This window comes from Ensifer sp. Root31 (assembly GCF_001424825.1).
Lineage (GTDB): Bacteria > Pseudomonadota > Alphaproteobacteria > Rhizobiales > Rhizobiaceae > Ensifer > Ensifer canadensis.
The window spans coordinates 173015-285277 of the sequence record NZ_LMCO01000056.1 but is presented as its reverse complement, the minus strand read 5'-3'; the positions used below and the strand labels follow the sequence as shown (position 1 = coordinate 285277).

Sequence of the window (112263 nt, the reverse complement as noted above, 5' to 3'; positions counted from 1 at the left end):
GGCAGACGGCGGCACCGCCGTCAAACCGGTGATGGCGCTTGGCAGCGTCGCCGCGATCAAGGAGATGGTCGCCGTCGGCCTCGGCGCGGCGCTCGTTCCGGAGATCGCCTTGCGCGCGCATGATCGCGAACGGCTGGTCGTGCGACCGCTGTCGCCGCCACTCTCGCGCCGCTTCGCCCTCGTGCTGCGCCGCGACAAACGGCTTGATCGAGCCCTGCGCGAAACGCTGGCTGCCTTGAAGACGCTGGCGGCGCTGGAGCCGGAGCCCCTGATATAGGCTGCAAGGTTGCGGCCACGAGACCGGCGCATTGTTCCAGCCTTTCAAATCATGCAAGCGCGTCCAGTTGCCGCAAGAGCTTGAAGCCTACGTAGTCGCTGCACCGGAACTGCCGACGGTAGTAGCAGTCCCAATAGCTCATCACCCGGTCACAGGTGAGCTTATAAAACGCCGGATTTGCCTTGATAAATGTTGAGACAACGTCCCGCTCCAAGTCGGGCAGAGCCGCGTAGATGTCATGGATGATCTCGACGACGTATTCGCCGATCAACGCGATGACGAAAGGAATGGACCAGGGCTTATTGATGTGAAGGATTTCTTGCAGAGCGGCCTGACGTCCGAAGCCATCGGAACTGCGCGTCAGCATGCACAGTGCAATTTGGCGCCGTTGCAGGTTCAGCCCTACAAACTCCGGCTTTGTCGAGGGAAGAACCCGACCAGGTATGTGCAGGATCTCGCCGAGAACGTTGACCGAAAACGGTTCGGAAACGTAGTCGGAATTCAGTTTGAGTGCTGAAACAGCAATCGCGGACTGGGAGCGGAGTGCACTCGGGAAGGCTTCTGGAAACGTCTTTTCCACCATCAATCAACTCCAGAAATGCAGCCCCACCAGGGACATGTGGCCGCAACATTATCCGCGAGGCAATATCCCCGCAAAAGCTGACGGCTGCATCAAGAACTGCGTAACACAAGGGGTCAGGATTTTCAGAAACGAGCCCTACAGATGCCGCACCTCTGATGGTGTCGAGCCCCAGTCATCGTGCAGTCCGTCGAAGTAGGTGACGGGTGCGGCCATCAGTTCGTCGATATCGACGCCGTCGAGGCAGGCGACGTTGATGTTGTAATAGGTGTGTCCCGTCATGTTCGGTGCGTCGATCCGCTCGAACGGGCGCACGCCGCAATGGCTGCAGAAGAAATGATGGGCGACCGGGTTGCGACCGCGATAATCCGCTAGCGCCTCTTCGCCGGCGATCAGACGGAAAGCCGACGGCGCCACCTCCACCGACCACAGCCGCATCTTGGTACAGAGCGTGCAGTTGCACTTGCCGGTCCCGGCGCTGAGATCGACATCTGCCTCGATGTAAACTGCGCCGCAATGGCAGCTGCCAGTGTAGGTCTTCAGCATTCCGCCCCTCCCGCCTTGCCTGAAAATCCCAAATCCAAGGTCCTGCGGCGTGTGTGCGTCCCATCTGACGCGACGCTGCCAAGCCGCGCAAACTATGCCACCGGCCGCCGTTGTTGAAAATCGCGGAACTGTGCAGCAGATGCCTTAAAGCCGGTACAATGCGGCCTGGCCCGTGTCAGCGGTGTCATAAGGCAGATGGCGCCAATGGTTCTTCAACCTGGCTCGTGCAAACGCCGGCGCGATGCTACATTGCCGTGCCTTGGAAAATTCCCTCTCGGCCCAGGGCCACCGCGTGCGCAATGGAGGTTTCTCGTGGTCAATCCTGCACCGGCACCCGCTTCGCTGCGCATCCCGACCTTCGACGATGTCCAGACCGCCCGAGCACGCATCGCCGGCGCGGCGCACCGCACGCCTGTGTTGACATCGCGAACTGCCGACGCCCAAGCCGGAGCGACCGTATTTTTCAAGGCGGAGAACCTGCAGCGTGCGGGCGCTTTCAAATTCCGTGGCGCGTACAACGCCATCGCTGCGCTGGACGCACGCTCCCGGCAGAATGGTGTCGTCGCCTTTTCCTCAGGCAATCACGCCCAGGCACTCGCCTATGCCGCGAGACTCCAGGGTGTTTCGGCGACAGTGGTCATGCCGCGCGACGCTCCGGAGATAAAGGTGGCGGCGACCAGGGGCTATGGAGCCGAGATCGTCTTTTACGATCGATATACGGAAGATCGTGCGGAGATAAGCCTGCGCCTTGCCGCCGACCGGGGCGCAGCGCTGATCCCTCCCTATGACCACCCGGATGTCATCGCCGGACAGGGTACCGCAGCACTGGAACTGATCGAGGATGTCGGGGAGATCGATTTGCTCGTCGTTCCGCTGGGCGGCGGCGGTTTGCTTGCCGGCAGCGCGCTCAGCGCCAGGGCGCTTTTGCCCGCCTGCTCCATTGTTGGCGTCGAGCCCGAGGCGGGAAACGACGGCCAGCAATCATTGCGCAAGGGCGAAGTGGTTCAGATCCCGGTGCCGAAGTCGATCGCTGATGGCGCGCTTGTCACCCATGTCGGCAACCACAACTTCGCCATCCTGAAAGACACGGTCGATGACATCGTCACGGTTACTGATGGGCAACTGGTCGAGACGATGCGGTTCTTTGCCGAGCGCATGAAGATCGTCGTGGAACCGACCGGCTGCCTGGCCGCGGCGGGCGTTTTGCAGGGGGCAATCGCCTGTGGCGGAAAGCGGGTGGGTATTCTGTTGAGCGGCGGCAACATCGATCTGAAAACCTTCAGCGCACTTCTAGAGCGCCGTGCGTTCAGATGAACGCACAAAGGACGCTCTAGCACTTTGATCCTAGAGCATCTTATCCGCTTTCAGCGATTCCACTTGAAAGCAGGATGCTCTAGGCGGGCACTGAAGCGCGCACCCGCTTACCCTTCGGTTGCATCAATGCTAATATGCCCTCGATCGGTGAATGGGGATCGCCGCCATGATCGAGGGTCAAGCTTTCTACTATGTCCTGGTTTGGATGCTGGCTTTTGCCGTCTGGTTTTTCTTCTTCCGATGAATGTGAAGGATAGTCGGCCCTACAGCGCCGCGCGTCTTTTAGGATGCGCCAAGGTCGCTGTAGCACTTTGATTGACTGCATGTTTTTGCCCTTTGATCGGATAGGAGTAAAGGAAACATGCAGGTGCTTGAGCAGTCATCTTTGCCGCGGCGAACTTTCCAGGGTGCAGGGCAAACACGAGATCGTGGCAGATGCTACGCTTCGATCCGCTCAACCCTGACATCCGGACCGACCCTTCAAATTTTCGATGACCACCATCATTCAGTTGTCCCCATCGCAAATCGGGTGGGCGCTGCTTCTTGTCGGCGATACTCAGTGCGCCTCAACCAAGAGGAGCAAGTCCATGTCCATGCTGCAAGATAAGATCGCAATCGTCACCGGCGCGTCGTCGGGTATCGGCCGCGCGGTCGCAGAACTCTTCGCCACCGAAGGCGCGAAGGTGGTTTTGAACGCCCGCACCCAAGCACCACTCAATGCCGTGGTGGAGGCTATCCGTGCCGAGGGCGGCGAAGCGATCGCCGTCAGCGGCGATGTCGCTGACGAAGATACCCATGCCCGGCTGATTGAGGCCGCCATCAGCCGGTTCGGCGGCCTCGACATTGCCGTCAACAATGCCGGCGCCGTCGGCGCGGTCAGGCCGCTTGCCGAGATCACGGCCGCAGAATGGCAGGAGGTGCTGGCCGCCAACTTCACCTCCGCCTTCCTCGGCGCCCGCCACCAGATCCCGGCAATGCTCAAGCGCGGCGGCGGATCGCTGGTCTTCACCTCGACCTTCGTCGGCACCAGCGTCGGCATCCCCGGCATGGGCGCCTATGGCGCCTCCAAGGCGGGGTTGATGGGGCTGGTCAAGGGCATCACCGCCGACTATGGCGCGAGCGGCATCCGCGCCAATGCCCTGCTCCCGGGCGGCGTCGACACGCCGGCTGCCGGCAGCCAGGAGCAGAAGGAATGGGCCGCAGGCCTGCATGCGATGAAGCGGATCGCCCAACCGGAGGAAATCGCCCGGGCGGCGCTATTCCTGGCAAGCCCGATGGCAAGCTTCGTTGCCGGCACCGCGCTCTACGCCGATGGCGGCAACGCCGCGGTCAAATGACCATAGCGGCAACGCCGTTGTTGCGCGCCGGAGTAGATCGCCCCGGCGCCTTCGTTTGATGCCGCAGATCGGGGTGCAGTGCCTGCGAAGCTCGTCCAGTTACATCGAAGCTTCAAAGCGGGATTGCCGTCGTCTCCTTGCCGGTGCGGATCACGAAGCTGGTGTAGTATCGCGCGACATTGCTCCCTTCCCCGAACAGTCGCTCGGTGAGCGCGTCGAGTTCGTCCATGTCCTTCAGGCGCAGCATCAGAAGCGCATCGGTCGCGCCGCTGACGCTATAGGCCTGGGTCACCGCCGCCTCGGCGGCGACCATATCGAGAAAACGGCGCACATATTGTTCGCCGTGGCGCTCCAGCTCGACGGTGATGATCGCCTTCACCCCTCGGCCCGCTTTTGCGGGATTGAGAACGGCAACGACGCGGTCGATGATACCAGCGGATCTTAAGCGCCTGATGCGCCGCAGGCAGCTCGACGGCGACAGCCCGACCTCGGTGGCAAGATCAGCGTTGGTTCGCGACGCATCCTCCTGCATCAGCTTGAGCAGCTTTCTGTCGATCCGATCCATTCCATCCCCCAATTTATGCGCGTGCAATTTTATTGCACATATTCGCATATTTTGACCACAACTGCGAATGGCCCCGCGCTAGTCCTTGGACAACCCATTCAAGGAGGCATCGCCATGACCGTTCACATCATCCTCTACCGCAAGACGCTCGCCACTCTCGAAATCTACTGGGACCTGGTGCGCATCATCGTTCCCGTCACGATCGTCACCCATGTCCTGCAGGAACTCGGCGTGATCCGGGCGGTCGCACCGGCCTTCGAACCGCTGATGACGCTCGTCGGGCTGCCGCCCGAGCTCGCCTTCGCCTGGCTCACCGGCCTCTTGGTCGGCATCTGGGGCGCGGTCGTGGTCGTCTTTGCGCTGGTGCCGGTTTCGGAACTGACGACCGCCGACATGACCATCTTTTCGGCGCTGATGCTGGTGGCCCACGCCATCCCGATCGAACAGCGCATCATCCAAAAAGCAGGCCCTGGCTTCCTGGTCACAGGGGCGCTCAGGATCGGCGGCGGCCTCATCTTCGCGGCACTGCTACACCAGGTCTTCGCGGCAACCGGCTGGCTCGCCACGCCGCTCAACCCCACATGGATACCGGTCAACGAAGGCTCCGGCTGGATCGCTTTCGCGCTCAGCACGCTGAAGACGCTCGCCACCATGCTCGTCGTGCTCTTGGCCTTGAGCTGGACGATCGAGATCCTCAAGCTGGTGGGCCTCCTCGGCTGGCTGAACCGGGGCATGGCGCCGCTCTTCCGCCTTGCGGGCATAAAGCCGCAGACGGTGCCGTTTGCCGCCGTCGGCGTACTCTTGGGGATCTCATATGGCGGCGCGCTGCTGATCCGTGAGGCACGCGAGGCGAATGTCGAGCCGCGCCAGGTCTTCCTCGCGTGCGTCTTCATGGGCTTTGGCCACAGCCTGGTGGAGGATACGCTGGTCGTGGTTGCCCTCGGCGCCGATTTCACCAGCGTGTTCTTCGGTCGCCTAGTCTTTGCCATAGCGGCAACGGCGATCGTCGCCCGGGTCATCGTCTCGGCGCCGGACGCCGTGTTCTTCAAGTCGTACTTCCGCAGGAACGGCAGCGAACTTGCCCCGTCGGAGGCGTAGTGGCAGCAGGGCGCGGTCCGGCTACTCGGCCGCGACCTCGGCCGGCGCACCCGCTTGCGCTGCCACCCGCCCGAACATGGCGCGATAGGCGGCGGGCGTCGTCGAAAGCTGCTGGCGAAAGTGATGCCGCAGCGTCTGGGTCGAGCCGAAGCCCGAGCCTTCGGCCACCTGTTCCATGCCAACAGTGCTTTCCTCCAGCAACTGCCGGGCCCGCGCCAGCCGCTCGCCAAGCAGCCAGCGCGCCGGCGTTGTGCCGGTGGCCGCCTCGAAGCGGCGCAGGAAGGTGCGTTCGCTCATGCCCGCTGCTTTCGCCAGCGCCGCGATCGAGAAATCCTCACCGAGCCGCGCGCGCATCCGGTCGATCAAGGGCCCGAGGCGCGCGCTCTCGTGCACTTCCGGCACCGCCCTTTCGATAAATTGCGCCTGCCCGCCATCGCGGTGTGGCGGCACGACGAGGCGCCGCGCCACCCTGTTTGCCGCCTCGCTGCCGAAATCGCGGCGAATGAGATGCAGGCAGAGATCGATGCCGGCGGCACTGCCGGCAGACGTCAGCACCGCGCCGCTATCGACATAGAGCACGTCGGGCACCACCTCGACATCAGGGTAGAGCGCCCTGAGCTTGTCGGTGTAGCGCCAATGGGTCGTTGCCCTGAGGCCAGAGAGCAGACCGGCCGCCGCCAGCACGAAGACGCCGGAGCAGATGGAGAGAACCCGCGCGCCGCGCGCATGTGCCGCCCGCAGGGCCTGGCACAGGGCTTCAGGCACCGGGGTATCGGCACCGCGCCAGCCGGGCACGATGATGGTTCCGGCCTCAGCCAGGAGATCGAGCCCGCCATCGGCCGTCAGCCTGATGCCGCCGGTGGCCCTCAGTTCCCCCGGTTCGATCGCCGCAACGGCGAAGCAATACCACCCCTCGCCCATCTCAGGCCTGGGCAGGCCGAACATCTCCACCGCCACGCCGAACTCGAAGGTGCAGAGACCATCATAGGCGAGAGCGACGACGAGTGGATTGGCTGGTGATGGCGATGTGACAGACGGTTTTGGCATGATCTTGAGCATATATGGCAAACCTGCCATCTGCCAGCCCCTTTCCGACATTGCTACAACCCTCCTCGTCAACCGCCCAAGGCCAGAGCCACAGGAGAGAAAGATGAGCTACGTCACCGAAACCCAGGCCGCAGCACCCGAGATCGCCATTGCCCATTTCGCCCGCCGCCTGAGCGTCGAGACCGATTGCTCCGACGTTGCCGCCGCGCTGAAGAAGGGCGAACAGGATTTCGTGCTGCTGCACGTGGTCGGAACCGAGGCCGCCTATGCCCGCCGCCATGTGCCGGGCGCGATCCACCTGCCCCACCGCGAGATCAGCGCAGAGCGTTTGGCCGAATGGCCGGCCGACACCCTGTTCGTCCCCTATTGCGCTGGGCCGCATTGCAACGGCGCCGACCAGGCGGCGCTGAAGATCGCCCGGCTCGGACGACCGGTGAAGATCATGATCGGCGGCATTACCGGCTGGGAAGACGAAGGCCTGGCCTTCGCTTCAGGCGCCGCCCCCGGCGAACCCCGGCTGCTGCTTGCCGCCTGAGCGCTACTCCTGCGATGCAGATGGCCCGCGGATCAGGCGGGCCATCGCTGGCTCCCCGGGCCGGATTCGATTGTGCGCGTATCCATGCACTCCACCAAACGGCCACCTTGGCGGATCGGCGCAAACACGCCAAGGTAGCCGGCAGGATCACCCCTGCCAGCCCCCTTGAGGAGCCCTATGACGATTGCCATTTCCACGCGCCCATTCGAGCATCGCGATGTCGCCACGGTGCTGGCGCTGATGCGCGGTCTTGCCGTCTTCGAAGGCTATATCGACAAGTTTGCCGTCACTGAGCGGGACCTGATCGACCACGGCCTTTGCGACAGCCCGCGCTTCGGGGTCTTCGTGGCGGAGCTCGACGGTCGCGTCGTCGGCATCGCCGTCCAGTATGTCATTCCCTGGACCTATGACCTGAAGCCAACGGTGGTTTTGAAGGAACTGTTCGTCGAGGAAACCGCGCGCTCTTCAGGCGCGGGCGCTGCCCTCATCGAAGCGCTGAAGCGCTACGCCGCCGAAATCGGCGCGCCGCGCATCAACTGGACCGTGCTTGCCGGCAACGCCCCGGCCAAACGCTTCTACCGGCGTCACGGCGGCGGGCCCGACGAAGTCTGGGAACCGTGGACGATGCCGGTGCCGTCAGGCAACTAACCGACATCGCGGCAGTGAGCGCGTTCGCAAGCGCACGCAGACGCGGGTGACAGCACCTGTGCGGCGCAACGGCCGCTCGTTGTATGGGATGGTCTATCGTTGCAATTCATGCTGCCCCCTCGACCTAGCGCCCGCCCGCACCATATTGCCGCGCAAGCCGGAAAATGGCGTCACGCGGTGTCCTCCCGTTGCGGAAACGACGGCGCTGCGCTTCACGCCGCAACACATTAATCCCGCTGCATAATACCTTGAATCGATTCCGATTTGAGGCATTGTGCGGTGGCAATTGCGCCGCCCAAGCAGTCGAGGAGCCAGGACGGCGTTTCTGGCACGAGCAAAGTAAGCGCAGTTTTTGCCGGCGGAAGAAACGGAGCCGGAAGTCGGAGGATAGAGGCCCAATGAATGCATCGGAACACATCGACCAGTTGATTGCCGGGATTAGCGACTGGCGCGGCAAGACACTCGCCAGCCTGCGCAAAGGCATCCTTGGAGCAGACAAGGAGATAGCAGAGGAATGGAAGTGGATGGGAAGCCCGGTGTGGTCTCGCGATGGCATCATCGCGGTCGGCAACGCCCACAAGGATAAGGTGAAGCTTACCTTCTCTCACGGCGCGAGCCTGCCGGACCCTGAAAATCTGTTCAACAACGGCTTTGGCGGCAAGGTCTGGCGCGCGATCGACGTCTTTGAAGGTGACGAGATCGACGAGCGCGCGCTGCAGAACCTCGTCCGCGCCGCCATCGACTACAACCAGGCCAAGGCGAAGAAGAAGGCGTCTTCGGGCAGCCGGGCAAAGGCGGCCAAAAACACGGACGCATGATGCGGCCGCTTGTCCCTGCCGGCGCCGACACAGGACTGGCGACAAACCGACTGTTCGCTATTTTGCAAGAATGGAAATGGCGTTGCGAAGCGGCACAAGAATTGCGCTCCGGTGCGTTTGGTCATGCCCGCCGGATCGTTGCCAGGGCGCGCCGCATATCCACCTAGAGCATTTCCAGGAAAAGTGCGAAGCGGTTTTCCGTCAGGGAATGCGCAAAAACAAAGAGATAGAGCGTGTCCGTGACTCCGTTTAAACCGGAAACGCTCTAGCCCCTCCCGCGTGCCGACCGACGGAAAAGGTGGCGCGAACACGCGCCGCGCCGTTTTGCCGTCAACAGATGCGGCGGACCGTCAGTGCCCGCCGAGCACCAGTGTCTGCACCGGCAGCATCAGCGCCTGCATACGCAGGATCATCGCATGCACCAGGCCGACCGTGTCGACAACGTGCAGATAGATCCCGCGCAGCGTGCTGGTGCCGGGTGCTTCCAACTCGTCATGGCTGTTGGTGTAAGCGTTGGCGATGCAACTGCTGCCCGGTGGAAGCCCTTCGAGGCCGCCGGGATAGAGCGGCTCAAGGTAAACGGTGATCGTGCCGGGCGCCGCCAGTTGCGAGAGGTCGATCAGTTGATCGCTCGCCCTCAGCTGTCCGCCGGCGATCACGGCCTGCACCTCCGTCACCACCATCGGGATGATGGTGAAGGGTTTGCCGACGCAGGTGGCCTCGGCAATCATGCCGACTTTCAACACCTGCGCCTCGATCTGGCCGAACCCGGCGATCAGCGCCACGCGACCGGCCTCAGACGGTACCATAATGCCCGCCGGGCGCAGCATCGGGTTGACGACTTCGCCGACCCTGAGCGTGAATTGCTGCAGCGTGCCGGAAAAGCCGGCGCGCACGGTGGTCTTGTCGAGCTCCACCTGAGCCTGTTTGAGGGCTGCCTCGGCGCTTGCCTTCTGCGATGGCAGCAGCGACGCGATCTTCGTTTCCAGCGTGCGCTTGTTGGCAGTGGCCGCGTCGACCGCTCCCCTGCGGCCGTCAGCCGCCACCTGCAGCCGCTCGATCTCACGCGGAGCCACGACATTGGGGTTGCGGCGCATCAGCTCCGTCTGGGTCTCGAGCTGGTCCTGTGCCTGAAGAAAGGCGCCTTGCGCCTGCTGGATCAGCCCGTCGGCGGCGGCAAGCTCAGTCTGCGCCACCGTGGTTTCGGCCTCGACCTCGGCAATCTGCCGACGTGCAAGCTCGATCGCCGCTTCCTGTTCGGTACTGTCGAGCTTGAACAGCGGCGCACCAGCCTCCACCATTTGATGGCGCTGGACATAGACCTCGGCCACACGCCCGCCCGTCTCCGGCAGAATGGTAACGGTGCGGAACACCGAGGTGACGTTCTTGGTCGACGGATGGAAATAGAACACCAGGGTGATCAATGTCAGCGTCAGCATCAGACAGGCGGTGATGCCGTACCGAAGTTCGAACCAGACGGAATAGAGCGTGATTTCGTGGCCGAACCTCTTGCCCTGGACATACCGGCGAAAGAGATAGTCGGGAAGGATGGTCAGCATCGAGCAAAGCAGGAACTCGAACATGGCTCATGCCCTCCCATCATTCGAGGTCGGCTCGACCCTGGTTTCGACAGCCGACGCCGCCGGCTCGGGAACAACAGGGTGATCGACACGGACGTGCCCATGGGCGTCCAGCTCCGGCTCCGGTTCGCGGCCCGACATTTTCTCCAGCGAACGCGCGATCGATCTGAGCGGCGACCAGATGTCGGGCAGATCCACCAGAGCCAAGATCAACCCCGCGATCCAGAAGAGATGATTGTGCGTAAACAGCGCGATCAGCGCCAGCACTGCCACGACCTCGAACTTCGCCTTGCTCCCCCCGTGGGCCATCTGCTCGGGCAGGGCATGCAGGCGCAGGTAGAGCGTGCCGATCCCGAAGATTGCGAGCAGCAGGAACACCACGACGAAATTGAACAGAAGGTCAGACTGCCCGGGCGGCGTGACGAACATCGGCAGATGTTCGATCGCTTTTGGATGTATCAAGTCTGCCATCTCCGTCTCCCCCAACGCATGTCAGGTTATAGTCTCGATTTCAGAGAGTTAGCACACAATTTGCGCTTGTAAGCAAAGTCTTTTTTACCGTATCCCCGATCACGGTTGATATCAGCCGGTCGCGTCCGGCGGGCCTTGCCGGCCACCGCCCCTCCATCATTGCGTCAGGAGCCAGCGAGCCCTTGTAGAGGCACACTCACCTGTAGAGGCACACTCACCACCCGCGATGCTCAGGCCCGCCGGCTGTCATGCCGCACCGCTATTGCCCGTCGCGCAAAGTCTCTTTCTGGGTAATCAACCGGGCGCTGTGCTGGCCACTCAAATAGGTCCAGAACCAGCTCCAGGCGACGGCGAAGCGGCTGCGCGTGCCGATCAGGAAATAGATATGGGCGATGCCCCAGATCCACCAGGCAAGCGCACCCTTGAGCTTGAAGCGGCCGAAATCGATGATCGCCGCCCGCCGACCGATCGTCGCCAGGCTGCCCTGATGGCGGTAGCGAAAATCGCCGGGCGGCTTGCCGCCACCAAGGCGTGCGCGGATGACCTTCGCGACATAGGCACCCTGCTGCTTTGCGGCCGGCGCGATCCCCGGCACCGGCTTGCCTCCGTCATAGGTGACGGAGGCCGTATCGCCGATGACGAAGATATCGTCATGACCTGGCGCCTCAAGATCGGCGCCGACGATCGCGCGGCCGGCCCGATCCTCGGCAATGCCGAGCCAACGGGCGGCGGGCGACGCCTGGACGCCGGCGGCCCAGACGAGCGTCCGGCTGGCAACGAAAGTCTCGCCGATCGTCACCCCTTCGGCGGTGCAGTCCGTCACCGGCGTTCCGGTCCGGACCTCCACGCCCAACCTTTCCAGTTCACGCCGGGCATAATCGGACAGGTCCTCGCTGAAGGCAGCCAGAATGCGCGGCCCCGCCTCCACCAGGATCACCCGGGCCTTTCGGGTATCGATGCGGCGAAACTCGCTCGGCAGCGTGCGGTGGGCCATTTCGGCGATGATGCCGGCAAGCTCGACGCCCGTCGGCCCGGCGCCGATCACGGTGAAGGTCAACAGCGCCTCGCGCACGGCCGGGTCTTCCTCGAGTTCCGCCTTTTCGAAAGCGATGAGCACGCGGCGACGGATGGTGGTCGCGTCCTCCAGCGTCTTCAGACCCGGCGCCACCGGCTCCCATTCGTCATGGCCGAAATAGGCATGCGTCGCGCCGGTGGCGATCGCCAGCGTGTCGTAGCCGATCGCCTGCCCGCCCTTGAGCGTCACCGTCTTGGCGGCAGCATCGACGCCGGTAACCTCGCCCAGAAGCGTCGTTACCTCCGGCCGGTCGCGATAGAGATTGCGGATCGGCCAGGCGATCTCCGACGTAGCGATCAGCGTGGTCGCGACCTGGTAGAGCAGCGGCTGGAATAGATGGTGGTTTCGCCGGTCGATCAGCGTGATACGCACCGGCGCGCCGGCAAGCCCGTTGACGAGCTGCAGCCCGCCAAACCCTCCACCGACGACGACGACATGATGCCTGTCCTGCATGGCCATGATCCCGATTTGACTTTTCTCAAATGTGGAGCGGCGCCGCGCCAACACAACCGCCGGCTTCGTATGCCACCCTTGCAAAATCGGTCATGGCGCTGGCACCGGCGTTGCAATAATGTGTTGGGCTACCGTAGACGGGTGCCGGAAGTCGGTGCTGGCAGGATCGTTTCCCCCTCTCCCTGCGAGGCGGCCTTCGGCGCCGTGTGGCTGGCGCAATGCCGCCCTTCAGCTGCTGCTGGTCATTTGCAGAACGCATTCGAGAGCAGTGGCAGCCTCACCTATTGGGCAACGTCGGCCAAGCATGGGTTCAGCACGCGATTTCCGAAAATGGACCCCGGGCATGGGACATGATTGCTTGCAGCTGGCCGCCCTACGCCCGCAGCCGTTTACACAAGCACTGATCGTTTCGCCCCGATCTAGCCCTCAGTCAGAAGGGGTTGATGTAGTTCGTGATCGCGATCTGCCGAAGCAGGACTTTCCGGATCACATGGGCCGCGCTGACATGTTCGGTAAAGATCGCCGCATCCCCCGTGCTTCCTGCGGGCAGACGATTGGCAAACTCGGCGTCATCAAGTTTTACCCTGACAACGAACGGCAGCGTCTCGATGGTCTTCGATGAAACGGCAGTGCCCGACGTCTGCGTCTGTCCGGTCGCCACCGCCTGGAGAATGCTCTCAACCTTGCCGCCGTAGACTTTTCCGGGCTCGTACTTGAACGTCACCTCAACAGGCTGACCGGGCTCGACATAGCGCGCATCGATCTGCGGCACCTCGACGCCGATGATCGTCTCCGAGGTATCGATGAAGGCCATGACCGGTGATAGCGGCAGATTGGCGACACGCGCGCCCGTGCGCAGCGCTAGGTTCGTCACGTAGCCATCGGCAGGAGCACGGACGATGGTTTTTTCGAGGTTCCAGTTGGCTCCCACCAACTGCGCCTCCAATTGATCGACCTCGGCCTGATATTGTTCGACATCGAACGCGCGTCCGGCGGGAGTCGTCTGCAATCTCGTTTTCTCCGCCAGCCGCAACTGGCTCAACTTGAGCTGGGCCTGCAGAGCATTGACCTGCGACTGATAGGGAGCGGGATCGATACGGAACAGCACGTCACCAACCCTTAGCGGCGAATTCGCCTTGACCGGCACCTCGACCACTTCGCCCGCGACGCTGGGCACTATGGCGACGGAATTGCGCACGACGAGTGCGGGTCCTTGCGGTGCGCCCCAGTTCATCGGGATGAACAGGCCGACCAGCAGGATGAGCAGGACCAGTATCGGTGAGACCTTCCAGAACAGATTGAACGGGACAATCCGAAACTTCACCAGGCAGAACAGGATGACCAGATAGACGTTGAGAAGAACAACGATCATTGTCCAAGCTCCACCTTGGAGACACGGGGAACGTCAACATAGGCCCAGATCAGGACGATCGGCCAAAGGGCGAAACCCAACAGCAGCGTCACCCAACCGCCCACCGTCACCGCTTCGGCCCACGGATGGTTCCGCTTTTTGGCGATCATCCCGGGCAGCATGGCCAGGAAGACGATCACCGCGACGGTGCTTAAGACCAGGACGACAAGCACGATCCACGCAAATAGGTCGATAAGGCTCATGGCCAAATCCCTTCGTTGAGGCGTAAACACTATTGAGCCAGGCATGGCCGTGGCCTCTGGCATGAGCGAGCCGACCCGCGCTGCCGGCAAGGACGCTGAACAGATCGGCTCAGGCTAGCCAATGCCGCTCGCGTGGGAAGTACGTAACAGTTAATCCGATGCCGACGTCGGCACGGCCGAGAAGACGGCATGACGGCCTTGGCCCGTGGCGGGCGCCCTCGCGCAACGACGGGTGCAACCGTGTCTCTTTCACCTTTGAACCGCCCGCACGGGCGGCTCCGCATTGTCCCCGACGACGTTGGTCGAGCATCGGCAACGGCTTTGTCGAGTTCGGCCCGATTGCCAGGCATGCGGGAAAAACCGCCATCGAACCACTAGAATTGCACGGTGGGAGTGCGGCAAGCTTTGAGGAAATATACAAATGGAGTCGGTGCGGCGGGGCAGTCGCCTGCCGCCTCGGGGGCAAGGGGAATAGCGCCAGGAAGCGGCTTGGAGCGATTGACGATACTTCGCTGCGGCAGGAATGTCGCAGAGCGTTTGGGGGAAGCATGCGCAGAGCTGATTTCCATGTCCGACAAGCGGCGTCGATGGCATATCTGGGTGCGGCGCTGATTGCCGGCCTCTGCAGTTTTGGGGCAGCCGGCGACGCATTAGCCGCGAACTGCAGTTCCCGCGGCGGCCTGGCCTATCTCGGCAACACGAAAGGGGCCACCCGCTCTGTCTGGCTTTCCGGAACCAGCGCCGGGTCTTTCGGCCTCGAGGCGGCTCAGGGCAATCAGACAGTCGACACCTGGAGCAAGAGCAAGCGCGGCCTCCATCTCTCGCTTTCGCCGGTCGTTTCAAACGGCAACGGTGGCACGCACAAGCTCTATGACACATCGAGCGGAAAACCGTGCCTGCTCGACACCCAGAACCAGGTGCGTAATATCATCTTTCCGAACATCGACTGGCCCGACGGCCGCCCGGATGTTGGCCCACAGCCGGTGTTTCCGGGTTTCAACTTGCCCGATGGCCGACCGGACGTCGGCCCGCAGCCGGTGTTTCCGGGTTTCAACTTGCCCGATGGCCGACCGGACGTCGGCCCACAGCCGGTGTTTCCGGGTTTCAACTTGCCCGATGGCCGACCGGACGTCGGCCCACAGCCGGTGTTTCCGGGTTTCCACTTGCCCGACGGCCGCCCGGATGTCGGCCCCCAGCCGGTGTTCCCGGGTTTCAACTTGCCCGATGGCCGCCCGGACGTCGGCCCGCAGCCGGTGTTTCCGGGGTTCACGCCGCGCACCCCGACCGCCATCAGAGGCGGCCGCGTGGTCGCAGCCCCCACGCCGGACACCTGTATCGACCCGCGGTCGATAAATTCCAACAAGCAACAGCGCGACCTGCCGATCTGCCGGGACCTCGCTGCCGAAGAAGCCGCCGCCCAAAGCGCCGACCGATCACAGGTGCCGTTGACGCCGGGCCGCGATCTGCCAGCGCCCTCGCTCTGGAACTTCTGGTCGGATATCCAGTTCGCAGACATATCCGACGAACGTTATGACCGCGACAGCGACACGCTCGCCCGCTCGTTGACGATGGGTCTCGATCGCCGCATCACCAACGACCTCGTCGTCGGCATGACCGTTTCCCTTGAGAACAGTTCGACCGATGCGTTCGACGGCACATTGGGCATCGACACCGACGGCTTCAGCTTCGGCCCCTATGCGGCCTACCGTCTGTCGAAACACTGGGCGATCGACGGATCGCTGACATACGGGCGCTACAACAACGATATCGACCTGAGCGTGCTGAGTGGCCGACAGGATTCGGAGCGTCTTGCCGGCGAAATCTCGCTCCACGGCCAATATAAGGTCGATGCCTATTTCATCCGCCCCAAGGTCTCCGTCAATTGGTCCCATATCGACAGCGACGCCTACGACCTCTCGGGCAGCATCCTCAACATACCGGTCAGCGTTTCCCTTCCCGGCGACAGCTTCAATTATGGCGTCCTCGATCTCTCGACCGAGATCAGCCGTTATTTCCGTCTGCCGGACGGGCAGCCGTTTCTCGCCTTCGCCGAACTCGGTGCCGAATACCAATTCGAGCGGCCCAACGACGGCAAGATCCTGACCGGCGACCTGTCGGAAGTGACGCCCTCGCCCTGGGCGTTTTCGCTTCGCTCGGGCTTCCGAATGCTGGTGAACGACAACCTCCAGATCGAAGCGACGGGCGGCTATTTGAGCTTCGGCCAGAAAGATCTCGATGTCTGGGAGGGCAAGCTCCACGTCGCGTGGAGCTTCTGATTTCCAGCAAACGTGCGAAGCGGTTTTTCGTCAGGAAATGCGGAAAAACAAAGAGATAGAGCGCTTCCGTGATTCCGCCTAACGCTCTGACTATCTCCTGCGAGCCGACAAGCGGCGAATCTGCCCGGCTCCTGGCTACCGAACGTCATGTTTTCTCAGGATGCGTCGCACGCAACAGGTTGTCGCGCAACTTCACCACGGTTTGCTGCACCACCGGAAAATCGTCTCCGAGACCGATCACATCCGTCAATGCTGCGCCGGGCTCCATTTCGACCAGTTTGCGTCCAGCCGCTGTCAGCGTCACGCGGACCTGCCTTTCATCGGCCGGATCGCGCCGGCGCTGCAGATAGCCCTCGGACTCGAGCTTCTTGAGGATCGGCGTCAGCGTGTTCGACTCCAGGAAGAGCTTCTCGCCGAGCGTGCCCACGGTCTGTTCGTCTTCCTCGGAAAGCGCCACCATGGTCACGTATTGAGTATAGGTCAGACCGAGCTTGTCCAGCAGTGGCTTGTAGGCGCGACCGAAGGCGAGGTTTGCCGAGTAGATCGCAAAGCACAGAAAATTCGAAAGCTTCCTGCCGCCGTATTCGGCCTGCGACGCGGAAACGTCGGCACCTTTTGCTGTTGGGGATTTGGGCATGGGTATATCCTGTTCCATTGTCCTCGTTGTCGACCCTTATATAAATCGCATCCGATTAAATCGCAATGGTATTGACATCCGGTTTGGGTTGGCATATTTATATCGCATCCGATTATAGTGGATGCGATAAAACTTAACCAGAAAGGATTTCACCATGACCGAGAAGCTCCTCTTCACCGGCAAGACCCACAACACCGGCGGCCGCAACGGCGGCACGCGCAGCGACGATGGCATGCTTGACCTCAAGCTGGCGCAGCCGCATCCGGCCGCTGAAAACCTCTTCGGTGCTGCCTGGTCCGCGTGCTACATCGGTGCGATCGAGGTCGCCGCCTCCCAGAGAAAGATCAAGCTTACGGCCGGACCCGAGGTCAACACCGAGATCGATCTGAACGTTAATGACGGCTCCTACTTCCTGCGCGCACGTCTCAATGTCAGCCTGCCGGGCCTCGACCGCGACGTCGCCCATGAACTGATCCATGCAGCCCACGAGATCTGCCCCTATTCCAAGGCGACACGCGGCAACATCGATGTCGAGACCAATCTGGTCTGAAGGCCATCCGGTCAGGTCTGGCCGCTCACCCGGCAGACCTGACCTCCCCTTATGCCCACTTGGAGAACACGGATGAGCAACAGCCACACCCAGCCGCCGCAAGCCTATAGTGAGTTCTCTGATGTGGTCGACCCGGCCATCTATGAGCCATTGCCCGACGATTGGCACATCGCCATTACCGATGTCGTCGACTCGACCTCGGCGATCAGGTCCGGGCGCTATGAGGACGTCAACTTTGCCGGCGCCTCCGCGATCGTCGCCTTCGGCAACGCCCGGGGGACGTTCGATTTTCCCTTCGTGTTTCGTGGCGACGGCGCGGCATTCGCCCTGCCGCCGGAGGCGGCCGCAACCGCGGCATCGACCTTGCGTCAGGTCGCGGCCTTTGCGAGCGACAGCCTTGGCCTGACGCTTCGAACCGGGTTGTTGTCCGTGCGCGAAGTCCGCGCCAACGGAAGCGATGTCAGGATCGCCCGCTACGCGGCATCGCAAGACGCCACCTATACCATGTTTGCCGGTGGCGGATTGAAATGGGCGGAACAGCAGATCAAGCGCGGGCGCTACCTGATAAGGCCGGACAGGGATACGACGCAACCGAACCTGACCGGTCTCCGGTGCGAATGGAAGCCGTTTCCCAGCCAGCGCGGTGAAATTCTCTCCTTGCTGGTAGAGCCGACCGAACAGACCGGCGCTCAGGACTTTGCCGCCCTGGCGAGAAGCGTCCTTGCCGTTCTCGAGGCCGGGCAGCGCCAGGCTCATCCGGTGCCGGAGGCGGTCGCGGTACCAAAGGATGAGCGGATGGATGTCGACCCGGCGCGCTGGTCGACGGTCGCGGCCAATTCGGATTTCCGCAAGTGCGATGACGGCTTGCGCCTGACGCTCGATTGCACGCATGAGCAGATCGACCGGGTCGAAGCCATCCTTGTCGCCGCCAGACAACGCGGCGAAGTCAGTTTCGGTCTACACCGCCAGTCTCATGCGCTGATGACCTGCCTGATCCCATCCGGCAGACCTGATTCACACCTACATTTTCTCGACGGAATGGACGGCGGCTATGCCAGGGCCGCGGAAATGCTGGCACCTGCCAAACAAGCTGCGGCGTGATTATTGGCGGGCGGCAAAGGCCATCCACTTTCATATCCACCTCCAGCAAACCGACATCCAGTAGATTCGCTAGGCAGTTGACAGAAACATCGCAAGCCCCGGACGGGGCCGTCCAAGCCCTCCATATCAAGCTTGCGATGGGCTACCGGATGCCGGCGCCCACAGCCGAGCCCTCACCCCGGTTTACCATTTCATTCTGTCGCGACCGCTCGTGAAGCATTCGACACCAGAGCGCGAGGGTCGCCAAGTGAAACAACCGAAAGCTCAGCCGCGACAGAACGACCCAATGAATGCGATTTTTCCGAATTAATCCAAAGTGATTGCAGAGATATCTTTCGGATGGGCGGGTCGAAAACAGCCACATTCGTAGCATCATTGAAATGAACGTTACCAAACGCAGCAGTGTAGTTGAATATTTGACCCACAAGGGAGGACATCATGCCTACCGTTATGGCTTATCACGATGTCAAAGACACCAAACACTGGCTCGCCTCGCCGCTCCGCAAGCAGATCTTCGAACCGATCGGCGTCACAAACATCCGCACATTTGTAGACCCTCAGGCATCCAACCGCGTCGGCTTGGTCATGGATGTTGCCGACATGGCAAAATTGGAGGCCTTCATGCAGACAAAAGCGGCAGCGGATGCGATGACGCATGATGGCGTGCTGCCCGAAACTCTGGTGTTACTCGTCCAATCCCAGTAACCGGGGTGCCGCATCCGACATCATGCCAAGACGGTCTTAAGGCGCTTGCGCCGATGTCTCGGCATCACAAAGGCCCCTCCGGGCAGGACACTCGTCCCAACCCAACCTGACGCAGGAGGATGATATGACGACATTGTTCGTAAGACACGAAGTCTTCGACTACGCGGCCTGGCGCAGGGTATACGATGCGTTTTCGCCGGTGCAGAAGGCAAACGGCGTTTTGGCGGAGGCGGTTTATCAAGCCCCTGACAATCCCAACGATGTTACCGTAACCCATGAGTTTGCCACGCTTGAAGCGGCTCAGGCGTTCGGCAACCTGGACGAATTGAAAACGGCAATGCGCAACGGCGGTGTGCAAGGCACGCCGACAGTGTGGTTTGCCAACAAGGCATGAGATAGCCCGGAGTGGCATCACCCCGCCTGCGCCATCGCCGGCTCGAAGCCGATTTCGTCGATGGTTCCGACCAGCACGATCTCGTCGCCGAGCGACCATTCGGCGGCCCGCGCCGCCATGTGCGCCGGGACCTTTTCCGAGCCGCCCGGCCCCGGTGGCACGTCATAGGTGGCGTGCGCGTCGTGGGCGAGGATCACCTGGAAGCCGAGGTCCATCGCCCGGCGCGCCGTTGCCGCCAAACACATTTCCGACAGCATGCCGCAGATGGCGATGGTTTCGACCCGATGGCTCCTCAGCCGCGCCTCCAGATCGGTGTCGTGAAAACCATCGTCGACGGACTTGCGCACGACCGTTTCACCGGGGCTCGCATCGAAGAACAACTGCCAGCCGTCCGTGCCCGGCTCGTCCGGCGCACCCTTTTCCCCGTCGTTCTGCACGAAGATGATGGGGACTGCCTTTTCGCGCGCGCGCTCAAGCAGCCGGCCGACGGCCCGCTGCAGCGACAGAAGATCCGGCACCGCATCCGCACCCGATATGAAGGCGCGCTGCACGTCGACGACCACAAGCGCCTCGGCCAGTTTGATGCCGTTCTCGCTCATCGTCTCAATCACTCCGCATAATCGACCGGCACCGCGGTGCCGCTCTTCAGGATCTCCATCGAGATAGACGCGGAAACGTCGAAGAGCTCCACCTTGCGCACGATCTGTTTGTAGACCACGTCGTAGTGTTCGACCCGCGGCAACACGACCTTGACGATATAGTCGTAGTTGCCGGTCAGGCGATGCGCCTCGACGATCTCGGGGATGTCGCTGATCGCCCGGCGAAATGTCTCGATCCACTCGTCGGAGTGATGCGCAGTCTTGATCATCGCGAACACGGTGGTCGGCACGCCCATGCGCTCGCGGTTGAGAACGACGATACGCTTGGCGATGTAACCTGCCTCTTCCAGCCGCTGGATGCGGCGCGAACAGGCGGACAGCGAAAGGTTCACCCGGTCGGCAAGTTCGCCGACGGCCATGCTCCCATCCTGCTGCAACAGCGTCAAAAGCTTCCTGTCTCTCTCGTCCAGCACGCTCACCACTCCCATTTCATCGAAACGATACGCTGCATATTTGCACAATCAACAGTCATTGCGCAATTCATTCGCGCTAAACGACCATTGTCGCGCCATCAAAGCGAACCATTGCGGACGAAGGTCCGGCATAGTTTCCCCATCGAAAACAGCTGGCCGCACTTCGGTGCGGATGGCGACAGGATCAGGGAAAGAAACGATGGAAATGCGCAAGATCGGTCTTATCGGCGGCATGAGCTTCGAAAGCTCGGTGGTCTATTACCGCATGGTCAACGAGGCCGTTCGCGAGCGGCTGGGCGCGCTGCATTCGGCCGAGGTGCTGCTGCACTCCGTCGACTTCCAGTCGATCGTCGACCTGCAGAAGGCCGGCCGCTGGGACGACGCCGCCAGGCGGCTTGCCGATGTTGCCCATGGGCTGAAGACGGCCGGTGCCGACTGCGTGCTGATCTGCACCAACACCATGCACCTGATCGCCGACGCCGTGCAGGCGGCCGTCGACATTCCGCTGATCAACATCATCGACGAGACCGGAGCCCGCCTCAAGGCCGCCGGCGTTCGCAAGCCGCTGCTGCTTGCCACCCGCTACACGATGGAGCACGGCTTTTACGCCGAGCGCATGAAGAGCCACGGCATCGAAGTGATGGTGCCCGACGCTGCTGGCCGCACGCTGACGCACAACATCATCTTCGACGAGCTTTGCGCCGGCAAGGTGCTGAGCCCTTCCCGCAAGGCGCTGATCGACCTGATCGACACGGCGGAGGCCGAAGGGGCCGATGCCGTCATCCTTGGCTGCACCGAGATCTGCCTGATCCTCGACCCGAAGAGCCTGCCGCTGCCGGGCTTCGACTCCACCGCGATCCACGCCGACGCCGCCGTCGAATTCGCCCTCGGCGTCGAGGATTTGCGCCGCGCCGCATAAGCCAGGATCGGGCGTTCCCCGATCCGCACCGACCGCAAACGAAAATGGCCTCCAGCCTGCGCTGTGGGCCATTTTCCGTTGATCCATGCGCGTCTTATTAGACGCGCAAAGGTCGCTGTAGCACTTTGAATGGCTGCATGTTTTGATCCTTAAATCGAATAGGATTTAAGGAAACATGCAGTAGGCGCAATTGCCGCGCCGCGTGCTTGACGTTTGCCGCCGTTCAGGTGCGTCGGATGTTCAAGCCGTTTCCTGCCCGCTGCGTGGCCCGCGAAGGCCGATGCAGTTGCCCCAGGGGTCGCGAACCTGGCACATCCACAACCCGTCTTCGATCGCAAGCGGGCCGCGATAGAGCGGCGCGCCCAGACCGTTGAAATCGGCAAGCGCCCGGTCGAAATCCTCGACCTGCCAATAGACGACCGAACCGGCCGCGCCGCTCGCCACCTTCTCGTCCGCCGGCACGATTTCCAGATGGGTCGAACCGATCTTCAGATACTCGAAATCGAAGGCGTCCAGACGGCGACGTTCTGCGCTTGGGAAGGCGCGCTGATACCAGGAAAGCCCTGCATCCACATCGGCGACATGCACCAGAACCGCAGCCACAAATTCTGTCATCACAACACCTCGCCAACGCAAAGAACCATTTGAGGGTCGGCATTTCCGTCCCTCTACAGCGCCGCGCGTCCATGACGCGCAAAGGACGCCGTAACACCTTATATTTGCTGCATAATTCCTTAAATCGAATCCAACTTGAGGAATTATGCTGAGCGGGCCTTATACAGGGTTTGCACGCGGATGCGCGGTCTCGCGGTACGCTCAGGCGGGCACGGCGACAGCGCTTTCGGCGACCGGCTGCGCGCATATCGCCTGCCAGTCGCACTCCTTGAGGCCCGCGGCTGCAAAGGGGTCGATCAGCGTGCCCGAAACTATCGAGGCGAGCAGCGCCGGCGAAGGCGGAATGCGCGCGATCGTTGCCACCAGCCGGTCGCGCAGCCAGGCAAGCGCTGCGGAGTCCGATTGGTAGAAGGGCGTGAACGCCAGCGACAGCAGCTGGAACAGCGCCATATGGTTGCGCCTCGCCCGGCCATACGCGGCCAGCGCCGCGTCGATATCGTCGGTAAGCGACAAAGTGTGGGCAAGCGTCGCCGCATCGATCAGCGCCATGTTGGCGCCCTGCCCCAGTTGCGGGCTGGTCGAATGCGCGCTGTCGCCGACAAAAGCGACGCGGCCCGACGTCGGCGGGCGCAAGGTGCGGTGGGCATAGCGCGCCAGCGTCAGTTGGTCCCAATCGTCGATCTGGTCGAGCAGCGGCGCGCAATCCGGCCAGTAGTCGCGAATTGCCGCCTTCCATCTGTCCAGACCCGCCGCCTTCACGGCGTCGGCATCGCCGACCTTGACGCTCCAGAAGAAGGCAACATGGTCTCGCGCCTTCGGTCGCGCCCGGCCCGCCGGCAGGATGCCGATCATCACCTTGGCGCGGTCGTAGCGCTGTGTCAGTGCGTTTGGATCATGGGTCAGGCCGTCACTGTCGAGCGTCGCCCAGAAGGCGCCATAGGCAAGCTCGCGCACGCCGGGCGCCGTCGCGGCACCCGCCGCAATGGTCGAGCGGGCACCGGTCGCGTCGATGACGAGATCATAGCGCCCCGCCTCCTGGCCGGCGGCATCCGTCAGCACCGCCTTTTCGCCCGAGGTCTTGGCCGCGGTCAGCGTCATGCCGGTGCGAATGGCAATGCCGGCCGCTGTAACTGCATCATGCAACACGCCGAACAGCGCTGCGCGCTGAACGGCCAGCCCGAAGCGACCGCCCGCAAGCGCGTCATAGCGCACGTCGAGCACCGTGCGGCCGCTCCTGGCATCGGCGCCGTGCAGCCGGTCGATGCGGCTGCCGAGCGCCATGATCGGCTGAAGCAACCCGAGCGCGGCGAGCGCCGTCAGCCCCGTCGGCTGCAGCATCAGCCCGGAGCCGACCGGCGCGACGTCCGCGAAACGTTCCAGGATTTCAACGCGGTGGCCCTGCCGCGCAAGCAAAAGCGCCGAGGCAAGCCCGGCCGGCCCGGCGCCGGCAATACCGATATCGAGTCTCTTCATGCAGTCAGCAATAGCCGCTCAAGGCGCGCCGTCATAGGCCTGGCGCGAGGCGCGGATTGCCACATGGTTGGCAGCCGACCAATCGACAAAATGCTTCAGCAATTCGTGCAACGAGCGCCCGAGATCGGTCAGCGCATATTCCACGCTCGGCGGCTGCGTCGGAAAGACCGTGCGACTGATATAGCCGTCGCGCTGCAGGTCGCGCAGCGTCTGCGTCAGCATGCGCTGGGAGATATCGGGGATCAGCCGCCGAAGTTCCGAGAAGCGCAACGCCCCGTCGGCCAGCGACAGGATCATCAGCGAGTTCCACTTGCCGCCGATGTTGTCCATGACGTCGCGCACCGGGCAATTCTCGACATCCATCGGCACGCCGCAGACCATCGCCACGCGCTTGCCCTTCACATCACCACTGAGCTTGTTCATGGGCCGGTACCCTTTTTGTAACCACGGCAGAAAAAACTGCCTCCTTTACAGCTCTTACCAGATTACTAGATTAGAGCAACTCTCAAAAAGAGACCAACAACCGGCAGACGTGCTTTCCCTCCCGAAGCGTCGGCTGGCATCACAGAGAAAAAGGAAAAGTTCATGTCCGATACATTGCTCGTGACCGGCGCCACCGGCCAGCTCGGCAAGCTCGTGCTCGATGCGCTGCTTGCATCCGGCAAGGTCCAGCCGGCCAACATCATCGCCACCAGCCGCGATACGGCAAAGCTTTCCGACTATGTCGGCAAGGGCGTGCAGGCACGTGTCGCCGACTTCGACGATCCGGCCTCGCTCGACCGGGCCTTTGCCGGCGCCGACCGCATCCTGATCATCTCCACCGATGCGCTCGACCAGCCGGGCAAGCGCCTGCATCAGCATCTGGCAGCCGTCGCGGCCGCGAAGAAGGCCGGCGCCAAGCACATCCTCTACACCTCGATGCCGAACCCGGAGACCTCGGTCATCCCGTTTGCGCCCGATCATCTCGGCACCGAAAACGCCATCAAGGCAACCGGCATCCCCTACACGATCCTGCGCAACGGCTGGTATATGGAAAACCTGTTCATGGCGCTGCCGCATGCGCTGGAAACCGGACAGTGGTACTCGTCCTCGGGCAAGGGCCGCCTCGCCCACCTCGCCCGCGCCGATGCCGCAAAGGCCGCCGCAGCAGCCCTGCTTTCAGCCGGCGATGAAAGCCGCACGTTCACGCTGACCGGCCCGGAGCTGCGCTCGACCGACGAGATCGCCGCTCTCGTCTCCAAGGCTGCCGGCAAGCCGCTCGACGTCGTCCACATTTCCGACGACGCGCTGGCCGGCGGGCTGAAGGGCGCGGGCCTGCCCGACTTCCTCATCCCGATCGTCGTCTCCTTCGACGCCAACACCCGCGAGGGCCATATCGACATGGTGACGAGCGACGTGACGACCCTGACCGGCGCCACCCCCCTGCCGCTCACCGCCTTCCTCGAAGCCAGCAGGGCAAGACTTGCCGGCTGAATGGTAAGCGCCCTCATTCCTGTGCCTGTCACAGGAATCTAGCCAGCCCAAGTCTTTGGGCTGAAAGGTCTTTTGACCCGACAGACGTCGGGTCACTGGATCCCCGCCACAAGGGCGAGGATGAGAAGGACGGGATGTCTCTCGCATCAAACAGGGGATCTCGGTCGTTTGTCATCAGCCGGGCCGGCAAATGCCGGCTTTCGGTCCGCCAACACCCCATTGCTTCCAAGCTTTCCCCACGGCCTGCCCAATCTTCGCAGCCCTCTATCGTTATCGGACGGCCTCCACCGGCCCGACATCTCCCCGCACCGCGATCTCGGCCAGAACGAGAGCGCTGATGCCCGCGAGGAAGAAACCCGCCGACAGGTTCAGCGTCGTGCCGTTGTAAAAGGCGCCCAGACCGATGGCAAACAGGGTCGCGATCAGGCTCGATCCGGAGGCGATCAACGATGCGCCGAGGCCCGCAACCTGGCCAAGCGAGCGCATAGCCATGGCGTTCAGGTTGCCGAACAGCACCCCGACTGCAAAGAACGCCGCAAAGCCGAGCACCATCAGCACGGTCAGTGGCGGCCGTCCGCCCCAAAAAATGGATGCCGCCAGCATCATCAGTCCCGCCGTCGCCAGCCCGACAAAACCATAGCGTGCCATTGTCTCCGCCCCAAAGCGCTGCACAAGTTTTGCGTTGAGGAACGAAGCAAGCCCGATCCCTGTGGCCAGCATCGCAAAATACAATGGGAAGGTTTGTCCGATCCCATAGGCATCGAAGAAGAGATCGGCCGCCGTGCTGAGGTAAAGGAGCTGCGCACCGAAGACGAGCCCGGTCGCCACGATCAGCAGCGTCACGCGCCGATTTGACAGGATACGCCGCCCGTTCGACAGCAGAAGCCTCGGACGAAAGGGAATGCGTTTCCCGGCCGGCAATGTTTCCGGTTGCCGCATGACCAGCCACAACCCGAGAAGGCCTGCCACAGCGAGATAGACCACGAAGACGCTGCGCCAGCCGCCGACCGCGATGATACCCTGCGCCAACGTCGGAGCCAGCATCGGCACGAGAATGAAGAGCGTGAACATGAATGACATGACGCGGGCCATGGCATCGCCCTCGAACTGGTCGCGGATCATCGCCCGCGTGGCGATCTTCGGTCCGGAGACGCCGACCCCCTGAAGAAATCGGCCGAGAATCACCATTTCGAGTGAGCCTGCCACCATGGCGATGACCGTACCGAGCGCATAGACGCCAAGGCCCAGAACAAGCGCTTTCTTTCGTCCCATCGCGTCGGAGAGCGGGCCCAGCAGCAACTCTCCGAACGCCATGCCGAGGATGAAAAGCGATATGATGTGCTGGGTAGAGAGCGGCGGCGCAACGCCGACATCGGCCCCGATCTGACGCAAGCCCGGCAACAGCGCATCGATGCTGATGGAGGTTAGCGAGGTCAGAAGGGCATAGAGAGCGATACGCTCGCGGAAACTGGTGGGAGATGTCATTAGCCGCACACAAAGGAAAAGATAGGCTCGACCTATAGCAGTCAAGCCGCAGGTTTGCGCGCGCCAGTCGCAAGACTCGTTCGAGAAACTTTGCTCCTGAAAGTTCAGCGTCTCGGTTTCACGGCGCTCAGGAGTTCAGGTGGGAGGCATCCGCCAGGCTGATGACTGCCCGATTTCGGAAGAAATCGTCCTGGCGCAGATGCGTGATGCTCCCGGATTTTGCCGGGAAACTCAGGAAGCCCGAGGCATCGATCGGTATCTTCATCCACGCGGCAAGGACCAGCGTGAGTGTAAAGCCATGGGTCACGATGATCTGTGTCTCGCAAGGCCGCTCGACGATCGCGTTCACGCAAGGGTAGACACGGGCTGCCACGTCGCGCCGGGTTTCCGCGCCATCGATGCCGCAATGGTAATCGAGCCGGTTGTCGTCCGGCGCCGGGCTATACCGTGCGTCGAGCCACGCCTGGGGTTTGCCGCCCGCCACACCGTAGCTGATTTCCCTGAGATCGGCGGTCTCCGTCACCGGCCGCTGGAAGCGCTTTGCAATGGCAGCCGCCGTCTGCGATGCGCGGCGAAGATCCGAGCTATGGATCTCCACCTCGTTCCCGCCGATGAGGTCCAGCAGCTGCTCGGCAGTTGCCGCCGCGTCCTCGTGGCCGCGAGTTGTCAGGTCGGTGTCGTACCAGCCTCCCACCTTGTCCTCTTCGTGGTGGATGGATTGAGTGTGGGTGACGACGAAAATGTCTTTCATATCGGCAATCTCATGAATTTCGCCTCGTCGGTCCGGTTTTCGCGACACAGCAACTGCATGGCGCGCCTTAAATCGGAATCGATCGACGGAGAAAATTATGCAGAAATTTTAAAATGTTACAGCGCCGCGCGGCGCTGCAAGAGTGAACATTCCGCCATGCCAGCGCTTGCGGAATACGTCGCGAAACTCGCGACGTCCCCATGGGCTCCGCGCCCGCCTGCCGCTCTGAATGGCGCGCCCGTCAGGGACTGCGTCGCCTGCAAATGGTGGCTTCAAACCGTCTGGCCGCAGGCGCGGCGGAAGCGGCGCACGGTTTCGGCCATGCCATACTCCAGCGCATCTGCCGTCAGGCCATGGCCGATCGACACTTCGGCGAGGTTGGGGATGTGCCTGGCGAGCAGCGGCAGATTGGCGACTGTCAGGTCGTGCCCGGCATTGACCTCGAGCCCGAGGCTGGCGGCGATTTCCGCCGTGCGGCCGAGTTCGGCGGCAATCTTTTCCGCCTTCTCGGGGTCGTCATAGCAACCGCCATAGGGGCCGGTATAAAGCTCGATGCGGTCGGCACCCGTCTCCTTGGCAATGCGTAGCGCCTCGGTGTCCTCGTCGCCATCGGCAAACAGCGAAACGCGAAAGCCCTTTTTCTTCAGCCGACCAACGACGCTGCCGAGCAGGTTGTGGTTCTTGCGGAAGTCCCAGCCATGGTCTGAGGTCGCCTGCGCCGGATCGTCAGGTACCAGCGTCACCTGTTCCGGCTCGTGCGTTTCGACGAGGCGTAGAAACTCCTCGTTCGGGTAGCCTTCCATGTTGAACTCGGTCGCTGAGAATTCGTCGTCGATGAGATCGCGGATCGGCTGCAGATCGGAGAAGCGCACATGGCGCTGGTCGGGGCGCGGATGCACCGTCAGCCCGCTTGCGCCGGCTTCAAGAGCAATGCGGCCGAGCGCAGTGACGGACGGCCAGGGAAGATCGCGCCGGTTGCGCAGCATGGCAACGGCATTCAGATTCACGGACAGTTTTGCGGGCATGTCGGAACTTTCCAGAGGCGGGCAATGTCAATGCAATGTTCTACTGCATAATTGTAAAAACAGAAAACAGTTTGGACCAAGATTATGCAGCAATTCCAAAGAGTACGTTCGCCAGCGAAAGTCGGCTCCGGCGTCGCTTGTTTGCCGGCCATGCCTTGACGAAACCTTGACATTAGTGGGGCCTAACATGCAGTGCGTCCAGCAAGACCCATCAACCAAGGCAAAAACCGATGCGGATGTCGGCGATGCAAGGTCGCAAAAGACGCACCGCTACGTTCTGCCACAGGGGACGGTCGCAATTTTGAGTTTATTTCAGATAAATCTCAAATTTGGGGTCAAGCATCCTGACAACAGCTTTTTTTGAGCCTAAATTTCCGAATCATATCGAATTGCGGCAGATCTGCCCTTCGATCTCTTTCATAAAGTTTCGCGACGAATGAACCTGGAGCAACAATTGATGATGGCGGTCGAAAGACCCTGCGACGAGACGATACGGCAAAACCTTCGCCGTATCCTCGAGAGCAAGTCTTTCGCGCGTTCCGAACGCCTGCGCGCTTTTCTCGCCTATGTGGTCGAAAAGGAGATGATCGGCGAAGGCCCGCAATTGAAGGGCTATTCGATCGCCATCGACGTCTTCGACCGCCCTCAGGCGTTCAATGCCGACAGCGATCCGCTGGTGCGGGTGCATGCCGGCAAGCTGCGCAAATTGCTCAAGGCCTATTACGAGACCGATGGCGCCGAGGACGAATGGCATCTGGTCATTCCCAAGGGCACCTATGTACCGGAATACAGCCGCCGGCAGATCGATGCGGCCTGCCCCGCCGAGCCACAGACGCGCCAGCCGAAGCTGACGCGCAAGCGCCTCCCCGGCCAGAAGACGGCCTGGCCGCCGGCACCGTTGTCTTCGCCGCTGGCTGTGCTGTCGGTGCTGCCGCTTTTGTTGTTTGCGCCGCTGCCTTCACCGGAAATGACGATGGACATCGATGCGCAGGCGAAGCTCTTCAACGGCCGCCATTCGATCGAGCGCGTGCTGCCCTCCGTCAACGTCGCCATATCGGGAGACCAGAACGCCGACGTCAAAGCCTTCGCCGTCGCCCTTCGCGCCGCCGCTCAGCGCCACCGGACACTGGCGCGCGCCACCGACGGCGACGCCGGACGGCCGGTATCGCGCAATGCGGCGCTGTCGTTTTCGCTCGAGCTGACCTGGTACGACGCGCCTGCGGCCGGTGTGCGCGTTACGCTCAAGCATGATGGCGAAGGCGTGCCGCTGCGGCAGGATTTCATCACAAGCGAACGATTGAAGAGTGAGCCCGATCTGCTGTTTGAAAGCATGTCGCTGGCATCCGAACTGTTTTCCCTCGATGGCGAGATCTACACCCATGCGAGCGAAGAACAGATCCAGAGCCCGCTGATGGATTGCATGACGGCAACCGCCCAGTATCGCAAGCTGCTGACCCGCGGCAGCTTCGAAAGCGCCTGGTCCTGCCAGCAAAAACTGGCACCGCTGCGCGGCGACGAGCCGCTGTTCATCCTCAGCGCAAACAGCCCACTCCGGGTCATCGGCCACTGACGGAAAACCATGCTGCCTGCGTCCTAAGCGGCCCGCCAGCATGGCCCAAACCAGCACTTCCCCTGCAATATTCAGGACTATTCATATATGTGATTCGCGTATACGGTGTGGCCATGCGTTGGGAATTGGTGCCTGGTTGCTCGTCAGGCAAGCACAATTGTCAGCAGTAGCCGCGCCCTTCGCGGTGTGCCCCAGCCGAGCAGCAGTCGCTATCGTCGACCATCGACGGTTGCATTGGAGCGCGGATCGCTTCCGCTCCGGTCATACCGTGCGATCGCGACGAGTTCCTGATGCCTGCGGCATAATTCCGTAAATCGGCAGCGATATCGGGATCAATTATGCAGCAAATCGAAGCGTGACGGCTGCCTTCGCCCCCTTGAACAGGCGCGCGGCACTGTCAAACGGGGATCATCGATATGCCGCGAGACCACTGGAAGTACGAGGGCGCGCTGGCGGCGCCGGAGCGCACCGGCTACCTGCCCAGACTGCCGCTTCCCCATCACGATCCCTCAAGCCCGCTTGCAATCGCCGATATGGCCGATGCCTTCGGCGTCACCCACCGCACCCTGCATTTCTATGAGGAGAAGGGCCTGCTGACCGCCGCCCGCATGGGGCCGATGCGGGTCTATGGACCGGACCACATCCGCCGCATGGCCGTCATCAACGCCTGCCGTGAAATCGACATGCCGATCGCGGCCATCCAGGAACTGCTCGCTGGTCTTGCCGGCGCCGACGACCAGACAGAGGCCGACCGGCTGTTCAAGGAAGCGCTGTTGTCACGACGCCGGGAACTGGCGGCGCAACAATCCAACCTGCGGCGCCAGATGCAGCGCATCGCCGAACTGCTGGAAAACGAAGCTGAACAGGGCGAGGCCTCGTCCGATGACGCCGAAAACGTGCATCTCTCGCCGATCGAGAGCGAATGCCTCACATTCATGGCCGAAGGTTACCCGGCTGCACGCATCGCCCGGCTGATGGAGATGGATCTGGCCGCAGCGCTGACGCTCGAGGCCGGCATCATCCGCAAGTTCAACGCCCACAACCGCTTCCAGGCCATCGCCAAGGCGGTGCTATCAGGCATGATCGCCGCGGAATAACCAGGCGCGACGCTTCGCGCTATCGGACGTATCTAGCCGAGATCCCGCGCTGGTCACGGGGATGAAGCATCGCGGTGTCGAAATTCCCGTCGCCGAAAAGGGCATCGTGAGGGGGCAATTCTCCCTGGATCATCGACAATGTGATGTCTTCAGCGCCACGCTCATGTTACGAGGCGCTTGAACGATGCAATGAGAGACGACCCCGATGCTTCCCTGGATCCTGCTAGACCGCGCAACCATTCCCGGTGATGGCGACGAGTTGCGCCTGAAGAGCCGCGGCAGCGAATTTTCCATCATGCTCGGCTCGACGGAATTGATGAACAGCCGGCTGAGCGGATCGGAAGAGGCGCTGGCGACGCTGAGCTGTGAGCGGATTGCCTGCCGGAAGAATGCCCGCATGCTGATCGGCGGCCTCGGCATGGGGTTTACCTTGCGGGCCGCATTGGGCGCGCTGCCTGATGATGCCAGGGTGGTGGTCGCAGAGCTCGTGCCAGCTGTCGTCGAGTGGGCGCGCGGACCGATGGCGGATCTCCACCAAGGCACGCTCGACGATCCACGCGTCGACATCCATGTCGGCGATGTCGGCGCGCTGATCCGATCGAAGACCGCCGCTTACGATGCCATCCTGCTCGATGTCGACAATGGTCCGGATGGCTTGACGCGCGCCTCCAACGACAGCCTCTACAACCACACCGGCCTTCGCGCGGCCAAGGCTGCCCTGCGCCCAAACGGCGTGCTTGCCGTCTGGTCATCGGCGCCGGACAGCGCCTTTACGCGCCGCTTGCGCGAAGTCGGCTTTGCCACCGACGAGGTGAATGTGCGCGCCAACGGCAAGCGTGGTGGTGCCCGCCATGTCCTGTGGATGGCGACCAAGCGCTAGCAAAGAGCAGAAAGAGCGGCGCGCGCTTCAGATCCGGCCGCGGCGCGACGGAGCCAAGAAAAACGCCGCGCTATTCGACAGTCACCCGTTGCGAAAAGCGCGGCTTGAGACCGAGATCGGATCGTCGCACGGGTCCTTCGCGTTGGCGAAGACATAGCCATCGGCCTGATGGATGGCCCCAAACACCAGCCCTTCGGCAGCGCAGCGCTCGCAGAAGGCTTCGACGTCTCTCACGTCGAATACCAGCTTGACCAGCGACTGGCCGCGCCGCTGTCCCTTGGCCGCCGGGTGGATCATCAGGTTGGCCCCGCCTTCCCCGCAGATCAGCTCGATGATCCGGTCGCCCGCCTCGTCGCATGCTTGAAAGCCGAAGTGCTTCTCGTAGAAGCGGACGGTCGCCTCGACGTCTTGGGCGTAAATGATGATCCTGTTGATCGGCACTGAAATCTCCCTCGATCGAAGACTTAGGCCTGCCCGTCCTCAGCGAACGATCGTCAGGCGCTCGGCCGCACGGGTGATCGCGGTATAAAGCCAGCGCTCGCGGGTATCGCGAAACGCCCAGCTCTCGTCGAACAGCACGACATTGTTCCACTGCGAGCCCTGCGCCTTGTGCACCGTCAGCGCGTAGCCGAAGTCGAATTCGTCGTAGCGCTTGCGGGTCGACCAAGGAATTTCGCCCTCGACCTCTTCGAAGGCTGCCTTCAGCAGCTTGATCTTGGCGGCACCGCGATCCATGTCGTCGTCCTCAGGGCGGATCATCAGGTTGATGCCGGGCTTCACCGTTTCCTTCGACGAGCTCATGACCTGCCAGAGCGAGCCGTTGAGCAGGCCCTTGGCCGGGTCGTTGCGCAGGCAGACCAGCTTGTCGCCGGATTGCGGATATTCGCTGGTAAAGCCCTTGAGCTCGCGAAGCCGCTGGTTGTAGCGCCGCCGGGTCTTGTTGGTGCCGACCAGCACCTGGTCGGCCTCCAGCACCAGCTCCTGGTTGACCTGCCCGCGGCCGATCACCTGGGTGGTGCCGTAGTCGCCATGCATGATCTCGTTGCCTTCGCGCACCTGCATCGCCAGCCGGATGATCGGGTTGTCGCGGGCCTGGCGGTGAATGTCGGTCAGCAGATAGTCCGGATCCTGATTGGTGAAATAGCCGCCGCCGGTGACCGGCGGCAACTGGCCGGGGTCGCCGAGAACCAGGATCGGCGTGCCGAAGCTCATCAGGTCCTTGCCGAGCGCCTCGTCGACCATCGAACATTCGTCGACGATGATCAGCGCCGCCTTTGCGACCGGGCTTTGCCGGTTGATGGAAAACATCGGCGCGATCGAGGTCTTGCCGGTCTCCTCGTCGGAAACCTCCTCCTCGCCGCGCGGCCGGTAGATCAACGAGTGAATGGTCTTGGCGTTGCTGGCACCCTTGGAGCGCAGCACCTGGGCGGCCTTGCCGGTAAAGGCGGCAAACAGCACGTCGCCATCCACATGCTCGGCGAAATGGCGCGCAAGCGTCGTCTTGCCGGTGCCGGCATAACCGAACAGCCGAAAGAGCTGCGAGCGGCCCTCTTTCAGCCATTGTGAAACGGCCTTGAGGGCCTCGTCCTGTTGCGGAGCAAATTGCATGATCCGAAGTGTCAGGATTCGGGGTGCACAAGCAAGCCCGGATTTCGGGTCGTCGTATCCTGCCGGACGCCCGGCACCCGCGTTTGCAACGACCTCCATCGCGAAATCCCGCACCAGATCAAGGAGCTATCATCGATCTGCCGCGCGCCGGGCTGCCCAGCGCCGCGCCGCAATGGCGCAGGCGTGTCACATGACGGCACCCCCATCCAGTCGTTTCGGCCGCCCGCCCTATCCGCTGTGGCACTTTCTGGCCCTGTGGCCAGCCTGCCGCTTGAATGCCTGCGCGCAATGCTGCTAACGAGCGGTTGCGCGGCGGCGAACCGATCCCTGCATGGGCCAGCCCCGACAAACGGATCAGGCGGGCACGAACACGTCAACCGCCTGAGGCAATGCCGGAGAATGCCCTTGAAGCCCGACCAGCCCGCCACGCCCTCGTCTTCGGACCCTGTCGGCATCGGCCGCCTTGCGCCGACGCTGCAATGGCTGCTTCTCACGCTCGTCTCCGTGATCTTTGCGACAGTCCTCGAATTGGTCGGCATTCCCGCCGGGCTGTTGATGGGGCCGATGCTCGCGGCCGTGCTCTTCGGCATGAACGGCGGCACCATCCGCCTGCCCAAGCAGGTGTACTTCTGCGTGCAATTCATTCTTGCAATGATGATCGCCGGCGCGATGACGCCCGGCATGCTCGGCACCTTTTCCGGCAACTGGCCGCTGTTCCTCGGCGTCATTCTCTCCGTCATCGCCGTCAGCACGCTCTGCGGCTGGGTGATCACCCGCATGCGCATCCTGCCGGGCACGACGGCGATCTGGGGCTCGTCGGCGGGTGCCGCCTCCACCATGCTCTTGATGGCGGATGCCTATGGCGCCGATGCGCGCCTCGTCGCCTTCATGCAGTATCTGCGCGTCATCTTCGTCGCCAGCACCGCGACGATGGTCGCCCATCTCTGGGTGACCGGCGCGGAGGCCGAAACCGCAATCGTCTGGTTCGAGCCTGTCTCGATCCTGCCGTTCCTGGCAACGCTTGCCGTCGGGCTCGGCGCGGCCTTTGCCGGCCGGATGCTGCGCGTGCCGGCCGGCGCCTTCCTGCTGCCGTTCCTCGTCGGCGCCGTGCTCAATGTCAGCGGCGTCATGACCACCGAGCTGCCGCAATGGCTGCTGGCGCTCTGTTACGCCCTGCTCGGCTGGAACATCGGCCTTGGCTTCACCCGCTCGATCCTTGCCCACGCGCGCCGCGCACTGGTGCCGACGGTGATCTCAATCGTCGTCTTGATCTCGTTTTCCGGCCTGCTTGCCCTGCTGCTCATCAAGGTCGCCGACATCGACCCGCTGACGGCCTATCTCGCCACCAGCCCGGGCGGGCTCGATTCGATCGCGGTCATCGCCGCTTCGAGCAATGTCGACCTCTCCTTCGTCATGGCGCTGCAGTCCGCCCGTCTCATGATCATCACCATGATCGGCCCCGCGCTCGCCCGCTTCGTCGCCAACCGCGCCTGAAAGCGGTGCGGCTCGCCGGCACTTGAAAAAAGTGCGACGATGCAACAATTCCGGGAATAATCCCCGCCCTCCTCGTGTCTCATGTCAGGATCCGCGCGCCTGCGCACTCCGCTAGATTCAAGTTGAGGAAGGAAAGCTCCCATGAGAACGTTACCGCTCGCTATTGCCATTTCCCTTGTCGCCGGCGCCGCCTTTGCGGCACCTCCGGTCAAGACGGTCGAAACGGCAAAGGGCAATGTGCTCGCCGCCGCCAACGGCATGACGCTTTACACCTACAAGGACGACCATGGCGGCGTTTCCAGTTGCTATGACGCCTGCGCGAAGAACTGGCCGCCCTTCACGGTCGAAGGCGATGCCAAGGCGGAAGGAGCCTACACGGTCGTCGAACGCAAGGATGGAGCCAAGCAGTGGGCCAAGGACGGTATGCCGCTGTATTTCTTTATCAAGGACAAGAAGATGGGTGACATTACCGGGGATGGCTTGAAGGGCGAATGGGATGTCGTCAAGCCGTGATGGCGTGAATATGGATGCGGGGGCGAAAAGCCCCGCATCCGACCGGTTCGAGGAGGATGTGCTGGCGCTGATGCCGGCGCTCCGGCGCTATTCGCGCAGCCTTGTGCGCTCGGATCCTGATGGTGAAGATCTGCTGCAGGATTGTGTCGAGAAGGTTCTGGCGCGCCGCGCCCAGTGGCGCGGAGTCAACCTGCGTGCCTGGGCCTTCACCATCATGACCAATCTCAGCCGCAACCGGCACCGGCACACCGCGCTGCACCCGCAGGTCGAGCTCGACGACAACCTCGGCCTCCAGGCGGAAACCCAAGAGAGCGATCCGCTCGAACGCTCGCGGCTGGAACGGGCGCTGAACGGCCTTTCGGCGGAAAACCGCTCGGTGCTGATGCTCGTGGTGATTGAGGGATACCGATACCAGGATGTGGCCGACATGTTGGCCATTCCGATCGGCACGGTGATGTCCCGCCTGTCGCGGGCGCGTCACCAGCTTGCCGAAGCGATGAAGGACGACAACGTGATCAGCATGCGGAGACCGAAATGACGGACGAATTGAACACCGTCTCCGAAGACGACCTCAACGCCTATGTCGACGGCTTCCTGAGCGAGGCGGACCGGGCGCGGGTCGAGCAATGGCTCGAGCGCAACCCCGCGCGCGCCGAGGAGGTCCGCCAGTGGCAGGGCCAGGCAACCGAACTCCGCGCCATGTTTTCGACCTATGCCCGCAGTGACGAGCGCGACCGGGCGTTGCTCGCAGGTACGAGCAGCCGGGGCGCGGCCGTCGCTTCGCGCGATCGCTGGACTTTGCGCCTTGGCGGCCGCATCGCCGCCGGTCTCCTGCTCTTTGGCGCCGGCGCCCTCAGCGGACTTTATGCCCCGCATGTCCTCGCCCCCGAACGTTCAGAACAGGTTGCCCTGGTGACTGAGAGCTTGCCGCGGCAGGCGCAGTCAGCGTTTCTCATCTATGCAAGCGAGGTGCGCCACGCCGTCGAGGTCGGGCCGGACCAGCAGACCCACCTTGCCACCTGGCTCGGCAAGCGGCTCGATCATCCGCTCAACATTCCCGATCTGTCGAAACTCGGCTTTTCGCTCGTCGGCGGCAGGCTGCTACCGGTCAACGGCAAGGCGGGCGCGCTGTTCATGTATGAAGACCCGAGCGGCCAGCGGTTGACCGTGCTTCTCGGCCGCAACCCGGACAACCGCGAAACCAGCTTCCGCATCGACAGCAGCGGCGGCGTCGAAACCTTCTACTGGATCGACGGACCGATCGGCTATGCCGTCACCGGCGAAGTGCCGCGTACGCTTCTGCAACAGGTCGCCGACGAATGCTACCGCCAGTTCGAGAAGCCGGCAGCCGCCAAGAGTTGACGGCGTCAGAGACGACTGCAGCGCTGCCGCAACTGAAAGCGTTTCGAGGTTAAAACCGTCGCCATATCATAACGTTGGCTCAGTTTTCGAAGCATCGATCCACGTTACGTGATGTTCCGTGGAGATGGCCCCTCATCCGGCCTGCCGGCCACCTTCTCCCCGCACGCGGGAGAAGGAAACTTGTGGCTCGCGGCCACTCCACGTCAGCCATTCGCTGCCGAGGTGCTCGTCAACGACAGATGCCAGGTGGCAACGCTATTGTCGTCCACGTCCCCTCTCCCCGCCCGCGGGGAGAGGGCTAGGGTGAGGGGCAAACCCGCTCGCGTCCCATGAGATATGACAGACCGCTACCGCAGCGGGTCGTTCTCGATCAGGATCGGATGCCCATGCGGCGTCGCCTCGGCCGCGCGCTGCCAGCTCTTCGTCAAGGTTTCCAGCTGCCCGCTGGAGGTGATCGAAAGCTCGGTGACGAGCCGCGACAGCGCCGCCACCCAGCAATCGAAATAGTCGCTGGCATCCGCCTTGCGGCCGGGCTTGTAGAGTTCGGCGGAAAGCGCCTCGGCCCATTCGTTCCAGGAAAAGACGCCCTTTTCGTGCAGTCTCACCGTCATGGCAAAGGCAGACGCCTGCCACAGCTCGGCGAAGACGGGATCGCCCTCGGGCGATTTCGGCAGCTCGGCGGAGGCGGCAAGCGGCGATGTCGTCTTACAGGTGCTCAAGGTAGCTCTCCCAGGCATCGATCGACACCGTCAATGTCGGGTCGGCGCCCTCGCCCCAGATCTCAGCCCCGTCAAACACCACTGTATAGAGCCACTGCGCGCTCTCGCCGCGGCCATGGGCGTTATCATCGGGAAAGACGAAGGAACCCTGCACCGCCTCGATCGTGCCGAGCTTGGCGCGGGCATAGCGCGGCAGCCGCGTATGGGTCGTCGGGTTGAAATTTTTGGTGCGCACCTGTTCGCCGACGACGAAGCGCGGGCGCGTTTCGACCAGCCGGTCGCAAGAGCCGCCCTTGGCAAGCACCGCCGGCACCATGTCGGCCTTCAGCACGCGCTTGGGCTCGGCTCCTTTCTCGAGCATTTGGCCGCCGTCGAGTTCGGCCTGGGTCACGAAACCGTGGCGCTTCAGCAGCGTCTCCAGCGCCCGCGTCCAGATCTCGTAATAGCTCGCCGAGAGATAGGTGGCAGGCGGCAGGTTTTCACGCGCATGCCGGCTCTCGTCGATGGTCCAGGCGCCGAAGGCGCCGCAGGAAAGCGTCACGCCGAGCGCCCGTTTTTCCCATTCGGCGTGAAAATAGGGTTCGTTGGTCTCGGGCGCGACCGGACCCATTCCATGCTGCCCGCCGAGATCGTGCGGCCCGTTCATCGCAGCGCCTCGGTGACAAGCGCAAGCCCGGTACCGATCATGGAATCGCGGGTCACCAAATCGGCAAGCTCTTCCTCGCGGAGCCCCTCTGTCCCCACCGGCCGCTCCGGCACGACGAGATAACGCAGCTCCGCCGTCGAATCCCAGACGCGAATGCGCCTGTCCTCGGGGAGCATCAGCCCGAATTCCGCCAGCACCCCGCGCGGATCGATGACCGCGCGCGAGCGATAGGGCGGCGCCTTGTACCAGACCGGCGGCAGGCCGAGCACCGACCAGGGATAACAGGAGCAGAGCGTGCAGACGACGAGGTTGTGGGTGTCGGCCGTATTGAACACGGCGCGCATGTGCTCGCCCTGCCGGCCGGTATAGCCGAGGCTGGCGATCGCCGCCGTTGCGTCGCCCTTCAGCCAGTCGGCAAATTCGGCGTCGGTCCAGGCCTTGGCAACGACGCGGGCGCCGTTTCGCGGGCCGATCTTGGTCTCGTAGGTCTCGACGATGGCATCGATCGCCGCCGGATCGATCAGGCCCTTCTCCGTCAACACCGTTTCCAACGCCTTTACCCGCGCCTCCATATCGGTGAAATGGTTGTCGTGGTGATGGTCGTGATCATGGTGATCGTGACCATGATGGTGTTCGGACATTGCCTGGCTCCTCGCAGCACGGCGCCTCGCGGCTGCGCAGATGGCGCCGCTGCCTCCCTGAGGCAATAGTCGTAGCGAATAAACGCCGATTTCGAAATCGATTTTACCAGCGGCCGTGGACCGGAATTGTCACCGTAACAAGTCCGGTTCGACGCGGTTTGCCATCGCTGTCAAAACGGCCCGTTTGATTGCAAGCAATCATCAGGAAACGGCGAAGGCACGATTGCACACCACCTCCGTCACAAGTCTGAAGTTGCGCTAAGGTCTTAGCAAGCGGGGTGATTCGACGCCACGACGCCTTGTGGGCGGAAGGCGGAGGACGGAGCATTGGGGGAACTGGCAGCGCATGACGACACCAATCGAAAGTGCTTTCCCGTCCCGTGCTATCCGCGTCGTTGCGCCCGTCTTTTCCCTCGGCTTCTTTTTCCTCTTCCTGGCACTTTTGCCGTTGCCATTGGCGGTGGGCCTGCTCCGGCTCCCGATCGACGAGATCAGGCGTGATTACGCCATCAGCCGGAACCCCGTTCTCGTCAGCGGCGCAGAGATTTGCTCGGTCGATTGCCTGCCTGGCAGCGGCGAACCCCAGCTCTGCAGCACGCAGGTTCGCTTTCAGCACGATGGTCAGCCCCACGAGCAAATCTTGAACACCCGTTCGGTCGGTCAACCCGGCCTTTGCCGGCACGGCAACATCACAATCGCCGGCGACAGCCCCGAGCATGTCAGCCTCACCCATGATTATCGCAGCGTCATTCGCACGACGGCGCAGCGGCTCATCCTCGGAGCCGGCCTTGTGCTGTTCAGCCTGGTCATGCTGAGCAACGCCATCCCCATTCTCCTTGCCCGCCGCGCCGCCGGCCGGCGGTATTTGCTGAAGCCCATCATCGTCGATCTGAGCGGCAGCCAAATCCTGCGCTACGCCCCGAGCGTTCCCTTTGCGCGCGGTACTATAAAGACAGCCTATACCCGGATGAAGCCAGGCCAGCGCCCACTGTACCTCCGGCCGACGAGCGACGACCGCGCGCTGCCGACAACCCCCTTCGCCGGACATGCCTACCCCGCCCTCGCCGTCATCACCGAAGGCGTCCCGTTACCGATCCTGCTTGACGAGAAACTCACCCGGCTTGAACTGAGCGAGGCCGAGCGCAATCACATTCGAGCGGCAATCGATGAGACCATAGGGGTGTCCTTCGGCGACCTCCTATCCCCCGCGTTCGTCAGGGAAAAACTCATTCGACCGTTGCGGAAAGACAATCCGGTCGATAGGCCACGATTGCCTTCAAAATGGGCATTCCGGCTTGCCATAGTCATTCCGCCAATGCTGCTGCTCGCTGTCTTGTCCATTATCGACCAGTTCTTGTGATAGGTTCGCCCTGCCCCCTGCCGCGTCGGTTGTTGACCTAGCAATCGCAGGCTTGCCCTGGTGCCCGCAGCAGCCTCTGCTGTTGCATGATGCCGGCTCCATCCGAGGCGCGAAGTCGTCCAATCCACCTTCGCTGCTCGATCATTTTTACCCGCCAATTTTCGCTGGCAGCTCTGTAAACTGACGTCATGAAAATTCTGATTCTCGGCGCCACCGGCTTCATCGGCTCGGCCCTCCTCGATCGACTGACAAGCGACGGACATGGGGTGACCGGCCTTGGTCGCAATGTCGCCCGCGCCCGGCTGAAACGGCCGGGAGCGTCATGGATTGCCGCCGACCTTGCTGAGATGCGCAAGGCCGGCGACTGGCTGCCGCTGGTCGAGACGCATGACGTGGTCGTCAACTGCGCCGGCGCGCTGCAGGATGGCCTGGCCGATCATGTCGCTGCAACCCAGGAAGCGGCGATGCTGGCGCTCTATACCGCTGCCAAAAACAAACCGCCGATGCGCATCGTGCAGATCTCGGCGCCGCGCGGCGATGCCGGCACTGACCTCGCCTTTCTCGCCACCAAGTTCCGCGCCGACACGGCGCTTGCGGAAAGCGGCGTGTCGCATGTCATTCTGCGGCCGGCGCTGGTGCTCGGCCGCAATGCCCATGGCGGCTCGGCCCTGCTCAGGGCGCTTGCCGCCCTGCCCTTCGCGATCCCGCTCGTCCACGCGCAAAGCCGCGTCGAAACAGTTGCCCTTAGCGATGTCACCGAGGCGGTCAGCGCCGCCGTCGCAGGTCTCCTGCCCGAACGAAGCGACCTCGTGCTCGGCCACCCAGAGCGGCCACCCCTTGCCGAGCTCGTCGCGCTGCACCGCCAATGGCTTGGCCTATCGCCAGCTAGGATCGTTTCGCTGCCGGCCCCGCTCGCCGCACCCGTCGGGCTCCTTGCCGATATCGCCGGACGGCTCGGCTGGCGCTCGCCACTGCGCTCGACTGCGCTTTCGGTGATGGCCGGCGGCGTCTCAGCCGAGGATGACGCTCACGCCCCGGTGCCGTTTCTGTCGGCCCGCCAAAGCCTTTCGGCTGTGCCATCCGGCGTGCAGGATCTCTGGTTTGCCCGGCTTTATCTTTTGAAACCACTGTTGATCGTCGGGCTGTCGGCCTTCTGGTTGCTTTCGGGGCTGGTCCCGCTCTTTGCCATCGATGCGGCGAGACAGCATTTCCTGCGGTTCCTGGCCGAAGGCCCGGCAACGGCGTTGACGCTGTTGACCTGCCTTGCCGATATCGTGCTCGGAGCCGCGGTGCTCGTCCGCCCGTGGGCGAAACAGGCGCTCTTGGGAATGCTGGCGCTGACCGCCGCCTATCTCGCCTCCGCAACCCTGGCGGAGCCCGAACTCTGGACCGATCCGCTCGGGCCGCTCGTCAAGGTTCTGCCGTCGATCCTGTTGACGCTTGCCACCCTCGCCATTCGGGATGAACGCTGATGTTTCCGGACGACCTCCTGCGCCTCACCCATGTCATCGGCGCCACCGTGCTCTTCGGTACCGGCGCCGGCATCGCCTTCTTCATGCTGATGGCGAGCCGCACGCGCGATGCGCGGCTGATCGCCCATGTCGCCGGCACAGTCGTGGTCGCAGATACGGTCTTCACCGCCACAGCCGTGGTGTTTCAGCCGATCACCGGATATCTGCTGGCGACAAGCATCGGCTGGTCGCTTGCGGAAGGGTGGATCGCGCTGTCGCTGATCCTCTATGTCGTCACCGGCCTGTTCTGGCTTCCCGTGGTCTGGATCCAGATCCGGCTGCGCAATCTGGCGCAGCTTGCTGCGGCGGAGAACACGCCGCTGCCGCCGGCCTTCGATCGGCTCTATGCCATCTGGTTTGCCTGCGGCTTCCCGGCCTTCTTTGCCGTTGTCGGCATTTTCTGGCTGATGCTGGCAAAGCCGCAGTTCCAGCTATTTTAGCATCGGCCACAGGCTGACGACGAGCAGCACCGCCATGGTGATGTTGAACCATTTGAGCCGTGCGGGCTCCGACAGCCATTGGCGCAGGGCCGAGCCGAAACCGGCCCAGGTGGAGACGCTCGGTACGTTGACGAGGGCAAAGACCAGGCCGACGGCAAGCACGCTGGCGATGTAGCTTTCGCCGCCGGTATAGGTCGCCATTGCCGAGACTGCCATGACCCAGGCCTTGGGATTGACCCATTGGAAGGCCGCCGCCTGCAGGAAGGTCATCGGCACGGCGCCGGCCTTGCCTTCGCCGAGCGAGCGCGAGGTGCCGATCTTCCAGGCGATCCAGACGAGATAGGCACCGCCGGCAAACTTCAGGGTGGTGTAGAGCAACGGTACGGCGTGGAGAAGCGCGCCCAGGCCGAGACCGACGGCGATCAGCAGCGAGAAGAAACCGGCACCGATCCCCAGCATATGCGGGATGGTGCGCACGAAGCCGAAGTTCACGCCCGAGGCAAAGAGCATCATATTGTTCGGGCCCGGCGTAATCGACGTCGTGAGCGCGAACAGAAACAACGCCAGGAGCGTATCGGCCTGCATTATCTTCCTCCACCAGGATTAGGTCAACATAATTGACCTAATCCTGGCAACCAGCCCGGAATTGTCACGGTGACAACATCGGGCGACCACCGGCCTGATAGGACGGAACGGGAGTTGGGTCGAGTTCCGCGCCCGAGATATCGCGACCAGCAACGCGCCTGCGCGCCGAGAAAAGGCACCTCGAAAGACCCGCCGATTGCGCTAGATTGCGACATACGAAACGCTGGGACCCGCCCAACGCTTAATCCCGTCCACGTCCGACCAAGGGGAAAGCCGAATGCACGATCCGATCCCGACCACCACGCTCATCGATGGACGCTCCGTTCCGGTTCTCGGCCAGGGCACCTGGCGCATGGGCGACGAGCGCTCGCGCGCCGCAGAGGAAGTGAAGAGCCTGCAGGCCGGCCTCGACCTCGGCATGACGCTGATCGACACCGCCGAAATGTACGGCAACGGCGCCTCGGAGCGCGTCGTCGGCGAGGCGGTCAAAGGCCGGCGCGACGAAGCCTTCATCGTCAGCAAGGTGCTGCCCTCCAATGCCAGCCGGATCGGCACCGAGGCCGCCTGCGAGCGCAGCCTGAAGCATCTCGGCATCGACCATATCGATCTCTACCTGCTGCACTGGCGCGGCGGCTATCCGCTCGCCGAGACGGTGGCGGCGTTCGAAGCCCTGAAGAAGGCCGGCAAGATCGGCGCCTGGGGCGTTTCCAACTTCGATGTCGACGACATGGAGGAGTTGTTGGCGGTTCCCGGCGGCAAGAACGTCGCCGCCAACCAGGTTCTCTACAATCTCTCAAGGCGCGGCATCGAATATGATCTCCTGCCCTGGTGCCAGAAGCGCGGTGTCGCCGTCATGGCCTATTCGCCGCTCGACGAGGGCCGGCTCTTGCGCAACGCGGATCTCGTCCACATCGCCAAGGCGCACCAGGCAACGCCGGCGCAGATCGCACTCGCCTTCCTGAAAACCCGCCCCGGCGTGATCTCGATCCCCAAGACTGGCTCGGCGGAACGCGCCCGCGAAAACCGCGACGCGATGGACATCCACCTGACCCCGGAAAACCTCGCGACCCTCGACAACGCCTTCCCGCCACCGAAGCGCAAAAGGTCGTTGGAGATGATTTGAGGGCCGACCGTTTAAGGCCCCACTCGGATCTTTCCGGCAGAAATTGGCAGGTTCAGCTCTCATGATGACGGGTCGTGGAGACGCTGGGGACCGGCCAAACCCCCCGTCATTCCTGTGCTTGTCACAGGAATCCAGCCAGCCCAAGTCTTTGGGCTGAAAGGTCTTTTGACCCGACGGACGTCGAGTCGCTGGATTCCGGCACTACAGCGCCGCGCGTCTTATTAGGCGCGCAAAGGTCGCTGTAGCACTTTGAATTGCTGCATGTATCCTTAGGATACATGCAGTGGGCCGGAATGCGGGAGAATGGCGTGCCCCTATCGCGTGTAGGCTGTTTACGGGATTAGCCAACTGCCTGGCCTGTCGAAGTTTCCTGGCGACTTGCACAGCGTTCCGCCCGCCCCTCATCCGGCCCGCCGGCCACCTTCTCCCCGCCTGCGGGGAGAAGGATAGATGCGGCAAACTTGCGCAATTAGGCAGAAACTGCCACCAGACTCCAATCCATTGGACTCATAGGATCGTCGCGATCCAGAGCATTTCCAGGAAAAGTGCGAAGCGGCATTCCGTCAGGAAATGCGTAAAAACAAAGAGATAGGGCGTTTCTGCGACTCCGTTTAAATCGGAAACGCTTTAACGACGAGACCAGTATTCTTCGTGGAGTTTCGCCGCCTCGTCCACAAGCATGGGGCCGACGACTTCCGTTGGGCGCTGACCGGCGGCGAACACGATGTGGCAGGGGAGATCAAGCGTCGGATTTTCCTCGCTCGCGCCTATCTGTTGTTTCATCTCTCTCTCGGACAGGCCAAACACGACGCGCCCTATGCCTGCCCAATAGATCGCGCCTGAGCACATGGCGCATGGCTCCGCGGACGTGTACATCGTGCATCCGGCAAGAAAATCCAAATCATAGGCTTTGCCGGCGCGCGTGGCTAAAAGCCGCTCCGCGTGGGCCGTGCGGTCGCCACCTTCCGAACTGTAGCCGTTGCACTGTTCCAGTAAGACATTGCCGTCACGGTCGGCGAGAATTGAACCAAACGGGTGATCCCCGCCCTCGCGCGAACGCCGCGCCACATCGAAGGCCTTCCGCAAAAGTGTCTCATCATAGGGCCGCTTGCTGCTTGCCATTTTGTGAGCTCCTGAGAATTATCGCGGTTCATTCACCACTAATGTTTCCCCGGTAACGGAACGGGTAATTTGCATTCTCTGCCAGGTAAAAGGATGTCAGCTCCCCAGCGCCGCCTATCTGCCATTCCCCCGATGAACAGATACAAGAATCAATTTGATCTTTTTTGACTTTGGCAGCAAGGCCGATCGAGGTGCGAGCTTGTCAGGGAAGAATCGGGGGGACGGGTGGCAGTCGCCACCTAGAGCATTTCCAGGAAAAGTGCGAAGCGGTTTTCCGTCAGGAAATGTGTCAAAACAGGGAGATAGAGCGTTTCTGCGACTCTGTCTAAACCGGAAACGCTCCAGTTGCGCAAACTCGAAGTTGCACCCCCTCTCCCCGCCTGCGGGGAGAGGGCTGAGGTGTGGGGCAAACACCCCCCGCCTGGCTCAGATAGGCCAGACAAGGGTCACCCCCCTACCCGCTAACCTACAATCACATCCCCTGCGGGCCGCGGTTCATCGCGGCGATGCCGGTGCGGCAGACTTCGATGAGACCGAGCGGCTTCATGATGGCGATGAACTGTTCGATCTTCGACGACTTGCCGGTGATCTCGAACACGAAGTGATCGATATTGGCGTCGATGACGGAAGCACGGAAGGCATCTGCCAACCGCAGGGCCTCGACGCGATGGTCGCCCGAGCCATGCACCTTGACGAGCGCCAGCTCGCGCTCGACCGGGCGGTCATGGCCAAGCGTGCCGGCACGCACGGTGAGATCGACGACCCGGTGGACCGGAACCAGCCGCTCGAGCTGGTTCTTGATCTGGTCGAGCACGTGCGGCGTGCCGCGGGTGACGATGGTGATGCGCGAGAGATGCGCCTGATGTTCCGTTTCCGAAACGGTCAGGCTCTCGATGTTGTAGCCTCGGCCGGAGAACAGGCCGATGACCCGGGCGAGAACGCCCGGCTCGTTGTCGACGAGAACCGAAAGCGTGTGCGTTTCGGCGACTTCGGTTTCCTTGGCGATGAAATAGGCGGAACCGGTCGGTTGAAGGTGTGCGCTCATTTTATTGTTTCCTGTCCCTATCTCAAACCAGCTGGCGGCCCTTGGCGTCGATCGCGTTGGCGACCGCTTCGTCCGTGGCTTCGTCCGGCAACAGCATCTCGTTGTGCGCCTTGCCCGATGGGATCATCGGGAAGCAGTTGGCGAGGTTGGCAACGCGGCAATCGAAGATGACCGGCGCCGGCGTGTCGATCATGCGACGGATCGCATCGTCGAGTTCGCCCGGCTTGTCGCAGCGGATGCCGACACCGCCATAGGCTTCCGCCAGCTTGACGAAGTCAGGCATCGCCTCGGTGTAGGAATGCGACAGACGGTTGCCGTGAAGCAGCTGCTGCCACTGGCGCACCATGCCCATGTACTGGTTGTTGAGGATGAAGATCTTGACCGGCAGGCCGTACTGGACCGCGCAGGACATTTCCTGGATGCACATCTGGATCGAGGCATCGCCGGCAATGTCGATGACGAGGCTGTCGGGATGCGCGACCTGGACGCCGATGGCAGCCGGGAAACCGTAACCCATCGTGCCGAGACCACCCGAGGTCATCCAGCGGTTCGGCTGTTCGAAGCCGAAGAACTGGGCGGCCCACATCTGATGCTGGCCGACTTCGGTGGTGATGTAGGTGTCGCGACCCTTGCTCAACTCATAGAGCCGCTGGATCGCGTATTGCGGCATGATGACGTCGTCGTTGGCGGCATAGGCCAGCGAGTTGCGCGCCCGCCACTTGACGATGCCTTCCCACCAGTCGGCCAGCCGTGTCTTGTCGTCCGCCTTTGTGGCCGCACGCCAAAGCCGGACCATGTCTTCGAGAACCGAGCCGACATCGCCGAGGATCGGCACGTCGACGCGAACGTTCTTGTTGATCGACGACGGATCGATGTCGATGTGGATTTTCTTGGAGTTGGGCGAGAACGCGTTGAGGCGGCCGGTGATGCGGTCGTCGAAGCGCGCGCCGACGCAGATCATGACGTCGCAGTCATGCATCGCCATGTTGGCTTCGTAGGTGCCGTGCATGCCCAGCATGCCGAGCCAGTTCTTGCCGGAAGCAGGATAGGCACCCAGCCCCATCAGCGTCGAGGTGATCGGGAAATTGGTGAGCTCGACCAGTTCGCGCAGCAGCTGCGAGGCTTGAGGGCCGGAATTGACGACACCGCCACCGGAATAGATGATCGGACGGCGGGCCGTCTTCATCAGTTCGACGGCTTCCTCGATCTTCTTCAGATCGCCCTGCGTCTTCGGCTGGTAGCTCGTCTGGGCCGGAACGGCCGACGGCGGCGTATAGGTGCCGGTCGCAAACTGCACGTCCTTCGGGATGTCGACAACGACAGGACCCGGACGGCCGGACTGGGCGATGCGGAACGCCTCATGGATAACGCGGGCGAGATCGTTGACGTCGCGAACCAGCCAGTTGTGCTTGGTGCACGGCCGGGTGATGCCGATCGTGTCGCACTCCTGGAAGGCGTCCGAGCCGATCAGAGAGGTCGGGACCTGGCCGGAGATGCAGACGAGCGGGATGGAATCCATCAGCGCGTCCTGCAGCGGGGTGACGGCGTTGGTGGCTCCGGGACCGGAGGTAACCAGCATGACGCCGACCTTGCCGGTGGAGCGGGCATAGCCTTCGGCCATGTGGCCGGCGCCCTGCTCGTGGCGAACGAGGATGTGCTGGATATCTTCCTGCTGGTGAATTTCGTCGTAGATCGGAAGCACGGCGCCACCGGGATAGCCGAAGATATGCTCGACGCCATTGTCCTTCAGTGCCTGGAGAACGATCTCCGCGCCTGTCATCTGGTTCTCTGTACCGCTCATTGACTTGCTTCCATCCCTTTTCCCAGTTGGGTGCTTAGCTTGTTTGAAGGCATAAAAAAAGGCCCCGTCAGGAGCCTCGTTTAGCGCATGGGTGGCTACTGCCGGATGGTTACACCATCCTGCCCATGCGCCGTCCCACCACAAGAATAACCGCAAAATTTATCATGGGACGATTTGTTAAACGCAAAAGCCGGAAGCGTCAACGCTTTTTCCGGGAGATATCGGATTGCACGAAACCGGGCCGCCGCCGCCGCAAGCGCCCATGAGGCAACGTCGCGCCATCGCCACCAATCCCTTCCGTTTACCATATCGATCCACTTAAACTTAAGTGGCCTGGGGAAAGATGGCCCGGCTGCATGATGCAGTGCTAAAAAACAAGGCAATGATATGCTTGACCTTTCCGTACTCTCGCCGCTGGTCATCAGCGCTGGCGCCATCTACCTGTTCTTCCGCTGGGTCGTCTTCGACATGAACTCCCACCAATAGAGCGGTTGCGACAGAGCCGGCCCTGCCCGTTCACGGACCAAAGCTCCCTTGATCGCGGCCGAAAGCTCCGCCGACGTCATGCGTTGACCAGCTTAGCCACGAGATCGCCGAGCAACCGTTCCAGTTCCCGGTCACCGTTGGGTTTGCCGACCCGCTGCGTGTCGCGTCATTGACGCGGCCCAGCCCGTCGCTTGCCCGCCTCCGTACACGGGCCGGTCCTCGAACTTCGCCTGGTACCCGGGCGCTGACCGAGCGAGGCGGACCTGATCCAAGCCCTCGCGGCCGTCCACGTGGGCTATCGCCCGATGATCACTGTGCCGGTACGGGCACCGGCACGCCTTTGGGGAATGGCCTGAAGGTCAAGGCGATCAGGAAGGCGCCGAGACCGATGCCCCAGGCACCGATATAGAGCCAGGCGTAGCTGGCGAAGGCGTCATAGATCAGGCCACCGGCCAAGGGTCCGGTCGCCATGCCAAGGCTACCTGCCATGGCCGTGCCGCCAATCACCGTGCCCATCATCCGCTGCGGAAAATTCTCGCGCGCCAGCACCGCATAAAGCGGCATGACACCGGCATAGATGAAGCCGAACAGCACCGCCACCGCATAGAACGCCCCCAGTTCGCTGACGAAGACATAGGCAAGCGCGCCGAACGCCTGGATCAGCAGTCCCAGAACCAGAATGCGCTTGGCTCCGAACCGGTCCCCGAGCAGGCCGAAGGCGACGCGGCCGCCCATGCCCGCGAGCCCTTCGACGCTGTAGATCGAAACGGCAGCTATCATCGGGATGCCGCAGGTGACCGCGTAGCTCACCGTATGGAAGATCGGGCCCGAATGGGTGGCGCAGCAGAAAAAGTTCGTCAGCAGAAGCACGATGAATTGCGGGGACCGGACGGCCTGGCTGACCGACATTGACGATTGCGGCCCGCTATCCATTGCCGAAGCGGTGTTTTCGTCTTCCTGAACCGGCGGGCGGCGCACCAAGAGCGTCGTCGGTATCATCACGGCGGCAACGATGACCGCGATGATCTGCAGCGCCGTTCTCCAATCGTAGATGGAGACGAGCCATGCCGCCAGCGGCGACATGGTCATCGGCGCCATGCCCATGCCGGCAGAAACCAGGGATACCGCCAGGCTGCGATGGGTATCGAACCAGCCGGTGACGCAGGCCATCATCGGCGCAAAGATCGCCGCGGTCGCCGCGCCGACGAGAAGGCCGAAGACGATCTGAAACTCGATGAGCGATGTCGCCCGGCTTGCCAAAAGCAGGCTCCCGGCAAGAATAACCGACCCGATCAGCACGATCATCCGGGCGCCCAGCCGGTCCGAGAGGCTGCCCCAGGCGATGCTTGCCGCCGCCATGGATAGAAAGCCGATGGTCATCGCGCTGGAGACGCCGGTGACGGACCAGCCGGTATCCTGCGAGATCGGCCGAAGAAACACCGGCAGCGAAAACATGGCGCCGATGGCGATGCAGCCCAACAGGCCGCCCGCCGCGACGATCACCCAGCGATATCGGGAATTGTGCATGTGGTATCTCCTCGTACCTCATCTCGACTGCTGTTCTTCAAGCGGCCCGGCTTGCGCCGGCCCGGACGGAAACTCCACGCAAGGCACACACACCGTCCCCTCGGCACAAGGACGCTTCCGGGCTCGGACATCCGACTCGTCGTCGCACTTTTTTTGCGCGAACAGATTTCTGGAGCACAGCCGGCGTGCGGCATCGGGCTCTCGGAGCGAGAAGCCCTGCATCGCCACACGCCTGTTGTGACCGGCGCCCCCCTTCAGGCAGGCAGCCGTTGGTCGTAGTCTTTCATCAGGCGGTTCCAGCCGTCCCAGAAAGGTTGCGGCTCCGTGCCGTTGGCACGAGCAGCCAGAATGTCGAGATGCATGTGCCAGCCGGCACCGAACATCAGCATGGTGGCGCGGTCGGCAATGCTGCGGTGGGTCACGGTCAACAGCACCCTGTTGCCCACCGTCTCCAGCTCGAAGGAAACGTCACCACTACCGGCCCAGCTTATCGAGAGCTTTCTCGGCGGGTCGAGGTCGGTGATCTGGCTCTGCATCCGATGCTCTTCGGGAAAACCGGCCGGGCGCTCGCCGGGCGGGTTGGTGAGTTCGTCGTTGCGCCAGACGAGTTCGACCGGCGCGCCTACCTTCATCTCCATCTGGCCTGACGCCAACCACTGCTGGCGCAGGTCGCTTTCGGTCAGATAGGCCCAGACTCGCTCGATCGGCCCGGGTAGTAGCCGCGTCATCTTCAACGTGTCCGGTTCACTCAGCACGCCATAGGTGTCCAGGGTCGAAAGGTCGTTCATCTGTCGTCTCCTTTTTGGGTTTGTCGGGCTTGGGTTTGTCGGGCCCGGAAAGGCCGGGCGAGGTTCGATCGGGTCGGCTTTGGTCTGGCCACGGCCGGTCGGGCCGTGGTTTTCCGTTGATGGAGACACGCGCTGGCTCAACGCCCTCTCGAGCCTGTCGAGACGGTCGGTCCAGAAGCGTTCTTGGGCATTCGGCAGGTGGTCGGGGTGAAAGACGAACATCATCTCAGGCACCTATAATTCAACCATTTGGTTGAATGTACGCGCGCACTGGCAAATAGTCAACCGTTTGGTTGAATTACGTTTGCGACAGGACGTATGGTTTCCCGAACTTCCCCGTTATTGCGAACAGGTCAGCCGCCGTGGCCTTCAATCAAGGTTGTCGTCCCCGAGATTCCGCGTCCTGAACTGGGATCTTCGTTCAACGCTCCGGAGCGACGAGCCAAGCGCGCGACAAAAGGATGGAAAAGACGGCATGAAGCGCGACGACCGGCCACAGCAGGACGCCGGTCAGCTCACCGGCGACAGCGAGATAGGCAAGATAAAGCGTCACGGCCACATTGTAGGTCAACATGCCGACCAGAGGCGAATGCCGCCAGCAGGCGAGCCCCAATGCGATCAGGGCGATCCCGGCCACGCGAGCAGCCGACGCTCCCGCGCCGGCCAGGGGCTCGCCGAACAACAGTTCCGCCACAAACGACGGGGCGATGAGTAACGCCATCCCCGTGGCCGCCTCGCTGACGGCGGCGAACATCAGGACCGTTTTCATCGAACTCACCAGCATATACCTTTCATTCAACCATGCGCTTCAAGGCTGCCTGAACAGCCTAAGGCTTCGCTGTTGGCTGCTCGCTCAACTTGAAAGTCAACTTGTCGATTTTGCCGGTGAACCTGAAAGGTGGATCGTAGCGATACTCGATCATCGCGACGCCGGAGCGCGTATCCAGGCCAACATCGAAAGATTCGTCTTCCGGAAACGTGATCGGCGTGGTGTGATCCAGCGAATTCCTTACCACTTCCTTGCCATCCACGGTCAAGATACCCGTGCCACCTTGACCCAGCGCTGGGCCGTCCGACTTGAAGTCAAAGACAATGGTGTGCTTGCCGGCATCCAGTGTGGGCCCTTCCCATGTGGTTCGTTTGAGGTCGAGCAGGTTATAGAGGAAGACGACCTTACCGCTCCCGAACCCCAGTTCTCCCTTGCTCAGGAACAGCCCGTAACCGCCGAACCTCCCACCCTCGGTGACGATCATGCCTTCCGCTCCGCCTTCGGGTATCTCGACTTCGGCCGTGATGCTGTAGGACTTGTCCAGTATTTTCGGCGCAGCACTGGCTGGCACACCGCTTAGTTCGCCCGAATAGGTGAATTCCGCCCGTCCCGCCGTCAGGCTCGGACGAGGCGCGTTCCAGCGGGCGAGCGTGGAGTTATCCAGCGGCAAGACGTCGTGTTTTGCTGCCTCCGAATAAAACAGCGCCTGCATTTCCTTAAGCTTGTCTGGCATCTTGGCGGCAAGGTCGTCGAACTGGGTGGGGTCGTCCTTGACGTTGTAGAGCTCCCATTTGTATCCGGAGATCACATCGGGAGGCGTCTTGGCGCTCAGCTCCCACGGCAGGGTCGCTGGCGTCGTCGCCGCCACCCAGCCGTCGTGATAGATGGCGCGATTGCCGAGCATCTCGAAATATTGGGTCTTGCGCGTGGATGGCGCCTCGGCGTTGGCTTTGTCCCAGGTATACATCATGCTCACGCCATCGAAGGGGCGCTGCTGGATGCCGTTGATCGTGTCCGGCGCTGTGATACCGGTCGCCTCAAGGATCGTCGGCACGATGTCGATGAAATGGTGGAACTGCCGGCGGATACCTCCCGCGTCAACAATGTGGCCCGGCCACGACATCGCCATGCCCTGAGCCGTTCCGCCGAAGTGCGACGGCACCTGCTTCATCCATTTGAACGGCGTGCCCATCGCCCACGCCCAACCAGCGGAGAAATGCGGGAACGTGCGGTCCGACCCCCAGAATTCGTACCAGAGATACTGGTCTTTCACCGGGACCGGAACGCCGTTGAACGTCGTGAACTCGTTCGGCGTGCCGTTGACCATGCCTTCGGCGCTCGCACCGTTGTCGCCGCTGATGTAGATGATCAGCGTGTTGTCGCGTTCGCCCAGATCGTCGACCGCCTGGATGACCCTGCCGATCTCATTGTCGGTATAGGCGAGATAGGCTCCATAAACGTCCGCTTGCTTGATGAAGAGCTTCTTCTGCTCAAGATTGAGGGTATCCCATTCCGGCAGTTCCTTCGGCCAAGGCGTCAGCTTGGCATTTTCGGGCATGATGCCCAGCCGTTTCTGGTTGGCAAAGATGGTCTCGCGAAGCTTGTTCCAGCCCTCGTCGAAGAGATGCATATCGCCGATCTTCTTAATCCATTCCGGCGTGGGATGGTGCGGCGCGTGGGTGCCGCCGGGCACGTAGTAGACGAGGAACGGCTTGTCTGGCGCGATCTCCTTCAACTGCGTCATGTACTGTATGGCATCGTCGGCCATTGCCGTGGTCAGGTTCCAATCGGGCTTGCCCTCGAACGGGTAGATGGCCGTGGTGTTGCGGAACAGGTTCGGTTGCCACTGGCTCGCGTCGCCCCCGACGAAGCCGTAGAAATATTCGAAGCCCATTCCGCTCGGCCATTGGTCGAACGGGCCCGCCTGGCTTGACTGATAGAAGGGCGTGTTGTGGTTCTTGCCGAACCACGAGGTGGCATAGCCATGTCCCTGAGAATGGTGCCGATGGTGCCGTTCTCCTTGCGGATGATCGAGTTATAGCCAGGATATCCCGTTGCCATCTCACCAACGACACCGAAGCCGGCGACGTGATGGTTGCGGCCGGTAATCAATGCCGCTCGTGAAGGCGAGCACAGCGATGTGGAGTGGAAGTTCGTGAAACGCAGGCCCTCGTTGGCGATGCGATCGAGAGCAGGCGTCGGGACGACGCCACCAAAGGTGCCGGGCGCACCGAAGCCCACATCGTCCGTCATGATAAGCAGCACGTTGGGAGCGCCCTGCGGCGGCGCGATGCGCGGGGCCCACCAGGGCTGCGACTCCGAGGCCTTTTGATTGATCACGCCGCCGAAGCGCGGATCGGCTTGGGGAAGCTGCTTGCCGTCAATCGTGATCGTGGCGTCCGGAGAACCCGGGAGACCTTTGACCTCCTGCGCCAACCCGGGGATGCAACTCATGGCGAGAAAACCTGCGCCCGCAAGCATGCTGTGACAAATTTTCATGAGGAAAATCTCCCGTGGCTCAGGCACACTTTGAATTCATTATATTAGAGTACGCGCATAAATTGATGCGAGCAATGCACCAGCCATGCGTCGCTGGCAGCGTTCGCGCCTGATCGTCGCAGCCAATGCCGAAACCACTTGTTAAATCCCCCGCGCTAACATGAAGGACCGTTGTGCCGGGGTTGTGCGTTGCTGAACAATGATCTTCATTCCTCGATGCGTGCCGGAGAGCAGGATCGCCGCGACGGCTTGAAGCCCGGCAATCGCTTCCTCGGCCGCGTCGTCGCGTGCAGCGGTTCGCGCGCAACCATTGCTGCCGTCGCGGAAAAGGGCGAAACCTCGCTGACGGAACTCTGGTCGGTCGGCCGGCTGATCTCGATCACGGTCGGAAGAAACCGTGTGGTTGCCCTCGTCTATTCCATGCAGACGGCCAGCAGCGAATGGGGCGAAGACACCGACAACACCTTCCGCATCGAGGTCGAGCTGATGGGAGAAGTCCATGTCGGCCCCGGAGGCCGTGAGGAGTTTTCCGCCGGCATCAGCGTGTATCCCTACCTTGGTGCGGTCGCCCATCGCATTCGCACCGCCGATCTCGCCCGCATCTACGATTCCGGCCAGGACGATTGCTGCATCATCGGCAAGCTGACCCAGGACGAAAGCCTCGACGCGACGATCCATGTGCCGTCGATGCTGGCCAAGCATTTCGCCATCGTCGGCACCACGGGTGTCGGCAAGTCGACCGCCGTGACGCTGCTGCTCAACAAGGCGATTGCCGCCGATCCGAAACTGCGCGTGCTGATCCTCGACCCGCACAACGAATTTGCCGCCGCCTTCCCGGAACTTGCTGTCGTCATCGACCCCGATACGCTTGACCTGCCGTTCTGGTTCTTCCGGCTGGAGGAGTTCGCCGAGGTCATTTTCCGTGGCCGTCCCGCCATCCCCGAAGAACTCGACATCCTGCGCGACGTCATTCCCGACGCCAAGAAAGCCTTCAAGGGCAGCGCCGAGTCCGGCCTCGTGCGCCGCCAGACGGAAAAGAGCTCGATTACCGCCGATACCCCCGTGCCCTATCGCATCGCCGACCTCTTGGCGCTGATCGACGAGCGCATTGGCCGGCTCGAAGGGCGAAACGACAAGCCGCATCTGCGTTCGCTCAAGGTCAGGATCGTCTCGGCGATCAACGACCCGCGCTACCACTTCATGTTCTCGTCGAACACGATCTCCGACACGATCCAGGACACGATCGCCAAGGTCTTCCGCATTCCCGGCGAGGGCCGGCCGATCGCCACCTTCCAACTCGCAGGCATCCCGTCGGAAGTCGTCAATTCCGTCGCCTCGGTGCTTTGCCGCATGGCGTTCGAAATCGGCCTTTGGAGCAGTGGCGGCATCCACATGCTGGTCGTGTGCGAAGAGGCACACCGCTATGTGCCCGCCGACCCGTCGCTCGGCTTCCTGCCGACGCGCCAGGCGATCGCCCGCATCGCCAAGGAAGGCCGAAAATACGGGGTCTCGCTCGGCATCATCACCCAGCGTCCGGGCGAACTCGACCCGACGATCCTGTCGCAGTGCTCGACGGTCTTTGCCATGCGGCTCGCCAACGACCGCGACCAGGAGATCATCCGCTCGGCCATTCCCAACTCGTCGATCTCGACCACCAGTTTCATCTCATCGATTGGCAACGGCGAAGCCATCGCCTTCGGCGAGGCGGTCGCCGTGCCCATGCGAATGCGCTTTACCCGCGTCAACGAGGAGCGGCTGCCCCGCGCCCACGGGATTATCGACCGGGTCGACGAGGACGCGCCGCCGACCGTCGACATCCGCTCGATCGTCAACCGCATGCGGGCGATCACCGGCCCGAACATCTCGAATTTCCAGCAGAGCTATCTGGCGGCCGCCACCACCGACGAGCAGGACGAGCGGCTCTGGGCCGCAGAACTGGGCCCCGAGACCCGCGACGAACCGGCGCCTGCCGGCTTCGACGACGATGACGTAGCGGAGATCGAGCCCTATCGCCCCGACATGCTGCCCCGCGCGCCCGAGCCCGGCAATCCGCAGCTCGAGCGTTTCAACCAGATCCGCCAGCAGCTTCTGACCGAGACACCGGAGCCGGCGGCCGGCTATCGCCCGCCGCCACCGACTGATGCCTATGCTGTCCGCCCCGCCACCGAACCGCGACGCGAAGGCTCGCTGCGCGACAGCCTGCTCAAGCGGCCGCTCGGCAGCATCATCCGCAAACCCTGAGACGCGCAGGTGCGCCTCGGCAGGCTTCGGCTCGCGCCGGCCCCTCAAGGCGTTTTCACCCTCCCCACCGGACATCAGCAGATCGGACAGACTTGTGCGCCCCCGCCGCGTGCGGCAAAAGTGCGCCCGCGTTCGCGCCAGCAAAGGCACGGGCGCGTCAAAGGAGCGGGAACCGCAGGGCCGACCTGGCCGTTCTCCAGTACGGGGCCAAGCCGACATCAAAACAGCGCCGCGGCGTGCGGCCAAAACATTCGACGCAGGAGGCAGACATGGTAGCAGCCGTCACCCCTTTCCTGATGTTCCAAGGCAGCAACAGGGCCGAGACGGCGATGGCGCTCTACGTCTCGCTGTTTCCCGATGCCGAGATCCTGTCGATCGAGCGCTATGGCCCTGGCGAACAGGGTGCCGAAGGCAGCGTCAAGGTGGCAGCCTTCCGCCTTGGCGGCCAGACGGTGAAATGCATCGACAGCCCGGTCAGCCACGCCTTCGATTTCACCCCGTCCTTCTCCTTTTTCATCGATTGCGACAGCGAGGAAGAACTCACTCGTCTTTCCACCGCTCTTGCTGAGGACGGCAAGATACTGATGCCACCGGAGGATTACGGCTTCAGCCGGCGTTTCACCTGGGTCAACGATCGCTTCGGCGTTTCCTGGCAGATCAACCTGCCCTGAACAGCTGGGTCCTTTGCCTGCGTGCGAGCTCACAAGAGCTTGGGCGGCAGCAGATACAGCGTCATGGCGAAGATCACATAGACCATGAGCATCAGCACGCCTACGAACCACGCGGCCCGGCCGCTGGTCGTGACGATGAAGGCCGTCATGGTGGAGAGCAGCACCATGGTGACCGCACCCGGCCAGAACTGCAGGTCCATCGGCGTCGGCCCGATGACGTAGCTCAAAAGCACGAGAACGGGAGCAACGAAAAGGGCAATCTGGGCAGCACTACCGAGCGCAATGCCGACGCTCAGGTCCAGCCGGTTTTTGCGAGCGCCGGAAAATGCCGACGCCATTTCGGCCGCCGCCCCCACCAGTGCCACGACGATAAACCCGACGAATGCCGGCGTCATTCCGAACGTCTCGGCCGCCTGCTGCACCGATTCCACGAAGACTTCGCTGACTAGGGCGACCATGACCGTCACGGCGGCCAACGTCGCAAGCGCAACACTCAACGGCCAGGGAGCATCGTCCGAGGTGGCAGCATGCTCGACGCTGCCGAAGAATTCGCGATGGCTTTTCAGGGAGAAGAACAAGCCCAACCCGTATGCGATGATCAGAACGATCGCCAGACCGAAGCTCAACTCCTGCATGAAGTCCGGTGCCGCTGCGAGACTATCGGCCTCGGCCATTGCCGACGGAACGATAAGGGCGATCGTTGCCAGGAAAAGCATGCTCGTCTGCAGGCGGGCGCCGACGCGATTGTAGTCCTGAACGTGGTATTTCAGGCCGCCGAGCAGGAATGAAGCGCCCAGCATGAAAAGCGTGTTGCAGACGATGGCGCCGGCCAATGAGGCCTTCACCAGCGTGTACTGACCAAGCCGCAAGGCGGCCAGCGCAATGATAAGCTCGGTCAGATTGCCGAGTGTTGCGTTGAGAAGGCTGCCGACCGTGTCGCCCGTCCTGGCGGCGACGGCTTCGGTGGCATGGCTCAACAAAGTTGCCAACGGAATGATCGCCAAGACCGAAAGCAGGAAAAGCAGCGTGTGCGCATCGGGTGCGGCACTATGCGCCACCAGCACCAACGGCCCCAGGACCAGGAGCCAGAGGAGCGGAGTGTGCCGAATTTCGTGCCAAAGCTGGCTCATGAGCCCCCCAAATGCATCGAGGCTTCTCGACCGGAATGCGGCCGGCGACAGCAAACAAGGCTCAGTCTGGCGAATCTCGCCCGTTGCTATCATCGGCCGTAGTCCTCAGCGCCTGGACACTGACGGCTGCCACGAGGCCGGTGAGCACAATCCCCGTAAGACCGATAAGCAAGGCCAGCACGCGCGAAGACAAGTGGCTCGGCACCAGATCGCCGTAGCCGATGGTAAGACCGGTCACGAAGGTGAAATACAGCGTGTCCATCATCCGCCATTCCTCTATTCGCCCGATCAACAGGCCGCACCCGAGCATGATGCCAAGCATGCCGGACAGGATTGGCCAGACAACGCCAAGCTGGCGATAGAACTCGATGAAGAAGATCCGTCTTGTGCGCTTAGTACCCATCGGACCCTGCCCGAGAAACGAAAGCCGCCATCCCCATGATGGCCGCCTGAAAGACATTTCCAGATAATGCCGACGACCAGATTACCCCTGCAGTCCAGATTACAATTTAGGGTGATCTAATGTGGAGAAATGTCAACTCTGTAACGGTAACGAGGTAGGTCGGCTGCCATCGAGCGGATTTTGCGGTTCCCCGACATGGATCCGAAGCTGCGGGCGATGTTCCAGAAAGTGACCAAAGGCGCTCTGTCAGGCAAAGCGGGTGAAAAAGCCGTGGAAGAGTTCAAGATCAACGGCCAGTACGTCGATACGCCGACGATCAACGGTGCACCGGGTGTTGTCGGTATTCCGTTCTTCGATAGCTACGTCGAGAAGGCCGCCGTTGGCTTCCTCGACGACGCATCCAAATCCGACAAGCCATTCTTTATCAGCGTCAACTTCATGAAGGTGCACCAGCCGAACCTGCCTGCACCGGAGTTCGAGCATAAGTCGATGTCGAAATCGAAGTATGCCGACAGCATCGTGGAACTGGACACCCGCATTGGCCGCATCATGGACAAACTCCATGAAACCGGCTTGGACAGAAATACCCTCGTGTTCTACACCACCGATAACGGCGCCTGGCAGGACGTGTACCCCGACGCCGGTTACACGCCATTCCGCGGCACCAAAGGTACCGTTCGCGAAGGCGGCAATCGCGTTCCCGCCATCGCTGTCTGGCCGGGCAAGGTCAAGCCAAACAGCAAGAACCACGATATCGTCGGCGGGCTTGATCTGATGGCGACTTTCGCCTCCGTCGCCGGCGTCGCCCTGCCGGATAAGGACCGCGAGGGCCAGCCGACCATCTTCGACAGCTATGACATGTCGCCGATCCTGCTCGGTACGGGCAAGTCGGAACGCACGTCCTGGTTCTACTTCACCGAGAACGAACTTTCGCCCGGCGCTGCCCGCGTCGGCAATTACAAGGCGGTGTTCAATTTGCGCGGCGACGACGGTCAGTCGACGGGAGGACTGGCGGTCGATTCGAACCTTGGCTGGAAGGGCGCATCCAAATATGTCGCAACGGTCCCGCAGGTCTTCGATCTTTGGCAGGACCCGCAGGAGCGCTACGACATCTTCATGAACAACTACACGGAGCGCACCTGGACGCTGGTCACCATCGGCGACGCGATCAAACAGCTGATGGAAACCTATGTAAAGTATCCGCCGCGCAAGCTGCAGAGCGCGAGCTACTCCGGTCCGATCGAGATCTCGAAATACCAACAATTCCAGTGGCTACGCGATGAGTTGTCAAAGGACGGTTTTAGTATCCCGATGCCAACAGGCAACTGATCACCTATCCCGAAGGTGGTCGCCCGCATAGCCGCGCCGTCGACCGCGGCGCGTCTTGACGACGACACTTCCGCACCAAACGACAAAGCCGCCGAGAATGGCGGCTTTGTCCTGCAAGTCTGAATTTTACACATCGTTATCCGGTGGTGCGATCGCCCGCCGGAACTCAAATAGCCTCGGCAGCATTCTCGATGCGCTGCCAGCTGTCGTCGAGCTGGTTGCGAAACCAGGTCATCTGCCGCTTGGCATATTGCCGGGTTGCGGCGGCGCCGGTCTCGATCACCTCGGCCTCATCGATCTCGCCGCGCAGGAGCGCGGCAATCTGGCTGACGCCGATCGCCTTCATCACGGGCATGGCCGGATCGAGGTTCAGCGCCAAGAGCGCACGCACCTCGTCGATCGCCCCACCGGAGAGCATCATACCGAAGCGGCGGTTGATGCGATCGTGCAGCACCTTGCGATCCGGCAGCACGACAAGCTTTCGCGCCCGTTGCGGATCGATGATCTCAGGGCCGCTCTTCTGCTGGTAGAGGCGGATCGACTGGCCGGTCGCCTCCACCACTTCGAGCGCGCGCACGATACGCTGGCCGTCGCCGGGCTTCAGCGTCTCTGCCGTCTGCGGGTCGCGCGCGGCAAGCTCGGCATGCAGCCCATCCGGCCCCTCTTGCATCAGCCGCTCGCGCAGCCGCTCGCGAATGGCGGCCGGAATTTCGGGCATGTCGGCAAGCCCGCCGGTCAACGCCTTGAAGTAGAGCCCGGTGCCGCCGACGAAGACCGGCAACCGGCCGGTCTTGCGCAGCGTGGCGACGAGCGCTTGCGCCTCGCGCAGCCACGCCCCGGTCGAATAGGCCTGACCGGCAGGCATATGGCCGTAGAGACGGTGTTCGACGCCACCCATATCGGCCTCGTCAGGGCGCGCGGTCAGCACCCGCAAAGTGTCATAGACCTGCATGCTGTCGGCGTTGATGACCACGCCGTCATGCCGGCGCGCCAATTCGACCGCAAGCGCGGACTTGCCGCTGGCGGTCGGCCCGGTTATCAGGATCGCGTCCGTATCGGTTTCAAGGTTGTTGTCCATGGCTCTCGTTGCCACGCTTATCGCCAATCCGTCAAATCCTGTTCTGACGCCAGCGCTCGCGGAAGCCGCCGCTGACGCCGTTAGGGCATCCGGTCTCTACTGGCTCGCCGACGGCGTCGCCTGCGACCTGGCGCTCACCGACGGCACGGACCCCTTTGCCGCCGAGGCGGCGCTGCGCGGCGCGCTGAACGGAACGCCTGTCGATGTCGCCGTCCAGGACGCCGACACCAGGCGCAAGAAGCTTCTGATCGCCGACATGGACTCCACCATGATCGGCCAGGAATGCATCGACGAACTTGCCGCCGAAGTCGGCCTCAAGGACAAGGTTGCCGCCATCACCGCCCGCGCCATGAACGGCGAGATCGCCTTCGAGCCGGCGCTGATCGAGCGCGTCGCGCTGCTGAAGGGCCTGCCTTCGAGCGTCGTAGGCGATGTCATCGCCAGGCGCATCACGCTGACGCCGGGCGGCCCTGAGCTGATCGCCACGATGAAGGCGAAGGGCTACTACACCGCCCTCATCTCCGGCGGCTTCACCGTGTTTACCGGCCCGGTCGCCGACATGCTCGGCTTCCAGGAAAACCGCGCCAATACGCTGATCGAGAAGGACGGCACGCTGACCGGCGAGGTCGCCGAACCGATCCTCGGCAAACAGGCCAAGGTCGATGCGCTCATCGACATTGCCGGCCGCCTCGGCATTTCGACCGACGAGGCGCTTGCCGTCGGCGACGGCGCCAACGATCTCGGCATGCTGCAGCTCGCCGGCACCGGCGTTGCGCTGCACGCCAAGCCCGTGGTCGCCGAACAGGCGAAGGTCCGCATCGACCATGGCGACCTCACGGCCCTTCTCTATCTGCAGGGCTATCGAAAGACCGATTTCGTCAGATGATCGTTTCCGAGACCGAACGCCTGCGCATCCGCGCCTGGAAGGAGGCCGACCGCGATCTCTTCTTCGAGATCAACAATGATGCCGAGGTGATGGCGTTCTTCCCCCATCGCCGCAACCGGGAGGAAACCGACGCGCTGTTCGACCGCGTCGGCCAGGGCATCGCCGAAACGGGGCTCGGCTTCTTCGCTGTCGCGCTGAAAAAAGACGACCGGCCGATCGGCTTCTGCGGCCTCGCCTATACCGACCTCGAGCCCCACCTGCCGAAAGGCACCGTCGAGATCGGCTGGCGGCTCGCCGCCCCCTTCTGGGGCAAGGGCTATATCACCGAGGCAGCGTCCGACCTCCTGCGCTACGGCTTCGACGAAAAAGGCCTTCGCGAAATCGTCTCCTTCGCCGTCCCCGACAACACCCGCTCGACGGCGGTGATGGCGCGCCTTGGAATGCACCGCGACCCCGCACGCGACTTCAACCACCCGCGCATCCCCGCCGACAAACCGCAGCTCGTTCGCCACGTGCTCTACGCAATCACCCGGGCGGAATGGCAGGCACAGCGGGCGAAGGACGTGGCGTGAAAGCGCCGCGGCGCCGGTAAACGGCGGCTTGCGGGTTCATCCGTCAGCCGCTTGCAGTTCATGACGCTGCGCTTGCCCCTCACTGTCCTGCCGGACATCTCTCCCCGCCAGCGGGGAGAGATGCGCAAGCCGAACCCTCTTCGCCAATCCGCAACGTTTGCGCGTTGTCAGTCCGGTCACATCCGAGCCTGCTCCCCGCAGGCGGCGAGAAGGTGCCAGCAGGCGGATGAGGGGCGACCCACCCGGAACATCTCGCAACGCCATCCGAGACGTCACCCCCCGCGCCCTGCCCCCGGATAACTCCGTTCGACCCAAGTGACGAACGCCTGCGCCGCCTCTGACAAAGCGTCGAACCGCCGCGCCACGAGAAAGAAGGCGCCATAGGGCACCGAGACATCGAACGGCTGCAGCAGGCGCCCGGCCGCAAGCTCGTCGCGCACATGGTCGCGATCGACCAACCCGACGCCGTTGCCGCGCAACGCCGCCTGCAGCACCATGGCGCCATCGGTAAAGATCGCGCCCCGCTCGATGCGAACCGGTCCCGCCCCGGCAGCAGTGAACCATTGCTGCCATGCTTCGCGATTGTCCTCGTGCAGGAGCGCATGCTGCATGAGATCGACAGGCATCAACAAGGGCCTGCCGGACCGGGCAAGCTCCGGCGCGATCACCGGGATCATCTCCACCTGCGCAAGCCGTCGCGCCTCGACGCGCGGCCAGGAGGAGAGCTTCAAGCTGTGACGCATGGCGATATCAGCGTCCCCGCTGCGAAACTCCACAAGCCGCGGGTCGGCGTCGATCAACAGGTCGATCTCGGGATGCTCGCTCTGGAACTCCGCCAGATGCGGAACCAGCCAGCAGCCGGTAAGGGACGGTTCGGCACTGACCCTCAGCGTATGGCCAGGCTTGTGCCCGGAGAGCGCCTCCAGGCTGTCTCCCACCATGTCGAAGGCGGAGGTCAGCACCGAAAGCAGCGACCGGCCCTCGACCGTCAGGCTGATGCTGCGGTGGCGCCGCTCAAACAGCGGCCGGCCGATGAGGTTTTCCAGCTCGCGGATCTGTCGGCTGATTGCGGCTTGGGAAACGAAAAGCTCGCCGGCAGCCAGCGTGAAGCTTTCGAGCCGGCCCGCAGCCTCGAAACTCCGCAACGCTGTCAGGGGCAGACGGCCGCGCTTCATGCATAACCTCAAGTCATCCGAAGACAACTGTAAACTCGTTTGAGCCTTTGCGACAAGTGCGTTGAAATGAGGAACCAGAAAGGAGGATCCGGCCATGTACGCCATCCTCGAGACCCTGATCGACGCGCTGCGCCTGATGACCTTTCAGCCCCTGCGGCACGACATACACCGCACCCGACCGGAACGGACCGCCAGCCACGGCGTGCCCTGCGCCAAAGACTGAGGGGGGGGCCGCCGCACCGCTTTCCCCAACGGCGCTGCAGGCGGTACCTCCAAGACAGCGGCCACCGCCCGTCACCACAGTGCCGGACGTAAGACAGGACCTACCAAACATGCAGCAATTCAAAGTGCGACAGCGACCTTTGCGCGTCCAATAAGACGCGCGACGCTGTAGATCGCCCGAAGCGCCACCGCATAATACTGAGCTTCGACCGCTGCCGGTTCAAGGAAGACACCGCCTTGAATCGAAATCTCAGGGATCGGAATCAAGCCGGGAGAGAACGGCGCGATCATCCTGAAAGGATTCAGGAAAAGGCCATCGCGCCACGCCGTCCTATTCCATGCGCACGGTGACGAAGCGCAATTCGCCGGTCTTGTTGGAAAGCATCAGCAGCGCATTGCGCCGGCCGTCGGACTTCAGCTCTTCAACGCGCTCGGAGACGTCGTCAGGCGTATCCATCGCTTCCTGGCCGACCTCGACGATAACGTCACCCGGCTCCACCCGCCGCTCGGCGGCGGCAGAGCCTGCCTGGACCTCGGCGATCACCACGCCTTCGACATCGTCGGCAATGCCGAACTTCTTGCGGCTTTCGGCATTGAGCGTGGTCAGCTTCATGCCGAGCACCGTGTCGGTGGCGGGCAGCTCGGCTGCCGGCGGCTGATCCGTCTTCTTGTCCTCGCCGCCTTCTTCATTGGTGGTTACCGCGGCATTGGCGATGCCCTCGCCATCCTCGAGCCGTCCGAGCGTGACCTTGACCGTCTGCTCCCTGCCGTCGCGGATGATCACCACGTCGACGGCCTTGCCGACGGCACTTTCGGCGACCGCCCGCGGCAGGTCGCGCATCTCGGAGACGTCCTTGCCATCGAACTTGATGATGACGTCGCCGGCCTTGATCTCGCCCTTGGCGATCGGCCCGCCCTCGATAATGCCCGAGACCAGAGCGCCGCGCGGCGAGGCCATCTTCAGGCTTTCAGCGATATCGTCCGTCACCGGCTGGATGCGCACGCCAAGCCAGCCGCGCCGCGTCTCGCCGAAATCCTTCAGCTGCAGCACGACATTGGCGGCAAGCTCGGTCGGAACCGAGAAGCCGATACCGATCGAGCCGCCCGTCGGCGAAATGATCGCCGTGTTGATGCCGATCACCTCGCCCTGCATGTTGAACAGCGGGCCGCCCGAGTTGCCGCGGTTGATGGCGGCGTCCGTTTGGATGAAATTGTCGTAGGGGCCGGCATTGATGTTCCGGCCGCGCGCCGAGATGATGCCGACGGAGACAGAGCCGCCAAAGCCGAACGGGTTGCCGATCGCCATGACCCAATCGCCGATCCGCATCTTGCGGGAATCGCCGAAGGGTACTGCCTTCAGCGGCGTCTTCGGCTCGACCTTGAGCACCGCGAGGTCGGTCTTGGTATCCTTGCCGACGAGCTTGGCCTTCAGCTTGCTGCCATTGGCGAAGATCACTTCGATATCGTCGGCACCCTCGATCACGTGATTGTTGGTGACGATGACGCCGGCGGGATCGATGACGAAGCCGGAGCCGAGCGAATTGACGGTGCGCTGGCGGTTGCCGCCCTTGTCGCCCTGCCCCTTGAAGAACTCGTCGAAGAAGTCCTGATAGGGCGAGCCCTCCGGCACCTGCGGCGTCGGCGCATCGTCGTCGTTCTTGACGCGCTGGGACGTCGAAATGTTCACGACCGCATCAAGCAGGCCGGCCGCAAGGTCGGCGACGGATGCGGGGCCATTGCTCGGCGGGCGAACGGCGGCCGTCTGCGCCATGGCCGCATTGGACAGAAGCAGCGTGGCGGCCAGCGCCAGAGCGCCGAAGGATTTCGATCGAGTGGACAATTCGCGGAGCTCCTCACATTGTCTCGGCGGTGCGGCGCCCTTGAAGGTAGCCGCGTCATGCGATGCTCTGCAGCCCCATGCGCCCGACAAAGAGCAAGGGTCGCTGCAGCGACTTTGATTTGCCGCATAATTTATCCCACGATCGATCCCGATCGGAAGACTTATGCAGCCGGTGACAGCGACGCGATCCGGGGATCACGTTGCACCCGATCTTCCAGTGAAGATACGGCGGAATTCAGAAGCGTCCAGACACGATTTTCTGATCCGCTCGAAAGTGCGGATACGGAGCCTACAGCGCCGCGCGTCAAATATGACGCGCTAAGGACGCTGTAGCACTTCAGGCTCACTGCATAATTTCTCCTTAAATCGAATCCGATTTAAGGAATTATGCAGTAGATCAGATGGTGATCTCGTGCCCGTGCTCTTTCAGCGCCTGCACCGCTTTGTCGAGATCGGAGCCCGGCACGAAGATATAGTCGGTGCTGAAGGTCGAATTGGCAAAGACGCCGATGCCCGCGGCCGACAGCGGCCTGAGCACGGAAGAAAGCACGCCGGGCACGTCGACGCTGAAATGCTGTTCGATACGGAAGCAGCGCCAGCCGAGCGAACTCTGGGTGCTGGAAGGGACGCGCGCGGCGCGACAGACGAGGGTCATTTCCTCTCGCGAGCTGGACACGGTCCAGAAACCCGGCCCCGGCAGCCATTCCGGCATCTGGGAACCGACATTGAGACGGGTGATCGCATATTCGGCATCGACCAGCCGGATCAGCAGTTTATGTGGCATTCGCATTATCCTCGAAGCAACCAGACAAGTCCGACACCGGCGGCAACGGAAAATACCCCGGCCAGTCGAAGCTGATGCTCCGGGACATACGGCAAACGCTTCGCCAATTCCACTAAAACCAAAGGGGCCAGTGCGTACACCAGCCCCTCGATGATCAGGAAAAAAGCAATCCCGGTCAGAAAGTCGGACATTGTCCGCTTAGTTCCCGGTCGCCGGTTGCGTCTCTGTCGCAGCCGGTGCTTTGCCTTCCGAGTCATTGAAATAACGGAAGAACTCCGAATGCGGCGACAGCACGAGCGTCGTGTCCGAGCTACCGATGGACTCCGTATAGGCGGTCATCGAACGGTAGAATTCGAAGAACTTCGGATCGCGCGCAAATGCGTCGGCAAAGGTCTTCGTCCGTTCGGCTTCGCCTTCACCGCGCAGGATTTCCGATTCGCGCTGGGCGTCGGCGACGATCTCGACGACCTGACGGTCGGCGATGGCGCGGCGACGCTGGCCGGCTTCGTTACCGCGGGCACGGATCAGTTCGGCTTCCGCCAGACGCTCGGCCTTCATGCGGTCGAAGGTCTGCTGCGAGACTTCCTGCGTAAGGTCTGTGCGACGGATGCGAACGTCCTCGATGTTGAGGCCGAGCGATTCGGCATCGGTTTTGAGGTCGGCGCGAACTTCGCGCATCATCGATGCACGCTCGTCGGACAGCGCTGCCTCGAAGCCACGCAGACCGTAGACGCGACGCAGCGATGCGTCGAGACGGGTGCGCAGACGTGCCTCGGCAGAATCGCGGTCGCCCGAAACGGTTTCGCGGAAGCGACGGGGATCGGCGATCTTGTAGATGACGAAGGCGTCGACTTCATAGAACTTGCCGCCCGAAACCTGGACGCGGATGTTGTCGAGATCGAAGCGCAGGGCCTGGTCTTCGACATACTGCACGCGATCGGCATCCATGAAGGCGAAGGGCAGCTTGAAGTAGAGGCCCGGCTGGGTCTTGACGTCCTGGATCTGACCGAAGCGAACGACGATCGCCTGCTGGCGTTCGTTGACCACGAAGATCGACGAATAGAGACCGACCAGGACGACGGCGAGCAGGATCAGGATGATTGAAGTACGATTGTTGATCACTGTGCGCCTCCCGACTGTGCCGGCCGACCGATTTCATTCAGCGGCAGATAGGGCACGACGCCCTGCCCGTTCTTCTCGTCGATGATGACCTTCTTCGACTTGCCGAGAACGCCTTGCATCGTTTCGAGATAGAGACGCTTGCGGGTTACATCAGGCGCCTTTGAATATTCGTCATAAACAGAGATGAAGCGCTGGGCCTCACCTTGCGCTTCCTTGACGACGCGGCCCTTGTAGGCGGCTGCCTCTTCGCGGATCTGCGCGCCCTGACCGCGGGCCTTGCCGAGGATCTGGTTGGCGTACTGGTTGGCTTCTTCGACGAAGCGGTCTTCGTCCTGCTCGGCACGCTGCACTTCGTCGAACGCATCGGCGACTTCGCGCGGCGGGGCCGCATCCTCGATCGCCACGGTGTTGACGGAAACGCCGGCGCCGTAGCTGTCCATCGTTGCCTGGATCGTGCTCTTCACGTCGGCGGCGATCGCCTGACGGTTATCGCGGAAAATGTCCTGGGCCGGACGACGGCCGACCACTTCGCGCATCGCGCTTTCGGCGACCTGCTGCAGCGTGTCAGCCGGATTTTCGACGTTGAAGAGGTAGGCCTTCGGATCCGTGACCGAGAACAGCACCGAGAACTGAACGTTGACGATGTTCTGGTCGCCGGTGAGCATCAGGCCGGCATTGGACTGACCGCTGTTGCGGCCGCCGATGTTCTGCTGCTGCTCGGTGATCTTGACGAACTCGACGGTTTCGAGCGGCCAGAAGTGATAGTGCAGGCCCGGCATCGAGATCTCGTCCTTCGGCTTGCCGAAGCGCATTTCGACGCCGCGTTCATCCGGCTGGACGGTGTAGATCGAGTTGATCAGGATGAAGCCGACGATCAGCAGGCCGACGATGGCGAAGATGCCGCCGTTGAAACCGCCGGGAACGACGTTCTTCAGCTGATCCTGGCCACGGCGAATGATCTCTTCGAGATCCGGCGGTCCGCCCTTGCCGCCGCCACGCGGCCGGTTCGGCCCCTGGCCCCATGGCCCCTGATTGCCTCCGCCGCCGCCGCCGCCCCAAGGGCCGCCGCCGCCATTCTGATTGCTCCAGGGCATCAAAACCTCTCTTTTGAATACTGCTCACGCTGAACTGCCGCGCGAATGCACGGACGTCCACGATGTGAACCCGTTATAGGTATGACATGCACCGCTTTCAACGCGATACGCCAGAGTTCACCGTAAATGGTTCAAAATAGTTGACGAATGGCCCATTACGCGCGGCGCGCCAAACATGACGCGCCAAGGACAGCGCTTCAAACTCGCTGCATAACTTTCTCCTTAGATCGATGCCGATTTTAGGAGGCATGCATTAGCGCGTGGCCCGGCGCCGCCACGTCACGAAATGCATGGCATGGCTGTCTTTCTCGCCCTGCGGCAGGTCCTCTTCGAACACCTTGTCGAAAACGTCAGGGTCGATATCCGGAAAGCGAGTATCGCCTTCGACTTCCGCCTGAACCTCTGTGATGTGCAGGATATCGGCGACGCCGATCGATTGCCGGTAGATCTCGCCGCCGCCAATAACGCAGATCTCGTCTGCCCCTGATGCCGACGCTTCGCGCCGCGCTGCGCCCAGCGCCTCCTCCAGCGAATGCGCGACGGTCGCGCCCTCAGCAGTAAAATCTGCGCTGCGGCTGATGACGATGTTCGCTCGGCCGGGCAGCGGACGTCCGATCGAGGCCCAGGTCTTGCGCCCCATGATCACGGGCTTGCCGATCGTCAGCGCCTTGAAGCGCTTGAGATCGGTGGAAAGCCGCCACGGCAGATCGCCGTCGCGGCCGATGACGCCGTTGGCGGCAACCGCGACGACGATGGAGATTTTCGGCTCGTTGGTGCTGGTATCAGTCATGGAACCCATTCGGTTTGCTGTCGATTTCACTTGCCCTGACATAGGCTGCCCGGTCCGTGACCACCCGGATATAGCGGTCGACGACCTCACTCTCGGGCAGGATCTTGCGCATCCATTGCAGTGCGCTGGCCAAAAGCAGGTCGGCGGCGCTCATCGTCGCGCCGAGCAGATAGGTCTGTCGGTTGAGCACGTCGATCACATGGGCGCACATTTCGCTGTAGAGCCGCGCCTGCGCCGGATTGTTGATCGTCGCGCCGGTGATGTGGGCCAGCGCCGTCGGCTCGATCACGCCGGCATAATAGGCAAGCCAGGAGAGATAGGCGCCGCGCTCGGGATGGCCGGGCGCCCGGCCGAGACTGCATTCGGGGTGAAGGTCGGTGAGATATTGTACCACGGCCGCCGATTCCCAGATCAGCGCACCCTTGTGCAAGAGCGCCGGCACCTGCTTGTGCGGATGCGGATTGTTGTCGTCGGGTGCGCCGGTGCCATCCCAGCGGCGGATCGAGACATAGCGGATCTCGTATTCCGCGCCGATCTCCTCGAGCAGCCAGACGATACGCGACGAGCGCGACAAGGGTGCGTGGACGAGCGTCAGCATCGAAACCTCCCGACAGCGCCTCGCCGAACATGATGCGCAAAGGCCGCTGTAACATCTGAACTCCGTAAGAAACGGCAAACCCTCCCGGTCTGCCGCCGTTACGCGAATGCCCGTATCGACCGCCTGCCCGCACCCCCGAGGCGACGACGCCTCAGACGGCGATCGGCGCCTTGATGGTTGAATCAGCTTCGTAGCCGACCAGGGTAAAGTCTTCAAAACGGAACGAAAACAGATCCTTGACGTCTGGCTTGATCTGCATGGTCGGCAGCGTCTTCGGCGTGCGGGCAAGCTGCAGCCGTGCCTGGTCGAAATGGTTGTGGTAGATATGCGCGTCGCCGAAGGTATGGACGAAATCGCCCGGCTTCAGCCCGGTCACCTGCGCCACCATCATCGTCAGAAGCGCGTAGGAGGCGATGTTGAACGGCACGCCGAGGAAGATGTCGGCCGAACGCTGATAGAGCTGGCAGGAAAGCTTGCCGTCGGCGACATAGAACTGGAACAGGCAATGGCACGGCGGCAGGGCCATCTCGTCGACCAGCGCCGGGTTCCAGGCGGAAACGATATGACGGCGCGAGTTCGGATTGGTCTTCAGGCTTTCGACAAGACCGGCGATCTGGTCGATATGCCGCCCGTCCGGCGCCGGCCAGGAGCGCCACTGGTAGCCGTAGACGGGCCCGAGATCGCCGTTTTCGTCCGCCCATTCGTCCCAAATGCTGACGCCGTTTTCCTTGAGATAGGCGATATTGGTCTCGCCCTTCAGGAACCACAGCAGTTCGTGGATGATCGAGCGCAGGTGCAGCTTCTTGGTGGTCAGCACCGGGAAGCCTTGCGAAAGATCGAAACGCATCTGGTAGCCGAAGACCGAGCGCGTCCCCGTTCCCGTCCGGTCACCCCGGTCGGTTCCGCTGGTCATCACATGGTCGAGGAAGTCGAGATATTGCTGCATGGTCTGGCGCCGCCGATTCGTGTTGTCCCAAATTTAGGGTGAAGCCGGCGGCAAACCAATGTCCCGGGGGTGTTTATCCCGCATATTCAGCCGCGCTCAAAGCGGGATCAAGGAAAGTGCGCGCGGTTTTCCGCCTGCATCCCGCCTTCACAATGAACGTGATCTACAGCGTTTGCAGCTTACCGAGGTTCTTGGCCACCAGATAATAGAAGGTCACGCGTGACTTGGATCGATCTGCCGACATCGCCTTCGTCGTCGCCGAAATGGCCGCATCCGCTTCCGCACCCACGACGCCGAGCTTCTTCTCGCACCATTTTTCCCTAACGCGATCGAGTTCCTTGGGGTCCGTGGCCGACACGAGCGAGGAATCCTTGTTGCGCAGTGCAATGCCGAGATGGCGCACGATCTTGTTCACAACAGCTTCGTCGGCGCCGCTGTCATACTTCTGCACATCTGCGAGATAGTCAGTCATGATGCCTCCAGATTGATCTTGCTCGATAAACCGCAGCGCCCTTGCAGGCCGCGTGCAGCAGCCGGAGTTTTTCACGGCTGCCATTCATGTCAAGGCGTTTGGCATGTCAGGGGTTTTGGAAAAGCTGCGATATATCCGTGCTTTCCCCTTTTCTTCAGCGCCGAAAAGACCTATATGACAGATGCCGTCTTCGGGCGGCTATGGCAATAAACGGGCGGTGAAATAAACCCATTGGACCCGGGGGCGGTACCCGGCGCCTCCACCAAAAACCGGTCGAGATTTCGATGACCGGCTTTTGATGGGGGCGAAATAGGATCGACAAGGGCGTAAAGATCGACTTTTTGCTCGGCATTGTACCACCGTTATCGGGCTAAACTTATAGTTGCAAACGACAACTATGCTGAAGCACGTCTCGCTGCCTAACGGCGGTGCGACACTTCAAATCAAGTCCTTCCGGGTAGCACCGTAAGGCGGGGTCCGAAGGCACCTGGCAACAGAAGCCTTCACCTTCTCCCCCGCTTCGAAATGGTCTATAGATGCTTGAATAATTGACTCGTCATATCGAGACGGGCAATGGAAAGCCGACAGTAGAATTGAGTTCGAGAAAGACGGGAATCTCATGGGCCAGGACCACATTCGCTACGACATTCTGGCGCAGGACGCGCTTCGCGGCGTCATCCGCAAGGTGCTGACCGAGGTTGCGGCCACCGGCCACCTGCCCGGCGAGCACCATTTCTTCATCACCTTCCTGACCGGCGCGCCGGGTGTTCGCATCTCGCAGCACCTGAAATCCAAGTATCCCGAGCAGATGACCATTGTCGTGCAGCACCAGTTCTGGGAACTCAAGGTTTCCGAGGCCGGCTTCGAAATCGGCCTGTCCTTCTCCGATACGCCGGAGCGGCTGGTCATTCCGTTCAATGCCATTCGCGGCTTCTACGACCCCTCGGTCAATTTCGAACTCGAATTCGACGTGGCGACGGCCGAAGAGGAAGAGGCCGAATCGGCGGAGATCACCGCCTATCCCGTTCCTGAAACCGATGGCGAAGTGCCGCCCAAGGACCCGGAAAAATCCGGCGACGCCAAGAACGGCGGCGGCTCGGTGGTTTCGCTCGACTCCTTCCGCAAGAAGAACTGAGGCAAGCGAAAGGACGCGGCATGAGTGGTGACGTCGTCAATCTACGCCAGTTCCGCAAGCGCAATGCCCGCGCCGAAAAAGAAAAGCAGGCCGAACAGAACCGCATCTCGTTCGGCCGCACCAAGGCCGAGAAATCGCTGACCGACGCCTTGAATGCGAAGGCGGCAAAGGCCCTCGACCAGGGGCGCCGCGAACCTTCCGGCGATCGACCTGACGAGGCCGAGGACTGAAGCGCCGCGCGCACGAACGGCTGCGGAACGTTTAAAGCGTTACAGCGACCTTTGCGCGTCTAATAAGACGCGCGGCGCTGTAGAGATCGCGACGCGCTTTAGAACGTCGAACCCGGCGCACGACCTGCAAAAAAGCGATTCCGCTTCAATGACTTGCAGCAACGTCCCGAATCAAACCGCCAACGACTTGAATCAATTTGCGAGCTCCGGCGATGATCCGAAAACACTCCGCCACCTTGCACGGCCACCGCACCAGCTTCTCGCTGGAAGATCCGTTCTGGTTGGAGCTGAAGACGATCGCGGCCGCCCGCGCCATGCCGATCGCCCAACTGATCGTCGAGATCGACGATGCGCGTGGCGCCGACAGCAACCTGTCTTCGGCGCTCCGCGTCTACGTTCTCGACTGGATCAAGGCGAATATAGAGCTGTCAGCGGCCAGCGACACTTGACGGCTCTTCGCCTGGCTCATCGCGGCCGCTTCCGAATGTCTCGGTGAAGACGCCTGCAAGCCCCTCGCGCAGCTGGTTTGCCATCGCCCCGATGCCGCCCGGCCGACGCAAATACTCGACCAGGCAAACCCGGTTGCGCCCGGTATTCTTGGCGAGATAGAGCTGGTCGTCGGCGATCTTGAAGACATCCTCATAGTGGGCGGGATAGCTGAACAGCGCCACACCGACGCTGACAGTGACTGGCTCTGCGCCCGGCGCGATCGCCTGCCCGCGCTCGGCCACCGCCAACCGAATTCGCTCCGCCATCGCCCCTATCGTTTCGGGACGGGCATAGGGAACGAAAACGCCGAATTCCTCTCCGCCGAGGCGCCCCGTCAGGCCGCTACCGTCCACTGCCTGGCGCATCTCGGTTGCTATCGCCACCAATGCCTGATCGCCGGCCAGATGGCCGTGGCAATCGTTGATGCGTTTGAAGTGGTCGGCGTCCAGCACCATCAGCGCCGACGTCGGCGGAAACGGCTCGAGGTCCTGATCGGCAAAGAATGCGGTGACATCCGATGTGAAGGCGGCACGGTTGAGACAGCCCGTCAGGCCGTCATAGCGACTGGCCAGCGTCAGAAGATCGTTGGCAAGTGCCAACTGTTGGAGCTTGATGCCGATGAAGGCGAAAAGCGGGATGGCCAGCAGCAGCGGAATGAACAGCGCAAGGCGCATTGAGGTCGCCATCAGCTCGCCGCCGAACGGGACGATGTAGTAATAAGTGATGAGAAGGGCAACGGCCGTGCAGCCGGCAGTGCCTGAAAACGTCCAGTTCATGATCCAGATGATCGCGCGGCGATCAAGGCCCTGCTCCAGCGACTTCATGCCACCCCCCGTTGCAGGCCTCACTGTGAAGGCAGGATGCTAACTCCTGCTCAATCAATCCATTAGGATTTTAGGGGTCTCCCCATTTCAGCGCGCAAAAGCAGGCATTCGGCGCAGGAGCGGGATTGCCTTCACAAACCAGATGCATGCCTCAGCACCCGTCCCTGAACACACCAATCCGGGAAAATTTGAAGCACACGCCGACAGAAACATAGACTTGAGATTGCAACTGTGGCCCATCCCACCGGTTTCTGTGTGCTTGGCGCCACAGCTCGGGCATTTCGGTAACGCTTGATCCGGCAATAAACGCGAATGGGCTTGTTTAGACTGCACTAATTTCAAACAATCATACAGTTGCCAGCGCACGAGAGTCGCTGGCTGGACAGGAGAGGGAGGAACCCATGAAGCTCTATGCTCGTATCGGTCTGGCCACGTGTTTGACTTTGTCATCGGCCGCCATCGCCAGCGCCGCCGATATCGCACCCCTTCTTGCACCCACAGCCCAACAGCAGGAGACGGAGAGCGGCTGGAAGTTCACCGTTGCACCCTACTTCTGGATGGCGGGCCTGACGGGCGACACCGCCCAGTTCGGTCTCCCTGAGGTGCACATCGATTCAAGCTTCGGAGATATCTGGGACCATCTCGATTTCGCTTTCATGGCGACGGGCGAAGCCCGCAACGGGCCCTACAGCATCTTCGGCGACGTGATCTATACCGACCTTTCCGCCGACGGCCACACGCCGAACGGCATTCTTGCCAATAGCGTCGATGTGAAATCGAAGACCTTTGCCGGATTGCTTGGCGTCGGTTATGCGATCTACGAAGATCAATCGTCCAACCTGGATTTCGTCGGCGGCCTGAAAGTCTGGTCGGTTGATTCGACGCTTTCGTTCTCAGGCGGCCTGCTCAACGGTAGGAAACGCGAAGACAGTGCGACATGGGTCGATGCGGTCGCGGGCTTGCGCGGCGCCTATTACTTCACGCCCGAGTTCTATATGACCGGCTGGGGGCTGGTCGGTGCGGGCGGCGCGGATCTCGACTGGGATGCAGCGCTCGGTCTCGGCTACAAGTTCACGGATACGATCTCAGTCGTCGCCGGCTACCGCGCACTCGGCGTCGACTACAGCGACGACGGCTTCAAGTTCGACGCCGTGCAACACGGACCGATCCTCGGCGTTGCCATCCACTTCTGAACCGGGACGCGGCGACGCTTCGCAATCCTGGCCGAAAGATTCTATGCTCCAATGCGAGCTGGAGACCCAAGCATTTCCAGGAAAAGTGCGAGGCGGTTTTCCGTCAGGAAATGCGTAAGAACAAAGAGACAGAGCATTTCTGCGACTCCGCTTAAACTGGAAACGATCCAAGCGTGATCGTCCGGTGTGAGCACGCGGGCGACAAACCGCACAGCTGCACGCCCGACGGCACGCACAGCTACAGCGACCTTTGCGCGTCTTATTAGACGGGCAAAGGTCGCTGTAGCACTTTGAATTGCTGCCTGTTGTTATCCTTAAATCGAATAGGATTTAAGGAACCCATGCAGTAGGCCAACGCCTATGCGGCGCGCAACCGCGATGCCGGCAAGACTATTGCACGGTAATGTCGGGCAAGACGTCGAAATTCAGCCCCTGGCCGCCCGGTTTCTGCGGGCCTTCGACGGTACCTGTATTCGGCTGCGCCTGCGCTGGCGCGCCCAGCTGCTGTTGCTGCTGGCGTTCGCGTTCGGCCTGAGCAGCCTCTTCCGCCGCCTTGCGGGCCGCCTCGGCGCGGGCGGCGAGATCCGCCTTCACCCGCTCCGCCTCGACTGCCGCAGCGGCGCGGCGCCGTTCTTCGGCGATCGCCCGCAGGCGCTCGACTTCACGCTGCTGCGCCTTTGCCTTGTAGAGCTGCACCTCGCGGCGCAGCCGCTGCTTCTCAAGCACGTTGGCCTGCAGCGTCTCGACGCGCCGGCGCTCGCGCTCGAAGGCCCGAAGCGAGAGGAAATTCGAGAGATCGGCAACATCGAGGCTGACGCCTGGCGATGCCAGCAGTCCCGCGAAGCCGAGCCGCACGCGCGGCTCAGCGCCAGCAAGCGCCTCGTCACCCGGACGGAAAGTCATGTCGATGCCGGCATCGATGCGTTCTGCCGCAAGGTCGAGCGACGCCTCGCCGGCAAAAGCTGCGTTGCCGTCGGCGGCCGTCACGTTCTGTGCCCGCAGCACGCCGCCGGCGATGCTGAAGGGCACCTTGACCACACCGACGACCGACTGGCCCGAAAACACCGTCGCCTCCGCCGCCTGGCGGATCGCGTCAGCTGAAATCTCCATCTTCAGCGCATCGGCAGTCGCCATCAACTGCGGCAGGGCGGCGCTGTTGATGCCGTTGAGTGTCACGCCGTTGAAGGTCGCAGTGCCCGAGCCGCTTGCCGAATGCGCCATGGCTTGCGCGTTCGCGCCCGATGCCTCCAGCGCCACGGACAGGTCGAAGGTGCCGGTGGCAACCGGCGCGCCTGCCCGCATCCAGCCCGCCTGCGCCAGATCGCCGCCCTTGACGTCGAGACGCGAGCGCAGGAAGCCGGAACCGTTGGCATTGCCGATCTGCACCCGGCCCTCAAGTTTGCCGCCGAGCCAGTCGCCGGTCGCGTCGGTGAAGGCGATCTCGTCGCCCTTCCATTCCATCTTGCCGACAAAATTTCCAACGGCGCCGTAGAAGCCCGGCCAGAAATTGGCCGCCTGCACATCCAGGGCCACGTTGAGGCCGGTCCAGGCCGCCTGGGCGACCGGCGTTTTCGACAGCGCGCCGGTCGACATGTCCTGAACCTGGCCGAGGATGCCCTCGGCGAGCCAGGCGAGATCGAGCGTTGCAAGGTTGATCTGGCCCTCCGCCTTGCCCGGCACCTTGCGGTCGATCGTCAGCGCGCCTGCAAAGCCGTTGTTATCCGCCTTGCCTTCGACCGTTGTAAGGGCGATCGCCTCCGGTGTCGTCGCCACGTCGGCCGAAACAGAGATCGGCAGGCCACTGCCCGTCTGTGGCAGGGCGATGCCCTGCTGCAGCAGATAAGGTTCGAGGTCTTCCGTCTGCAGCGTCAGCTTGGCCTGGCCCTCGAGGAAATGGTCGCGCGAAAGATCGAAGCTGCCCTTGGCGGCAAGCGCCGTCTTCTCAGTGGTAAAGGTCACCGTGCCATTGGCGTTGGAGCCATCGGTGCTCTGCAGCTTGACCGAGAGGATGCCGTTGGCGTCCGCATCGAATGGCAGCGGATCGAACCCGGCCTGGCCGAGCAGCAACAGCGTCTGCGGGTTTTCGAGCGTCGCTTCGAGCAGCATGCCCTTGCCGGCAAGCGCCTGGGCCATGTCGGGCGCCTGATAGCTGGCGGCGATCTTGGTGCCGTTGGCCGTGCCGAAGATGCCGAAGGTCGCGGGCGCGTTGCCTTCCTTGTTGCCGGCGGTCAGCGTCACGTCGAAGGCGGCGTCCGTGTAGTACGGGCCAGCCTTGGTCAGCCGACGAAGGGCCGGATGATCGACGGCGTGCCGGCCGATCATTTCCAGGAACGGCGTCAGATCGTTGGCCGCGAGCTTCATCTTGGCCGAAATGACGGGCTTTGCGAGATCGCCGCTGGCGCGGCCGGAAAAGGCAAGCTGCGCGCCGGCAAGCGAGCCGATCGCCACGCGCTCGGCCTGTAGCTGGCCGTTCTTGAGCGTCACCACCGCCTGAACGTCGCGGGCATCTTCGCCGAAGGCGGAGAACTCGTCGGCCGAAAGGTCGGCAGCGATCGCGTGCTGCATCAATGTCGAGGTCGAGGCATCGCCGGCGACGAGGCCAGCCAGCGCCTGCAAGGCTTCGAGATCGATGCGGTTGCCGTTCAGCTGCAGCGAAAGGTTCGGCTGCTGCTCGGCGAAGGACTGGCGCTCGAGCCGCCCCTTGAGGCTGGCATCGCCGGCCGCGACTTCAAGGTTTTCGAACTGCTGCAGCGTGTCGGTCAGGTTGACGGTTGCCGAAAAACCCGCGGTCTTCAGCTTGCGGATGGCCGGGTCGACAGAGCCGGCCAGCCAGCTCGCCAGCCCCGACGGCTGGTTGGACGCGAGCAGCAGGTCGCCGCGGAAGGAGCGCTGACCCTTGAGGTTGAGCCGTCCCTTGGCCTCGAGCTGGGTGCGACCGGGCAGAAGCGCCACGACATTGTCGATTACCCATCCGGCGCCATCAGGCTGTACGTCGATGCGCACGTCGCGCACCGTCGTATCGCCGATGACGATCGCCGGCAGCTTCAAACTGGCCCTGCCCGGCACCTGCGGAATGGGAATGTCGGCAGCGATCGCCAGCATCGCTTCCAGCCGCTGGCGCATGGAGATCGCCGGGTCGCGCCCGGTCTTGCCGTTGCTGCCGGAATTGCCGATGCGGGCGACGTCGATCTGCTGGCCGTCGGCAATTAGCAGGAACTTCTGCTCCTTGCCGGTGTCGAGCGTCGCCTCGCCGGTCACCACGTAAGGATCATCCGAAGGACCGACCTCGAAGCGATACTCCGGCACACGGATGCTCTCATTGGTCAGCTGGAAATCGCCGTTGATGCGCAGCGGCGCATGGTCGTCGACTTCTTTGGCCTCGCCCTGCGGGCGGTTTTCGGTCAGCGTGAAGCGGCCGCCGTAAAGCGGCTTGAAGTCGACGATCTTCAGCGCGCCATCGAGCTCGACGCCGAATGGACGCTTGTCCGGCGTCACCCGCGCCTTGAGGCTGAGCGCGCCCGCCTCGTCCACCTTGTTACTGGCAAAGGCAAAACTGCCGGCCTCGCCGTCCAATGCCGCACGACCTTCGACCTTCCAGGGGCCGGCCAGCGACCGGGCCGAAAGATCGGCGGCAAGGTCGGTCACGCGCCGGGTGCGGCCGGTCTGCTCGTCGATGAATTCGATCTCGCCCTGGGTGATCTCTACGTTTTCAAGCACCACCGTCTTGGCGGGGATCGCCGTGCGCGTACCACGCGCCCAGTCGAGCGTACCGTCGGAAAGCAGCCGGACCTTGGCCTTGGGCCGGTCGAGGCGCATGTCGAAGATTAGCGCTTCGCCACTCAGGAACGGCGCAAGCTCCGCGCTCATCGAGAATTGTTCGACCTGGATCAGCGGTTCGCGCGCATCGCTGCCGCCGACACGCACGTCGTTGAGCGTCACGGTCGGGAACGGGATCAGGCGTGCGTCGACGCGGCCGTGCACGACGACGGGTTTGCCCATGATGCGGCTAGCCTCGCGCTCGAATTCCTTGCGGAAACCCGTCCAGTCGATGAACCACGGGGCGATCAGCGCCGCAAAGAGCGCAACAACCACAAGACCGCCGATGGCAACCAGAATTCGCGAAAGCACCGTGCCTACATTCCCATCAAGTTCTCGGGGCGCCTGTCGACGCCGTCTGCGTCCATATGAACGCCAAAGGGACGTTTCCGTCCATTACAATTGCGCGGGCGCGCCCGCCTTTGCCCCAAAGGGGTAGTGGCCGCGCGGCCGCGTGTCCCCTCGCCCGTCGTCTCGCGTCAGGCGAAGATCTTGCCGGGGTTGAAGATATTCTGCGGGTCGAGAGAACGCTTGACCTGCCGCATCAGATCCAGCGCGTCGCCGAGTTCGGCTTCGAGGAACGGCATCTTGCCCTGACCGATGCCGTGTTCGCCGGTGCAGGTCCCGTCCATCGACAGCGCCCGCGCATTCAGCCGCTCGACGAAGGCCTCGGCCCGCGCCACGTCGGCGGCGTCCTTGTCGTCAAACAGCAGGCCGACGTGGAAGTTGCCGTCGCCCGCGTGGCCGACGATCGGTGCCGTCAGACCGTGCTGGGCGATGTCGTCATGGGTCGCCGCAACGCAATCGGCCAGCCGCGAGATCGGCACACAGACATCGGTGGAGAGAATTGCAGCCCCGGGGATCAGGCTCTTCTGGGCCCAGTAGGCGTTGTGCCGCGCCTTCCACAGCCGCGCCCGCTCTTCCGGGTTGGTCGTCCAGATGAAGCCGCTAGAGCCGAATTCCGACGCAATTTCGGCAAAGTGCCGCGATTGCATCTCGACGCTCTCGCTGTTCCCATGGAATTCGACAAAAAGCGTCGGCGTTTCCTCATAGGAAAGGCCGGAGTAGCCGTTGCACGCCTTCATCTGCAAAGCGTCCAACAGCTCGATGCGGGCGACCGGAATGCCGGACTGGATCGTCAGGATCACCGCGTTGCAGGCATCGGCAATCGTCGGGAACGGGCAGACGCCGCCGGAGATGACCTCGGGAATGCCCTGCAGCCGGAGCGTGATCGAGGTGATGATGCCGAGCGTGCCCTCGGCCCCGACGAAGAGCCGGGTCAGGTCATAGCCGGCAGACGACTTGCGTGCCCGATGCGCGGTGCGCACCTCGCGCCCGTCTGATGTCACCACCGTCAGCGCCAGCACATTGTCCTTCATCGTGCCGTAGCGCACCGCGTTGGTGCCGGACGCCCGCGTCGAGGCCATGCCGCCGATCGAGGCGTTGGCGCCGGGATCGATCGGGAAGAACAGGCCGGTGTCGCGCAGATAGGTGTTCAGCTCCTCGCGGGTGATGCCGGGCTCGACCCGGCAATCCAAGTCTTCCGCGTTGACCTCGAGCACCCGGTTCATCCGCATCATGTCGACGGAAATGCCACCGTTCGGCGCGTTGACGTGGCCCTCGAGCGAGGATCCGGTGCCAAAGGGAATGAGCGGCACGGCATTTGCGGCTGCGATCGCAACGATCTCGCGCACCTCGTCGGCACTCTCGGGGAAGACGACGCCATCGGGAAGCTGCGCCGGGATGTAGGTGGTGGTGTGGGCATGCTGGGCACGGATCGCTTCGCCCGTCTGGAACCGATCGCCGAATCGGGCAGCAAGCTGCCCCTTTGCGGTTTCGATCCCGGTTTCGTTTCTCGAGCCAGCTCTGATCGCCTTCAATGCCACGGAAAACGTCCCTTCTTCATGCCATTCGCGCTGCCCCATTCCGACATAGGGGAAGCGCTTTCATTTCAAGGCGCTACTGTGCAAATCGGAATCACTTTGTCCAGACGTTCACGCAGTCTCCGGCAGACTATCGCGTGAAAACGCCGCTGGTGAGACCTGAGTGTCACAAAGCTTTCGCATTGCGACGGATAACGTCGATCAGAATTCCCTCCCGGATCTGCCCTTGAGCCGGCAGCTCTGCGCCCAACGACGACACCTATCGTTGTGCAGCCCCTGACGGTATATACTGAAGGGAGAGAGGAGAAGGTCAAATGCTCGGTCTGCTCGCTTTGTTTACCGCAGCGGTATTCTTCGGCGCCGCCGTCTACATCAACGTCGCCGAACACCCGGCAAGGCTTCACCTCGATGAGCGGCCCTCGCCCAATGGGTGCCGGCCTACCGGCGAGGTTTCGAGATGCAAGCCTCGCTCGCAATCATCTCGGGCCTGCTCGGCGCTGCCGCATGGTGGCAGAGTGACAATGCACTTTGGGGCCTAGGGGCAGCAATCATCATTCTGAACTGGCCCTACACGATCCTCGTCATCATGCCGATCAACCGACGCCTCGAGGCAACGCGGCCGGATGAGGCGAGCGAGGAAACCCGCGCGCTTCTCCGCCGCTGGGCGAGGCTCCACGCCGGCAGGAGTGCGCTGGGCGCGATCGCAGCGGTGGTCTTTCTGATCGCCGCCTGGCTTGAACTTCAGGGTTAGCGCTTTTTAGAGCCAGGGAGCAGCGCGACAGGCGGTCAGCGTTGACATCTTCGCTGCCGACGCTGAGAGCCCGCCGCTATTTCGTTTCGAGCGCGGCCGCCGCTTCCATTTCCTCGTGCAGCTTGCGCTCCTCGTCCGCATGCGGCTTCGTGAGCCCAGCAATGACGAGATAGGCGACCGGCGTGAGATAGAGCGTCACGACCACGGCAAGGCCGAGCCCGCCGACCAGCACCCAGCCGAGCGCAATGCGCGCCTCGGCACCGGCACCGCTTGCCAGCACCAGCGGCACCGCGCCGACGATGGTGGCGATCATCGTCATCATCACCGGCCTGAGGCGAATGTTGGCGGCGTTCTCGATCGCCGTGCGCACATCCTGGCCGCGATCACGCAGCTGGTTGGCGAATTCGACGATCAGGATGCCGTTCTTCGCCATGATGCCGACAAGCATGACCAGGCCGATCTGGCTGTAGATGTTAAGCGTGTTGCCGGTCATGATCATCGCAAAGATCGCGCAGGCAAGCCCGAGCGGCACCGTCGCCATGATGATGAAGCCGCTGATGAAGCTTTCGAACTGCGCCGCCAGCACCAGGAAGATGATGACGAGGGCAAAGCCGAAGGTGATGACGAGGCCGTTGGCGTTCTCGTTGAGGGTGGCAGCCTCGGCCAGCGGCATGATGCGCGAGCCCGGCGGCAGCAGCGGCTCGGCCATCTGCTCGACCATGGTCAGCGCCTCACCGAGCGCCAGGTCGGACTTGAGCCCGGCCGACAGCGACACGGCGCGAAGCTGCGATTCGCGCGAGAGCTGCGGCGCCACGGCGGTTTCCTCGACGCTGGCGATCGTCGACATCGGCACGATCTTGCCGTCGCCGGCTTTCAGAAAGATGTTCTGCAGGTCGGTCGGGTCGTTGACCGGATTGGTCGAGGACAGGAGCTTGACCGGGTAGGATTCGCCGTCGACATAGACATCGACGACGCTGTTGCCGTCGAGCATCGCCTGCAGCGCCCAGGCAAGGCCGCCGATATCGACGCCCATGTCGGATGCCCGCTCGCGGTCGATGGTGATCGAAAGCTGCGCCTGGTTGGCCTCATAGTTCAGCCGCACATTCTCGAAGCGCCCGGTGTCTTCCATCTGGCGCACCAGCTTTGCCGCGGCATCGCCGAGCTTGGTGTAGTCGTTACCAACAAGCGCCACCTGCAGGCCGCTGCCGGCGCCGCGAATGCCGAGGCTGTTGGGCTGCATCGCAAACACCCGCACCGAGGGGATGCGCGCCGTCACCTTGTTGATGTCGGAGACGATCTGCTGCTGGCTGCGGTCGCGCTTGTCCCAGGGGGCAAGCGTCAGCACCATGAAGCCGCTATTGGCCGAACCACCCTGGCCGGAGATCGAGAAGATGTTGTCGATCTCGCCGGATTTGACCAGCGGCTGCAGCCCGTCCTCGATCCGGCGCATCTGCGCCTGCGCATATTCCAGCGACACGCCCTGCGGCGCGTTGATGCGCATCATCACCTGCGAGCGGTCCTCGCTCGGTGTCAGTTCCGATTTCAGCGTCATGAAGCCGATGCCGCCCATGGCGGTGAAGAAGGCGGCAACGACGAAGACGATCAGCGGCGCATTGAGGCAACCGCGCAACGTGACCCGGTAGAATTCCGAAGCCCGTGCCCCGAACCGGCGCATCGGCCCCGGCTTCTCGTTGTGGGCCTCCTTTGTCAGCATGCGCGATGCCAGCATCGGGCAGAGCGTCAGCGACACGAAGGACGAAAGCAGGATCGAGAAGGCGAGCACGAAGCCGAACTCGCGGAAGAGCCCGCCTGTCTGGCCCGGCAGGAAGGACAGCGGCACGAACACGGCCGCAAGCGTCGCGGTCGTCGCCAGCACCGCGAAGAACACTTCGAGCGTGCCGTGCACGGCCGCGGCCCTTGGGCCCAGCCCTTCGGCCCGCCGTCGCACGATGTTTTCCAGAACCACGATCGCATCATCGACCACGAGCCCCGTGGCGAGCACGATCGCCAGCAGCGTCAGGATGTTGATCGAGAAGCCGGCCATGTAGATCGCCGCCACCGTCCCGATCAGCGCGATCGGCATGGTGATGGTCGGGATCAGCGTTGCGCGCCAGTCGAGCAGGAACATGTAGATGACGAGCGTGACGATGAAGATCGCCACGCCCAGCGCAATCTCGACCTCGTGGATGGCGCCGTTGATGAAGACGGCGTCGTCGCTGGTGATCCTGAGCTGCGTGCCCTCGGGAAGAATCTGCGTCTGGATCGTCTCGACGACCTTGCGCACGCCCTCGGAAATATCGACGGTATTGGATTGCGCCTGGCGGATGATGCCGAGGCCGATGCCCTGGCGGCCGTTGGAGCGCAGCGCCGTGGTGCCTGAATCGGGTCCGAGCGTCACCGTGCCGATGTCGCGCAGCCGCACATTGTTGACGAGGATGAGGTTTTCGAATTGCTCCGGCGTCTGCAGGTCGGCGGTGGCGCGCACCGAAATGTCCTGGCTGGCGCTCGTGAGCTTGCCGGCCGGCACGTCATAGGAGGCGTTGGCAAGGGCCGTCCTGAGGTCTGCCACCGTCACGCCGCGCCCGGCAAGCTTGGCTTGGTCGAGGTCGATGCGAAAGATTTTTTCCTGGTCGCCATAGACGGCAACGTCGGCGACGCCCTCGACGGCGGCCAGCCGGTCGCTGATCTCGTTTTCGACGAGCAGCGTCATGTCTTCCATCGACATGGTATCGGAGGTCAGCGCCAGGCGCATGATCGGTTGGCTGTCGGCGTCCGCCTTGACGATGCTCGGCTCGTCCGCCTGGTCGGGCAGCTGGTTGCGAACGCGCCCCAGCGCATCGCGGATATCGTTGGCCGCCTGGCCGATGTCGGTGGTGTCGGAGAATTGCAGCGTCACGCGGCTGCGGCCGAAGGACGAGGTCGAGGAGATGTCGCGGATGCCCTGCACGCGCGAGACCGCACCTTCGACGACCGATGTCACCTCGCGGTCCATGGTCTCGGGTGCTGCACCGTCGAGCGTCGTCGTCACGGAGACGACCGGCTGGTCGACCTGCGGCAGTTCGCGGATCTCGATGCCGTTCCAGGCCGCAAGGCCGGCGACGACGATCAGCGTGTTGACGACCAGGGCGAAGATCGGCCGGCGGATGAAAAGCGCGGTGAAGCCGGTCTTGCCGGCCTCGCGCGCGGTCTGGTGGCCGGGTTCCTTCGCGCCGCTCACTTCCCGTCCTCCGCGACCTTCTGCGCGGCATCGCGGCGCTCGCGCCCGGCAATGCGCACGTCGCCGCCGTCGCGCAGCCGCTGCACACCTTCGGTGACGACTTCGTCGCCTTCGCTCAAGGCCGCATCAACCAGCACCTTGTCGGGGTTGCGCTGGATGATCTTGACCGGAACCCGCTCGCTCTTGTCGGCGCTGACACGCCAGACATAGGAGCCTTCGGAGCTCCACTGGATCGCGAGCGGATCGACGGTCGGATAGGTGTCGCCATCGAATGCCATGGTCACCGAGAAGGACATGCCCGCCCGCAACGTGTCGTCAGGATTTTCCAGCCGCGCCCGCACGCGCAGCGTCCGGCTTGCCTGGTCCAGGCGGTTGTCGATGGCGTGAATGACGCCCTCGAGTTGGCTGCCCGGCTGGGCAATGGCGTGCGCTGTCACCGGCTGGCCGACGACGATCTTGCTCGCAAAACGCTCCGGCACCCAGAAGTCGACGAGGATTTCCGAGCGGTCGTCGACCACGGCGATCGGCGTCGTCGTGGTGACGTAGTCGCCGACATTGACGGTGATGATGCCGACAACGCCCTGCGACGGCGCAACGATATCGCGGCGCTTGAGGTCGAGCTCGGCGGTCTTGAGCGCAAGCTCCGCGGCCTGCATGGCGATTTCGGCGTCGCGCACGTCGACGGCGGTCACCGCGCGCGCTGTGCTGAGGTTGCGATAGCGCTCCAGTTTTTCGCGGGCACTGTCGCGCGTCAGCCGCGCCTGGTCGGCAGCAATCTTCTGGTCGTCGCTATCGAGCTTGGCGATCACCTGCCCCTGCGCCACCTTTTCGCCGGAGCGCACGAGAATTTCGGTGAGGTTGCCGGTGGCCGTCGGCGTCACGGTGACGGAGTGGATCGCCTCGCCGTTGCCGATCGCGTTCAGCCGGTCATTGACGACAGACGTTGCCGAAGGGCGAACCATGACGAGGATGGCGTCGTTGCCGCCCTGCCTGCGTCCGCCGCTGCCTTGGCCGCCCTCGCCCCCAGCGGCACCGCTCTGCTTGGAGATGGCATCGATCAGCGGATGCGAGACACCGATCGCGGCCAGCGTTTCGCCTGCTCCGGGCACGAACCGCACCCAGACGCCGGCACCCACCAAAAGCACAACGGCGCTCACCGCCAGCTGTTTCCAAACCCGCATTCATGTCTCCAAATATGCAAAACGCGCTCCTGCGCGGCACGCGCCGGCGGAACGTTCCGATTTGCCCAGAGTATCGTTGTTCGCACCTTTGTGGGCAACGGCGGAATGCCATCATTACGCAATTGTAATAAAAGCGTATTTGTTGGCGGCATGATGACATCAGCGCCATCGTGCGCCGGCAATCGCGATCGCCGTGTCATTCCATCAAAACGCACGGGACAAAGACCGTTTACAGCGATTTCCTCTGAGGTATCCTGCAACCGCTGGCAGCCATTGCCATCAGGTTTCGACCGGTTCTTGAGAGGGAAGCAAAGACATGTGCGATGCGTGCGTCATGGAATCCGTAAAGCAGAAAATGTTGTCCCGCCGCAGCTTCTTCAAGGCAGCAGCCGTCGGCACAGCGGGCATCGCCGCCGCGAGCGCCGGTATCGCCCCGCCGGCGCTCGCCCAGGGACACACCGGCGTCACCGACCTCACCCACGAACTCTACGAGGAGTTCCCGACCTTCTTCGGCCAGCAGCAGTTCTTCCGCGAGCAAAAGTTCAGCTACGCCAAGGACAAGTTCAACCTGTTCGAGCTCCGGGTGAACGAACACACCGGCACCCATGTCGACGCGCCGCTGCATTTCTCCGCCGATGGTCTGTCGGTCGCCGAGCTGCCGGTTGAAAAGCTCGTCGTGCCACTCTGCGTCGTCGACATCCGCGAGAAGGCGTCCGCCGATGCCGATGCGCAAATAACACCCGACGACATCAAGGCCTGGGTCGCCGCCAATGGCGACATTCCGGAAAACGCCTGCGTCGCCATGCTTTCCGGTTGGGGAGCGCACCTTGGCACTGACAAGTTCCGCAATGCCGATGCAAACGGCAAGATGCACTTTCCCGGTTTCCACGCCGAGGCGGCGAAATACCTGCTCGACGAGACCAAGGCGGCCGGCATCGCCGTCGACACGCTTTCGCTCGACCATGGCCCCTCGCCTGATTTCGCCACCCACTATGCCTGGCTGCCGGAAGGCCGCTGGGGACTGGAGGCGGCCGCCAACCTCGACAAGGTGCCCGTCAAGGGCGCGACCCTCGTGCTTGGCGCGCCCAAACACCGCGGCGGCACCGGCGGTCCGGCGCGCGTGTTTGCGCTCGTCTAGAGCATACCCAGGAAAAATGCGAAGCGGTTTTCCGTGAGGAAATGCGTACAAGCAAAGAGGGATACCAACCTGCCGATCCGGCGGCGTCCGCCGCCGGACGCCCCCCAGTTGACCCTATGACCAGGAGACGTCATGAGCACCATCGCCCCGCCTGCCGATCCGGAATCCGACGCGCGCGTAAAAGCCGTGTTCGACGACATTCGCGCCACCCGCAAATCGGATTTCATCAACAATATGTGGCTGTGGCTCGCCTTCGATGCCGACCTGCTGGAGCAGACCTGGCGCGACGTCAAGGCGGTGATGGCAACGCCCTCCGCGCTCGATCCGCTGGTCAAGGAAATGCTCTACATCGCCGTTTCCGTCAGCAATGGCTGCGGCTACTGCGCCCATTCGCATACGGCTGCCGCGAGAGCCAAGGGCATGAGCGACGCCGAACATGCCGATCTCTTGCGCGTGATCTCACTTGCCGCCAGAACCAACCAGCTGGCGACCGCCTTGCAGGTGCCGGTGGACGCTGCCTTCGACAGGACGGCCTGACGGCGGTGAGCGCGAGAATAAGCGGCTTCGAAATCGCCTGTCTTTCCACAGGCTTGGTGCGGGTGGCGCAGAAAACGGAATAAAAGAAGAACATCCTTTCTGGCCTTTCGCCTCCGAATCACTACATTGAGCCGCATGATGAGTGGTTTCGACGACATTCCCTTCTTCGACGAAGAGCCGGCCCCGCGCAAGCAGCCGCCAGCAACGGGCGGCATCGCCGCGCGCGCCATGGCTGCCCGCGACCGCCAGCAGCGCCCGGATTATCTCTCCGGCCTCAATCCGGAACAGGCCGAAGCGGTCGAATCTCTGGATGGCCCGGTGCTGGTTCTCGCCGGCGCCGGCACCGGCAAGACCCGGGTTCTCACCACCCGCATCGCCCATATTCTTTCCACCGGCCGCGCCTTCCCCTCGCAGATCCTTGCGGTGACCTTCACCAACAAGGCGGCGCGCGAGATGAAGGAGCGCGTCGGCGTGCTCGTCGGCCATGCGGTCGAGGGCATGCCCTGGCTCGGCACCTTCCACTCGATCGGCGTCAAGCTGTTGCGCCGCCACGCCGAGCTGGTGGGCCTGCGCTCCGACTTCACCATTCTCGACACCGACGACGTCGTCAGATTGATCAAGCAGATCATCCAGGCCGAGGGCCTCGACGACAAGCGCTGGCCGGCCAAGCAGTTCGCCGGCATGATCGACGGCTGGAAGAACAAGGGCCTCGACCCGGCGCAGATCCCCGAGGGCGATGCCCGCGCCTTTGCCAACGGCAAGGGCCGCGAGCTCTACGCCGCCTACCAGAACCGGCTGCGCACGCTGAACGCCTGCGACTTCGGCGATCTGCTGCTGCACCCGATCCGCATGTTCCGCAGCAATCCGGATGTGCTGAAGGAATACCACGACAAGTTCCGCTACATCCTCGTCGACGAATATCAGGACACCAACACCGCGCAGTACATGTGGCTGCGGCTTCTGGCGCAGCGCGCCAAGGGCGTGCCGCAGAACGTTTGCTGCGTCGGCGACGACGACCAGTCGATCTATGGCTGGCGCGGCGCGGAAGTGGACAACATCCTGCGCTTCGAAAAGGATTTCCCCGGCGCCAAGGTCATCAAGCTCGAGCGCAACTACCGCTCGACCGAGCATATTCTCGGCGCCGCCGCGCATCTGATCGCCCACAACGAGGGGCGCCTCGGCAAGACGCTGTTTACCGAACGCACCGACCCGGATGACGAGAAGGTGCAGGTGCACGCCGCCTGGGACTCCGAAGAGGAAGCCCGCGCCGTCGGCGAGGAAATCGAACAACTGCAGCGCAAGAGCCACAAGCTCAACGACATGGCGATCCTGGTGCGCGCCTCGTTCCAGATGCGCGAATTCGAAGACCGCTTCGTCACGCTCGGCCTGAACTACCGCGTCATCGGCGGCCCGCGCTTTTACGAGCGGCTCGAGATCCGCGACGCCATGGCCTATTTCCGGCTCGTCTGCCAGCCGGCCGACGACCTTGCCTTCGAGCGCATCGTCAACACGCCGAAGCGCGGCCTTGGCGACACCACCATTCGCACCCTGCACGACTATGCCCGCGCCCGCGACGTGCCGATGCTTGCGGCTGCGACTGACATCATCGAGACCGACGAACTGAAGGCCAAGGCCCGCAAGGGGCTGTTCGATGTCGTCGCCGATTTCCGCCGCTGGCAGAGCCTGCTCGAAACCACGCCGCACACCGAACTTGCCGAGCAGATCCTCGACGAGAGCGGCTACACGGCTATGTGGCAGAACGACAAATCGGCCGAAGCGCCGGGCCGGCTCGAAAACCTCAAGGAACTGATCCGCTCGATGGAAGCCTTCGAGAGCCTGCGCGGCTTCCTCGAACACGTCGCGCTGGTGATGGACGCCGAGCAGAACGAAAACCTCGATGCCGTCTCGATCATGACGCTGCATTCGGCCAAGGGGCTGGAGTTCGACACCGTGTTCCTGCCCGGCTGGGAGGAAGGCCTGTTTCCGCACCAGCGCGCGCTTGACGAGGGCGGCCGCTCCGGCCTCGAGGAAGAACGCCGTCTTGCCTATGTCGGCATCACCCGGGCAAAGCACCGCTGCCACATCTGGTTCGTCTCCAACCGCCGCATCCACGGGCTGTGGCAGTCCACCCTGCCCTCGCGCTTCCTCGACGAGTTGCCGAATACCCATGTGGAGGTGGCCGAGACCGAGCAGTCCTATGGCGGGTACGGCCGCGGCGGCTATGGCCAGTCGCGCTTCGACAAGGCCGATCCCTTCCAGAACAACTACTCCACCCCCGGCTGGAAGCGCGCCCAGCAGAACCGCTCGGATGCGACGCGCGACAACTGGGGCTCGCGCTCCGGCCACGCCGTCGAGCGCATCGGCTACGGCGAAAGCGGCCCGCGCAGCCGCACCATCGATGGCGAACTGGTGGCGAAATCCACCAGCACCGAGCCCTCGCGCTTCACCGTCGGCGACCGCGTCTTCCACATGAAGTTCGGCAACGGCAACATTTCAGCGATCGAAGGCAACAAGCTGACGATCGACTTCGACAAGGCCGGGCAGAAGCGCGTGCTGGATGGATTTGTCGAGAAAGCGTGAGCGCAACGAGTCTGCTAGGCTGGCACATCAGGTGGCAACCAGTTGGGACAACGGACGATTTGGATTGCCGGCATCGGATTCTAAATCGCCCAGGCGGAACGGCCAATATGATTGACACCTCCCGCACCGTCGAAGTCAAAAAATCCTGGCCCCAATTGATAGGAATCCTCGCCGCCGCCGCAGCACTGTCGGCGGCTTCCCTAACAACTGTACTGAACTGGGTGTAGAAGCAGGTTCTGGTCGCTTGTTGTTCGCCCGCTATCTCGGCTCGATAGCTTGGCCCGCTGCATTCCTGGGTGTACTCGTCCTCTACGTTCCGATGCGACGCAGCGTTATCATGTTGTCCCCTCAGGGGTTTAGCGATGCTCGACTGGCTCCGAGCATGATCCCCTGGCCCGCGATCGTCGGCCTCAATCCGATCGAGTATCACAAACAAAAAATGATTGTGTTGACACTCGATCCGAACACGATCGGCCGCCTACATAAGAAAATTGGCGCGAAGATTCGGCGAAGCGGCATGTTTGGAACACCCAAAGGGCTCCTAGTGGTCTCGCACGGCCTTGCCATTACTTTTGCCGAGCTACATTCACTACTCCTTGCCTACCATCGCGACCATGGCCACAAGGCTGATGTTGTTCAAACAGCTTGCGAGTACGGGAGCGTTCATCAAGAGCGTGACGGTTGAAGGAGACGGCACAGCTGCTGGCGACTGTCAGGTCCTACAGATGCTCGACGCGAAGGCGGCCTCCCCAACGATCGTTGAGATATTCGCAGACGAGGGTGCGGTGGCAGCGGTGCGGTTTGTCCTCGGCGCAGAGCAGGCAGGCGCCCTGCAGCGCCTCCGGCTTCACGTGCTGCTCGACCTTGCGCTCCGCCATCAGGTCGAGAAAGTCCCGCGAAAAGGTCTTCCAGTCGCCCTTGTCGGTCTTGTAGGCCTTCATGATCGCCTCGGTGGGCGCAAAAAGCGGCTGGTGCACATAGTCGATACCGCCGATCTTCTTCAGGAAGAACGCAAGGTCATTGGCCTTGGCGAAGCCGGCAAGCTGCGAGGTATTGTGCAGCCGGACATCGACGATCGTCTTGACGCCGGCCTTCTGCAGGCGATCGAAAAAATCTTCCGCCGATGATTTTGTGAAGCCGATCGTAGAAACCTGCACGTTGTCCATCGCGTCCACCCCAGTTGCCCGCTGTCACACAGCCTTCAGCCAAGCTAAAGCCTAGATCATCTTGCGGTAGACGAGAAAGCCTGAACGCTCCGCCACCTTGTCGTAAAGTGCCATCGCTGTGGCATTGGTCTCATGTGTCTGCCAGTAAACCCGCGGCGAGCCGGCCGTGCGGGCGGCCTCGTAGACGCCTTCGATCAATGCCGCGCCAACGCCCTTGCCGCGCGCAGCTTCGCTGGTGAAGAGATCCTGGAGATAGCAGTTCGGCCCGATGGACGTCGTGCTGCGGTGAAAGAGGTAGTGGGTGAGCCCGACCAGCCGTCCCTCGTTTTCGGCCACCAGCGCGTGCATCGGCTCGTAAGCATCGAAGAATCGCGACCAGGTCATTGCGGTGATATCAGGATCGAGCGCCGTTGCACCCGACCTTCCATAAAAGGCGTTGTAACCATCCCAGAGCGGCAGCCATTGCTGGTAATCGCTGCGGACAATCGGGCGGATGCGAACTGCGTCGGTCATATCTCTATCCTGCTGGATCGATGCGAATGAACTATGGGGATGATGGCGTGATGTCTTTCCATTCATAGCCTGCCTGCGCAAGGCGTGCTCAGCCCTCAAGGGGCGAAGGCGCCACGGTCTTCGCGATTGCGAGGACCGTGCACCCACTGAAACAGCCCGAGCTGGAGCGGACCAGCGACAAAGACTGCCGCTACATTCGGCCCTTGGCCATCGCCCCGATGATCTCGTCCACGCCGGTCAGGATCGCGTCGCCCATGAAGGCGATGTTGTCCATCGAGCGCTCGCCGGCCTCGTGGTGGCCGGCGCCGCAGGCATCGCGGATGACGATCGGCACCAGCCCAAGATCGGCGCCATGGCGCACCGTCGGATCGATACCGATTTCGGTTGCAATGCCGCAGATGGCAAACGAGGTCAGTCCGAGATCGCGCAGGATGATGGCAAGGGGCGTGCCCTCGAAGGCCGAGAACGTGATCTTGTCGAGAATGGCCTCATCGTCGCGCGGCGCCAGTTCCGCCACCAGCTCGAAGCCCGGCGTGCCGCGCAGGAACCAGGGCTTGACGGCATCGGGATCCGTCCGTGCGCTGCCAGGCCATCGCCTGGCGCATCTGGAACGCGCCCATCAGCGGCTTCGGCATCGACAGATGCCGCAGAAAGATGATGGGATAGCCGCCGGCGCGCGCGGCCTCCAGAACCTTCAGCACCTCAGCCAGGATCGCCGGGCCATTCTTGACCTGATTGGTGATCCCCGCCTGCATGTCATAAACCACCAGCGCCATCCGGTCCGGTCGGCAAAAATCGGCAAGCGTTTTCCCAATGTCCAGTGAAACTGCCATCATTCCCCTCTTCCGGCCCACCTCCTCCGGCGGCCGTCCTCACGCTTCAATCAAGCACCGGGAATGTGGCGCGGCGGTTCCAAGGTTTCAATACGGCCGGAGGCAGATGTTGGCGGTAACAACCTCCGTCTCAAGCGTCATCGCACCCGCCTGCCCTCGCCCTGCTGATCAAGGTCATGACCTCGGCATCCGAGGTCTGCTCGAAGTCGCGGTAATGCAGGCCGACGGCGCGGAAGAAGGCGGGGGTGGAGAGACAGACGATGCCGTCGACCGACGGCCGCAGGCTTGCGAGCGCGCTCGCCGGCGCAACGGGAACCGCCAACAGCAGGCTACGCACACCGGTCCGGCGCAGCGCCTGGATCGCCGCGCGGATCGTGCCGCCGGTGGCAATGCCGTCGTCGACGAGCACCACATTGCGATCCCTCGGCGAATGCGGCTCGCGATCGCCGAGATAGAGCACCCGCCGTCTTGCGATTTCCGCGCGTTGGCGCTCGGCTTCGGCGGCGATGTAGCCGCGCGGCGGCCGCACCAGGCGCACGGCCTCGCGGTTCAGCACCAGTTCCGCCTCTTCGCCATCGACCAGTGCGCCAAGCCCGAATTCCTGATGACCCGGCGCGCCGATCTTGCGCACGATCAGCACCTCAAGCGGTGCGCGGAGATACGTGGCAATCTCGAAGGCAACCGGAACGCCGCCGCGCGGCAGCGCCATGACCAGGGGCTCCGGCGGCGCCTCGACGGCCACCGCCTGCGCCAGCCTGCGGCCGGCGTCGGCCCTGTTTTCGAAGAACACCGGTCCCGTGAACATGTCGCCTCTCCCGGCCCGCAGAAGGCCGCTTGAACCGCCTGGCATCGCGTCACCGCCGACGAAACGCCTGACCATCCGGCAGTTGTCACTCCGCATCGGTGGACAACCGTGTCAATTTCGGCAGTCGCTAAAATTGCAGCGATTTCCGCCGGGTTTCGTTAAGGCGCCAAAGCTACCAATTGACCCCTGCATATTTGGCATTGACGTAAGCCGCCTTCCTCGATTTTAGCACGACAGGCCGTTTCGAAATGAGCTTTCTCCCCGCCCTATCGATCATATGCCTACTGGTGATGCTGCCGGTACTGCTTTCGCTGCAGAAATCATCGATGCCAGGCGCTGCGGAGTTCGCTTCCGGCTGTGCCATGACAGCCATTGCCATGACACTGGTGATGCTGGCCGAGATCCAGTCTCTCCGGCCGCTGCTGCTTGTCGGCTTTGCGTTTCTTGCCATCGCCTGTCTCTTCGTACTCGCCGGGTTCCGCTCGTTCTTCGCTCTACCCAGCTGGAGGCCGGCAATCCTGCCGCTCGGCGCAACGATGGTTGCAACCATCTCGGTTCTGGCTGCGTTCGGCGCTGAGAGTACCGCGGCTCGGGCGCCGATCACGCTCGGCATCGCCGCCGCCGTCTTCGTGGTCGCCTCCATTTCCGTCCTGAGGCTGCGCACAGCGAGCGACCCGACAACACGGAAGGCAATCGTCATCGGTGCCGCCATTGCCAGCGTCACGCTCCTGCAGATCGCCGCGATCTCGCCCCCTTCCCCCGTGAACGAGGCGGGCCCGGCTCCCCTTGTTGCTTGGAACTTTCTGCTGGCTGCGATGTGGCTGCTCTACATGCCCATCCTGTTTCTCGGCGTCATCCTGATGACTCATGACCGCGTCATCGCCGATCTCAAGACCACGATTGCCCGCGACGAGTTGACAGGAGCGCTGTCGCGGCGCGCCTTCATCGAACTTGGCGAACGCATCTTTGCCTCGTGCACGGCGCACGCGCGCCCCGCCGCCTTCCTGCTGCTCGACCTCGACTATTTCAAGCAGATCAACGACCGCTATGGCCATGCGGCCGGCGATGCCGCGCTCGGCCATTTCGCCGACACGGTCACCGCCTGCCTTGCCGGACGCGGCACATTCGGCCGCATCGGCGGCGAGGAATTCGGCGTGGTGCTGTCTGACCATACCGAAGGCGAAGCGTTTCTGCTGGCCGAGGAGATCGGCCGTACGGTCCGCGTCACCCCCGTCGGACGTTTCGGCCAGCCGATCCGATTGACTGTCAGCATCGGCATTGCCAGCGCGGGCCTTGGCGATACCATGACCGACGTGATGATCCGGGCGGACATGGCACTCTACGCCTCCAAGGCCGACGGACGCGACCGCTGCACCATCGCCGGGAGGCTGCAGCCAGACGCCAGCGGTCGCGTGCTTGCCGCTGCCGCCGCACAGCTTCGCGCTGCCGAGGCCTATTCGCTCGCACCGCAACTGCTGCGCGACACCGGCTGATCCGGGAACCTCCGCTCAGCCCGGTTCACGTGTCCACCTTGCGCTGGCCATCTTGCATTGATTGGGGCAGAACCTATGTGAACGGTGCAAACCACCGGAGGAAATTCATGTCCCGTTCGTTCCGCGTCTTGATGCTAGCCAGCCTTGCCGCTTTCGTAACGACAGTCTCTCCCGCCCGGGCCGAAACCGTCGGCGAAGTCGGCGTCGACTGGCTCGGCAACGACATCATCGTCGACGCGGTCAGCGATCCCAAGGTCAAGGGTGTGACCTGTCACGTCACCTATTTCGATCGCGGCGTCATCGATAGGCTGAAAAACGGCAACTGGTTCGAGGATCCATCCAACAACTCGATCGCCTGCCGCCAGACCGGCCCGATCGAGATCGGCGACATCGACCTTTCGAAAGAAGGCGAGGAAGTGTTCCGCTCCGGCTTGTCCTTGATCTGGAAAGACCTGCTCGTCACCCGGATCTATGACCGCAAGAACGACACGCTGATCTATCTTGCCCACTCGCGCGAACTGACCGACGGCTCGGCCAAGATGTCGATCACGACGATCCCGCTCTACGGGCAGACCGTCAACTGGCAGGAAGGCAAGCCGAAGCCCTGACAAAACGAACCCTCCCGGAAGAGTGTTCCAGGAGGGCTTTGTCACCGGCCAGTCCCCACAACTGGCGCCAGGCCATCGATGCTCAATAGGTAGGCGGGACGATACCCTGGTAGTAGTCGCCGTCACCACCCTGATAGCGATCAGTTAACGGCTGCTGGTAGGCACGCGGAACGGTTCTGTAGATACTGCCTGTCGACATCCTATCGACTGGAGCAACGGTGGTGCGCATCGGGGCGACCCTGGCGCGATACTGTGTTCCGGGAGGATTGTTCGCGTCGATGCCCTGATAGTAGCTGTCAGCCAGAACTGGCCCGGCGGCGCCGGCAATGAGCGTTGTTACGGAGAGCGCGGCAATGAGTTTCCTTACAGACATGGTCATAGGTTCAACTCCTGTTTCAAAAATACGGTACCCGGCCTCCGAACAGGTACGCTGCGACAACGCTAAAGTAGTACAACTGTTCCGTCAGCGCTCATGACGTTTTGTCACGATAGCCTCGCCCAAGCGTGAAAATCATGACGCAAGTTTAACTTGACCTGCGGGCTTTCTGACCAACGTGCCACGCGCAAAACGCGAAACGCCCCGGGAAAGCCCCAGGGCGCATCGCCAATCCGCGGCTCGAAGGTGGTCAGGCGGCCTGCGCCAGCTCGTCGGCAATCACCGTGTCGAGGTTGAGGAAGCAGACCATGGTCTTTTCCAGCGCGACAATGCCGCGGCAGAAGGCACGTTGCGCTTCCGGAATGATCTCCGGCGCCGGCTGCAGATCTTCGCTCTTGATGGTCATCATGTCGGATACCTGCTCGACGAGCAGGCCGACCAGCTTGCCGGCAATGTCGGTGACGATGATCGCCGAACGTTCCGACGGTTCGGTCATCTTCATGCCGAGACGGCAGGCCATGTCGATGACCGGGATCACCGCGCCGCGCAGGTTGATGAGGCCGAGCACGTAGGGCGGCGTGTGCGGCATCGGCGTCACCGGCGCCCAGCCGCGGATTTCGCGGATCGCCATGATGTCGATGCAGAATTCCTGGTCGCCCAGATGAAACGAAACGATTTCGAGATAGGCACCGGACTGCTTGATTGCGTTGGACATGATCAGAATTCTTCCCAATTCTCACCGGAGGCCGACGTCGATGGCACGGAGCCCGGTTGGTTGCCGAATGCGCCCGCTAGCTTGCCCATCAGGGCCTTGGCGGGGGATGGAGCTGGACGCGAGGTCGATTTTGCCGAGGCAAGGTTGTGCAAAGGCACCGCCTTGTGCGTGCCCCTGGGTACGAGCCTTGCAGCTGCAGGCGTCGTTGCGGCTGCGATCTGCGTTGAAGCCCGCGTCTGGACAGGCGCTGCCGGCTTCACGGTCGTAACTGGCTTCACGCTCGCGGTCGTCTGCGACGGTGCGTTGGAGCGCATCAATGCTTGGACGGTCCGGCCCTCGTGGAACTGGCCGACGAGTTGCGTCAGCTTTTCCGCGTCCTGCGCCAGCGTGTGGCTGGAGGCGTTGGTCTGTTCGACCATCGCGGCGTTCTGCTGCGTCATCTGGTCGAGCTGGCCGACCGCCGTGCTGATTTCGTTGAGCCCGGTCGACTGCTCACGCGCCGCCATGACGATGGAACTCATGTGCTCGTTGATCCGCGCGACATCGGCGCCGATGCGACCGAGCGCCTCGCCCGTCGCCTGCACCAGCCGGACACCGGTGCCGACCTCGTTGCCCGAGCGGCCGACGAGCGTCTTGATATCCTTGGCGGCGCCTGCGGCGCGCTGCGCCAGCGCGCGCACTTCCTGCGCCACGACGGCAAAACCCTTGCCGGCTTCCCCTGCCCGCGCTGCCTCGACGCCGGCGTTCAGCGCCAGAAGGTTGGTCTGAAAGGCAATCTCGTCGATGACGTTGATGATCGTGCCGATCTCGTTCGAGGCATCCTCGATGCGGGCCATGGCGCTGATCGCCTCGCCGACGATGCGGCCGGATTCCTGCGCATTGGTGCGGGTCTCGTCGACCATGCGGCTCGCCTCTTCGGCGCGCTGGGTCGCGGTGCGCACGGTCACCGTGATCTCGTCGAGGGCGGCGGATGTCTGCTCCAGCGATGCGGCCTGCTTTTCGGTGCGGCGCGCCAGGTCGTCGGCGGCGGTGCGCATCTGGCGGCCATTCGTCTCGATCGAGAGCGCGTTTTCCTTGACGTTGAAGAGCACGTCACGCAGGCGCTCGACCGTCTGGTTGAAATTGCGGCGCAGCGTATCGAGCTTGCCATCGAAGGGGCGGTCGATGGTGACGGCGAGATCGCCTTCGGCAAGCTGCGTCAGTGCCAGGCCGAGGCTGTCGACCGCAGCCTGGATGCGGCGAACCGCTTCGTCGCGCTCGCTTTGCTGCTGTTCGCGTTCCTTCTCGATTTCGCGGCGGCTTGCCGCCGCATTCTGCTCGAGCGATTGCTTTTCTATGGCCGAGGCACGGAAGAGATCGACGGAGCGGGCCATGACGCCGATCTCGTCGCCACGGTCAAGCGCCTCGACCTTGGAGCCGAGCTCGCCCTTCTGGATGCGCTGCATGCTGTCGCGAAGCCCGAGGATGCCGCGGCGCAACGTCGCCCCGTGAAACCAGAGCAGGCCGAGCAAGGTCGCCATGGCGACGAGACCGGCTATAGTCTGCAGCAGAAGCGCATCGGCCGAAACGGCGCGCGCTTCGTCGACCCGCGTCTGAACCAGTTGTGTCGCAGCCTCGGAGAGCTGCGAAAGTGCTTTACCAAGCCGTTCGCCGGCACCGTCGATCGCGTCGTCGATCTTGCCGAATTCTTCCGTCGAAGCCTTGCCTTCGACCAGCGTCTTCAGGTCGACGCCGATTGCCTGGCGAAGTTCGGTGAGATCCGCGTCGAAGGTCGAAAGCGCGTCAGTCCGGCCGAGCAGCGTCGCCAGCGTCTTGATATCCGCCTTGCTGGCTTCGAGAAGGCTAAGCGTGGTTGCGATGCCTGCGGCGCGCTCCGGATGGATCACGCCTTCGTTACGGTCGACGATGGTATCCATGGCGTTGAGCACGAGGTTGGTGGTGGCAAGCCGCATCTCGTCGACGGCGGTCAGGCCGCGCTGCGCGGTGATCGCCCCGTTCAGCGCCTCGTTCGAGCGCATGTCCTCATACCAGCCGACGCCGAGCACGGAGCCGAAGCCAACGAAGGCGGCACCGGCGAGCGTGGCAAGCCGCTGGCTGACGGTGAGGTTCTTTTTCAGGGGCGCAGACGTTGCGGTCATAGGGCAGTCCATGGTCACGGACCTGCCAAAACCAGGCGAAGTCCTCCGTTAAAATCGATGCGGAAAGCCGGGCTCGATCAAACCGGATGACGTCATGTCATGTAGAGGTGAAGCACTTCACCCGCGTTGGCAAAACACTGGCAAACAGACCTTAAGCATTCGCTAAGCCGACCCCCGAATCATGGGGAGAAACGCAGCGCGGCGAGATGCTTTTGCTGGAGCGCGGTCGCCCCTTCGAGAAAGCGCAGCAGAACCGCCTGCTCCGCGGCTGAAAAGGTCGCGAGGAAGCCGGCACCTTCCTCGGCGATCGGCCGGTAATAGGGCGCCGTCAGCATCTCCACTGCATCGGTGTTTTCCACCATCACCTTGCGCCGGTCTTCGGCGCTGCGCGTCCGCTGCAAGAGGCCGCGTGCCTCCATCCGGTCGATCAGCGCCGTCACCGCCGCTGGCGTCAGTCCCGTCTCCTCGGCAATCGCGCCGGCCGGTCGCGGGCCGGCATGCAAGAACGCGAGGCAGCGGCGCTCGGCGGCATTGAGCTGCAGCCGCTCGCCCACCGCCTCGTCATAGGCTTGGGTCGCATCCTGCCAGCGCATCACGGCGCCGCCAATTGCTCGGACGAGTCCGTCCGGCGCCGGGCTTGACGAATTTACTTCGATCATCTAAATATTAATCCATCGTACTTTTCATTCATCGCAACAATATGAACTTCGCTTGCAGCGGACGCAAGCCTTGGAGACGCATATGCCAAAGCAGAATTCCATCGCGATAACAGGCGCCGGCATTGCCGGCCTGTCCCTCGCCATTCGCCTGCGCCAGACCGGCCACTCAGTCCAGATCTTCGAGGCGCGGCCGCGGGAGGCGTCCGGCGAAGGCGCCTTCCTGACGCTGGCGCCGAACGGCATCAATGCGCTGCGCGCGCTCGGCCTTGCCGAGCGTGTCTCTTCCCTCGGCATCCCGACGACCGGCATTGAAATCCTCAACGCCGCTGGCCGACGGCTGGCATTGCTCGATGAGCGGGAAGCCCAACGGCAGGCGGGCGCCGCGAGCATCACCCTGCGTCGCGCCGACCTGCTGGAGGCGCTACGCCAGACAGCGTCGGCGCAGGGCGTCGACATTCGCTATGACCACGCGCTCATCGACATCGAGCGGAAAGCGGACGGCGTGACCTTGCGCTTCGGCAACGGCGAGAGTGCGCATGCGCATTGGCTCGCCGGCTGCGACGGGGTCTGGTCGCGCACGCGGCGCCTCGCATTGCCCGCCTCGCCCGAGCCGCTCTATACCGGGTTGACAGGCACCGGCGGCTTTCTCGATTGTCCTCACGTGCCGTCGAGCGGCGGCGTGCTGCGCCTGATGTTCGGCGAAAGCGCCTTCTTCGGCTACATCAAGGCGCAGGAAGGGCCGGTGTTCTGGTTCGATTCCTTCACGCTCGACGAGGAGACGGCGATCGGCCGGCCGGATCCGGCAGCCCTTGCCGCCCGCACCCGCGCCCAGCACGCCGGCGACGCCGCCCCGGTCCGCGACATCGCCGCGGCCGTCACCTCGGTGCCGCGCGCCTATCCGGTCTTCGACATGGGCCACCTGCCGCGCTGGTTCGACGATCGCGTCGTGCTGCTTGGCGATGCCGCCCATGCGGTCTCTCCCCATGCCGGCCAGGGCGCCTCGATCGCGATCGAGGATGCCGTCGTGCTCGCCGCCTGCCTCACCGCCTATGGCGCGCCGAGCCGGGCCTTCAGGGCCTATGAGACGCTCCGGCGCGACCGGGTGGAACACATCGTCCGCATCAGCCGCCGCCGTGGCGCCAAGAAGCAGGCAAAGGGCCCGGTCGCACTGTTCCTGCGCGATCTTCTCCTGCCGCTTCTGTTGCCCTTCGACGCGAAAACGACCCAGGCCGTCCAGCGCTACCGCGCCGATCTCGACCCGCTGGTGTTGCCGGCCGCCTGAACGCCGATCTCCGGCCCGGCCGGAGATCCCTTCCCCTTGGCGCTCCGGATGCTATGATAGGGTCATGAACACGAGAACGCAGAGATCGATCCGGCTTCCGCTGCTTGCGGGTCTTGCGATGGCGCTTGCCGTCGTGACGCTTCTCGCCTTCCGCGGCTGGATGGCGAACGGCGCCGATATCTTCCTGGCGCTCGCCCAGTCCGGCCTTGCCTGGTGCATCTGAGCTGACGGGCATTACTGCCGGAGGATTTCCAGGAAAAGTGCGAAGCGGTTTTCCGTCCGGAAATGCTTCAACACAAAGAGATTGCCTGCGGCAATTGTCCCATTTGCGTGGCTGCGGCGGAGACGGTATCAAAAGCCGATCAACCTGATATGGCCGGCCAAGGCCCCAACTAAATCGGTAGCACGCATGAAAACCATTCGCATCGCCCTTTGGGCCGCCGTCGTCGTCATGGCCGGCGTTCTCGGCTGGCTGACCTACGAGATGACCCAGTCGAAGCAGCAGGGCGCCTCCGGCCCCTTCGGCGTGCCCTTCACGCTGGTGGCGCAGGATGGCAAGGAGATCACCGAGAAGGCTTTCTCCGGCAAACCGACCGCGCTGTTCTTCGGCTTCACCCATTGCCCGGAGGTCTGCCCGACGACGTTGTTCGAGCTGAACGGCTGGCTGGAAAAGGTCGACCCGGAAGGCAACAAGCTGCAGGCCTATTTCATCACCGTCGACCCTGAGCGCGACACGCCTGAAATTCTCGGCCAGTACGTCTCCAACGTGTCCAAGCGCATCACCGGCATTTCCGGTCCGGCCGACAAGGTGCTGGAGATGGTCAAGGGCTACCGCGTTTACGCCAAAAAGGTGCCGCTCGACGCCGAAAAGCCTGACGGCGACTACACCATGGACCATACCGCCTCGGTGTTCCTGCTCGACGCCGACGGCAGCTTCTCCGGCACCATCGCCTACGGGGAAAACCCCGAAACCGCGATCAAGAAGCTCGAGAACCTCACCAAGGGTTGAGGACCGCTCCTGCCCCAATCGAACATCTTTGCTAGCGCCGGCATCGCCCGGCGCTTTGCGTTTGCCAAGCTTTCATGCTAGCGGCGGGGGCTTGCAGCGGCGCACGTCGGATAGGGCGTGCGGCGATTATGCAGAGCCAGCCGAAGGACAGAGCCTTGAGCGAGATCAGACTTTTCGTCACCACCACCGAGAAGCAGGCGGAAGCCGTGCTCGACCGCATGAGCGAGGTCTTCGGCGAAGAGGATTTTGCCATCGGCACGACGGAAGTCGACGAAAAGCGCGACGTCTGGGAAGCCTCGATCTACATGATGGCGGCCGACGAGGAGAGCGTCAACGAGCGGCTGACGGAGGCGCTTGCCGACGACTTTTCCCATCTTGCCATCGAACGCGAAGTGCTGCCGGATATCGACTGGATCGCCAAGTCGCTCGAGGGGCTGGCGCCCGTGCGCGCCGGCCGTTTCGTCGTGCATGGCTCCCATGACCGCGACAAGGTCCGCACCGGTGAGATCGCCATCGAGATCGAGGCCGGCCAGGCCTTCGGCACCGGCCACCATGGCACGACCGCCGGCTGCCTCGAAGTGCTGGCGACCGTGGCGCGCACCCGCACGGTGCGCAACGTGCTCGACCTCGGCACCGGCAGCGGCGTGCTGGCGATCGCTGCCTGGAAGCTCCTGCATGTGACGGTGCTCGCCACCGACATCGACCCGATCGCCACCCGCGTTGCCGAGGAAAATGCCCGCCGCAACGGCGTCGTCACCGGCATGACCTTTGCGACGGCCCCCGGCTTTCACTCCACCGCCTTCAGCGGCAACGGCCCCTTCGACCTGATCATCGCCAACATCCTCGCCCGTCCGCTGATGAAGATGGCAGCGCAACTGACCGCCAACCTCGCCCCCGGCGGCTCGGTGATCCTCTCGGGCATTCTTGCCGAGCAGCGCTGGAAGGTGCTTGCCGCCTATAACGGGCAGCACCTGCGCCATGTCCGCACCATCTGGCGCAACGGCTGGGTGACGATCCACCTGGAGAAGTGAGGCACGCGTCCGGAGCGACAGCCGCAGGGTTTCTTCGCAAAGCCTGACCTGGTCTCGGTTTGCAGCCTATCCCTTCGCCGGACGGCGGTGGGAGAACTGAGCGATGGATATGCCGGCTTTGCGGAAGCCGTTCAGCCAGAGCTCCGCATCCTCTGACAAGGAGCAAATCTTCGCGGTGTTTCGGGCGTAGACGTCTGCATCGAACGCCGCGGGCATCGCGCGCGTTATGATTGCCGCCTCCTCCGCCCTGCCGAGCTGGGCGAGACAGGCCGCCTGGCCTGCCGAGCTGGGCGAGACAGGCCGCCTGGTTCAATCGGAAGAAATACGGCGGATCGATCAGGGTTCCGTAGGCGGTCAATGCCGCATCGAACCTGCGCGCGAGATAGTAGCAGTCCCCGAGACTGGAGAGGAACGCCGGCGGCAGGAGCGGCTCGAACTTGCAGCCCCGTTCGACAAGCGCCAAGCCTTCTTCATGCATTCCCGCATAGGAAAGGATCATGCCTCGGGCGACAAGGACGTTCATGTCGCGCGGGCTCATCGAGATCGCAATGTCGGAGTAGCGCAGGGCCTCGTCAATTTTCCCGACCAACAGAAAGCATGCAGCAACGCTGGTGAGGACGAATGGATCGTTTCTGTCGGCAGCGATCGCCCGCGCGGCATATTCCTGGCACTCAACCTCAAGCCCGGCATCTGTCGCAGCATCAGGCTCACTGAACCGCCAGTATGCGTAGAGCAATCCTAGCGAGGCGAGAGCGGGCGCATAGGTCGGGTCGACGCGGATCGCCTCCTGCATGTGCCCGCGTGCACCCTGTTCGTCACCGTTGCGCCAGGCAGCCCCTGCCCGGAGCCAGGACCTATAGGCGGAGATATCCGTCGTCGAACTCCTTGCGCGAACGGCCCCGGCCACCTCTTGAAGATTGAAAAACAGGCGACCTATGATCGCATCGACGATTTGATCCTGGACCGCGAAGATGTCCGCCATTTCGCGATCGAATCTCTCGGCAAAGACATGCGCCCCTGTCTGTGTGTCGATCAATTGCACCGAGGCGCGCAGGCGCTGGCCAGCCAGCCGGACACTGCCTTCGAGGACGAATTCCGCACCGAGCTGCCGGCCCACCTCCGCCACGTTCACCGATTGGGCCCTGTAGCTGAACGTGGTGTTTCTGGCGACGACGGAGAGATTCCGGAAGCGGCTCAGCTCGGTGATGATGTCCTCGGTGAGGCCGTCGGCGAAGTAGTCCTGCTCTGTGCTTCCCGACATGTTCGTGAGAGGCAGAACGGCGATGGTGGTAAATTCCCTGCCGCGAGAAAGTGTCGTTTGGAGCAGTGCCCGGGCCGTCTCCATTCCGAAGATCCTGACCGGCGCAGCAATGTTCTTGAGCTGCACCAGTCCGAGGTCTTTCATCACGACGGGGATCTTGCCTCGGACTTCATTGTGCACCTTCTCGGACATGCAGATGCCACCCGGCTCGGCCAGCGCTTCCAGTCGCGCTGCGATGTTGACCCCCTCGCCATAAATGTCTGAACCCTCGCCGATGACATCGCCGATGTTGATGCCGATGCGGAGCAGGATCTCGCTGGGTTCTGGAACACCGGCATTCGCCTCCGCCATCTTCCGCTGAAGCTCGAGCGCGGCCTCGACGACGTCAATCGCGCTGGCGAATTCGACCAGCACGCCGTCGCCCATCAGCTTGACGATGCGTCCTCCATGGGCGCGCACCACCGGGTAGAGCACATGACTTCGCCGCTCCTTCAGCGTCTCATACGTCCCGGCTTCATCGGCTTCCATCATGCGGGAATAGCCGACCACATCGGCGACGAGGATCGCAACAAGGCGGCGGTGGATTGATTTCTCGACCACGCTCCCACGTCTCCTTCGGGTGGCGCACTCTGTTGGGAAACCGAACTCGTCCACAATATCGGGATTGTGACCTTGTGCAAAATCATCTTGTGGCACGTGCTCCATAACGGCGCACGAAAGAGCCGTTGATGTCAGGGTGCCAGCGCCAAAAAGCCAAGCCGAAGAAAAACGAAAAGGCCGCCACGTCTTTCATGACGGGCGGCCCTTCGAAACAAAGGCGATGCCAGGGGCATCGCCTGCTGGTTCGGCTTGAGACCGAACCATGCCCGCGAGCCTGAGGAGGAGGAGCGCTCGAGCGGGCGTCTACCGTTCCGAAATTGACCACCCTTGAGGGAGGAGGAGAACAGAGTGATCAACTATTCTCGGAACTGCAGGCTTTTGAACCACCGGATGTTCGTCCGTGTTCGTTGAGGCGGCTTATAAACTATTATTCCGATAGAGATAGCAGCTTCTTGGCATAGGAGCCATGCAGAAAGCGCATATGTATGGTAAATGAGCAATCGCCCTCTAAAGCATTTCCGATTTATGCGGAATCGCAAAAACGCTCTATCTCTTTGTTTTTACACATTTCCTGACGGAAAACCGCTTCGCACTTTTCCTGGAAATGCTCTGATTCTGTGCACGTCCTGCCGCCGGCATGCCCGGCAGGATCTCGCCTCTTTCCTCCCCATGGACGTTTCCGCTAAGATCGCGCATCTTTCCCGCGGTTCTCCGCCCAATTTACCGGAAATCCCTCATGTTTCAGTCCTTTGAAGTCACCTCCACGCCCCAGTTCGGCAAGGAGCGCACAGAAGCCTTGCGCGCCACCTTCGCCGCCCTCGGCATCGACGGGTTTCTCGTACCCCGTGCCGACGAGTTCCAGGGCGAGTATGTGCCGGCATCGTCGGAGCGGCTTTCCTGGCTCACCGGCTTTACCGGTTCCGCCGGCGTCGCCCTCATTACGCAGCGTCAGGCTGTCGTTTTCGTCGATGGACGTTACGTGACCCAGCTGAAGGAACAGGTCGACGGCCAGGTCTTTATCGGCGGCGATCTCATCGGCGAGCCGCCGCATCTCTGGCTGGAAAATAACGGCACCAAGGGCTTCAGGCTCGGCATCGACCCGTGGCTGCACACAGGCGCTGAAGTGCGCCGGCTGGAAAAGGCGCTTGCCGTCCTCGGCGGCTCGCTCGTCTTCCTCGACCACAACCCGCTCGACCGCATCTGGACCGGTCGCCCGGCAGCCCCGCTCGGCCGCGTCTCCATCCAGCCGATCGAGCAGGCCGGCGAGCTTGCCAAGGACAAGATCGCGACCATCGCTGGCGGCCTCGAAAAGGCCGGTGCCAGCGCCGTGGTTTTGACCGACCCCTCCTCCGTCGCCTGGACCTTCAATATCCGCGGTACCGACGTGCCGCACACGCCGCATCCGCTCGCCCGCGCCATCATCCATGCCGACGGCCGCGCCGAGATCTTCCTCGACAAGCGCAAGACCGGCATCGAGCAGGAAGCCTATCTCACCCAGATCGCCGAGATCGCAGCACCCTCGACCTTCGACGACCGCCTGTCGACGCTCAGTACTGCGGGTGCTGCCGTCATGCTCGACCCGGACCTTGCCTCCTTCGCCATTTCCGAGCTGATCCGCTCCAAGGGCGGCAAGGTCGTCGAGGCCGTCGACCCAGCCCGCCTGCCCCGCGCCCAGAAGAACAGGGCCGAGATCGAGGGCTCGACCCGCGCGCATCTGCAGGATGGCGCCGCGATGGTCGAATTCCTCGCCTGGCTCGACAAGGCCGAGCCCGGCACCGTCACCGAGATCGGCGCTGCCAACCAGCTGGAAGCCGCCCGTGCCACCGTCGGCGAGCGCATGCAAAACCCACTCAAGGACATTTCCTTCGACACCATCTCCGGTGCCGGCTCGCATGCGGCGATCATGCACTACCGCGTGACGACCGAAACCGACCGCGCGATCGAAGCAGGCACCATGTTCCTGATCGATTCCGGCGCGCAATACATCAACGGCACCACCGACATCACCCGCACGGTGGCGGTCGGCGCGGTTCCGGAAGAGCAGAAGCGCTTCTTCACGCTGGTGCTGAAGGGCATGATCGCCATCAGCACCGCGCGTTTCCCCAAGGGCTCGCGCGGTGTCGACCTTGACCCCTTGGCCCGCATCGCGCTGTGGAAGGCTGGCGCCGACTACGCCCATGGCACCGGCCACGGCGTCGGCTCCTACCTCTCGGTGCATGAGGGACCGCAGCGCATCGCCCGGCTTTCAACCCAGGAACTGCTGCCCGGCATGATCCTGTCGAACGAGCCCGGCTATTACCGCCCCGGCGCCTTCGGCATCCGCATCGAAAACCTCATCGTGGTGCAACCGGCCGAAGAGATCGCCGGCGGCGACCTGGCGATGCTCGGCTTCGACACGATCACCTATTGCCCGATCGACAGCCGCCTGGTGCTGCCGGCGTTGCTGACCGACGAGGAACTGGGCTGGTTCAACGCCTACCACGCCGAGACGCGCGAAAAGCTGATGCCGCTGTTGGTGGGCGACGAGACCCGCAACTGGCTGAAGACCGCGACGAAAGCCATCACACGCTGAGTGGGGCATTGCGAAGGGGCTGAAGCGCGTTTCCAGTCCCCAAAGCATGTCGCGCAAAGGTGCGCAGTGGTTTTGCGATAACGACATGCGCAAAAACAAGAGCTTAAAGCGCAACAAGCGAATCCGGGAGAGCGCCCGGCGCTGTAGCAAATTGGGGCGAGATGCGGCCGGAAAACCGCACGCAGTTTTCCTCATCCCGCTCTGACGCCGGCTTTCAAGAAGAAGCACAAAGGCTTGGGGGAAGCCCCGGCTTTTCCTTTCAGATTCCCAACAGTTTCTTGGCCTGGCCGAGCGTTGCCTCCGACGCGGCGTGATCGCCGGCCTTGTGCTGGTCTTCGCCCTGCTTGCGCAGCGCCGTGACCTTCGCCATGTCGGCCTCGGAAAGAGAGGCCGTCGGGATGGCCGCATCGATCGCAGCCATCATGGTGGGGCACTGGTTGGCAAAGGCCGTCGCAGGCGCAAGCGCGAGCAAAAGGGCAATCGAGATCCTGGTAATCATGGTCGCTCCTCCACCACCGGGAGGCTGCAGCAAGTCAAAGTGCAACCGCGACCTTTGCGCGTCAGACAGGGCGCGCGGCGCAGCCGTACCTCTCCGGCAATCAGAGGATGATAATCCAGGACGCGCCCGAAGCCAACGCCGGAGCGTTCAGCGCACCCTGCCCTGCCCGCGCCGTCTTCGACGACACGACCAGCGACAGGGATTGCCCGCACAAAGGCGGTGAGGAACCTACAGGACGAGATGCCGGATCAGCATCACCACCACCCAGCCGATGACGAGCATGCGCAAGGTGGAGAGATTAAGCCCGAGCGCAATGGCGAAGGCGACGAACATCGAGACCGCGACGTCGAAGCCGCCATAGACGAAGGCCGGCGCCACCAGCGTCGTCAGCACCGCCGCCGGAACGGCGTTCAATGCCGATTCGAGCCGCGGCGGGATCTGCTTCATCTGGGTGATGAGCACATAGCCACCGATGCGGGTGATGAAGGTCGCAGCGGCCGCCGCGATGATCAGATAGATGAGATTGAGGTGTTGCGGGTCCATGGCTCAGGCCTCCTTCTCGATGGCGACGGGCGGTGCCGAAACCGTCTCGGTCGGCGGCAGGCAGGCGGCGAGCAGCACGCCCGCCAGCGCCCCGATGCTGACATGCCAGGGCGAGCCGACGAGATGCATGCCGGCAACCGACGCCACGGCAGAAACCGCAACGATCGGCAAAAAGCGGTCACGCTTGCGAAAACCCATCACCAGGCCGAGGAAGTAGATCGGCAAGAGCACGTCGAGGCCGATGGCCTTGGGATCGCCGATCAACTGACCGAAGATCGCGCCAAGCAGCGTGTTGAAGATCCAGGGGAAATAGATCACCAGGCCGAAGCCGAGATACCAGGGGAAGGTCACCGGCAGGCCACGCTCGCCGCGCTTCTCGGTCTCGGCATATTGCGGATCGACCAGCAGGAAGAAGGCAAAGAACTTCTGGACCGGGGTGAAATGCCGGATGTATTTGGCGATCGAGGCGGAATAGAGCACGTGGCGGAAGTTGACGGCGAAGACCGAAAGCACCACCAGCCATGGCTGGACATGGTTGCCGAACAGCTCGATGCCGACCATCTGGCTGGCGCCGGCATAAACCGTCGCGCTCATGAACACGGTATCGGCGATGGTAAAACCATTGTCGACCGCAAGCGCACCGAACAGCGCGCCAAAGGGTGACGCCGCTAGCATGATCGGGAAGCCGCCGCGCACGCCTTCCCAGAATTCGTCTTTTCTCATGGAATCCTCCCGCGGCGCCGGCAATGGGCGCCCGCGGCATGCCGTCTTTAATCGGGATCGATCAAGGCCACATGCAGCATTTCAAAACTGCGACAGCGACTGTGCACCTCAAGGCGCGCGCGGCTGTCGTCCTGTGCCGGACAGATAGGCGTTCCCGCCCCGACCAACAATTCAATTGCGCTTATACAATGATTGAATTTTATGATGCCTGACCGCGGCAGGCTTGAACGAAATGCGCACGGGTCGATAAGCGATCGCCGTTTTTTCACCGCCGCCTCGCCACCGACCACCTGGCGGTGGGGCATTTATCCGAAGATCGCTCCCCCAGTGGGATAGGGCGCAAGCCGCATGACCTGCGCCCTCCTGTTCAAAGTCGCCGTGTGCTCGTTGGCGCGGCCAGGTCGTGCAAAGAGATGTGTCAGCGCTTGACCTGGAACGTATGCTCGACACCCGGGAACGTGCGCGCCTTGACCTCGTTGGCGTATTCCTCCGCAGCCTTCGAGATCGCCGGCGCCAGTTCGGCAAAATGTTTGACGAAGCGGGGCTTGAAGTCGTTGAACAGGCCCAGCATATCGTCAGAGACGAGGATCTGGCCGTCGCAGGCCGGCGATGCGCCGATGCCGATGGTCGGCGAGCGCAATTCCCCGGTGATCTCGCGCGCAACCGGCTCGACGGTGCCTTCGACGACGATCGCAAAAGCGCCGGCATCGTCGATCGCCTTGGCGTCGCGGCGGATCTTGGCCACTTCCTTCTCGTTGCGACCGACCGAGCGATAGCCGCCGGTGGTGTTGACGAGCTGCGGCATCAGCCCGACATGGCCGAGAACCGGAATGCCGCGGCTGACGAGGAACTCGACCGTCTCGGCCATCTCGGCGCCACCCTCGAGCTTCACGGCGCTACAGCCGGTTTCCTTCAAAACGCGTGCAGCACTTCGGAAGGCCTGTTCCTTGGATTCCTGGTAGGAGCCGAACGGCAGGTCGATGACAATGCAGGAGCGCTCCGAGCCGCGCATGACCGCCTGGCCATGGGCGATCATCATCTCGAGCGTGACGCCGACGGTGGTGTCGAGACCGTAGAGCACCATGCCGAGCGAATCGCCGACCAACAGGAAATCGACATGCGGATCGAGCAGCCGGGCAATCGGTGTCGTATAGGCCGTCAGGCTGACGATCGGGCGCTCGCCCTTCAGCGCCTCGATATTGGCAGGGCTCAGGCGGCGTCTGGCAGATTGTACGCTCATTCTCAGGCAACCTTTGCAAAATGGGCGGATTTGGCGGCAATCACGCGGTTGTCGAGCAGCTTCGTCGTGCCGAAGCGCACGAAGAGCAGCAGCAGCACCGGCTTGTCACCGATCTCTTGAATTGTTTCGAGCGTGCCAGGATCGCGCAGCGCCACGACTTCGGGTCGAGCCAGCGGTTCGGCGGAAAGAAAAGCCGTCACGGCCCTTTCCACTTCGACGGCATCGGTGATCCCGGACGCGACCAGCCGCTCGGCCTCGGCAAGTGCCTTCGGCACGATGGCAGCCGCTTCACGCTCAGCGGCGCTGAGGTAGACATTGCGCGACGAACAGGCGAGCCCATCGGCCTCGCGCACCGTCGGCACGCCGATGATCTCCACCGGCTGGGCGAGATCATCGACCATACGGCGAATGATCTGCAGCTGCTGGAAATCCTTCTCGCCGAAATAGGCGCGGTCCGGCTGCACGATGTTGAACAGCTTGGTGACGACAGTCGCAACGCCGGCAAAGTGGCCGGGACGCACGGAACCTTCAAGCTCGGAGCCGAGCTTCGGCACGTCGACCACCGTTTCCATCGGTCGCGGATACATGTCGGACACCCCTGGCGAAAACAGGAAGTCGACGCCGCCCTCTTCCAGCATCGCCTGATCGCGGGCGAGATCGCGCGGATATTTGCTCAAGTCTTCGTTGGGGCCGAACTGCAGCGGATTGACGAAGATGCTGGCAACGACGACGTCATTTTGCCCGCGCGCACGGCGCACAAGCTCCATATGGCCGACATGCAGATAGCCCATGGTCGGCACGAGCCCGACCGTCTTGCCTGCCCGCCGGTATTCGGCAAGGGCTGCGCGCAGCTCGGTGATGGTGGTGATGGTCTTCAAATCCGGACCCTCCAATCCGCGAAGGCGCCGCTAGCGCCCCGCCCCGCGGCCTGTGGCTCTTGGCCCGCTCCGCGAAAAGGCAATTGCACAAAATTTGGCTGCAAACCTCTATCTTGTGCAGCGCAAAAAGACAAACGGAATTGGTGCCGCTGCGAATAGAGCCAAGCCAATTATCGCACGGTCCGGGCGGGCAAGCTCAGCTGTGGGCGGAACTCGGCACCCGCCAGGGCGGATCGAGCCTGTTGGCGCCTGCGAAATAAAGTACGATGCGGTTGCCGGCGGGATCAAAGATTTCGGCTTCCCGCCACAGCCAGCTCTTGTCGGCGGGACTGCTCGCAAACAGGATACCGGCCTCGATCAGCCGGCTGACGGTCAGATCCAGATCGTCGCACTCGAAGTAGACGGTTGTGCCGCTGCCGCCCGCCTCGCCCTGATGCAGCGAAAACGAACTGCCGCCATCCGGGCAGACGAAGCGCACATAATGCGGCCGCGCATCGACGATCGGCTGCAGCCAGAGCGTGCGGTAGAACTCCCACCCCGCATCGAGATCGGGCATCGTCACCGTCACCTGGTTCAAACGCATCGTGTCTCCTCACATCCCGGGCGCCGACAGTCATCGTTGCTCGCCGCACCTCTTCACGAGGTCCGGAGACCATGGAACATCCGCCAGAAATGTGCGAGGTGCAAACGATGCGGATTCAGCATGGACCGCCAAACTCTGATCGGCCTCGTGTGGCACTCGCCGCCGTTCCAGATGTGCTCGCCCATTTCGAGCGCGCCGCCGGCACCTTGCCGAGCGAATTGCCAGTAATCTCGGGTGAACCGGAAATGCTTGAAAACCTATGATTGCACACCACATCAGCGGGGACACTTCGCATTTCTCAAAAAATGTCTGAACGGCTGTCGGCTGCGTGTCACGCCGAACGTCCTAGTTATGTTCAATCAAGAAAATCCCTACGAGGAGCATTCCAT

111 protein-coding genes, 1 other RNA gene and 4 pseudogenes (2 of these 116 only partly in view) are annotated in these 112263 nt (G+C 62.7%); 50 read left to right on the top strand and 66 right to left on the bottom strand.

Translation table 11 applies throughout. The annotated features are described in order from the left end of the window. A protein-coding gene (locus tag ASD00_RS32840; RefSeq protein WP_025427603.1) for a LysR family transcriptional regulator crosses the window boundary here: on the top strand, nt 1–277 show its 3' portion. The gene continues 629 nt to the left of window position 1, outside the view; the window shows 277 of its 906 coding nt (coding positions 630–906); its start codon lies off the left edge, out of view; its stop codon occupies nt 275–277. Between the two features lie 49 nt (nt 278–326). Here the strand turns inward: ASD00_RS32840 and ASD00_RS32835 are convergent, their stop codons facing one another. Together ASD00_RS32835 and ASD00_RS32830 are read right to left on the bottom strand one after the other, a co-directional pair. Beyond that, nucleotides 327–860, bottom strand: coding sequence for a hypothetical protein (locus ASD00_RS32835; RefSeq protein WP_025427604.1), 534 nt, complete (start codon nt 858–860; stop codon nt 327–329). 135 nt (nt 861–995) lie between these two features. Beyond that, on the bottom strand, nt 996–1403 hold the full coding sequence (locus ASD00_RS32830) for a GFA family protein (RefSeq protein WP_025427605.1): 408 nt from the start codon (nt 1401–1403) through the stop codon (nt 996–998). 312 nt (nt 1404–1715) lie between these two features. On the opposite strand from ASD00_RS32830, the gene ASD00_RS32825 reads away from it, so the two are divergent. Together ASD00_RS32825 and ASD00_RS32820 are read left to right on the top strand one after the other, a co-directional pair. Then, on the top strand, nt 1716–2717 hold the full coding sequence (locus tag ASD00_RS32825) for a threo-3-hydroxy-L-aspartate ammonia-lyase (RefSeq protein WP_025427606.1): 1002 nt from the start codon (nt 1716–1718) through the stop codon (nt 2715–2717). A gap of 587 nt (nt 2718–3304) precedes the next feature. Beyond that, entirely contained in the window at nt 3305–4054 is a 750-nt protein-coding gene (locus ASD00_RS32820; RefSeq protein ID WP_025427607.1) for an SDR family oxidoreductase, read from the top strand. Nucleotides 4055–4166: 112 nt separating this feature from the next. On the opposite strand, the gene ASD00_RS32815 is transcribed toward ASD00_RS32820, so the two are convergent. Beyond that, on the bottom strand, nt 4167–4619 hold the full coding sequence (locus tag ASD00_RS32815; protein WP_025427608.1) for an Lrp/AsnC family transcriptional regulator: 453 nt from the start codon (nt 4617–4619) through the stop codon (nt 4167–4169). 114 nt (nt 4620–4733) lie between these two features. On the opposite strand from ASD00_RS32815, the gene ASD00_RS32810 reads away from it, so the two are divergent. Beyond that, a complete protein-coding gene (locus tag ASD00_RS32810) occupies nt 4734–5717 on the top strand; it encodes a nucleoside recognition domain-containing protein (protein ID WP_025427609.1) in 984 nt (327 codons plus the stop codon). Nucleotides 5718–5738: 21 nt separating this feature from the next. Here ASD00_RS32810 and ftrA read toward each other — a convergent pair whose 3' ends face one another. Continuing rightward, nucleotides 5739–6794 carry a transcriptional regulator FtrA gene (ftrA, locus tag ASD00_RS32805; RefSeq protein ID WP_051509172.1) on the bottom strand — a complete coding sequence of 352 codons (1056 nt, stop codon included), beginning with the start codon at nt 6792–6794 and terminating at the stop codon, nt 5739–5741. A gap of 73 nt (nt 6795–6867) precedes the next feature. Here ftrA and ASD00_RS32800 point away from each other — a divergent pair, with 73 nt between their 5' ends. The 3 genes from ASD00_RS32800 (at nt 6868) to ASD00_RS32790 (ending at nt 8765) form a co-directional block, all read left to right on the top strand. Further along, nucleotides 6868–7299: a rhodanese-like domain-containing protein gene (locus tag ASD00_RS32800; RefSeq protein WP_025427611.1), complete on the top strand. Its 432-nt coding sequence runs from the start codon at nt 6868–6870 to the stop codon at nt 7297–7299. Nucleotides 7300–7476: 177 nt separating this feature from the next. Continuing rightward, nucleotides 7477–7947, top strand: a complete 471-nt coding sequence (locus tag ASD00_RS32795) for a GNAT family N-acetyltransferase (protein ID WP_025427612.1) — start codon at nt 7477–7479, stop codon at nt 7945–7947. Between the two features lie 398 nt (nt 7948–8345). Beyond that, entirely contained in the window at nt 8346–8765 is a 420-nt protein-coding gene (locus tag ASD00_RS32790) for a DUF1801 domain-containing protein (RefSeq protein ID WP_057211155.1), read from the top strand. Nucleotides 8766–9115: 350 nt separating this feature from the next. Here ASD00_RS32790 and ASD00_RS32785 read toward each other — a convergent pair whose 3' ends face one another. The 5 genes from ASD00_RS32785 to ASD00_RS32765 all read right to left on the bottom strand — a co-directional run bounded on the left by ASD00_RS32785 (nt 9116) and on the right by ASD00_RS32765 (nt 13958). Next, nucleotides 9116–10348, bottom strand: a complete 1233-nt coding sequence (locus ASD00_RS32785) for an HlyD family secretion protein (RefSeq protein ID WP_025427614.1) — start codon at nt 10346–10348, stop codon at nt 9116–9118. Between the two features lie 3 nt (nt 10349–10351). Continuing rightward, nucleotides 10352–10816 carry a hypothetical protein gene (locus tag ASD00_RS32780; protein ID WP_025427615.1) on the bottom strand — a complete coding sequence of 155 codons (465 nt, stop codon included), beginning with the start codon at nt 10814–10816 and terminating at the stop codon, nt 10352–10354. 259 nt (nt 10817–11075) lie between these two features. Continuing rightward, on the bottom strand, nt 11076–12344 hold the full coding sequence (locus ASD00_RS32775; RefSeq protein WP_025427616.1) for an NAD(P)/FAD-dependent oxidoreductase: 1269 nt from the start codon (nt 12342–12344) through the stop codon (nt 11076–11078). Between the two features lie 430 nt (nt 12345–12774). Beyond that, nucleotides 12775–13716, bottom strand: a complete 942-nt coding sequence (locus tag ASD00_RS32770) for an efflux RND transporter periplasmic adaptor subunit (protein WP_025427617.1) — start codon at nt 13714–13716, stop codon at nt 12775–12777. Beyond that, the gene (locus ASD00_RS32765) at nt 13713–13958 is read right to left on the bottom strand and encodes a DUF3302 domain-containing protein (RefSeq protein ID WP_025427618.1); all 246 of its coding nucleotides are present in this window, start codon (nt 13956–13958) and stop codon (nt 13713–13715) included. Before ASD00_RS32765 ends, ASD00_RS32770 begins: the two co-directional genes overlap by 4 nt. 587 nt (nt 13959–14545) lie before the next feature. On the opposite strand from ASD00_RS32765, the gene ASD00_RS32760 reads away from it, so the two are divergent. Continuing rightward, nucleotides 14546–16234: an autotransporter outer membrane beta-barrel domain-containing protein gene (locus ASD00_RS32760; RefSeq protein ID WP_156408404.1), complete on the top strand. Its 1689-nt coding sequence runs from the start codon at nt 14546–14548 to the stop codon at nt 16232–16234. 145 nt (nt 16235–16379) lie between these two features. Here the strand turns inward: ASD00_RS32760 and ASD00_RS32755 are convergent, their stop codons facing one another. Next, entirely contained in the window at nt 16380–16871 is a 492-nt protein-coding gene (locus ASD00_RS32755; RefSeq protein WP_025427620.1) for a MarR family transcriptional regulator, read from the bottom strand. A 154-nt stretch (nt 16872–17025) separates the two neighbouring features. Between ASD00_RS32755 and ASD00_RS32750 the strand changes: the two genes are divergently transcribed. The 4 genes from ASD00_RS32750 to ASD00_RS32735 all read left to right on the top strand — a co-directional run bounded on the left by ASD00_RS32750 (nt 17026) and on the right by ASD00_RS32735 (nt 19621). Continuing rightward, nucleotides 17026–17421 (top strand): Ohr family peroxiredoxin, encoded by a 396-nt coding sequence (locus ASD00_RS32750; RefSeq protein WP_025427621.1) that lies wholly within the window; start codon nt 17026–17028, stop codon nt 17419–17421. Between the two features lie 72 nt (nt 17422–17493). After that, nucleotides 17494–18522, top strand: a complete 1029-nt coding sequence (locus tag ASD00_RS32745; RefSeq protein WP_025427622.1) for a DUF3095 family protein — start codon at nt 17494–17496, stop codon at nt 18520–18522. 438 nt (nt 18523–18960) lie between these two features. Further along, on the top strand, nt 18961–19227 hold the full coding sequence (locus ASD00_RS32740; protein ID WP_025427623.1) for a hypothetical protein: 267 nt from the start codon (nt 18961–18963) through the stop codon (nt 19225–19227). A 124-nt stretch (nt 19228–19351) separates the two neighbouring features. Next, nucleotides 19352–19621, top strand: coding sequence for an antibiotic biosynthesis monooxygenase (locus tag ASD00_RS32735; protein ID WP_025427624.1), 270 nt, complete (start codon nt 19352–19354; stop codon nt 19619–19621). A gap of 17 nt (nt 19622–19638) precedes the next feature. Here the strand turns inward: ASD00_RS32735 and ASD00_RS32730 are convergent, their stop codons facing one another. Together ASD00_RS32730 and ASD00_RS32725 are read right to left on the bottom strand one after the other, a co-directional pair. Further along, the gene (locus ASD00_RS32730; protein WP_038577231.1) at nt 19639–20220 is read right to left on the bottom strand and encodes an isochorismatase family protein; all 582 of its coding nucleotides are present in this window, start codon (nt 20218–20220) and stop codon (nt 19639–19641) included. An 8-nt stretch (nt 20221–20228) separates the two neighbouring features. Then, nucleotides 20229–20693 carry an Lrp/AsnC family transcriptional regulator gene (locus tag ASD00_RS32725; protein ID WP_025427626.1) on the bottom strand — a complete coding sequence of 155 codons (465 nt, stop codon included), beginning with the start codon at nt 20691–20693 and terminating at the stop codon, nt 20229–20231. Nucleotides 20694–20892: 199 nt separating this feature from the next. Between ASD00_RS32725 and ASD00_RS32720 the strand changes: the two genes are divergently transcribed. Continuing rightward, nucleotides 20893–21612, top strand: a complete 720-nt coding sequence (locus tag ASD00_RS32720; protein WP_025427627.1) for an aspartate/glutamate racemase family protein — start codon at nt 20893–20895, stop codon at nt 21610–21612. A gap of 240 nt (nt 21613–21852) precedes the next feature. Here ASD00_RS32720 and ASD00_RS32715 read toward each other — a convergent pair whose 3' ends face one another. The 3 genes from ASD00_RS32715 to ASD00_RS32705 form a co-directional block, all read right to left on the bottom strand. Continuing rightward, nucleotides 21853–22227 (bottom strand): VOC family protein, encoded by a 375-nt coding sequence (locus ASD00_RS32715; protein WP_025427628.1) that lies wholly within the window; start codon nt 22225–22227, stop codon nt 21853–21855. Between the two features lie 201 nt (nt 22228–22428). Next, nucleotides 22429–23700, bottom strand: a complete 1272-nt coding sequence (locus ASD00_RS32710; RefSeq protein ID WP_025427629.1) for an NAD(P)/FAD-dependent oxidoreductase — start codon at nt 23698–23700, stop codon at nt 22429–22431. Between the two features lie 18 nt (nt 23701–23718). Next, nucleotides 23719–24123 carry a helix-turn-helix domain-containing protein gene (locus tag ASD00_RS32705; RefSeq protein WP_025427630.1) on the bottom strand — a complete coding sequence of 135 codons (405 nt, stop codon included), beginning with the start codon at nt 24121–24123 and terminating at the stop codon, nt 23719–23721. A gap of 162 nt (nt 24124–24285) precedes the next feature. On the opposite strand from ASD00_RS32705, the gene ASD00_RS32700 reads away from it, so the two are divergent. Further along, nucleotides 24286–25173 carry an NmrA family NAD(P)-binding protein gene (locus ASD00_RS32700; RefSeq protein ID WP_025427631.1) on the top strand — a complete coding sequence of 296 codons (888 nt, stop codon included), beginning with the start codon at nt 24286–24288 and terminating at the stop codon, nt 25171–25173. A 270-nt stretch (nt 25174–25443) separates the two neighbouring features. Here ASD00_RS32700 and ASD00_RS32695 read toward each other — a convergent pair whose 3' ends face one another. The 3 genes from ASD00_RS32695 to ASD00_RS32685 form a co-directional block, all read right to left on the bottom strand. Continuing rightward, nucleotides 25444–26658, bottom strand: coding sequence for a multidrug effflux MFS transporter (locus ASD00_RS32695; RefSeq protein ID WP_025427632.1), 1215 nt, complete (start codon nt 26656–26658; stop codon nt 25444–25446). Between the two features lie 127 nt (nt 26659–26785). Beyond that, entirely contained in the window at nt 26786–27409 is a 624-nt protein-coding gene (locus ASD00_RS32690; protein WP_025427633.1) for a histidine phosphatase family protein, read from the bottom strand. Between the two features lie 272 nt (nt 27410–27681). Next, nucleotides 27682–28434, bottom strand: coding sequence for a pyridoxine 5'-phosphate synthase (locus ASD00_RS32685; protein WP_025427634.1), 753 nt, complete (start codon nt 28432–28434; stop codon nt 27682–27684). A gap of 457 nt (nt 28435–28891) precedes the next feature. Here ASD00_RS32685 and ASD00_RS32680 point away from each other — a divergent pair, with 457 nt between their 5' ends. From ASD00_RS32680 to ASD00_RS32670, 3 genes are all read left to right on the top strand, one after another. Continuing rightward, nucleotides 28892–30004: a hypothetical protein gene (locus ASD00_RS32680; protein WP_025427635.1), complete on the top strand. Its 1113-nt coding sequence runs from the start codon at nt 28892–28894 to the stop codon at nt 30002–30004. Nucleotides 30005–30420: 416 nt separating this feature from the next. Next, nucleotides 30421–31101, top strand: coding sequence for a MerR family transcriptional regulator (locus ASD00_RS32675; RefSeq protein WP_025427636.1), 681 nt, complete (start codon nt 30421–30423; stop codon nt 31099–31101). A 205-nt stretch (nt 31102–31306) separates the two neighbouring features. Next, on the top strand, nt 31307–31981 hold the full coding sequence (locus ASD00_RS32670) for an MnmC family methyltransferase (RefSeq protein WP_025427637.1): 675 nt from the start codon (nt 31307–31309) through the stop codon (nt 31979–31981). An 81-nt stretch (nt 31982–32062) separates the two neighbouring features. Here the strand turns inward: ASD00_RS32670 and ASD00_RS32665 are convergent, their stop codons facing one another. Together ASD00_RS32665 and ASD00_RS32660 are read right to left on the bottom strand one after the other, a co-directional pair. After that, nucleotides 32063–32422, bottom strand: a complete 360-nt coding sequence (locus ASD00_RS32665) for a VOC family protein (protein WP_025427638.1) — start codon at nt 32420–32422, stop codon at nt 32063–32065. Nucleotides 32423–32461: 39 nt separating this feature from the next. Beyond that, nucleotides 32462–33589, bottom strand: a complete 1128-nt coding sequence (locus ASD00_RS32660) for an ATP-dependent RecD-like DNA helicase (RefSeq protein WP_025427639.1) — start codon at nt 33587–33589, stop codon at nt 32462–32464. Nucleotides 33590–33994: 405 nt separating this feature from the next. Between ASD00_RS32660 and ASD00_RS32655 the strand changes: the two genes are divergently transcribed. From ASD00_RS32655 to ASD00_RS32640, 4 genes are all read left to right on the top strand, one after another. Next, nucleotides 33995–35083: an AbrB family transcriptional regulator gene (locus ASD00_RS32655; RefSeq protein WP_057211151.1), complete on the top strand. Its 1089-nt coding sequence runs from the start codon at nt 33995–33997 to the stop codon at nt 35081–35083. 141 nt (nt 35084–35224) lie between these two features. Further along, nucleotides 35225–35596, top strand: a complete 372-nt coding sequence (locus tag ASD00_RS32650) for a hypothetical protein (RefSeq protein WP_025427641.1) — start codon at nt 35225–35227, stop codon at nt 35594–35596. 10 nt (nt 35597–35606) lie between these two features. Then, nucleotides 35607–36134 carry an RNA polymerase sigma factor gene (locus ASD00_RS32645; RefSeq protein ID WP_225906325.1) on the top strand — a complete coding sequence of 176 codons (528 nt, stop codon included), beginning with the start codon at nt 35607–35609 and terminating at the stop codon, nt 36132–36134. Then, nucleotides 36131–36958, top strand: a complete 828-nt coding sequence (locus tag ASD00_RS32640; protein WP_025427643.1) for an anti-sigma factor — start codon at nt 36131–36133, stop codon at nt 36956–36958. Before ASD00_RS32645 ends, ASD00_RS32640 begins: the two co-directional genes overlap by 4 nt. 347 nt (nt 36959–37305) lie before the next feature. On the opposite strand, the gene ASD00_RS32635 is transcribed toward ASD00_RS32640, so the two are convergent. Genes ASD00_RS32635 through nthA form a run of 3 tightly spaced genes read right to left on the bottom strand, consistent with a single transcriptional unit; the run spans nt 37306 to nt 38964 of the window. Then, the gene (locus ASD00_RS32635; protein WP_025427644.1) at nt 37306–37677 is read right to left on the bottom strand and encodes a nitrile hydratase accessory protein; all 372 of its coding nucleotides are present in this window, start codon (nt 37675–37677) and stop codon (nt 37306–37308) included. Next, on the bottom strand, nt 37664–38323 hold the full coding sequence (gene nthB, locus ASD00_RS32630) for a nitrile hydratase subunit beta (protein ID WP_025427645.1): 660 nt from the start codon (nt 38321–38323) through the stop codon (nt 37664–37666). Before nthB ends, ASD00_RS32635 begins: the two co-directional genes overlap by 14 nt. Then, nucleotides 38320–38964, bottom strand: coding sequence for a nitrile hydratase subunit alpha (gene nthA / locus ASD00_RS32625; protein ID WP_025427646.1), 645 nt, complete (start codon nt 38962–38964; stop codon nt 38320–38322). Before nthA ends, nthB begins: the two co-directional genes overlap by 4 nt. 346 nt (nt 38965–39310) lie before the next feature. On the opposite strand from nthA, the gene ASD00_RS32620 reads away from it, so the two are divergent. The 3 genes from ASD00_RS32620 (at nt 39311) to ASD00_RS32610 (ending at nt 42275) form a co-directional block, all read left to right on the top strand. Then, nucleotides 39311–40324, top strand: coding sequence for a hypothetical protein (locus ASD00_RS32620; protein WP_025427647.1), 1014 nt, complete (start codon nt 39311–39313; stop codon nt 40322–40324). 188 nt (nt 40325–40512) lie between these two features. After that, nucleotides 40513–41796 (top strand): SDR family oxidoreductase, encoded by a 1284-nt coding sequence (locus ASD00_RS32615; RefSeq protein WP_025427648.1) that lies wholly within the window; start codon nt 40513–40515, stop codon nt 41794–41796. Continuing rightward, complete coding sequence (locus ASD00_RS32610) at nt 41796–42275, top strand: DUF2269 domain-containing protein (RefSeq protein ID WP_057211149.1); 480 nt, start codon at nt 41796–41798, stop codon at nt 42273–42275. Before ASD00_RS32615 ends, ASD00_RS32610 begins: the two co-directional genes overlap by 1 nt. Here ASD00_RS32610 and ASD00_RS32605 read toward each other — a convergent pair. Continuing rightward, on the bottom strand, nt 42267–42860 hold the full coding sequence (locus ASD00_RS32605) for a LysE family translocator (protein ID WP_025427650.1): 594 nt from the start codon (nt 42858–42860) through the stop codon (nt 42267–42269). The two genes, ASD00_RS32610 and ASD00_RS32605, sit on opposite strands and share 9 nt — an antisense overlap. 277 nt (nt 42861–43137) lie before the next feature. Between ASD00_RS32605 and ASD00_RS32600 the strand changes: the two genes are divergently transcribed. Continuing rightward, entirely contained in the window at nt 43138–43983 is an 846-nt protein-coding gene (locus tag ASD00_RS32600; protein ID WP_025427651.1) for an aldo/keto reductase, read from the top strand. 627 nt (nt 43984–44610) lie between these two features. Here the strand turns inward: ASD00_RS32600 and ASD00_RS32595 are convergent. From ASD00_RS32595 to ASD00_RS32565, 7 genes and pseudogenes are all read right to left on the bottom strand, one after another. Further along, the gene (locus ASD00_RS32595; RefSeq protein ID WP_025427652.1) at nt 44611–45105 is read right to left on the bottom strand and encodes a nucleoside deaminase; all 495 of its coding nucleotides are present in this window, start codon (nt 45103–45105) and stop codon (nt 44611–44613) included. 472 nt (nt 45106–45577) lie between these two features. Beyond that, nucleotides 45578–46150, bottom strand: a complete 573-nt coding sequence (ilvN, locus tag ASD00_RS32590) for an acetolactate synthase small subunit (RefSeq protein ID WP_025427653.1) — start codon at nt 46148–46150, stop codon at nt 45578–45580. 22 nt (nt 46151–46172) lie between these two features. Continuing rightward, complete coding sequence (locus tag ASD00_RS32585; protein ID WP_025427654.1) at nt 46173–47951, bottom strand: acetolactate synthase 3 large subunit; 1779 nt, start codon at nt 47949–47951, stop codon at nt 46173–46175. Nucleotides 47952–48746: 795 nt separating this feature from the next. Then, nucleotides 48747–49964 carry an MFS transporter gene (locus ASD00_RS32580; protein ID WP_025427655.1) on the bottom strand — a complete coding sequence of 406 codons (1218 nt, stop codon included), beginning with the start codon at nt 49962–49964 and terminating at the stop codon, nt 48747–48749. A gap of 254 nt (nt 49965–50218) precedes the next feature. Then, nucleotides 50219–50752 carry an SRPBCC family protein gene (locus ASD00_RS32575; RefSeq protein WP_025427656.1) on the bottom strand — a complete coding sequence of 178 codons (534 nt, stop codon included), beginning with the start codon at nt 50750–50752 and terminating at the stop codon, nt 50219–50221. Nucleotides 50753–51173: 421 nt separating this feature from the next. Beyond that, nucleotides 51174–51521, bottom strand: coding sequence for a hypothetical protein (locus ASD00_RS32570; RefSeq protein ID WP_025427657.1), 348 nt, complete (start codon nt 51519–51521; stop codon nt 51174–51176). Nucleotides 51522–51579: 58 nt separating this feature from the next. Next, nucleotides 51580–54020 (bottom strand): annotated as a pseudogene (locus tag ASD00_RS32565) (arylsulfatase). A 216-nt stretch (nt 54021–54236) separates the two neighbouring features. Here ASD00_RS32565 and ASD00_RS32560 point away from each other — a divergent pair. Then, a complete protein-coding gene (locus tag ASD00_RS32560) occupies nt 54237–56261 on the top strand; it encodes an ATP-binding protein (protein WP_162174744.1) in 2025 nt (674 codons plus the stop codon). A gap of 269 nt (nt 56262–56530) precedes the next feature. Beyond that, nucleotides 56531–56932 (top strand): VOC family protein, encoded by a 402-nt coding sequence (locus ASD00_RS32555; RefSeq protein ID WP_025427660.1) that lies wholly within the window; start codon nt 56531–56533, stop codon nt 56930–56932. 29 nt (nt 56933–56961) lie between these two features. Here ASD00_RS32555 and cax read toward each other — a convergent pair whose 3' ends face one another. Together cax and ASD00_RS32545 are read right to left on the bottom strand one after the other, a co-directional pair. Continuing rightward, nucleotides 56962–58062 carry a calcium/proton exchanger gene (cax, locus tag ASD00_RS32550; protein WP_057211147.1) on the bottom strand — a complete coding sequence of 367 codons (1101 nt, stop codon included), beginning with the start codon at nt 58060–58062 and terminating at the stop codon, nt 56962–56964. Between the two features lie 61 nt (nt 58063–58123). Then, on the bottom strand, nt 58124–58465 hold the full coding sequence (locus tag ASD00_RS32545) for a potassium channel family protein (RefSeq protein WP_025427662.1): 342 nt from the start codon (nt 58463–58465) through the stop codon (nt 58124–58126). A gap of 186 nt (nt 58466–58651) precedes the next feature. Between ASD00_RS32545 and ASD00_RS32540 the strand changes: the two are divergent. Further along, nucleotides 58652–59794, top strand: a pseudogene (locus tag ASD00_RS32540) (sulfatase-like hydrolase/transferase); the annotation flags it as partial. A gap of 166 nt (nt 59795–59960) precedes the next feature. On the opposite strand, the gene miaA reads toward ASD00_RS32540, so the two are convergent. After that, complete coding sequence (gene miaA, locus ASD00_RS32535) at nt 59961–60872, bottom strand: tRNA (adenosine(37)-N6)-dimethylallyltransferase MiaA (RefSeq protein ID WP_025427664.1); 912 nt, start codon at nt 60870–60872, stop codon at nt 59961–59963. On the opposite strand from miaA, the gene serB reads away from it, so the two are divergent. Continuing rightward, nucleotides 60871–61758 carry a phosphoserine phosphatase SerB gene (serB, locus tag ASD00_RS32530; RefSeq protein WP_025427665.1) on the top strand — a complete coding sequence of 296 codons (888 nt, stop codon included), beginning with the start codon at nt 60871–60873 and terminating at the stop codon, nt 61756–61758. The genes miaA and serB overlap by 2 nt on opposite strands. After that, on the top strand, nt 61755–62330 hold the full coding sequence (locus tag ASD00_RS32525) for a GNAT family N-acetyltransferase (RefSeq protein ID WP_025427666.1): 576 nt from the start codon (nt 61755–61757) through the stop codon (nt 62328–62330). Before serB ends, ASD00_RS32525 begins: the two co-directional genes overlap by 4 nt. Before the next feature lie 272 nt (nt 62331–62602). Here the strand turns inward: ASD00_RS32525 and ASD00_RS32520 are convergent, their stop codons facing one another. Beyond that, the gene (locus ASD00_RS32520) at nt 62603–63505 is read right to left on the bottom strand and encodes a LysR substrate-binding domain-containing protein (protein WP_057211145.1); all 903 of its coding nucleotides are present in this window, start codon (nt 63503–63505) and stop codon (nt 62603–62605) included. 94 nt (nt 63506–63599) lie between these two features. Here ASD00_RS32520 and ASD00_RS42410 point away from each other — a divergent pair, with 94 nt between their 5' ends. Beyond that, nucleotides 63600–63728, top strand: a complete 129-nt coding sequence (locus ASD00_RS42410; protein ID WP_255569857.1) for a hypothetical protein — start codon at nt 63600–63602, stop codon at nt 63726–63728. Nucleotides 63729–63847: 119 nt separating this feature from the next. Here ASD00_RS42410 and ASD00_RS41325 read toward each other — a convergent pair whose 3' ends face one another. The 10 genes from ASD00_RS41325 to ASD00_RS32475 all read right to left on the bottom strand — a co-directional run bounded on the left by ASD00_RS41325 (nt 63848) and on the right by ASD00_RS32475 (nt 71373). Further along, nucleotides 63848–64018 (bottom strand): hypothetical protein, encoded by a 171-nt coding sequence (locus tag ASD00_RS41325; RefSeq protein ID WP_156408090.1) that lies wholly within the window; start codon nt 64016–64018, stop codon nt 63848–63850. A 40-nt stretch (nt 64019–64058) separates the two neighbouring features. Next, nucleotides 64059–65567: a DegQ family serine endoprotease gene (locus ASD00_RS32515; RefSeq protein WP_057211143.1), complete on the bottom strand. Its 1509-nt coding sequence runs from the start codon at nt 65565–65567 to the stop codon at nt 64059–64061. 397 nt (nt 65568–65964) lie between these two features. Beyond that, complete coding sequence (locus ASD00_RS32510) at nt 65965–66351, bottom strand: ACT domain-containing protein (protein ID WP_025427669.1); 387 nt, start codon at nt 66349–66351, stop codon at nt 65965–65967. A 5-nt stretch (nt 66352–66356) separates the two neighbouring features. Continuing rightward, on the bottom strand, nt 66357–66542 hold the full coding sequence (locus ASD00_RS32505) for a DUF2065 domain-containing protein (protein ID WP_025427670.1): 186 nt from the start codon (nt 66540–66542) through the stop codon (nt 66357–66359). A gap of 7 nt (nt 66543–66549) precedes the next feature. Continuing rightward, nucleotides 66550–67473 (bottom strand): protease modulator HflC, encoded by a 924-nt coding sequence (locus tag ASD00_RS32500; protein WP_025427671.1) that lies wholly within the window; start codon nt 67471–67473, stop codon nt 66550–66552. Continuing rightward, nucleotides 67470–68567: an FtsH protease activity modulator HflK gene (hflK, locus tag ASD00_RS32495; RefSeq protein WP_025427672.1), complete on the bottom strand. Its 1098-nt coding sequence runs from the start codon at nt 68565–68567 to the stop codon at nt 67470–67472. Before hflK ends, ASD00_RS32500 begins: the two co-directional genes overlap by 4 nt. A 253-nt stretch (nt 68568–68820) precedes the next feature. Further along, nucleotides 68821–69357 (bottom strand): dihydrofolate reductase, encoded by a 537-nt coding sequence (locus ASD00_RS32490; RefSeq protein WP_025427673.1) that lies wholly within the window; start codon nt 69355–69357, stop codon nt 68821–68823. Then, complete coding sequence (locus ASD00_RS32485) at nt 69350–69955, bottom strand: glutathione S-transferase (RefSeq protein ID WP_025427674.1); 606 nt, start codon at nt 69953–69955, stop codon at nt 69350–69352. The genes ASD00_RS32490 and ASD00_RS32485 overlap by 8 nt, the downstream gene beginning before the upstream one ends. 151 nt (nt 69956–70106) lie before the next feature. After that, nucleotides 70107–70901, bottom strand: coding sequence for a thymidylate synthase (locus ASD00_RS32480; RefSeq protein ID WP_025427675.1), 795 nt, complete (start codon nt 70899–70901; stop codon nt 70107–70109). Nucleotides 70902–71064: 163 nt separating this feature from the next. Then, nucleotides 71065–71373 (bottom strand): DUF2853 family protein, encoded by a 309-nt coding sequence (locus tag ASD00_RS32475; RefSeq protein ID WP_025427676.1) that lies wholly within the window; start codon nt 71371–71373, stop codon nt 71065–71067. A 144-nt stretch (nt 71374–71517) separates the two neighbouring features. Between ASD00_RS32475 and ssrA the strand changes: the two genes are divergently transcribed. From ssrA to ASD00_RS32460, 4 genes are all read left to right on the top strand, one after another. After that, nucleotides 71518–71881, top strand: a transfer-messenger RNA (tmRNA) gene (gene ssrA / locus ASD00_RS38175). A 111-nt stretch (nt 71882–71992) separates the two neighbouring features. Next, nucleotides 71993–72508, top strand: a complete 516-nt coding sequence (locus ASD00_RS32470; RefSeq protein ID WP_025427677.1) for an SspB family protein — start codon at nt 71993–71995, stop codon at nt 72506–72508. 20 nt (nt 72509–72528) lie between these two features. Beyond that, nucleotides 72529–72738 (top strand): DUF4169 family protein, encoded by a 210-nt coding sequence (locus tag ASD00_RS32465; protein ID WP_025427678.1) that lies wholly within the window; start codon nt 72529–72531, stop codon nt 72736–72738. Between the two features lie 212 nt (nt 72739–72950). Further along, nucleotides 72951–73187 (top strand): ribbon-helix-helix domain-containing protein, encoded by a 237-nt coding sequence (locus ASD00_RS32460; protein ID WP_025427679.1) that lies wholly within the window; start codon nt 72951–72953, stop codon nt 73185–73187. On the opposite strand, the gene ASD00_RS32455 is transcribed toward ASD00_RS32460, so the two are convergent. Then, entirely contained in the window at nt 73167–74051 is an 885-nt protein-coding gene (locus ASD00_RS32455; RefSeq protein WP_057211141.1) for a GGDEF domain-containing protein, read from the bottom strand. The genes ASD00_RS32460 and ASD00_RS32455 overlap by 21 nt on opposite strands. A gap of 401 nt (nt 74052–74452) precedes the next feature. Here ASD00_RS32455 and ASD00_RS32450 point away from each other — a divergent pair, with 401 nt between their 5' ends. Then, a complete protein-coding gene (locus ASD00_RS32450) occupies nt 74453–75244 on the top strand; it encodes a hypothetical protein (RefSeq protein WP_025427681.1) in 792 nt (263 codons plus the stop codon). A 390-nt stretch (nt 75245–75634) separates the two neighbouring features. On the opposite strand, the gene ASD00_RS32445 is transcribed toward ASD00_RS32450, so the two are convergent. Continuing rightward, nucleotides 75635–79372, bottom strand: a complete 3738-nt coding sequence (locus ASD00_RS32445) for an AsmA-like C-terminal region-containing protein (protein ID WP_057211139.1) — start codon at nt 79370–79372, stop codon at nt 75635–75637. A gap of 167 nt (nt 79373–79539) precedes the next feature. Continuing rightward, on the bottom strand, nt 79540–80946 hold the full coding sequence (locus tag ASD00_RS32440) for an FAD-linked oxidase C-terminal domain-containing protein (RefSeq protein ID WP_025427683.1): 1407 nt from the start codon (nt 80944–80946) through the stop codon (nt 79540–79542). Nucleotides 80947–81257: 311 nt separating this feature from the next. Here ASD00_RS32440 and ASD00_RS32435 point away from each other — a divergent pair. Beyond that, a pseudogene (locus tag ASD00_RS32435) lies at nt 81258–81694 on the top strand (DUF1772 domain-containing protein). Between the two features lie 76 nt (nt 81695–81770). Here the strand turns inward: ASD00_RS32435 and ASD00_RS32430 are convergent. Both ASD00_RS32430 and ASD00_RS32425 read right to left on the bottom strand, forming a co-directional pair. Next, nucleotides 81771–84911, bottom strand: a complete 3141-nt coding sequence (locus ASD00_RS32430) for an efflux RND transporter permease subunit (RefSeq protein WP_025427684.1) — start codon at nt 84909–84911, stop codon at nt 81771–81773. Continuing rightward, a complete protein-coding gene (locus tag ASD00_RS32425; RefSeq protein WP_025427685.1) occupies nt 84908–86092 on the bottom strand; it encodes an efflux RND transporter periplasmic adaptor subunit in 1185 nt (394 codons plus the stop codon). The genes ASD00_RS32430 and ASD00_RS32425 overlap by 4 nt, the downstream gene beginning before the upstream one ends. Before the next feature lie 316 nt (nt 86093–86408). Between ASD00_RS32425 and ASD00_RS32420 the strand changes: the two genes are divergently transcribed. From ASD00_RS32420 to ASD00_RS32405, 4 genes are all read left to right on the top strand, one after another. Then, nucleotides 86409–87230 carry a cyclase family protein gene (locus ASD00_RS32420; protein WP_057211137.1) on the top strand — a complete coding sequence of 274 codons (822 nt, stop codon included), beginning with the start codon at nt 86409–86411 and terminating at the stop codon, nt 87228–87230. 132 nt (nt 87231–87362) lie between these two features. Continuing rightward, nucleotides 87363–87767 (top strand): carboxymuconolactone decarboxylase family protein, encoded by a 405-nt coding sequence (locus ASD00_RS32415; RefSeq protein ID WP_025427687.1) that lies wholly within the window; start codon nt 87363–87365, stop codon nt 87765–87767. A 135-nt stretch (nt 87768–87902) separates the two neighbouring features. Continuing rightward, complete coding sequence (locus tag ASD00_RS32410) at nt 87903–90347, top strand: UvrD-helicase domain-containing protein (protein ID WP_025427688.1); 2445 nt, start codon at nt 87903–87905, stop codon at nt 90345–90347. A 382-nt stretch (nt 90348–90729) separates the two neighbouring features. Beyond that, nucleotides 90730–91032, top strand: coding sequence for a hypothetical protein (locus ASD00_RS32405; protein ID WP_128090488.1), 303 nt, complete (start codon nt 90730–90732; stop codon nt 91030–91032). Nucleotides 91033–91066: 34 nt separating this feature from the next. On the opposite strand, the gene ASD00_RS32400 is transcribed toward ASD00_RS32405, so the two are convergent. The 5 genes from ASD00_RS32400 to ASD00_RS32385 all read right to left on the bottom strand — a co-directional run bounded on the left by ASD00_RS32400 (nt 91067) and on the right by ASD00_RS32385 (nt 93664). Further along, nucleotides 91067–91513 (bottom strand): DUF488 domain-containing protein, encoded by a 447-nt coding sequence (locus ASD00_RS32400; protein WP_025427690.1) that lies wholly within the window; start codon nt 91511–91513, stop codon nt 91067–91069. A gap of 51 nt (nt 91514–91564) precedes the next feature. After that, a complete protein-coding gene (locus tag ASD00_RS32395; protein WP_025427691.1) occupies nt 91565–92026 on the bottom strand; it encodes a GNAT family N-acetyltransferase in 462 nt (153 codons plus the stop codon). Between the two features lie 190 nt (nt 92027–92216). Further along, nucleotides 92217–92546, bottom strand: coding sequence for an isochorismatase family cysteine hydrolase (locus tag ASD00_RS42405; protein WP_280137527.1), 330 nt, complete (start codon nt 92544–92546; stop codon nt 92217–92219). Beyond that, nucleotides 92515–92862 carry an isochorismatase family protein gene (locus ASD00_RS42400; protein WP_280137526.1) on the bottom strand — a complete coding sequence of 116 codons (348 nt, stop codon included), beginning with the start codon at nt 92860–92862 and terminating at the stop codon, nt 92515–92517. The genes ASD00_RS42405 and ASD00_RS42400 overlap by 32 nt, the downstream gene beginning before the upstream one ends. A 127-nt stretch (nt 92863–92989) precedes the next feature. Next, the gene (locus ASD00_RS32385) at nt 92990–93664 is read right to left on the bottom strand and encodes a phosphoribosyltransferase (RefSeq protein WP_025427693.1); all 675 of its coding nucleotides are present in this window, start codon (nt 93662–93664) and stop codon (nt 92990–92992) included. Nucleotides 93665–93912: 248 nt separating this feature from the next. On the opposite strand from ASD00_RS32385, the gene ASD00_RS32380 reads away from it, so the two are divergent. Together ASD00_RS32380 and ASD00_RS32375 are read left to right on the top strand one after the other, a co-directional pair. After that, a complete protein-coding gene (locus ASD00_RS32380; protein ID WP_057211134.1) occupies nt 93913–95157 on the top strand; it encodes a GGDEF domain-containing protein in 1245 nt (414 codons plus the stop codon). Between the two features lie 107 nt (nt 95158–95264). Further along, the gene (locus ASD00_RS32375) at nt 95265–95765 is read left to right on the top strand and encodes a CreA family protein (protein WP_025427695.1); all 501 of its coding nucleotides are present in this window, start codon (nt 95265–95267) and stop codon (nt 95763–95765) included. Between the two features lie 82 nt (nt 95766–95847). Here ASD00_RS32375 and ASD00_RS32370 read toward each other — a convergent pair whose 3' ends face one another. The 4 genes from ASD00_RS32370 to ASD00_RS32355 all read right to left on the bottom strand — a co-directional run bounded on the left by ASD00_RS32370 (nt 95848) and on the right by ASD00_RS32355 (nt 99587). Beyond that, on the bottom strand, nt 95848–96144 hold the full coding sequence (locus ASD00_RS32370; RefSeq protein WP_025427696.1) for a hypothetical protein: 297 nt from the start codon (nt 96142–96144) through the stop codon (nt 95848–95850). Between the two features lie 247 nt (nt 96145–96391). After that, entirely contained in the window at nt 96392–96856 is a 465-nt protein-coding gene (locus tag ASD00_RS32365) for a chemotaxis protein CheW (RefSeq protein WP_018326507.1), read from the bottom strand. Nucleotides 96857–96858: 2 nt separating this feature from the next. After that, nucleotides 96859–98994 (bottom strand): methyl-accepting chemotaxis protein, encoded by a 2136-nt coding sequence (locus ASD00_RS32360; protein WP_038577246.1) that lies wholly within the window; start codon nt 98992–98994, stop codon nt 96859–96861. Between the two features lie 179 nt (nt 98995–99173). Continuing rightward, nucleotides 99174–99587, bottom strand: coding sequence for a MarR family transcriptional regulator (locus ASD00_RS32355; RefSeq protein WP_348272081.1), 414 nt, complete (start codon nt 99585–99587; stop codon nt 99174–99176). A gap of 148 nt (nt 99588–99735) precedes the next feature. Between ASD00_RS32355 and ASD00_RS32350 the strand changes: the two genes are divergently transcribed. The 4 genes from ASD00_RS32350 to ASD00_RS32340 all read left to right on the top strand — a co-directional run bounded on the left by ASD00_RS32350 (nt 99736) and on the right by ASD00_RS32340 (nt 102975). After that, nucleotides 99736–100935 carry an NAD(P)/FAD-dependent oxidoreductase gene (locus ASD00_RS32350; protein ID WP_057211131.1) on the top strand — a complete coding sequence of 400 codons (1200 nt, stop codon included), beginning with the start codon at nt 99736–99738 and terminating at the stop codon, nt 100933–100935. A 64-nt stretch (nt 100936–100999) separates the two neighbouring features. Further along, nucleotides 101000–101158 (top strand): hypothetical protein, encoded by a 159-nt coding sequence (locus tag ASD00_RS41065; RefSeq protein ID WP_025427700.1) that lies wholly within the window; start codon nt 101000–101002, stop codon nt 101156–101158. A gap of 186 nt (nt 101159–101344) precedes the next feature. After that, the gene (locus ASD00_RS32345; RefSeq protein WP_025427701.1) at nt 101345–101944 is read left to right on the top strand and encodes an SCO family protein; all 600 of its coding nucleotides are present in this window, start codon (nt 101345–101347) and stop codon (nt 101942–101944) included. A gap of 155 nt (nt 101945–102099) precedes the next feature. After that, complete coding sequence (locus ASD00_RS32340; protein ID WP_025427702.1) at nt 102100–102975, top strand: 50S ribosomal protein L11 methyltransferase; 876 nt, start codon at nt 102100–102102, stop codon at nt 102973–102975. A 1435-nt stretch (nt 102976–104410) separates the two neighbouring features. Here the strand turns inward: ASD00_RS32340 and ASD00_RS42395 are convergent. Then, nucleotides 104411–104941: pseudogene (locus ASD00_RS42395) on the bottom strand (adenylate/guanylate cyclase domain-containing protein); the annotation flags it as partial. A 631-nt stretch (nt 104942–105572) separates the two neighbouring features. On the opposite strand from ASD00_RS42395, the gene ASD00_RS32335 reads away from it, so the two are divergent. Further along, nucleotides 105573–107408 (top strand): aminopeptidase P family protein, encoded by a 1836-nt coding sequence (locus ASD00_RS32335; RefSeq protein ID WP_025427704.1) that lies wholly within the window; start codon nt 105573–105575, stop codon nt 107406–107408. A gap of 259 nt (nt 107409–107667) precedes the next feature. Here ASD00_RS32335 and ASD00_RS32330 read toward each other — a convergent pair whose 3' ends face one another. The 6 genes from ASD00_RS32330 to ASD00_RS32305 form a co-directional block, all read right to left on the bottom strand. Next, the gene (locus ASD00_RS32330) at nt 107668–107907 is read right to left on the bottom strand and encodes a hypothetical protein (RefSeq protein WP_025427705.1); all 240 of its coding nucleotides are present in this window, start codon (nt 107905–107907) and stop codon (nt 107668–107670) included. 228 nt (nt 107908–108135) lie between these two features. Continuing rightward, nucleotides 108136–108450 (bottom strand): AzlD family protein, encoded by a 315-nt coding sequence (locus ASD00_RS32325; RefSeq protein WP_057211129.1) that lies wholly within the window; start codon nt 108448–108450, stop codon nt 108136–108138. Nucleotides 108451–108453: 3 nt separating this feature from the next. Beyond that, nucleotides 108454–109173: an AzlC family ABC transporter permease gene (locus tag ASD00_RS32320; protein ID WP_025427707.1), complete on the bottom strand. Its 720-nt coding sequence runs from the start codon at nt 109171–109173 to the stop codon at nt 108454–108456. A 418-nt stretch (nt 109174–109591) separates the two neighbouring features. Further along, the gene (panB, locus tag ASD00_RS32315; RefSeq protein ID WP_025427708.1) at nt 109592–110413 is read right to left on the bottom strand and encodes a 3-methyl-2-oxobutanoate hydroxymethyltransferase; all 822 of its coding nucleotides are present in this window, start codon (nt 110411–110413) and stop codon (nt 109592–109594) included. A gap of 2 nt (nt 110414–110415) precedes the next feature. After that, on the bottom strand, nt 110416–111291 hold the full coding sequence (gene panC, locus ASD00_RS32310; RefSeq protein ID WP_025427709.1) for a pantoate--beta-alanine ligase: 876 nt from the start codon (nt 111289–111291) through the stop codon (nt 110416–110418). 196 nt (nt 111292–111487) lie between these two features. Further along, nucleotides 111488–111874, bottom strand: a complete 387-nt coding sequence (locus tag ASD00_RS32305; protein ID WP_057211127.1) for a glyoxalase/bleomycin resistance/extradiol dioxygenase family protein — start codon at nt 111872–111874, stop codon at nt 111488–111490. A 71-nt stretch (nt 111875–111945) separates the two neighbouring features. On the opposite strand from ASD00_RS32305, the gene ASD00_RS40575 reads away from it, so the two are divergent. Beyond that, the gene (locus tag ASD00_RS40575; protein WP_144239155.1) at nt 111946–112137 is read left to right on the top strand and encodes a hypothetical protein; all 192 of its coding nucleotides are present in this window, start codon (nt 111946–111948) and stop codon (nt 112135–112137) included. A 124-nt stretch (nt 112138–112261) separates the two neighbouring features. Beyond that, nucleotides 112262–112263 carry a 2-nt sliver of a VOC family protein gene (locus ASD00_RS32300; RefSeq protein ID WP_025427711.1) on the top strand. The gene runs 409 nt beyond the window's last position, so just 2 of its 411 coding nucleotides fall inside the window; only part of the start codon is in view: it crosses the right edge, with 2 bases visible at nt 112262–112263; its stop codon lies beyond the right edge, outside the window.

Bases quoted from the DNA above. Each gene is read 5' to 3' on its own strand.
- ASD00_RS32835 (WP_025427604.1), bottom strand. From the start codon at position 860: ATGGTGGAAAAGACGTTTCCAGAAGCCTTCCCGAGTGCACTCCGCTCC.
- ASD00_RS32830 (WP_025427605.1), bottom strand. From the start codon at position 1,403: ATGCTGAAGACCTACACTGGCAGCTGCCATTGCGGCGCAGTTTACATC.
- ASD00_RS32820 (WP_025427607.1), top strand. From the start codon at position 3,305: ATGTCCATGCTGCAAGATAAGATCGCAATCGTCACCGGCGCGTCGTCG.
- ASD00_RS32815 (WP_025427608.1), bottom strand. From the start codon at position 4,619: ATGGATCGGATCGACAGAAAGCTGCTCAAGCTGATGCAGGAGGATGCG.
- ASD00_RS32810 (WP_025427609.1), top strand. From the start codon at position 4,734: ATGACCGTTCACATCATCCTCTACCGCAAGACGCTCGCCACTCTCGAA.
- ftrA (WP_051509172.1), bottom strand. From the start codon at position 6,794: ATGGCAGGTTTGCCATATATGCTCAAGATCATGCCAAAACCGTCTGTC.
- ASD00_RS32800 (WP_025427611.1), top strand. From the start codon at position 6,868: ATGAGCTACGTCACCGAAACCCAGGCCGCAGCACCCGAGATCGCCATT.
- ASD00_RS32795 (WP_025427612.1), top strand. From the start codon at position 7,477: ATGACGATTGCCATTTCCACGCGCCCATTCGAGCATCGCGATGTCGCC.
- ASD00_RS32790 (WP_057211155.1), top strand. From the start codon at position 8,346: ATGAATGCATCGGAACACATCGACCAGTTGATTGCCGGGATTAGCGAC.
- ASD00_RS32785 (WP_025427614.1), bottom strand. From the start codon at position 10,348: ATGTTCGAGTTCCTGCTTTGCTCGATGCTGACCATCCTTCCCGACTAT.
- ASD00_RS32780 (WP_025427615.1), bottom strand. From the start codon at position 10,816: ATGGCAGACTTGATACATCCAAAAGCGATCGAACATCTGCCGATGTTC.
- ASD00_RS32775 (WP_025427616.1), bottom strand. From the start codon at position 12,344: ATGCAGGACAGGCATCATGTCGTCGTCGTCGGTGGAGGGTTTGGCGGG.
- ASD00_RS32770 (WP_025427617.1), bottom strand. From the start codon at position 13,716: ATGATCGTTGTTCTTCTCAACGTCTATCTGGTCATCCTGTTCTGCCTG.
- ASD00_RS32765 (WP_025427618.1), bottom strand. From the start codon at position 13,958: ATGAGCCTTATCGACCTATTTGCGTGGATCGTGCTTGTCGTCCTGGTC.
- ASD00_RS32760 (WP_156408404.1), top strand. From the start codon at position 14,546: ATGGCATATCTGGGTGCGGCGCTGATTGCCGGCCTCTGCAGTTTTGGG.
- ASD00_RS32755 (WP_025427620.1), bottom strand. From the start codon at position 16,871: ATGCCCAAATCCCCAACAGCAAAAGGTGCCGACGTTTCCGCGTCGCAG.
- ASD00_RS32750 (WP_025427621.1), top strand. From the start codon at position 17,026: ATGACCGAGAAGCTCCTCTTCACCGGCAAGACCCACAACACCGGCGGC.
- ASD00_RS32745 (WP_025427622.1), top strand. From the start codon at position 17,494: ATGAGCAACAGCCACACCCAGCCGCCGCAAGCCTATAGTGAGTTCTCT.
- ASD00_RS32740 (WP_025427623.1), top strand. From the start codon at position 18,961: ATGCCTACCGTTATGGCTTATCACGATGTCAAAGACACCAAACACTGG.
- ASD00_RS32735 (WP_025427624.1), top strand. From the start codon at position 19,352: ATGACGACATTGTTCGTAAGACACGAAGTCTTCGACTACGCGGCCTGG.
- ASD00_RS32730 (WP_038577231.1), bottom strand. From the start codon at position 20,220: ATGAGCGAGAACGGCATCAAACTGGCCGAGGCGCTTGTGGTCGTCGAC.
- ASD00_RS32720 (WP_025427627.1), top strand. From the start codon at position 20,893: ATGGAAATGCGCAAGATCGGTCTTATCGGCGGCATGAGCTTCGAAAGC.
- ASD00_RS32715 (WP_025427628.1), bottom strand. From the start codon at position 22,227: ATGACAGAATTTGTGGCTGCGGTTCTGGTGCATGTCGCCGATGTGGAT.
- ASD00_RS32710 (WP_025427629.1), bottom strand. From the start codon at position 23,700: ATGAAGAGACTCGATATCGGTATTGCCGGCGCCGGGCCGGCCGGGCTT.
- ASD00_RS32705 (WP_025427630.1), bottom strand. From the start codon at position 24,123: ATGAACAAGCTCAGTGGTGATGTGAAGGGCAAGCGCGTGGCGATGGTC.
- ASD00_RS32700 (WP_025427631.1), top strand. From the start codon at position 24,286: ATGTCCGATACATTGCTCGTGACCGGCGCCACCGGCCAGCTCGGCAAG.
- ASD00_RS32695 (WP_025427632.1), bottom strand. From the start codon at position 26,658: ATGACATCTCCCACCAGTTTCCGCGAGCGTATCGCTCTCTATGCCCTT.
- ASD00_RS32690 (WP_025427633.1), bottom strand. From the start codon at position 27,409: ATGAAAGACATTTTCGTCGTCACCCACACTCAATCCATCCACCACGAA.
- ASD00_RS32685 (WP_025427634.1), bottom strand. From the start codon at position 28,434: ATGCCCGCAAAACTGTCCGTGAATCTGAATGCCGTTGCCATGCTGCGC.
- ASD00_RS32680 (WP_025427635.1), top strand. From the start codon at position 28,892: ATGATGGCGGTCGAAAGACCCTGCGACGAGACGATACGGCAAAACCTT.
- ASD00_RS32675 (WP_025427636.1), top strand. From the start codon at position 30,421: ATGCCGCGAGACCACTGGAAGTACGAGGGCGCGCTGGCGGCGCCGGAG.
- ASD00_RS32670 (WP_025427637.1), top strand. From the start codon at position 31,307: ATGCTTCCCTGGATCCTGCTAGACCGCGCAACCATTCCCGGTGATGGC.
- ASD00_RS32660 (WP_025427639.1), bottom strand. From the start codon at position 33,589: ATGCAATTTGCTCCGCAACAGGACGAGGCCCTCAAGGCCGTTTCACAA.
- ASD00_RS32650 (WP_025427641.1), top strand. From the start codon at position 35,225: ATGAGAACGTTACCGCTCGCTATTGCCATTTCCCTTGTCGCCGGCGCC.
- ASD00_RS32645 (WP_225906325.1), top strand. From the start codon at position 35,607: ATGGATGCGGGGGCGAAAAGCCCCGCATCCGACCGGTTCGAGGAGGAT.
- ASD00_RS32640 (WP_025427643.1), top strand. From the start codon at position 36,131: ATGACGGACGAATTGAACACCGTCTCCGAAGACGACCTCAACGCCTAT.
- nthB (WP_025427645.1), bottom strand. From the start codon at position 38,323: ATGAACGGGCCGCACGATCTCGGCGGGCAGCATGGAATGGGTCCGGTC.
- nthA (WP_025427646.1), bottom strand. From the start codon at position 38,964: ATGTCCGAACACCATCATGGTCACGATCACCATGATCACGACCATCAC.
- ASD00_RS32620 (WP_025427647.1), top strand. From the start codon at position 39,311: ATGACGACACCAATCGAAAGTGCTTTCCCGTCCCGTGCTATCCGCGTC.
- ASD00_RS32615 (WP_025427648.1), top strand. From the start codon at position 40,513: ATGAAAATTCTGATTCTCGGCGCCACCGGCTTCATCGGCTCGGCCCTC.
- ASD00_RS32610 (WP_057211149.1), top strand. From the start codon at position 41,796: ATGTTTCCGGACGACCTCCTGCGCCTCACCCATGTCATCGGCGCCACC.
- ASD00_RS32605 (WP_025427650.1), bottom strand. From the start codon at position 42,860: ATGCAGGCCGATACGCTCCTGGCGTTGTTTCTGTTCGCGCTCACGACG.
- ASD00_RS32600 (WP_025427651.1), top strand. From the start codon at position 43,138: ATGCACGATCCGATCCCGACCACCACGCTCATCGATGGACGCTCCGTT.
- ASD00_RS32595 (WP_025427652.1), bottom strand. From the start codon at position 45,105: ATGGCAAGCAGCAAGCGGCCCTATGATGAGACACTTTTGCGGAAGGCC.
- ilvN (WP_025427653.1), bottom strand. From the start codon at position 46,150: ATGAGCGCACACCTTCAACCGACCGGTTCCGCCTATTTCATCGCCAAG.
- ASD00_RS32585 (WP_025427654.1), bottom strand. From the start codon at position 47,951: ATGAGCGGTACAGAGAACCAGATGACAGGCGCGGAGATCGTTCTCCAG.
- ASD00_RS32580 (WP_025427655.1), bottom strand. From the start codon at position 49,964: ATGCACAATTCCCGATATCGCTGGGTGATCGTCGCGGCGGGCGGCCTG.
- ASD00_RS32575 (WP_025427656.1), bottom strand. From the start codon at position 50,752: ATGAACGACCTTTCGACCCTGGACACCTATGGCGTGCTGAGTGAACCG.
- ASD00_RS32570 (WP_025427657.1), bottom strand. From the start codon at position 51,521: ATGAAAACGGTCCTGATGTTCGCCGCCGTCAGCGAGGCGGCCACGGGG.
- ASD00_RS32560 (WP_162174744.1), top strand. From the start codon at position 54,237: ATGCGTGCCGGAGAGCAGGATCGCCGCGACGGCTTGAAGCCCGGCAAT.
- ASD00_RS32555 (WP_025427660.1), top strand. From the start codon at position 56,531: ATGGTAGCAGCCGTCACCCCTTTCCTGATGTTCCAAGGCAGCAACAGG.
- cax (WP_057211147.1), bottom strand. From the start codon at position 58,062: ATGAGCCAGCTTTGGCACGAAATTCGGCACACTCCGCTCCTCTGGCTC.
- ASD00_RS32545 (WP_025427662.1), bottom strand. From the start codon at position 58,465: ATGGGTACTAAGCGCACAAGACGGATCTTCTTCATCGAGTTCTATCGC.
- serB (WP_025427665.1), top strand. From the start codon at position 60,871: ATGGCTCTCGTTGCCACGCTTATCGCCAATCCGTCAAATCCTGTTCTG.
- miaA (WP_025427664.1), bottom strand. From the start codon at position 60,872: ATGGACAACAACCTTGAAACCGATACGGACGCGATCCTGATAACCGGG.
- ASD00_RS32525 (WP_025427666.1), top strand. From the start codon at position 61,755: ATGATCGTTTCCGAGACCGAACGCCTGCGCATCCGCGCCTGGAAGGAG.
- ASD00_RS32520 (WP_057211145.1), bottom strand. From the start codon at position 63,505: ATGAAGCGCGGCCGTCTGCCCCTGACAGCGTTGCGGAGTTTCGAGGCT.
- ASD00_RS42410 (WP_255569857.1), top strand. From the start codon at position 63,600: ATGTACGCCATCCTCGAGACCCTGATCGACGCGCTGCGCCTGATGACC.
- ASD00_RS41325 (WP_156408090.1), bottom strand. From the start codon at position 64,018: ATGATCGCGCCGTTCTCTCCCGGCTTGATTCCGATCCCTGAGATTTCG.
- ASD00_RS32510 (WP_025427669.1), bottom strand. From the start codon at position 66,351: ATGCCACATAAACTGCTGATCCGGCTGGTCGATGCCGAATATGCGATC.
- ASD00_RS32505 (WP_025427670.1), bottom strand. From the start codon at position 66,542: ATGTCCGACTTTCTGACCGGGATTGCTTTTTTCCTGATCATCGAGGGG.
- hflK (WP_025427672.1), bottom strand. From the start codon at position 68,567: ATGCCCTGGAGCAATCAGAATGGCGGCGGCGGCCCTTGGGGCGGCGGC.
- ASD00_RS32490 (WP_025427673.1), bottom strand. From the start codon at position 69,357: ATGACTGATACCAGCACCAACGAGCCGAAAATCTCCATCGTCGTCGCG.
- ASD00_RS32485 (WP_025427674.1), bottom strand. From the start codon at position 69,955: ATGCTGACGCTCGTCCACGCACCCTTGTCGCGCTCGTCGCGTATCGTC.
- ASD00_RS32480 (WP_025427675.1), bottom strand. From the start codon at position 70,901: ATGCAGCAATATCTCGACTTCCTCGACCATGTGATGACCAGCGGAACC.
- ASD00_RS32475 (WP_025427676.1), bottom strand. From the start codon at position 71,373: ATGACTGACTATCTCGCAGATGTGCAGAAGTATGACAGCGGCGCCGAC.
- ASD00_RS32470 (WP_025427677.1), top strand. From the start codon at position 71,993: ATGGGCCAGGACCACATTCGCTACGACATTCTGGCGCAGGACGCGCTT.
- ASD00_RS32465 (WP_025427678.1), top strand. From the start codon at position 72,529: ATGAGTGGTGACGTCGTCAATCTACGCCAGTTCCGCAAGCGCAATGCC.
- ASD00_RS32460 (WP_025427679.1), top strand. From the start codon at position 72,951: ATGATCCGAAAACACTCCGCCACCTTGCACGGCCACCGCACCAGCTTC.
- ASD00_RS32455 (WP_057211141.1), bottom strand. From the start codon at position 74,051: ATGAAGTCGCTGGAGCAGGGCCTTGATCGCCGCGCGATCATCTGGATC.
- ASD00_RS32450 (WP_025427681.1), top strand. From the start codon at position 74,453: ATGAAGCTCTATGCTCGTATCGGTCTGGCCACGTGTTTGACTTTGTCA.
- ASD00_RS32425 (WP_025427685.1), bottom strand. From the start codon at position 86,092: ATGCGGGTTTGGAAACAGCTGGCGGTGAGCGCCGTTGTGCTTTTGGTG.
- ASD00_RS32420 (WP_057211137.1), top strand. From the start codon at position 86,409: ATGTGCGATGCGTGCGTCATGGAATCCGTAAAGCAGAAAATGTTGTCC.
- ASD00_RS32415 (WP_025427687.1), top strand. From the start codon at position 87,363: ATGAGCACCATCGCCCCGCCTGCCGATCCGGAATCCGACGCGCGCGTA.
- ASD00_RS32410 (WP_025427688.1), top strand. From the start codon at position 87,903: ATGATGAGTGGTTTCGACGACATTCCCTTCTTCGACGAAGAGCCGGCC.
- ASD00_RS32405 (WP_128090488.1), top strand. From the start codon at position 90,730: ATGATCCCCTGGCCCGCGATCGTCGGCCTCAATCCGATCGAGTATCAC.
- ASD00_RS32400 (WP_025427690.1), bottom strand. From the start codon at position 91,513: ATGGACAACGTGCAGGTTTCTACGATCGGCTTCACAAAATCATCGGCG.
- ASD00_RS32395 (WP_025427691.1), bottom strand. From the start codon at position 92,026: ATGACCGACGCAGTTCGCATCCGCCCGATTGTCCGCAGCGATTACCAG.
- ASD00_RS42400 (WP_280137526.1), bottom strand. From the start codon at position 92,862: ATGATGGCAGTTTCACTGGACATTGGGAAAACGCTTGCCGATTTTTGC.
- ASD00_RS32385 (WP_025427693.1), bottom strand. From the start codon at position 93,664: ATGTTCACGGGACCGGTGTTCTTCGAAAACAGGGCCGACGCCGGCCGC.
- ASD00_RS32380 (WP_057211134.1), top strand. From the start codon at position 93,913: ATGAGCTTTCTCCCCGCCCTATCGATCATATGCCTACTGGTGATGCTG.
- ASD00_RS32375 (WP_025427695.1), top strand. From the start codon at position 95,265: ATGTCCCGTTCGTTCCGCGTCTTGATGCTAGCCAGCCTTGCCGCTTTC.
- ASD00_RS32370 (WP_025427696.1), bottom strand. From the start codon at position 96,144: ATGACCATGTCTGTAAGGAAACTCATTGCCGCGCTCTCCGTAACAACG.
- ASD00_RS32365 (WP_018326507.1), bottom strand. From the start codon at position 96,856: ATGTCCAACGCAATCAAGCAGTCCGGTGCCTATCTCGAAATCGTTTCG.
- ASD00_RS32360 (WP_038577246.1), bottom strand. From the start codon at position 98,994: ATGACCGCAACGTCTGCGCCCCTGAAAAAGAACCTCACCGTCAGCCAG.
- ASD00_RS32355 (WP_348272081.1), bottom strand. From the start codon at position 99,587: ATGCGCTGGCAGGATGCGACCCAAGCCTATGACGAGGCGGTGGGCGAG.
- ASD00_RS32350 (WP_057211131.1), top strand. From the start codon at position 99,736: ATGCCAAAGCAGAATTCCATCGCGATAACAGGCGCCGGCATTGCCGGC.
- ASD00_RS41065 (WP_025427700.1), top strand. From the start codon at position 101,000: ATGAACACGAGAACGCAGAGATCGATCCGGCTTCCGCTGCTTGCGGGT.
- ASD00_RS32345 (WP_025427701.1), top strand. From the start codon at position 101,345: ATGAAAACCATTCGCATCGCCCTTTGGGCCGCCGTCGTCGTCATGGCC.
- ASD00_RS32335 (WP_025427704.1), top strand. From the start codon at position 105,573: ATGTTTCAGTCCTTTGAAGTCACCTCCACGCCCCAGTTCGGCAAGGAG.
- ASD00_RS32330 (WP_025427705.1), bottom strand. From the start codon at position 107,907: ATGATTACCAGGATCTCGATTGCCCTTTTGCTCGCGCTTGCGCCTGCG.
- ASD00_RS32325 (WP_057211129.1), bottom strand. From the start codon at position 108,450: ATGGACCCGCAACACCTCAATCTCATCTATCTGATCATCGCGGCGGCC.
- ASD00_RS32320 (WP_025427707.1), bottom strand. From the start codon at position 109,173: ATGAGAAAAGACGAATTCTGGGAAGGCGTGCGCGGCGGCTTCCCGATC.
- panB (WP_025427708.1), bottom strand. From the start codon at position 110,413: ATGAGCGTACAATCTGCCAGACGCCGCCTGAGCCCTGCCAATATCGAG.
- ASD00_RS32305 (WP_057211127.1), bottom strand. From the start codon at position 111,874: ATGCGTTTGAACCAGGTGACGGTGACGATGCCCGATCTCGATGCGGGG.
- ASD00_RS40575 (WP_144239155.1), top strand. From the start codon at position 111,946: ATGGAACATCCGCCAGAAATGTGCGAGGTGCAAACGATGCGGATTCAG.